The organism is Mumia flava (assembly GCF_002797495.1).
GTDB lineage: Bacteria > Actinomycetota > Actinomycetes > Propionibacteriales > Nocardioidaceae > Mumia > Mumia flava.
This window is the reverse complement of record NZ_PGEZ01000001.1, coordinates 1242829-1355218: the sequence shown is the minus strand read 5'-3', so window position 1 is coordinate 1355218 and position 112390 is coordinate 1242829. Positions and strand designations below refer to the sequence as shown.

111 protein-coding genes, 1 tRNA gene and 2 riboswitches (2 of these 114 running past the window's edge) are annotated in these 112390 nt (G+C 72.5%); of the genes, 62 read left to right on the top strand and 50 right to left on the bottom strand.

The genetic code is table 11. From position 1 onward, the window contains the following. Together CLV56_RS06425 and CLV56_RS06420 are read left to right on the top strand one after the other, a co-directional pair. On the top strand, nucleotides 1-427 hold the 3' portion of the coding sequence (locus CLV56_RS06425; protein ID WP_039340769.1) for a TM7S3/TM198-like domain-containing protein. Its footprint begins 203 nt before the window's first position; the window shows 427 of its 630 coding nt (coding positions 204-630); its start codon lies off the left edge, out of view; it ends in the stop codon at nucleotides 425-427. 29 nt (nucleotides 428-456) lie between these two features. After that, nucleotides 457-529 (top strand) — tRNA-Thr (locus CLV56_RS06420). Nucleotides 530-592: 63 nt separating this feature from the next. Here the strand turns inward: CLV56_RS06420 and CLV56_RS06415 are convergent. The 6 genes from CLV56_RS06415 to CLV56_RS06390 all read right to left on the bottom strand — a co-directional run bounded on the left by CLV56_RS06415 (nucleotide 593) and on the right by CLV56_RS06390 (nucleotide 8334). After that, nucleotides 593-898 carry an EthD family reductase gene (locus CLV56_RS06415; RefSeq protein ID WP_100414560.1) on the bottom strand — a complete coding sequence of 102 codons (306 nt, stop codon included), beginning with the start codon at nucleotides 896-898 and terminating at the stop codon, nucleotides 593-595. Beyond that, a complete protein-coding gene (gene paaZ, locus CLV56_RS06410; protein ID WP_039341040.1) occupies nucleotides 898-2940 on the bottom strand; it encodes a phenylacetic acid degradation bifunctional protein PaaZ in 2043 nt (680 codons plus the stop codon). Before paaZ ends, CLV56_RS06415 begins: the two co-directional genes overlap by 1 nt. Before the next feature lie 143 nt (nucleotides 2941-3083). Continuing rightward, complete coding sequence (locus tag CLV56_RS06405; RefSeq protein WP_039340775.1) at nucleotides 3084-3734, bottom strand: NAD(P)-dependent oxidoreductase; 651 nt, start codon at nucleotides 3732-3734, stop codon at nucleotides 3084-3086. A gap of 27 nt (nucleotides 3735-3761) precedes the next feature. Beyond that, nucleotides 3762-5318, bottom strand: coding sequence for an MDR family MFS transporter (locus CLV56_RS06400; protein WP_039340778.1), 1557 nt, complete (start codon nucleotides 5316-5318; stop codon nucleotides 3762-3764). A gap of 37 nt (nucleotides 5319-5355) precedes the next feature. Continuing rightward, the gene (locus CLV56_RS06395) at nucleotides 5356-7695 is read right to left on the bottom strand and encodes an MMPL family transporter (protein ID WP_039340782.1); all 2340 of its coding nucleotides are present in this window, start codon (nucleotides 7693-7695) and stop codon (nucleotides 5356-5358) included. 45 nt (nucleotides 7696-7740) lie between these two features. Beyond that, nucleotides 7741-8334, bottom strand: a complete 594-nt coding sequence (locus CLV56_RS06390; RefSeq protein WP_100414559.1) for a TetR/AcrR family transcriptional regulator — start codon at nucleotides 8332-8334, stop codon at nucleotides 7741-7743. Nucleotides 8335-8549: 215 nt separating this feature from the next. On the opposite strand from CLV56_RS06390, the gene CLV56_RS06385 reads away from it, so the two are divergent. From CLV56_RS06385 to CLV56_RS06380, 3 genes are read left to right on the top strand one after another with little or no spacing between them, the layout of a single operon-like run. Further along, on the top strand, nucleotides 8550-9560 hold the full coding sequence (locus tag CLV56_RS06385; protein WP_039340786.1) for a DNA topoisomerase IB: 1011 nt from the start codon (nucleotides 8550-8552) through the stop codon (nucleotides 9558-9560). A 35-nt stretch (nucleotides 9561-9595) separates the two neighbouring features. After that, the gene (locus tag CLV56_RS20540) at nucleotides 9596-9751 is read left to right on the top strand and encodes a hypothetical protein (protein ID WP_157805089.1); all 156 of its coding nucleotides are present in this window, start codon (nucleotides 9596-9598) and stop codon (nucleotides 9749-9751) included. Between the two features lie 2 nt (nucleotides 9752-9753). Then, nucleotides 9754-10026, top strand: a complete 273-nt coding sequence (locus tag CLV56_RS06380; protein WP_039340789.1) for a DUF4235 domain-containing protein — start codon at nucleotides 9754-9756, stop codon at nucleotides 10024-10026. Nucleotides 10027-10054: 28 nt separating this feature from the next. Here the strand turns inward: CLV56_RS06380 and CLV56_RS06375 are convergent, their stop codons facing one another. Continuing rightward, on the bottom strand, nucleotides 10055-10516 hold the full coding sequence (locus CLV56_RS06375; RefSeq protein ID WP_100414558.1) for an Lrp/AsnC family transcriptional regulator: 462 nt from the start codon (nucleotides 10514-10516) through the stop codon (nucleotides 10055-10057). A gap of 161 nt (nucleotides 10517-10677) precedes the next feature. On the opposite strand from CLV56_RS06375, the gene ald reads away from it, so the two are divergent. Next, nucleotides 10678-11793, top strand: a complete 1116-nt coding sequence (ald, locus tag CLV56_RS06370; RefSeq protein WP_039340792.1) for an alanine dehydrogenase — start codon at nucleotides 10678-10680, stop codon at nucleotides 11791-11793. A gap of 162 nt (nucleotides 11794-11955) precedes the next feature. Here the strand turns inward: ald and CLV56_RS06365 are convergent, their stop codons facing one another. Together CLV56_RS06365 and CLV56_RS06360 are read right to left on the bottom strand one after the other, a co-directional pair. After that, nucleotides 11956-13050 carry an ornithine cyclodeaminase gene (locus tag CLV56_RS06365; protein ID WP_100414557.1) on the bottom strand — a complete coding sequence of 365 codons (1095 nt, stop codon included), beginning with the start codon at nucleotides 13048-13050 and terminating at the stop codon, nucleotides 11956-11958. Nucleotides 13051-13179: 129 nt separating this feature from the next. Further along, entirely contained in the window at nucleotides 13180-13839 is a 660-nt protein-coding gene (locus CLV56_RS06360) for a GntR family transcriptional regulator (RefSeq protein WP_157805088.1), read from the bottom strand. Nucleotides 13840-14002: 163 nt separating this feature from the next. Between CLV56_RS06360 and CLV56_RS06355 the strand changes: the two genes are divergently transcribed. From CLV56_RS06355 to CLV56_RS06325, 7 genes are read left to right on the top strand one after another with little or no spacing between them, the layout of a single operon-like run. Continuing rightward, nucleotides 14003-15205: a CaiB/BaiF CoA transferase family protein gene (locus CLV56_RS06355; RefSeq protein WP_039340795.1), complete on the top strand. Its 1203-nt coding sequence runs from the start codon at nucleotides 14003-14005 to the stop codon at nucleotides 15203-15205. Between the two features lie 12 nt (nucleotides 15206-15217). Further along, nucleotides 15218-17305, top strand: a complete 2088-nt coding sequence (locus tag CLV56_RS06350; protein WP_039340798.1) for a hydantoinase/oxoprolinase family protein — start codon at nucleotides 15218-15220, stop codon at nucleotides 17303-17305. 4 nt (nucleotides 17306-17309) lie between these two features. Then, nucleotides 17310-19181: a hydantoinase B/oxoprolinase family protein gene (locus CLV56_RS06345; protein ID WP_039340801.1), complete on the top strand. Its 1872-nt coding sequence runs from the start codon at nucleotides 17310-17312 to the stop codon at nucleotides 19179-19181. Continuing rightward, nucleotides 19178-19813 (top strand): isochorismatase family protein, encoded by a 636-nt coding sequence (locus CLV56_RS06340; protein ID WP_211287995.1) that lies wholly within the window; start codon nucleotides 19178-19180, stop codon nucleotides 19811-19813. The genes CLV56_RS06345 and CLV56_RS06340 overlap by 4 nt, the downstream gene beginning before the upstream one ends. Next, nucleotides 19810-20709: a hydroxymethylglutaryl-CoA lyase gene (locus tag CLV56_RS06335; RefSeq protein ID WP_039340804.1), complete on the top strand. Its 900-nt coding sequence runs from the start codon at nucleotides 19810-19812 to the stop codon at nucleotides 20707-20709. The genes CLV56_RS06340 and CLV56_RS06335 overlap by 4 nt, the downstream gene beginning before the upstream one ends. 46 nt (nucleotides 20710-20755) lie before the next feature. Beyond that, a complete protein-coding gene (locus CLV56_RS06330) occupies nucleotides 20756-20986 on the top strand; it encodes a hypothetical protein (protein WP_039341049.1) in 231 nt (76 codons plus the stop codon). Continuing rightward, nucleotides 20973-21374: a type II toxin-antitoxin system VapC family toxin gene (locus CLV56_RS06325; RefSeq protein WP_039340807.1), complete on the top strand. Its 402-nt coding sequence runs from the start codon at nucleotides 20973-20975 to the stop codon at nucleotides 21372-21374. Before CLV56_RS06330 ends, CLV56_RS06325 begins: the two co-directional genes overlap by 14 nt. Nucleotides 21375-21385: 11 nt before the next feature. Here CLV56_RS06325 and CLV56_RS06320 read toward each other — a convergent pair whose 3' ends face one another. Beyond that, on the bottom strand, nucleotides 21386-22810 hold the full coding sequence (locus tag CLV56_RS06320) for a phytoene desaturase family protein (RefSeq protein ID WP_039340810.1): 1425 nt from the start codon (nucleotides 22808-22810) through the stop codon (nucleotides 21386-21388). Nucleotides 22811-22908: 98 nt separating this feature from the next. On the opposite strand from CLV56_RS06320, the gene CLV56_RS06315 reads away from it, so the two are divergent. After that, entirely contained in the window at nucleotides 22909-23460 is a 552-nt protein-coding gene (locus CLV56_RS06315; protein ID WP_039340813.1) for a DinB family protein, read from the top strand. 3 nt (nucleotides 23461-23463) lie between these two features. On the opposite strand, the gene CLV56_RS06310 is transcribed toward CLV56_RS06315, so the two are convergent. Beyond that, nucleotides 23464-24336 carry an alpha/beta fold hydrolase gene (locus CLV56_RS06310; RefSeq protein WP_100414556.1) on the bottom strand — a complete coding sequence of 291 codons (873 nt, stop codon included), beginning with the start codon at nucleotides 24334-24336 and terminating at the stop codon, nucleotides 23464-23466. A gap of 60 nt (nucleotides 24337-24396) precedes the next feature. On the opposite strand from CLV56_RS06310, the gene CLV56_RS06305 reads away from it, so the two are divergent. Next, entirely contained in the window at nucleotides 24397-25302 is a 906-nt protein-coding gene (locus tag CLV56_RS06305) for an LLM class flavin-dependent oxidoreductase (RefSeq protein WP_039340816.1), read from the top strand. A 182-nt stretch (nucleotides 25303-25484) separates the two neighbouring features. On the opposite strand, the gene CLV56_RS06300 is transcribed toward CLV56_RS06305, so the two are convergent. Further along, complete coding sequence (locus tag CLV56_RS06300; protein ID WP_039340819.1) at nucleotides 25485-27002, bottom strand: flavin-containing monooxygenase; 1518 nt, start codon at nucleotides 27000-27002, stop codon at nucleotides 25485-25487. A 76-nt stretch (nucleotides 27003-27078) separates the two neighbouring features. Here CLV56_RS06300 and CLV56_RS06295 point away from each other — a divergent pair, with 76 nt between their 5' ends. From CLV56_RS06295 to CLV56_RS06275, 5 genes are all read left to right on the top strand, one after another. Beyond that, entirely contained in the window at nucleotides 27079-27771 is a 693-nt protein-coding gene (locus CLV56_RS06295; protein ID WP_039340822.1) for a nitroreductase, read from the top strand. Between the two features lie 97 nt (nucleotides 27772-27868). Next, a complete protein-coding gene (locus tag CLV56_RS20535) occupies nucleotides 27869-28714 on the top strand; it encodes a Clp protease N-terminal domain-containing protein (protein WP_157805087.1) in 846 nt (281 codons plus the stop codon). A gap of 72 nt (nucleotides 28715-28786) precedes the next feature. Next, complete coding sequence (locus tag CLV56_RS06285; protein ID WP_039340825.1) at nucleotides 28787-29614, top strand: siderophore-interacting protein; 828 nt, start codon at nucleotides 28787-28789, stop codon at nucleotides 29612-29614. Nucleotides 29615-29667: 53 nt separating this feature from the next. Next, nucleotides 29668-30438 carry a cyclase family protein gene (locus CLV56_RS06280; protein WP_039340828.1) on the top strand — a complete coding sequence of 257 codons (771 nt, stop codon included), beginning with the start codon at nucleotides 29668-29670 and terminating at the stop codon, nucleotides 30436-30438. Next, complete coding sequence (locus CLV56_RS06275) at nucleotides 30438-32087, top strand: thiamine pyrophosphate-binding protein (protein WP_039340831.1); 1650 nt, start codon at nucleotides 30438-30440, stop codon at nucleotides 32085-32087. Before CLV56_RS06280 ends, CLV56_RS06275 begins: the two co-directional genes overlap by 1 nt. 76 nt (nucleotides 32088-32163) lie before the next feature. Here CLV56_RS06275 and CLV56_RS06270 read toward each other — a convergent pair whose 3' ends face one another. Beyond that, entirely contained in the window at nucleotides 32164-32988 is an 825-nt protein-coding gene (locus CLV56_RS06270) for an alpha/beta fold hydrolase (RefSeq protein ID WP_157805086.1), read from the bottom strand. Nucleotides 32989-33158: 170 nt separating this feature from the next. Here CLV56_RS06270 and CLV56_RS06265 point away from each other — a divergent pair, with 170 nt between their 5' ends. After that, nucleotides 33159-34961 (top strand): acyl-CoA dehydrogenase, encoded by a 1803-nt coding sequence (locus tag CLV56_RS06265; RefSeq protein ID WP_039340838.1) that lies wholly within the window; start codon nucleotides 33159-33161, stop codon nucleotides 34959-34961. Between the two features lie 215 nt (nucleotides 34962-35176). On the opposite strand, the gene CLV56_RS06260 is transcribed toward CLV56_RS06265, so the two are convergent. After that, nucleotides 35177-35533: a hypothetical protein gene (locus CLV56_RS06260; protein WP_039340841.1), complete on the bottom strand. Its 357-nt coding sequence runs from the start codon at nucleotides 35531-35533 to the stop codon at nucleotides 35177-35179. Between the two features lie 109 nt (nucleotides 35534-35642). On the opposite strand from CLV56_RS06260, the gene CLV56_RS06255 reads away from it, so the two are divergent. From CLV56_RS06255 to CLV56_RS20975, 3 genes are read left to right on the top strand one after another with little or no spacing between them, the layout of a single operon-like run. Continuing rightward, a complete protein-coding gene (locus tag CLV56_RS06255) occupies nucleotides 35643-36575 on the top strand; it encodes a Rho termination factor N-terminal domain-containing protein (RefSeq protein ID WP_157805085.1) in 933 nt (310 codons plus the stop codon). 12 nt (nucleotides 36576-36587) lie between these two features. Then, nucleotides 36588-36749 (top strand): hypothetical protein, encoded by a 162-nt coding sequence (locus tag CLV56_RS20530; RefSeq protein ID WP_157805084.1) that lies wholly within the window; start codon nucleotides 36588-36590, stop codon nucleotides 36747-36749. Further along, nucleotides 36746-36907, top strand: a complete 162-nt coding sequence (locus CLV56_RS20975; RefSeq protein WP_211287994.1) for a hypothetical protein — start codon at nucleotides 36746-36748, stop codon at nucleotides 36905-36907. The genes CLV56_RS20530 and CLV56_RS20975 overlap by 4 nt, the downstream gene beginning before the upstream one ends. A gap of 282 nt (nucleotides 36908-37189) precedes the next feature. On the opposite strand, the gene CLV56_RS06245 is transcribed toward CLV56_RS20975, so the two are convergent. The 8 genes from CLV56_RS06245 to icmF all read right to left on the bottom strand — a co-directional run bounded on the left by CLV56_RS06245 (nucleotide 37190) and on the right by icmF (nucleotide 47916). Further along, on the bottom strand, nucleotides 37190-38089 hold the full coding sequence (locus CLV56_RS06245; RefSeq protein ID WP_211287993.1) for a hypothetical protein: 900 nt from the start codon (nucleotides 38087-38089) through the stop codon (nucleotides 37190-37192). A 71-nt stretch (nucleotides 38090-38160) separates the two neighbouring features. After that, a complete protein-coding gene (locus CLV56_RS06240; RefSeq protein ID WP_100414554.1) occupies nucleotides 38161-38757 on the bottom strand; it encodes a hypothetical protein in 597 nt (198 codons plus the stop codon). Then, complete coding sequence (locus tag CLV56_RS21360) at nucleotides 38757-40325, bottom strand: hypothetical protein (RefSeq protein ID WP_100414553.1); 1569 nt, start codon at nucleotides 40323-40325, stop codon at nucleotides 38757-38759. Before CLV56_RS21360 ends, CLV56_RS06240 begins: the two co-directional genes overlap by 1 nt. Before the next feature lie 6 nt (nucleotides 40326-40331). Further along, complete coding sequence (locus CLV56_RS06230) at nucleotides 40332-40676, bottom strand: hypothetical protein (protein ID WP_157805083.1); 345 nt, start codon at nucleotides 40674-40676, stop codon at nucleotides 40332-40334. Nucleotides 40677-40943: 267 nt separating this feature from the next. Continuing rightward, nucleotides 40944-42335, bottom strand: a complete 1392-nt coding sequence (locus CLV56_RS06225) for an anaerobic C4-dicarboxylate transporter family protein (RefSeq protein WP_039340851.1) — start codon at nucleotides 42333-42335, stop codon at nucleotides 40944-40946. Between the two features lie 48 nt (nucleotides 42336-42383). Next, nucleotides 42384-43718 carry a M20/M25/M40 family metallo-hydrolase gene (locus tag CLV56_RS06220; RefSeq protein ID WP_039340854.1) on the bottom strand — a complete coding sequence of 445 codons (1335 nt, stop codon included), beginning with the start codon at nucleotides 43716-43718 and terminating at the stop codon, nucleotides 42384-42386. Between the two features lie 346 nt (nucleotides 43719-44064). Further along, nucleotides 44065-44577 (bottom strand): hypothetical protein, encoded by a 513-nt coding sequence (locus tag CLV56_RS06215; protein WP_157805082.1) that lies wholly within the window; start codon nucleotides 44575-44577, stop codon nucleotides 44065-44067. Nucleotides 44578-44664: 87 nt separating this feature from the next. Further along, entirely contained in the window at nucleotides 44665-47916 is a 3252-nt protein-coding gene (gene icmF / locus CLV56_RS06210; protein WP_100414551.1) for a fused isobutyryl-CoA mutase/GTPase IcmF, read from the bottom strand. A gap of 249 nt (nucleotides 47917-48165) precedes the next feature. Here icmF and CLV56_RS06205 point away from each other — a divergent pair, with 249 nt between their 5' ends. From CLV56_RS06205 to CLV56_RS06195, 3 genes are all read left to right on the top strand, one after another. Then, nucleotides 48166-48684 (top strand): MarR family winged helix-turn-helix transcriptional regulator, encoded by a 519-nt coding sequence (locus CLV56_RS06205; RefSeq protein WP_039340857.1) that lies wholly within the window; start codon nucleotides 48166-48168, stop codon nucleotides 48682-48684. 130 nt (nucleotides 48685-48814) lie between these two features. Next, entirely contained in the window at nucleotides 48815-49390 is a 576-nt protein-coding gene (locus CLV56_RS06200) for a hypothetical protein (RefSeq protein ID WP_157805081.1), read from the top strand. After that, nucleotides 49387-50142: an MBL fold metallo-hydrolase gene (locus CLV56_RS06195; protein ID WP_100414549.1), complete on the top strand. Its 756-nt coding sequence runs from the start codon at nucleotides 49387-49389 to the stop codon at nucleotides 50140-50142. The genes CLV56_RS06200 and CLV56_RS06195 overlap by 4 nt, the downstream gene beginning before the upstream one ends. A gap of 46 nt (nucleotides 50143-50188) precedes the next feature. Here CLV56_RS06195 and CLV56_RS06190 read toward each other — a convergent pair whose 3' ends face one another. The 6 genes from CLV56_RS06190 to CLV56_RS06165 all read right to left on the bottom strand — a co-directional run bounded on the left by CLV56_RS06190 (nucleotide 50189) and on the right by CLV56_RS06165 (nucleotide 54674). Then, on the bottom strand, nucleotides 50189-50668 hold the full coding sequence (locus tag CLV56_RS06190) for a DUF6328 family protein (protein ID WP_039340862.1): 480 nt from the start codon (nucleotides 50666-50668) through the stop codon (nucleotides 50189-50191). Nucleotides 50669-50674: 6 nt separating this feature from the next. Beyond that, entirely contained in the window at nucleotides 50675-51910 is a 1236-nt protein-coding gene (locus CLV56_RS06185; protein WP_245857654.1) for an AI-2E family transporter, read from the bottom strand. 25 nt (nucleotides 51911-51935) lie between these two features. Continuing rightward, nucleotides 51936-52619, bottom strand: a complete 684-nt coding sequence (locus tag CLV56_RS06180) for a uracil-DNA glycosylase (RefSeq protein ID WP_425437712.1) — start codon at nucleotides 52617-52619, stop codon at nucleotides 51936-51938. 13 nt (nucleotides 52620-52632) lie between these two features. Next, nucleotides 52633-52959: a YidH family protein gene (locus tag CLV56_RS06175; protein WP_039340868.1), complete on the bottom strand. Its 327-nt coding sequence runs from the start codon at nucleotides 52957-52959 to the stop codon at nucleotides 52633-52635. A gap of 119 nt (nucleotides 52960-53078) precedes the next feature. Beyond that, nucleotides 53079-53453: an MmcQ/YjbR family DNA-binding protein gene (locus CLV56_RS06170; protein ID WP_100414546.1), complete on the bottom strand. Its 375-nt coding sequence runs from the start codon at nucleotides 53451-53453 to the stop codon at nucleotides 53079-53081. A gap of 24 nt (nucleotides 53454-53477) precedes the next feature. After that, complete coding sequence (locus tag CLV56_RS06165) at nucleotides 53478-54674, bottom strand: MFS transporter (protein WP_039340874.1); 1197 nt, start codon at nucleotides 54672-54674, stop codon at nucleotides 53478-53480. 134 nt (nucleotides 54675-54808) lie between these two features. On the opposite strand from CLV56_RS06165, the gene CLV56_RS06160 reads away from it, so the two are divergent. Next, nucleotides 54809-56017, top strand: a complete 1209-nt coding sequence (locus CLV56_RS06160; RefSeq protein WP_039340878.1) for an MFS transporter — start codon at nucleotides 54809-54811, stop codon at nucleotides 56015-56017. 86 nt (nucleotides 56018-56103) lie between these two features. Here the strand turns inward: CLV56_RS06160 and CLV56_RS06155 are convergent, their stop codons facing one another. The 3 genes from CLV56_RS06155 to CLV56_RS06145 are packed head-to-tail and all read right to left on the bottom strand — an operon-like array spanning nucleotide 56104 to nucleotide 59254. Continuing rightward, nucleotides 56104-56700, bottom strand: coding sequence for a GNAT family N-acetyltransferase (locus CLV56_RS06155; RefSeq protein ID WP_039340881.1), 597 nt, complete (start codon nucleotides 56698-56700; stop codon nucleotides 56104-56106). Between the two features lie 10 nt (nucleotides 56701-56710). Continuing rightward, nucleotides 56711-58213, bottom strand: coding sequence for an alpha,alpha-trehalose-phosphate synthase (UDP-forming) (locus CLV56_RS06150; RefSeq protein ID WP_100414544.1), 1503 nt, complete (start codon nucleotides 58211-58213; stop codon nucleotides 56711-56713). Between the two features lie 9 nt (nucleotides 58214-58222). Beyond that, a complete protein-coding gene (locus CLV56_RS06145) occupies nucleotides 58223-59254 on the bottom strand; it encodes a Gfo/Idh/MocA family protein (RefSeq protein ID WP_039340884.1) in 1032 nt (343 codons plus the stop codon). Nucleotides 59255-59353: 99 nt separating this feature from the next. Between CLV56_RS06145 and CLV56_RS06140 the strand changes: the two genes are divergently transcribed. The 7 genes from CLV56_RS06140 to CLV56_RS06110 all read left to right on the top strand — a co-directional run bounded on the left by CLV56_RS06140 (nucleotide 59354) and on the right by CLV56_RS06110 (nucleotide 66185). Next, the gene (locus CLV56_RS06140) at nucleotides 59354-59641 is read left to right on the top strand and encodes a DUF3263 domain-containing protein (RefSeq protein WP_100414543.1); all 288 of its coding nucleotides are present in this window, start codon (nucleotides 59354-59356) and stop codon (nucleotides 59639-59641) included. Next, the gene (locus CLV56_RS06135; protein WP_245857652.1) at nucleotides 59638-60162 is read left to right on the top strand and encodes a LytR C-terminal domain-containing protein; all 525 of its coding nucleotides are present in this window, start codon (nucleotides 59638-59640) and stop codon (nucleotides 60160-60162) included. The genes CLV56_RS06140 and CLV56_RS06135 overlap by 4 nt, the downstream gene beginning before the upstream one ends. 16 nt (nucleotides 60163-60178) lie before the next feature. After that, nucleotides 60179-61837, top strand: coding sequence for an alpha/beta hydrolase (locus tag CLV56_RS06130; protein ID WP_211287992.1), 1659 nt, complete (start codon nucleotides 60179-60181; stop codon nucleotides 61835-61837). A gap of 46 nt (nucleotides 61838-61883) precedes the next feature. Continuing rightward, complete coding sequence (otsB, locus tag CLV56_RS06125; protein ID WP_245857650.1) at nucleotides 61884-62732, top strand: trehalose-phosphatase; 849 nt, start codon at nucleotides 61884-61886, stop codon at nucleotides 62730-62732. A 99-nt stretch (nucleotides 62733-62831) separates the two neighbouring features. Next, a complete protein-coding gene (locus CLV56_RS06120) occupies nucleotides 62832-64256 on the top strand; it encodes a DNA recombination protein RmuC (RefSeq protein WP_100414542.1) in 1425 nt (474 codons plus the stop codon). A 131-nt stretch (nucleotides 64257-64387) separates the two neighbouring features. Then, nucleotides 64388-64527, top strand: a riboswitch (SAM riboswitch). Between the two features lie 10 nt (nucleotides 64528-64537). Next, nucleotides 64538-65803, top strand: coding sequence for a threonine synthase (gene thrC, locus CLV56_RS06115; protein WP_211287991.1), 1266 nt, complete (start codon nucleotides 64538-64540; stop codon nucleotides 65801-65803). 100 nt (nucleotides 65804-65903) lie between these two features. Continuing rightward, the gene (locus CLV56_RS06110; protein ID WP_039340889.1) at nucleotides 65904-66185 is read left to right on the top strand and encodes a ubiquitin-like small modifier protein 1; all 282 of its coding nucleotides are present in this window, start codon (nucleotides 65904-65906) and stop codon (nucleotides 66183-66185) included. Nucleotides 66186-66278: 93 nt separating this feature from the next. On the opposite strand, the gene CLV56_RS06105 is transcribed toward CLV56_RS06110, so the two are convergent. Both CLV56_RS06105 and CLV56_RS06100 read right to left on the bottom strand, forming a co-directional pair. Further along, a complete protein-coding gene (locus CLV56_RS06105) occupies nucleotides 66279-67109 on the bottom strand; it encodes a class I SAM-dependent methyltransferase (RefSeq protein ID WP_039340890.1) in 831 nt (276 codons plus the stop codon). Between the two features lie 4 nt (nucleotides 67110-67113). After that, the gene (locus tag CLV56_RS06100) at nucleotides 67114-68115 is read right to left on the bottom strand and encodes an EamA family transporter (RefSeq protein WP_100415062.1); all 1002 of its coding nucleotides are present in this window, start codon (nucleotides 68113-68115) and stop codon (nucleotides 67114-67116) included. A gap of 72 nt (nucleotides 68116-68187) precedes the next feature. Between CLV56_RS06100 and CLV56_RS06095 the strand changes: the two genes are divergently transcribed. Continuing rightward, nucleotides 68188-69162 (top strand): LysR family transcriptional regulator, encoded by a 975-nt coding sequence (locus CLV56_RS06095; RefSeq protein WP_211287990.1) that lies wholly within the window; start codon nucleotides 68188-68190, stop codon nucleotides 69160-69162. Nucleotides 69163-69297: 135 nt separating this feature from the next. On the opposite strand, the gene CLV56_RS06090 is transcribed toward CLV56_RS06095, so the two are convergent. From CLV56_RS06090 to thiO, 3 genes are read right to left on the bottom strand one after another with little or no spacing between them, the layout of a single operon-like run. Then, nucleotides 69298-70071, bottom strand: a complete 774-nt coding sequence (locus CLV56_RS06090; protein ID WP_039341094.1) for a thiazole synthase — start codon at nucleotides 70069-70071, stop codon at nucleotides 69298-69300. A gap of 5 nt (nucleotides 70072-70076) precedes the next feature. Then, nucleotides 70077-70277, bottom strand: coding sequence for a sulfur carrier protein ThiS (thiS, locus tag CLV56_RS06085; protein WP_039340893.1), 201 nt, complete (start codon nucleotides 70275-70277; stop codon nucleotides 70077-70079). Beyond that, entirely contained in the window at nucleotides 70274-71485 is a 1212-nt protein-coding gene (gene thiO, locus CLV56_RS06080; protein ID WP_157805080.1) for a glycine oxidase ThiO, read from the bottom strand. Before thiO ends, thiS begins: the two co-directional genes overlap by 4 nt. Before the next feature lies 1 nt (nucleotide 71486). Then, nucleotides 71487-71594: riboswitch (TPP riboswitch) on the bottom strand. A 236-nt stretch (nucleotides 71595-71830) separates the two neighbouring features. On the opposite strand from thiO, the gene groL reads away from it, so the two are divergent. Continuing rightward, entirely contained in the window at nucleotides 71831-73462 is a 1632-nt protein-coding gene (gene groL / locus CLV56_RS06075; RefSeq protein ID WP_039340895.1) for a chaperonin GroEL, read from the top strand. Between the two features lie 133 nt (nucleotides 73463-73595). After that, nucleotides 73596-74252 (top strand): FMN-binding negative transcriptional regulator, encoded by a 657-nt coding sequence (locus tag CLV56_RS06070; protein WP_039340898.1) that lies wholly within the window; start codon nucleotides 73596-73598, stop codon nucleotides 74250-74252. Here CLV56_RS06070 and CLV56_RS06065 read toward each other — a convergent pair. Both CLV56_RS06065 and CLV56_RS06060 read right to left on the bottom strand, forming a co-directional pair. Then, complete coding sequence (locus CLV56_RS06065; RefSeq protein WP_039340901.1) at nucleotides 74218-74751, bottom strand: GNAT family N-acetyltransferase; 534 nt, start codon at nucleotides 74749-74751, stop codon at nucleotides 74218-74220. The two genes, CLV56_RS06070 and CLV56_RS06065, sit on opposite strands and share 35 nt — an antisense overlap. Nucleotides 74752-74993: 242 nt before the next feature. Then, nucleotides 74994-75779, bottom strand: coding sequence for an N-acetylmuramoyl-L-alanine amidase (locus tag CLV56_RS06060; protein ID WP_039340904.1), 786 nt, complete (start codon nucleotides 75777-75779; stop codon nucleotides 74994-74996). Nucleotides 75780-75814: 35 nt separating this feature from the next. Between CLV56_RS06060 and CLV56_RS21355 the strand changes: the two genes are divergently transcribed. Continuing rightward, a complete protein-coding gene (locus CLV56_RS21355) occupies nucleotides 75815-75949 on the top strand; it encodes a hypothetical protein (RefSeq protein WP_281254194.1) in 135 nt (44 codons plus the stop codon). A 60-nt stretch (nucleotides 75950-76009) separates the two neighbouring features. Here CLV56_RS21355 and CLV56_RS06055 read toward each other — a convergent pair whose 3' ends face one another. Continuing rightward, nucleotides 76010-77272 (bottom strand): ArgE/DapE family deacylase, encoded by a 1263-nt coding sequence (locus CLV56_RS06055; RefSeq protein WP_039341098.1) that lies wholly within the window; start codon nucleotides 77270-77272, stop codon nucleotides 76010-76012. A 64-nt stretch (nucleotides 77273-77336) separates the two neighbouring features. On the opposite strand from CLV56_RS06055, the gene CLV56_RS06050 reads away from it, so the two are divergent. The 8 genes from CLV56_RS06050 (at nucleotide 77337) to CLV56_RS06015 (ending at nucleotide 86029) form a co-directional block, all read left to right on the top strand. Then, nucleotides 77337-77924, top strand: a complete 588-nt coding sequence (locus tag CLV56_RS06050) for a nucleotidyltransferase family protein (protein ID WP_039341100.1) — start codon at nucleotides 77337-77339, stop codon at nucleotides 77922-77924. Nucleotides 77925-77972: 48 nt separating this feature from the next. Next, complete coding sequence (locus CLV56_RS06045; RefSeq protein ID WP_039340907.1) at nucleotides 77973-78866, top strand: AAA family ATPase; 894 nt, start codon at nucleotides 77973-77975, stop codon at nucleotides 78864-78866. A 33-nt stretch (nucleotides 78867-78899) separates the two neighbouring features. Then, entirely contained in the window at nucleotides 78900-80000 is a 1101-nt protein-coding gene (locus tag CLV56_RS06040) for a vWA domain-containing protein (protein WP_039340909.1), read from the top strand. Between the two features lie 104 nt (nucleotides 80001-80104). After that, complete coding sequence (locus CLV56_RS06035) at nucleotides 80105-81235, top strand: XdhC family protein (RefSeq protein WP_039340911.1); 1131 nt, start codon at nucleotides 80105-80107, stop codon at nucleotides 81233-81235. Between the two features lie 117 nt (nucleotides 81236-81352). Further along, the gene (locus CLV56_RS06030) at nucleotides 81353-81877 is read left to right on the top strand and encodes a (2Fe-2S)-binding protein (protein WP_281254193.1); all 525 of its coding nucleotides are present in this window, start codon (nucleotides 81353-81355) and stop codon (nucleotides 81875-81877) included. Next, entirely contained in the window at nucleotides 81874-84339 is a 2466-nt protein-coding gene (locus CLV56_RS06025) for a xanthine dehydrogenase family protein molybdopterin-binding subunit (protein ID WP_100414539.1), read from the top strand. Before CLV56_RS06030 ends, CLV56_RS06025 begins: the two co-directional genes overlap by 4 nt. Then, nucleotides 84336-85190 carry an FAD binding domain-containing protein gene (locus CLV56_RS06020; protein ID WP_039340916.1) on the top strand — a complete coding sequence of 285 codons (855 nt, stop codon included), beginning with the start codon at nucleotides 84336-84338 and terminating at the stop codon, nucleotides 85188-85190. The genes CLV56_RS06025 and CLV56_RS06020 overlap by 4 nt, the downstream gene beginning before the upstream one ends. Next, entirely contained in the window at nucleotides 85190-86029 is an 840-nt protein-coding gene (locus CLV56_RS06015; RefSeq protein WP_039340917.1) for an SRPBCC family protein, read from the top strand. Before CLV56_RS06020 ends, CLV56_RS06015 begins: the two co-directional genes overlap by 1 nt. An 85-nt stretch (nucleotides 86030-86114) precedes the next feature. Here CLV56_RS06015 and CLV56_RS06010 read toward each other — a convergent pair whose 3' ends face one another. The 3 genes from CLV56_RS06010 to CLV56_RS06000 form a co-directional block, all read right to left on the bottom strand. Then, complete coding sequence (locus CLV56_RS06010) at nucleotides 86115-86474, bottom strand: hypothetical protein (RefSeq protein ID WP_211287989.1); 360 nt, start codon at nucleotides 86472-86474, stop codon at nucleotides 86115-86117. Between the two features lie 48 nt (nucleotides 86475-86522). Beyond that, the gene (locus CLV56_RS06005) at nucleotides 86523-87089 is read right to left on the bottom strand and encodes an HD domain-containing protein (RefSeq protein WP_039340920.1); all 567 of its coding nucleotides are present in this window, start codon (nucleotides 87087-87089) and stop codon (nucleotides 86523-86525) included. 103 nt (nucleotides 87090-87192) lie between these two features. After that, a complete protein-coding gene (locus tag CLV56_RS06000; protein WP_039340924.1) occupies nucleotides 87193-87780 on the bottom strand; it encodes a TIGR03086 family metal-binding protein in 588 nt (195 codons plus the stop codon). A gap of 79 nt (nucleotides 87781-87859) precedes the next feature. Here CLV56_RS06000 and CLV56_RS05995 point away from each other — a divergent pair, with 79 nt between their 5' ends. Further along, a complete protein-coding gene (locus CLV56_RS05995; RefSeq protein WP_039340926.1) occupies nucleotides 87860-88780 on the top strand; it encodes a sulfotransferase domain-containing protein in 921 nt (306 codons plus the stop codon). 13 nt (nucleotides 88781-88793) lie between these two features. Here the strand turns inward: CLV56_RS05995 and CLV56_RS05990 are convergent, their stop codons facing one another. From CLV56_RS05990 to CLV56_RS05965, 6 genes are all read right to left on the bottom strand, one after another. Continuing rightward, nucleotides 88794-89951: a serine hydrolase domain-containing protein gene (locus tag CLV56_RS05990; protein WP_157805079.1), complete on the bottom strand. Its 1158-nt coding sequence runs from the start codon at nucleotides 89949-89951 to the stop codon at nucleotides 88794-88796. Nucleotides 89952-90128: 177 nt separating this feature from the next. Then, nucleotides 90129-90404, bottom strand: a complete 276-nt coding sequence (locus CLV56_RS05985) for an acylphosphatase (RefSeq protein WP_039340929.1) — start codon at nucleotides 90402-90404, stop codon at nucleotides 90129-90131. A 25-nt stretch (nucleotides 90405-90429) separates the two neighbouring features. Beyond that, on the bottom strand, nucleotides 90430-92064 hold the full coding sequence (locus CLV56_RS05980; RefSeq protein ID WP_039340932.1) for a DNA repair helicase XPB: 1635 nt from the start codon (nucleotides 92062-92064) through the stop codon (nucleotides 90430-90432). Nucleotides 92065-92362: 298 nt separating this feature from the next. Then, complete coding sequence (locus tag CLV56_RS21215; protein ID WP_039340935.1) at nucleotides 92363-92890, bottom strand: CGNR zinc finger domain-containing protein; 528 nt, start codon at nucleotides 92888-92890, stop codon at nucleotides 92363-92365. A 218-nt stretch (nucleotides 92891-93108) separates the two neighbouring features. Continuing rightward, the gene (locus CLV56_RS05970; RefSeq protein ID WP_211287988.1) at nucleotides 93109-93966 is read right to left on the bottom strand and encodes a thioesterase family protein; all 858 of its coding nucleotides are present in this window, start codon (nucleotides 93964-93966) and stop codon (nucleotides 93109-93111) included. Continuing rightward, nucleotides 93963-95825: a helicase-associated domain-containing protein gene (locus CLV56_RS05965; RefSeq protein ID WP_039340938.1), complete on the bottom strand. Its 1863-nt coding sequence runs from the start codon at nucleotides 95823-95825 to the stop codon at nucleotides 93963-93965. Before CLV56_RS05965 ends, CLV56_RS05970 begins: the two co-directional genes overlap by 4 nt. A gap of 131 nt (nucleotides 95826-95956) precedes the next feature. Here CLV56_RS05965 and CLV56_RS05960 point away from each other — a divergent pair, with 131 nt between their 5' ends. Then, entirely contained in the window at nucleotides 95957-96439 is a 483-nt protein-coding gene (locus CLV56_RS05960) for a type II toxin-antitoxin system PemK/MazF family toxin (protein WP_245857648.1), read from the top strand. A gap of 44 nt (nucleotides 96440-96483) precedes the next feature. Here CLV56_RS05960 and CLV56_RS05955 read toward each other — a convergent pair whose 3' ends face one another. Beyond that, complete coding sequence (locus CLV56_RS05955) at nucleotides 96484-96957, bottom strand: CGNR zinc finger domain-containing protein (protein WP_039340941.1); 474 nt, start codon at nucleotides 96955-96957, stop codon at nucleotides 96484-96486. An 85-nt stretch (nucleotides 96958-97042) separates the two neighbouring features. Between CLV56_RS05955 and CLV56_RS05950 the strand changes: the two genes are divergently transcribed. The 12 genes from CLV56_RS05950 to CLV56_RS05895 all read left to right on the top strand — a co-directional run bounded on the left by CLV56_RS05950 (nucleotide 97043) and on the right by CLV56_RS05895 (nucleotide 110249). Continuing rightward, complete coding sequence (locus CLV56_RS05950; protein ID WP_039340943.1) at nucleotides 97043-97330, top strand: hypothetical protein; 288 nt, start codon at nucleotides 97043-97045, stop codon at nucleotides 97328-97330. Beyond that, nucleotides 97327-97716 carry a VOC family protein gene (locus tag CLV56_RS05945; RefSeq protein WP_039340946.1) on the top strand — a complete coding sequence of 130 codons (390 nt, stop codon included), beginning with the start codon at nucleotides 97327-97329 and terminating at the stop codon, nucleotides 97714-97716. The genes CLV56_RS05950 and CLV56_RS05945 overlap by 4 nt, the downstream gene beginning before the upstream one ends. A 60-nt stretch (nucleotides 97717-97776) precedes the next feature. Beyond that, nucleotides 97777-98898: a YihY/virulence factor BrkB family protein gene (locus CLV56_RS05940; protein ID WP_100414535.1), complete on the top strand. Its 1122-nt coding sequence runs from the start codon at nucleotides 97777-97779 to the stop codon at nucleotides 98896-98898. 34 nt (nucleotides 98899-98932) lie between these two features. Beyond that, nucleotides 98933-101269 (top strand): endopeptidase La, encoded by a 2337-nt coding sequence (lon, locus tag CLV56_RS05935; protein WP_039352754.1) that lies wholly within the window; start codon nucleotides 98933-98935, stop codon nucleotides 101267-101269. 223 nt (nucleotides 101270-101492) lie between these two features. Then, nucleotides 101493-102098, top strand: a complete 606-nt coding sequence (locus CLV56_RS05930; RefSeq protein ID WP_039352751.1) for a PadR family transcriptional regulator — start codon at nucleotides 101493-101495, stop codon at nucleotides 102096-102098. Continuing rightward, complete coding sequence (locus CLV56_RS05925) at nucleotides 102095-102850, top strand: ABC transporter ATP-binding protein (RefSeq protein WP_039352748.1); 756 nt, start codon at nucleotides 102095-102097, stop codon at nucleotides 102848-102850. Before CLV56_RS05930 ends, CLV56_RS05925 begins: the two co-directional genes overlap by 4 nt. After that, nucleotides 102847-105441, top strand: a complete 2595-nt coding sequence (locus CLV56_RS05920; protein WP_100414534.1) for an FtsX-like permease family protein — start codon at nucleotides 102847-102849, stop codon at nucleotides 105439-105441. Before CLV56_RS05925 ends, CLV56_RS05920 begins: the two co-directional genes overlap by 4 nt. A gap of 330 nt (nucleotides 105442-105771) precedes the next feature. Further along, entirely contained in the window at nucleotides 105772-106398 is a 627-nt protein-coding gene (locus tag CLV56_RS05915) for an HAD family hydrolase (protein ID WP_039355605.1), read from the top strand. Nucleotides 106399-106540: 142 nt separating this feature from the next. Beyond that, nucleotides 106541-106936: a cold-shock protein gene (locus CLV56_RS05910; RefSeq protein ID WP_039367962.1), complete on the top strand. Its 396-nt coding sequence runs from the start codon at nucleotides 106541-106543 to the stop codon at nucleotides 106934-106936. A 44-nt stretch (nucleotides 106937-106980) separates the two neighbouring features. Next, a complete protein-coding gene (locus CLV56_RS05905; RefSeq protein ID WP_039367965.1) occupies nucleotides 106981-107763 on the top strand; it encodes a DUF3027 domain-containing protein in 783 nt (260 codons plus the stop codon). Nucleotides 107764-108123: 360 nt separating this feature from the next. Continuing rightward, a complete protein-coding gene (locus CLV56_RS05900) occupies nucleotides 108124-108582 on the top strand; it encodes a MarR family winged helix-turn-helix transcriptional regulator (RefSeq protein WP_100414533.1) in 459 nt (152 codons plus the stop codon). Between the two features lie 80 nt (nucleotides 108583-108662). Further along, entirely contained in the window at nucleotides 108663-110249 is a 1587-nt protein-coding gene (locus CLV56_RS05895; protein ID WP_245857644.1) for an MDR family MFS transporter, read from the top strand. A 40-nt stretch (nucleotides 110250-110289) separates the two neighbouring features. On the opposite strand, the gene CLV56_RS21210 is transcribed toward CLV56_RS05895, so the two are convergent. Next, entirely contained in the window at nucleotides 110290-111051 is a 762-nt protein-coding gene (locus CLV56_RS21210; RefSeq protein ID WP_245857643.1) for a DUF2530 domain-containing protein, read from the bottom strand. Nucleotides 111052-111108: 57 nt separating this feature from the next. Between CLV56_RS21210 and CLV56_RS05885 the strand changes: the two genes are divergently transcribed. Continuing rightward, nucleotides 111109-112390, top strand: the 5' portion of a protein-coding gene (locus tag CLV56_RS05885; protein WP_039367968.1) for an NCS2 family permease. The gene runs 170 nt beyond the window's last position; 1282 of the gene's 1452 nt are visible here — the first part of the coding sequence; the start codon lies at nucleotides 111109-111111; its stop codon lies beyond the right edge, outside the window.

The following is a 112390-nucleotide window of genomic DNA, read 5'->3' as shown; positions in this document are numbered from 1 at the left end:
CGTGCTCGGTCTGCTCGCCTACGTCTGGTACTGGCTCGGTGTCGTCCTGTGGGTCGCCGCCGCCGGCTACTGGCTCGGTGTCGTGATCGCCGGCGCCTTCGGGGCCGACGAGGACTGGGTCCTCACGACCACCGGCCTCGCGGTTGCCGCCGCGCTCGTCGTGCTCGCCGTGGTCGCGAAGTTCCCCGCGCTGCTGCTGGTGCTCGTCAGTGCCTGGGCCGGTGCGAACCTCACGATCACCGCCGTCATGCTCTTCGTCGGCGAGGTGGGCAGCGCACGGGTCGGCGAGGCGTACCGGATCGCGGAGCCGGCCTGGGGCTGGTTCCTCGCGGTGCTGGTCGTGTTCGTGATCGGCGTCGTCGTCCAGCTCCGGTCGGGTGCGGGTCGCACCTCGACGGGCAGCTCGGCGCCCGCGCCCGGTCGCTAGGATGGGCGCGGTCCCGTACGCGGGGCCGCGCCGGTGTAGCTCAGTTGGTAGAGCGCCTCACTTGTAATGAGGATGTCGCGGGTTCGACTCCTGTCACCGGCTCCGATCCGCTGCGGTACCTCGCTTGATGGGCGACAGCTGGTTCGGCTGATGGGCGACACTCGGTCACGGCGTCGCGACCACGACCTCGCCGGTGAACATCGTCGTCTCGACGCCGAGCGTGCGCAGGTCCGCGGCGGCGGCGCCCATCTCCGGAGACCGCAGCGCCGCCTTCATCGCGTCGGCGTCGTCGAAGTCGAGCTGCGCGACCAGGTACACGACCGGGTCGCCGCCGAGCGGTCGGGGCTTCGACCACGAGAACGCGCGCAGCCCCGGCACGGGCGCGACGAGCGGCACGTGGGCGCTGAAGTAGTGCGCGTCGAAGGCGTCGGCGTCGTCCGGGACGGCGTACTGGATCGTGATCCGGTGCATCATGCCTCCTGCGGCCAGGTCTTGGCGACGAGGGTGAGCACGTCGTACGTCGCAACCGGGTCGCCGTCGGCATTGGTCACCAGCGCGTCCCAGCGGACCTCGCCGTAGTCCGCGGAGGAGCGCGGGGTGATCTGCTTGACGGTGAGCGTGACCGCGATGTCGTCGCCGGCCTTGACCGGAGTGAGGAACCGCAGGTGGTCGACGCCGAAGTTGGCGAGCACCGGCCCCGGATCGGGGTCGACGAACAGGCCCGCCGCGAGCGAGACCACGAGGTAGCCGTGCGCGACGATCCCGCCGAAGAGCGGGTTGGCCGCGGCGGCCTCGGGGTCGGTGTGGGCGTAGAAGGTGTCGCCGGTGAGCTCGGCGAAGCGCGCGATGTCGTCGGGCGAGACCGTACGGCGGGCCGAGCGGATCGTGTCGCCCACAGCGAGCTCGGCCAGGCTCTTGCGGAACGGGTGGACATCCGACTCCGTACGTCCCGCGCCGGGCGCCCACGTGCCGGTGACGGCGGTGAGCAGGTCCGGAGACCCCTGGAGCGCGGTGCGCTGCATGTGGGCGAGGACGCCGCGGGCGCCGCCGAGCTCCTCGCCGCCGCCTGCCCGTCCGGGTCCGCCGTGCACGAGCGGGGGGAGCGGGCTGCCGTGGCCGGTCGACTCCGCGGCGCTGTCGCGGTCGAGCACGAGGATGCGGCCGTGCCACGGGGCGAGCCCGAGGGTGACGGTGCGGGCGACGTCGGGGTCGTGGGTGACGAGCGAGCCGACGAGACTACCGCGTCCGCGGGCGGCGAGCCCGACCGCGTCGTCGAGCCCGTCGTACGTCATCACCGTGCAGACGGGCCCGAACGGCTCCACGTCGTGGGGCTCGTCGGCGCCGGGACGCGCGCGCAGCAGGATCGGCGCCATGAACGCCCCGGCGGTCGCGTCCGCGCCGACGACGTCGACGTGCTCGGGGTCGCCGAACACGACGTCGGACGAGGCGAGCAGCGCCTTCACCGCGCGGCGCACCTCATCGCGCTGGGCGAGGCTCACCAGCGCCCCCATCCGTACGGCGTCGTCGGTGGGATCGCCGACGGTGACCTTCGCGAGCCGCGCGGTGATGGCCTCCGTGACCGCGTCGGCCATCGGGGCGGGGACGAGCGCGCGGCGGATGGCAGTGCACTTCTGCCCCGCCTTCACCGTCATCTCGGTGACGACGCCCTTGACGAACAGGTCGAACTCCGGGTCCTCGGCCGTCACGTCCGGCCCGAGGATCGAACAGTTCAGGGAGTCGGCCTCGACGCCGAGACGGACGCCGCCCCGCACGACCGCGTCGTGCCGGCGGAGCTTCTCGGCGGTCGACGCCGACCCGGTGAAGGCGACCGAGTCCTGCACCGTGAGCGCCTCGAGCAGCCCCTCGGGGCTGCCGCACAGCAGCTGGAGCGAGCCCTCGGGGAGCAGCCCGGAGTCGACGATGTGGCGGACGACACGCTCGGTGACGTACGCGGTCTGGCTGGCCGGCTTCACGATCGTCGGGAGCCCGGCGAGGAAGGCCGGGGCGAGCTTCTCGAGCAAGCCCCACACTGGGAAGTTGAAGGCGTTGATCTGGACGGCGACCCCGGGCCGCGACGTGTAGACGTGCTGGCCGACGAACGTCCCGCCGCGGCCCAGCGGCTCGGGAGCACCGTCGAGGACGACGGTGTCGTTCGGCAGCTCCCGGCGGCCCTTCGACGCGTACGCGAACAGGGTCCCGATCCCGCCGTCGACGTCCACGAGCGAGTCCCGCCGGGTCGCGCCGGTGCGGGCCGACAGCGCGTACAGCTCGTCCTTGACGCCACTCAGGTGCTGGCCGAGGGCCTTCAGCAGCCCGGCGCGCTCGTGGAAGGTGAGCGCGCGGACGGCGGGTCCGCCGACGCTGCGGGCGTGGTCGACCATCGCGGCGCGGTCGATGCCGGTCGCGGAGATCCGGACGACCTCCTCGTCGGTGGCGGCGTCGAGCACCGGCGTGCCGTCGTCGGTCGCGCGCCTCCAGGATCCGGCCACGTAGCTCTCGAGCAGTGCACTCACGACTTCCACTCCTCCGTCGCGTTTGAGCAGTCGCTTGTCAGGCTATTACTGACCCTTCGGTCTGTAAACGGGTCAGCGTAGCGCCGTCGGCGACACGACCGCCGAGCACGCTCAGGCGCACCATGGGGCGCGAGGCTCGTGGCTTACGAGGCCTGGCGTGCCGAGGTGACGAGCAGCTGCTTGCCGAAAGTCGTCGGGTCCTCGAGGGCACCGAGGATGGTGGCGGCGACGTCCGCCCGGGTCGTACGGGGCGCGCCCGGCATGCGGTATCCGGTCGCCGCGTCGACCACGGTCGGGAACGGCGTGCGCTCGCCGTCGGACAGCGGGCCGGGGTGGACGGTCGTCCAGTCGAGGCCGCTGCCGACGAGAGCCGACTCGCCGGCGGTGTGCTCGCGGAAGTTGCCGGCGAGGAACGTCCGGCACCCGAAGCGGTAGGGGTAGCGCGTGTTCGCGAAGGTCTCGCCGACGCCGAGCGCGGAGAGGACGACGATCCGGCTCACGCCGGTGGCTCTGGCCGCCTCGATCGCGGCCGGAACCGCGACCTGCATCAGTGGCTTGCTCGCGTTCGTGATCCTCGACGGCCCCAGCGTCAGGACCACTGCGTCGCAGCCGGCGAACGCCGCGGTGAGGGCCTCGCGGTCGTCGAGCTGTCCGCCCACGACGGTCAGGCCCGCTCCGGGGGCCAGGGCTTCGGGTCGTCGTACGTAGGCGACCACGTGGTGGCCGGCCGCGCGTGCTTGTTCGGTGACGTTGCGGCCGGTCCGTCCGGTCGCTCCCAGGAGCGCGATGCGCATCGATGTCCTTTCCTGCGTGCGGCGTGCTCAGAGCACGGGCGGCGCTGCTGTCTCGGCGGCGTCGGTGGTGCCTGCGCTGTTCTTGCCGTGGCGGGGCAGGAACAGCGCGGGGATGTAGATGACGGCGGTGAGGCCGAACGCGATCCAGAACGCGAAGCCGAAGGAGTCGGCCAGCAGGGGTCCGACGACCGGCATGGCCTCGGGCGGGATCGCGCCGAGTGCGTCGGAGCCGCTGCCTTGGCTCTGGACGCCTTGGTCGGACAGCAGTCCGGTGAAGTGGGCGGTCAGGGCGGTGACGAGCACGGCCGATCCGAGGGAGGCGCCGACCTGTTGGATCGCCGACAGGGTGGGCGCGGCCCGGGTGACCTTGTCGGCGCCGAGCTTGAGGTAGGCCGAGGAGATCGTCGGCATCATCACGGCGCCGAGGCCCATGCCGCGTACGAACAGCACGAGGCTGAGCCACCAGTACGAGGTGTCGGTGCCGACCTGGGTGAACGGGAGCGTGCCGAGGAGGCCGAGGGTCACGCCGACGGGCACGACGTAGCCGGCGCCGATCCGGTCGGTGAGGCGACCGCCGATGATCATGGCCACGATCGCGCCGAGTCCTTGCGGGGCGAGCAGGAGGCCGGCGTTCAGGGCTCCCTCGCCGCGGACGGTCTGGTAGTACAGCGGGAGCAGCAGCATCCCACCGAACAGGCCGATCGCGACCAGGAAGACCGCGACCGTGCTCATCGCGAACAGTCGGTTGCCGAGGAGCCGGACGTCGATGATCGAGTCGGCGCCCTTGCGCAGACTGTGGCCGACGTAGGCCAGGAGACCGACGCCGCCGCCGATCAGCCAGCCCAGCACGTTCCACTCGCTGAAGCCGCCCGCGGAGCTGGCCTCCGAGAGGCCGTACAGGAGGCTCGCGAGGCTGCCCGACAGCAGGACGAGGCCGAGCCAGTCGAGGCGGCCGGCGTCGACGAGATCGTCGTCGGCGGGGAGCCGCCAGAATGCGAGGGCGACCGCGAGGATGCCGATCGGGACGTTGACGATGAAGATCCAGTGCCAGCTGCTGTACTCGACGAGCGCTCCACCGATGACGGGACCGAAGACCGGGCCGAGCAGCATCGGGACACCGAGGATGGCCATCGCCCGGCCCATCCGGCCCGGTCCGGCGGCGCGTGCGATCATCGCCTGCCCGGCCGGCATCAGCATGCCGCCGCCGAGGCCCTGGAGGATGCGGAAGACGATCAGGGACTGGATGTCCCACGCCAGCGCGCACAGCGCGGAGCCCACCACGAACAGTGACAGCGCGGTGATCCAGGTCGGTCTGGATCCGAACCGGTCCATCGCCCACCCCGTGATGGGGATGACCATGGCCACGGCGAGGAGGTAGCCGGTCACGACCCACTGGGTGGTGGACAGTCCGGCGCCGAGCTCCTGGCTGAGGGTGTCGAGCGCGACGTTCACGATCGTGGTGTCGAGCACGACCATGATCAGGCCCGCCACGATCACCAGGCCGGTGATGATGACGTTGCGGTCCAGTCCGCCGGAGTCGTCGGCTCCGGGCTCCGCGGCGCCCGGGCTGGAGCTGGTGGTCATGTCGTGTCCTCCGTGGAAGCGGGTACGGGCGGGTGGGTCACGCCTGGACCGGCTGCGCGTCGCGTTCGCGGTCGCCGTCCAGGTGCGGGCGGTCGAGGTTCTCGCCCTCGACGTCGATGTCGGGCAGGATCCGGTCGAGCCACCGAGGGAGCCACCAGGCGCGTTCGCCCATCAGGTACATGAGCGCAGGGATGAGGCACATCCGTACGACGAACGCGTCGAAGGCGACGGCGGCCGCGAGCGCGAAGCCCATGGACTGCAGGATCGGGTCGGGCATGAACATGAACCCGCCGAAGACCGAGATCATGATGAGTGCCGCCGCGGTCACGACCCGGGCGCTGTTGCGGAAGCCGTCGACGACCGCTTCGCGGTACGAGGCGCCGTGAACGTGCGCCTCGCGGATCCGGGTGACGAGGAAGACCTGGTAGTCCATCGCCAGGCCGAAGACCAGCCCGATCAGGAAGATCGGGATGAAGCTGACGATCGGCTGGCCCTCGAAGAGTCCGAAGGTGCCCTCCTGGAAGACCGCGACGGTCGCGCCCAGCGTGGCCATCACCGACAGCAGGAACCCGAGCGTGGCGGTCAACGGCACCAGGATCGAGCGGAACACCAGCATCAGGATGAGGAACGCCAGCCCGATCACCACCGCCAGGTAGGCCGGCAGCACGTCGGCGATCCGCTCGGACACGTCGGCCTGGATCGCGGTCAGTCCGGTGATGCCGATCGTGGTGCCGGTGGTCTGCTCGATCTCGGACTGCGTGGTGCGCAGGTCGTGGAGGAGGTCCTCGGTGGCGGTGTCGTCGGGTCCGTGGGCGGGCGTGATGAGCATGAGGGCGCCGGTGCCGTCCTCGTTCATCCCGCCGAGCTGGGCGTGGTCGACGCCGTCGTGGCCGCCGGCCCATGCGACGACCTCCTGGTACGCAGCGGGTCGGTCCTCGGCGGCGACGTCGCGGCCGTCGATCACGGTCAGCATGGGCGCGAGGCGGCCCTCCCCGAAGGATTCGTTGACGAGGTCGGCGGCCTTGCGCTGGGTGGTGTCGGACGGTGCGGTGGAGTCCGACGGGAACGCCAGGTGCATGGTCGAGGCCGGGATGGCGAGGGCGCCGAGGGCGACCACGACCAGGGCGGCGAACGCCAGTGGGGCGCGACCCACGAGCCGGGCCCAGCGGACGCCACCGTTGACGACCTTGCCGGCTTCGTCACGCCGGGGCTCGTGTCGCCGGAAGCGCAGCCCGAAGGCCCGGGACTTGAGGATCCCCAGCACGGCAGGCACGAGGGTGAGCGCGACCAGGACCGCGATGATGACGGTCCCGGCGGCGCCCCACCCCATCGCGGCCAGGAACGGGATGCCGGTCAGGCTCAACGCGGCGAGGGCGATGACGACGGTGAGGCCGGCGAAGACCACCGCGGAGCCGGCGGTGCCGACCGCGATCCCGATCGCCTCCTCCCGATCGTCGGTGTGGTCGAGCTCGGTGCGGTAGCGGGCGAGGATGAACAAGGCGTAGTCGATGCCCACACCGAGGCCGATCATCGTCGCGAGCAGCGGGGTGCTGGAGTCGAGCTCGACGAACGCGGTCATCGCGGTGAACCCGGTGACGCCCAGCGCCACCCCGATCCCGGCCGTCAGGATCGGCAGCCCCGCAGCGACCAGGGACCCGAAGGTGAACGCCAGCACGACCAGCGCGATCCCGATGCCGATCAGCTCCGCGGTCGGAACGCCTTCCTCTCCGCCGCCCGGGCCGCCGTCGATGCCGGCGCCGTACGCCTCGACCTGCAGGCCGTCGCCTCGGGCGTCCTCCATGACCTCCTCGACCGCGTCGTGGGTCGCGGCGTCGACGTCGGTCGGCGTGTCCACGTCGAAGGCGAAGTCGATGGTGCCGACCCGGCCGTCGGCCGACAGCGGTGAGATCGCGGCGGCGTCGGCTTCCGCGGCCGCTCGGGCCGCTGCCACGTCGCCCCCGGACTGCTGGGCACGTTGCACCGCGGCGCCGACGATCTGCTCCTCCATCGCCGCCGAGGCCTGCACCGGCCCCGCCAACGGGTCGTCGGGCATCTGGGGAACCGAGCCGAGCTCGTCGACCAGCGTCGTGACCCGGCCGGCGTACGGCTCGTCGGCCAGCGTGTCGCCCTCGGGTGCGGCGACCACGATCGTGACCGATGCCTCGTCGATCGCGCTGCCCGAACCCGGGAACAGCTCCTGCTGCAGCTCGGTCGCCGTCTCCGACGGGATGCCGGGGATGGAGAACTGGTCGGTCATCGGCTGCGACATCGTCGACGCGACGGTGGCCACGCCACCCAGCGCCAGCAGCCACGCGACCAGCACGACCGGCCAGCGACGGTAGGCGGTCTTACCGAGTCGGTACAACAGGGAGGCCATCGGGATCTCCTGGGATCGGGGAAGCGGGGAGCGGGGAGCGACGGATCAGCTGGTCGGTCGGGCGAACAGCGCGGAGGCGCCGTCGAACGCGGCCAGGTAGTAGTCGACGAGCCTGGTCGTGGGGTCCTGGACGAAGGCGTCGAGCGCGAGGTCGAAGACGGCGAGGATCACCTGGGCCGCGGCCTGGGCGTGGAGTGCGGGGTAGTCCGGTCCTTCGCGCTCGAGGATCGCTGCGGTGAAGAACTCGGCGACCACGGCGAACTTCTTGTGCATCTCGTGCTGCAGGCGTGCGTCGGAGCGGATCAGTCGGCGGACGCGGTCGAGAGCCTCGGGGTCGACGTTCTGGGCGTTCAAGAGGTCGATGATCACGACCTTCACGTCGTCGCCGAGGTGGCCGGTGGGTCCGCCGGTGCGGAACTCGTCGAGCCGGGCCGGATTGGGCTTCGGTGGCGCACCCAGGACGGCGTCGTACTTGCCGGCGACGTGGTTGAACAGCGTCCTGCGCGAGACGCCCGCGGCTTCAGCGACGTCGTCCATCGTGAAGCCGTCCAGGCCGCGTTCCTCGGCCAGGTCCTGGGCGCAGCCGATGATCAGCTCGGCGGTGCGCCGTCGGCGGAGATCGCTTGCACTCTCAGACATGAGTGCAACTATTGCACGTTTCCTGCAAAGTGCAAAACGGCCGTGGGTGATCCGAACCTGGCCGCCCGTCGCCCCCTGACGCGGCTCTCGCGGCGTGCTAGGAAGAGCGGTAGCACCCCGTACGTGGTCGAGCAGCGAGCCACGGACCTCTGGGAGAACCGGAGCCCGCCCATGCTCGTCGCGTCTCGCCTCGTCACCGGACCGCGGTCGCGCCCGTGAGGTTCCGTACGGTCTCGCGCACCCAGCCGGGCTGGACCCGCCGCCGGGCCGGACGCGGGTTCACGTACCTCGACCAGCACGGCGCCCTGCTGGCCGCCGAGGACCGCGCCCGCTGCGTCGCCCTCGTGATCCCGCCCGCCTGGGAGGAGGTCTGGATCTGCCGGTGGCCCAACGGTCACCTCCAGGCGACCGGACGTGATGCGGCCGGGCGGACGCAGTACCTCTACCACCCGGCGTGGCGGGAGAAGATGGAGCAGGAGAAGCACGAGCGCGTCCTCGAGGTCGCGCACCGCCTCCCCGCCGGCCGCGAGCGCGCCGACCAGGACCTCCAGGCGGACGCGCCGCCGCGCGACCGGGCGCTCGCGGCGGCCTTCCGGCTGCTCGACCGCGGCCTGTTCCGGGTCGGCAACGACCGCTACGCCGCGCAGGGAGGCGGGTACGGCCTCGCGACGCTGCGCAAGGAGCACGTACGGCTCCGCCGCGACGGCGCGACGATGGAGTTCGCGTACGTCGGGAAGTCGGGCATCGCGCAGCACTCCGTGATCACCGACGCCCCGGCGTACGAGGTGGTCGCGCCGATGCGCCGCCGGCGGGAGGGCGAGACCCTGCTCGCGTTCCGGGAGCGTCGCACCTGGACCGAGCTGGCGAGCATCGACGTGAACGCCTATCTCCAGGAGCGCGTGTGCGCCGACATGACGGCGAAGGACTTCCGGACGTGGCACGCGACCGTGATCGCCGCCGTGTCGCTCGCTGGTGCGGATGCCGGCGCCGCGTCGGCGACCGCGCGGCGGCGGGCGGTGGCGGCGACGATGCGCGAGGTCGCCGACCTGCTCGGCAACACCCCGACCGTCGCCCGTGCGTCGTACGTGAACCCGCGGGTGGTCGAGCTGTTCGAGGAGGGGACGACGATCCGGCCGGCGCTCACCCGGCTCGGCCCGGCTCCCGACGTCGAGCAGCACCGCCCCGCGATCGAGCGGGCGGTGCTGCGTCTGCTGGAGGACGGGTGATCGTTCCTGTCCGGACACGAGAAGGAGACGGTGGCATGGTGGACGACATGATGAGCGTCGGTGATGGCGGCAAGACCGAGCCGGAGGGGGACGACCCGGTGACCGACCCGGACACCGACCCCCGCACGAGCCCGCAGACCCCGCAGCCCGGGGAGCCGTACCCCGAGGACCAGCCCGAGGAAGAGGACTGAGCATGCCGAGTGCAGCGAAGCTGGCGTACCGACCCGTTGGCATCGTCTCCGGGATCGCGGGCGGGATGGCCGCCGCGGCGATCTTCAAGAAGGTGTGGGCGAAGGTCGACGACTCCGACGAGAAGCCCGATCCGCTCTCGTCCGCGTACGGGTGGCGCGAGATCCTGCTCGCCGCCGCGATCCAGGGGCTGATCTACGGGGTCGTGAAGGCGTCGATCGACCGGGCGGGCGCTCAAGGCTTCCACCGGTTCACGGGGGAGTGGCCGGGCGACTGACCACGCCGTACGGCCGGCTGCGCGCGGCTCACACCGCCAGCGGCGGCCGTACGTGGCTGAAGATCAGGCTCGTGTGCGTCCCGGCGACCTCGCGGCGGCGGCTGATCGACCCGACGACGAAGTCGCGCAGCGCGTCGCCGTCGGGTGCAGCCACGTGGATCTGGAAGTCCTCGGTGCCGGCGAGGAAGTAGACGTTGATGACTCCGGGCAGGGTCGTCAGGTAGTGCTGGAACTCCTCGATCTGGTTGCGGGCGCTCGGCTGCAGCCGGATCGAGATCATCGCCTGCAGCGGTCGCCCGAGGGCGGCGAGGTCCAGCTCCGCGTGGAAGCCGCGGATCACTCCGGCGTCGATCAGGCGCCGGGTGCGCGTCAGGCAGGTCGAGGGCGCGATCCCGAGCCGTCGGGCGAGAACGTTGTTGGCGATCCGGCCGTCGGCCGCGACCTCGGAGAGCAGGCGGTGGTCGACGTCGTCGAGCTCGATCTCGGACATGGCGAACTCCGTTCGGTGGTACGGCGCCGGGTGCCGGTCCGGACCGAATCTAGTTCGTCCAGGATGCCATCACATCGTTTCAGATTCACGAATGTCCCATGTGGTCGAAGATTCCCCCGACGATGGGGGGAGCTTCAGCCAGGCGTTCAGGAGGGACCGCGATGAAGATCGGCGTGCCGAAGGAAGTCAAGAACCACGAGTACCGGGTGGCGATCACCCCGGCCGGCGTGCACGAGCTCGTCGCCGGCGGCCACGAGGTCGCCGTGCAGGCCGGCGCAGGCCTCGGTTCGTCGATCACCGACGAGGACTACCTCGCCGCGGGCGCGAAGATCCTCGAGGACGCCGACGCCACGTGGGCCTTCGGCGACCTGATCCTCAAGGTCAAGGAGCCGGTGGCCGAGGAGTACCACCGCATGCGTGCCGGCCAGACGCTCTTCACCTACCTCCACCTCGCCGCCGACAAGCCCCTCACCGAGGAGCTGATGCGCCGCAACGTCACCTCGATCGCGTACGAGACGGTGCAGACCGGCAACGGCGCGCTGCCGCTGCTCGCCCCGATGTCCGAGGTCGCCGGCCGCCTCGCACCGCAGGCCGGCGCCGCGCACCTGACCCGCTCCGGCGGCGGCCGCGGCGTGCTGCTCGGCGGCGTCTCCGGCGTCCGTTCGGCGAAGGTCGCGATCATCGGTGCCGGCGTCTCCGGCATGAACGCCGCCGCGATGGCCGTCGGCATGCAGGCCGACGTCGTCCTGCTGGACCGCGACGTCGACAAGCTCCGTGCCGCCGACGCGCTCTACCAGGGCCGGCTCGAGACCGTGACGTCGAACGCGCTCGAGGTCGAGCGCGCCGTGCTCGACGCGGACCTCGTGATCGGCGCGGTGCTGACCGCGGGCGCGAAGGCCCCGACGCTCGTCTCGAACGAGCTCGTCTCGCGGATGAAGCCGGGCTCGGTGCTCGTCGACATCTCGATCGACCAGGGCGGATGCTTCGAGGACTCGCGCGCGACCACGCACGACGACCCGACGTTCCGCGTCCACGACTCGGTCTTCTACTGCGTCGCGAACATGCCGGGCGCGGTCCCGCACACCTCCACCTACGCGCTCACGAACGTGACCCTGCCGTACGCGGTCGCGCTGGCCGACAAGGGCTGGCGTCAGGCGTGCGTCGACGACGACGCGCTCGCGCTCGGCCTGTCCACCCACGGCGGTGCGCTGACGAACGCGTCGGTCGGTGCCGCGCTCGAGCTCGACGCGATCAGCATCGCCGAGGCGCTCGCCTGATCCATCCCTGACCCCGGACGGCGGGGCGGTGACCAGGGAACCAGCCGCTCCGCCGTCCGTCGGAACGCGACAACGGCGTCGTGCGCGACAACGTCGAAGATCCGGGCCACATGCTGACCCGGATCTTCGACGTTGATGCGTCTGCGCGACGGCTGCCCCGGATCAGGCCGGCGCGACCATCCCGAACAGGTCCTTCGGGTCGTCCGGCTCGGCGATCAGGTCGAGCTTCGCCTCGTACGAGGTCCCGCGGACCGCGTCGCGGACGAAGCGCAGCGCGGTGAAGTCCTCGATCGCGAAGCCGACCGAGTCGAACACCGTGATCTCCTCGGCCGAGCGGCGTCCGGCCAGCTCGCCCGCGACCACGCGCCAGAGCTCGGTGACGGCGAAGTCACCGGGCATCTGCTGGATCTCGCCCTCGACCCGGGTCTGCTCCGGGTACTCGACGAAGACCGACGCGCGGTCCAGGGTCGCCGCGTCGAGCTCGGTCTTGCCGGGGCAGTCGCCGCCGATGGCGTTGATGTGCACGCCGGCGACCACGTCGACGTCGTGCAGGACGGTGGCGTTGCGCTTGTCCGCCGTGCAGGTCGTGATCACGTCGGCGCCGGCCACGGCCTCGGCCGCGCTGGAGGCGACGACGATGTCGAAGCCGAGCGGCTCGAGGTTGCGGACGAGCTTCGCGGTCGCCGCAGGGTCGGTGTCGTAGACCCGCAGGCTCGCGATGCCCAGCACGGCGCGGAACCCGAGCGCCTGGAACTCCGACTGCGAGCCCGTGCCGATCATCGCCATCGTGGTCGCGTCCGGGCGGGCGAGGTGCCGAGCCGCCATCGCGGAGGTCGCGGCCGTCCGCAGCGCGGTGAGCAGCGTCATCTCCGACACGAACGTCGGGTAGCCGTGCGCCACCTCGGCGAGCACGCCGAACGCGGTGACGGTCTGGTGGCCGGTGAGCGGGTTGTTGGGGTGGCCGTTGACGTACTTGAAGCCGTACTCGACGCCGTCGCTGGTCGGCATCAGCTCCATGACGCCGTCGTGGCTGTGGACGGCGTGACGAGGGGACTTGTCGAACTGCGGCCACCGGGCGAAGTCGCGCTCCAGCGCCTCCGCCATCGCACCGATGATCCGCTCGGCGCCCTGCTCGGCGATCCAGCGGCTCATGCTCGCCACGTCCACGAACCCCACGCTGCTCGAGCGCGGATCCGCCACCGCACCCCCGGAGCGCGGAACCGTCGTGGGGCGCGGCGCCCCCGTCATCAGCTTCATCGACGACCTCCTCGTCTGTCTCGTCACGACCGACGGTATGCCGCACCTCGTTGCGCGACGACCATGATCCGTTGCGCAGATGGGGGGACGATCAGCGGTTTGTTGCGCAGCGGCTCGGGGATCGGAGCGTCAGGAGGCGGAGAGCAGGCGACCGCGGATCGCGACCCAGCCGTGTCGGATGTGCGACCGCATCACGGACTCCGCCCAGTCGGCGTCACCGCTGCGCAGCGCCTCGAGGATCTCGCGGTGCTGGCCGAGGCTGCGGGTGAGCTCGGTGGGGGTGTAGTGCGCGAACGTGCTGTGCACGATCGGCACCTGCACGAGGGACGAGAGGAGCCCGCCGAGCCTGCGGCTCCCCGACGCGGTCACGACGGCCGCGTGGAACTCGTTGTTGAGCGAGGTCACCGTGTCGATGTCGCGGACCGTGGCCGCGAGCTCGATCCGTGACGCCAACCCCTCGAGCACCTCGAGATCCAGCAACGGCGACGTCGCGGCGAGCCGCGCGCCGACCGGCTCGAGCAGCCCGCGGAGCTCGAAGATCTCCTCCAGGTCGTCGAGGCTCCAGTCCTGGACCTGGACGCCGCGGTGCGGCTCGTGGCGGACCAGGCCGTCGGCCGCGAGCCGCCGCAGAGCCTCCCGCACCGGCGTACGGCTGACACCGAGCTCGCCGGCGAGGTCCTCCTCGCGCAGCCACTCGCCTCCCCGGCGCCGGCCATCGAGGATCTGCGAGCGGATCGCCTCGTACGCGCGTGCGGCGTTCGCACCGCTCTCCGCCTGCCCCGTGGTCATGGTCGGCCACGCTACCAGGGCTCCGGGTGGCGAGCGGATGAACGATTGGATACAACCTGAGACGGGCATTGACGAAGATCACACTCGAGTCCTACGGTTCTCAGCATCGACTGCGGCAGCCAGCAGTCAGTGCTCCTTCAAGTTGTATACGAATGAGGTCTTCGTGACGGTTCCCGCCGCCCCCTTGTCCGACATCCGCGTGATCGAGATGGGCCAGCTGCTCGCCGGCCCGTTCTGCGGCCAGCTGCTCGGGGACTTCGGCGCCGACGTCGTCAAGGTCGAGGACCCCGGTGCCGGGGACCCGATGCGCCAGTGGGGTCGCGAGAAGCCCCACGGCCAGTCGCTGTGGTGGCCGGTGGTCGCCCGCAACAAGCGGTCGGTCACGGCGAACCTGCGCGACGAACGTGGACAGGACATCGTGCGCGAGCTCGTGGCCCACTCCGACGTCCTCGTCGAGAACTTCCGTCCCGGCACGCTCGAGCGGTGGGGACTCGCGCCCGAGGACCTCTGGCAGATCAACCCTCGGCTCGTCATCACTCGCGTGACCGGCTTCGGGCAGTCCGGCCCGTACGCCCGTCGCGCCGGCTACGGTTCGATCGGCGAGGCGATGGGTGGGATCCGCTACGTCACCGGCGACCCGGACAAGCCGCCGGCGCGGGCGGGCGTCTCCCTCGGCGACTCGCTGGCCGCGACCTTCGCGTGCGTCGGGACGCTCGTCGCGCTGCACGCACGGACGAGCTCGGGCCGCGGTCAGGTCGTGGACGCCGCGATCTACGAGTCCGTGCTGGCGCTGATGGAGTCGATGGTCCCCGAGTGGCAGATCGCCGGCTACCAGCGCGAGCGCACCGGGACCGTGCTGCCGAACGTCTCGCCCAGCAACGTCTACCCGACCCGCGACGGCGAGTCGATCCTGATCGCCGCGAACCAGGACACCGTCTTCCGCCGGCTGGCGGCCGTGATGGAGCAGCCCGGGCTGGCAGAGGACGCGCGGTACGCGACCCACGGAGCCCGGGGCGCCGCGATGGACGAGCTCGACGAGGTGATCGCGCGCTGGACCGCCGGGATCGACGCGGACGACCTGCTCGGCCGGCTCGAGCAGGGCGGGGTGCCCGCAGGGCGGATCTACCGCGCGCGCGACATGCTCGCCGATCCCCACTTCGCCGCGCGGGACGCGATCGTGCGGCTCACCCACCCGCAGTTCGGCGAGTTCCCGGTGCAGAACGTCGCGCCGAAGCTCTCGGAGACGCCGGGCGCGGTCCGCCATCTCGGACCCGAGCTCGGCGAGCACAACGACGACGTCTACCGAGACCTGCTCGGCATGGACGACGACCAGCTCACCACGCTGCGCGACGCCGGCGTGATCTAAGGAGGAGGACGCATGACCTATCGGCTCGGCGTGGACGTCGGAGGCACGTTCACCGACATCCTGCTCGTCGACGAGAGCTCGGGGACGACCTACCGCGCGAAGACACCGTCCACCCCCGACGACCAGTCCGTCGGAGTGCTGCGCGGGATCGCGCAGGCTTGCGACGCGGCCGGGATCGGCCTCTCCGACGTCGGGGACGTGACCCACGGGACGACCGTCGCGACCAACGCGATCCTCGAGGGCAAGGGCGCACGGGTCGGCCTGGTCACCACACGCGGCTTCCGGCAGGTCCTCCAGATCGCCCGCTCGTTCGTCCCCGGCGGTCTGGCGGGCTGGATCATCTGGCCGAAGCCCGAACCGCTCGCCGCCCTCGAGGACACCGTCGAGGTCACGGGGCGGATCGGGGCGGACGGCTCGGTCGTCGAGGAGCTCGACGAGGCCGACGTCCGCACCTCGTTGGAGAAGCTGCGCGGCCAGGACATCGAGGCGCTCAGCATCAGCCTGATCAACTCCTACGCCAACCCGGACCACGAGCGGCGGGTCGCGAAGATCGCCGCCGAGGTGCTCCCCGACCTCCCGGTCTCGGTCTCGTCGGCGGTCCTTCCCGAGCTGCGCGAGTACGAGCGCACGGTCACGACGGTCGCGAACGCGTACGTCCAGCCGCGGGTCGCGCGCTACACCGCCAACCTGGGTGAGCAGCTCGCCGACGCCGGCGTCTCCGGCTCGCTGTCGATCCTGCGCAGCGACGGCGGCCTGACCTCGGCCGGTGCCGCCGCCGACAACCCTGTCTCGCTCCTGCTGTCCGGCCCGGCCGGCGGCGTCACCGGCGCGGCGTGGGTCGCCGAGCAGGCCGGGTTCACCGACTTCCTCAGCTTCGACATGGGCGGCACCTCCACGGACGTCGCGCTCGTGCAGGACGGCAAGCCCCGGATCGGGCGCGAGACGACGGTCGGTGACCTCAACGTCCGTGCGACCTCGGTCGACGTCCGTACGGTCGGGGCGGGCGGCGGCTCGATCGCGCACGTCCCCGAGCTCACCCAGGCGCTGCGCGTCGGACCGCAGTCCGCGGGCGCCGTGCCGGGCCCCGCTGCGTACGGCAACGGCGGGGCCGAACCGACCGTCACCGACGCGAACGTCGTGCTCGGCTATCTCCCGACGTCGCTCGCGGGCGGTGAGGTCACGCTCGACCGCGAGGCGGCGCTCGCGGCCGTACGCACCATCGCGGACGCGACCGACCTGGACAGCCCGGAGGCGGCGGCCGCCGGGATCTACGACATCGTGAACGAGAACATGCTCGGCGCGCTGCGTCTGGTCTCGGTCCAGCAGGGGTTCGATCCGCGCGACTTCGCGCTCGTCGCCTTCGGTGGGGCGGGCCCGCTGCACGCGAACGCCCTCGGCAGGCTCACGGGCGCGTGGCCGGTGATCGTGCCGCCGTCGCCGGGCGTGCTCTGCGCCTACGGCGATGCCACGACGTGCATGCGCGACGAGGCCGTCCGCACCCTGATGCGGCCGTTCTCGGCCCTGGCCGACGGCGACCTGCGCGCCGAGCTGCACGAGCTCGCCGACGAGGCGCGGGCCTCGCTGCTCCGCGAGGGTCTCGGTGCCGACGAGATCACCGTCGGCTACGCGGCCGACCTGCGCTACCACGGCCAGGGGTTCGAGATCCCGGTCCCGGTCGACATCGAGGCGTTCGACGGCGAGGGCGGCGGTCTCGCGTCGCTGCGCGCGGCCTTCGACGCCGAGCACGAGCGCCTCTTCTCGTTCCTGCTGGAGAACGAGCACGAGATCGTCACGGTCCGCGCGACCGCGACGGGGCCGCGCCCCGCTGTCGGCGCGGCCGTGCTGGAGTCCGCGGGTGCCGACCCGTCCCCCGCTCGGGTCGGCACCCAGCGGGTCTGGGTGGACGGGGGCTTCGCCGACGCCGACGTCTACCGCCGTGACGCGCTGCTCGCCGGCAACGTCGTGACCGGACCGGCGATCGTCACCGAGATGGACTCCACCACGCTCGTCCTGCCCGACCACGCCGCGACGGTCGATCCCAGCGGCAGTCTCCTCATCCGCCCCGTCGACCAGGCCGCTGAGAACGGCACGGAGGGCTGAAACCATGGCTGAGATCATCCAGAGCAACCAGGCGCCGTTCGAGAAGCACGACGTCGACGTCGTCACCCTCGACCTCGTCGAGAACGCCTTGCGCAACGCGCGCTACGAGATGGACGAGGTGCTGTTCCGGACCGCGCTGTCGCCGGGGATCCGAGAGCAGCACGACGAGTTCCCGCTGATCGGCGACCCCGACGGCAAGATGGTCGTGGGCCAGTTCGGCCTCTCGATCCCGGACTTCCTGGAGAACTTCAGCGGGACGATCGAGGAGGGCGACATCCTCCTCACCTCCGACCCGTACTCCTGCGGCGCCGCGATCAGCCACGCGAACGACTGGCTGGTCGTGATGCCGGTCTTCTTCGAGGGACGGATCGTCGGGTGGGCCTCGATGTTCGGGCACATGTCCGACGTCGGCGGCAAGACCCCGGCGTCGATGCCGACGGACGCCCGCACGATCTACGAGGAGGGCGTGGTCATCCCGCCCTTCAAGCTCTACAAGGCGGGCACGCTCGACGAGGACGCGCTGCGGATCATCCTCAACCAGGTCCGCAAGCCCGACTGGAACCGCGCGGACCTCAACGGGCTCGTCGCGGCGTGCAGCACGGCGGCGCGACGGGTGCAGGAGCTGTGCGCGCGGTTCGGCCCGGACACCTACGTCTCGGCGCTCGACGCGCTGCTGGACCGCAACTACCGGGCGATGAAGGTGCTGCTCCAGGCAGTCTTCGCCGACGGCGAGACGCTGTCGTTCACGGACTACATCTGCGACGACGGCGTCGGCTACGGGCCGTACGAGCTGAAGCTGAGCCTGACGCGGCACGGCGACAAGGTCCACCTGGACTTCACCGGGAGCAGCCCGCAGGCCCAGGGCCCGATCAACTACTTCATCAACGAGAACCTCGTCCGGATGTTCTTCGGGATCTACATGATCACCGTGGCGGACCCGCAGATCCTGTGGAACGACGGGTTCTACCCGCTGGTCGAGGTGACGATCCCGGAAGAGTCCTTCTGGAAGCCGACCTACCCTGCTGCGCTGAACGCGCGCAACCACGGGATCGGCCGCGTCTTCGACCTGTTCGGCGGCCTCCTCGGGCAGACCAACCCGGACCTGCTGAACGCCGCCGGCTTCTCCTCCTCGCCCCACTTCATGTACTCGGGCCGCTACAGCGAGGGCGAGCGCAAGGGCGAGTGGTTCCAGCTGTACTCGATCGGCTTCGGCGGCATCCCCGGCCGCCCGGTCGGCGACGGGCCGGACGGACACTCCCTGTGGCCGTCGTTCGTCAACATCCCCTGCGAGTACCTCGAGTCCTACTACCCGCTGCGGATCGAGGCGTGGGAGACGGTCTCCGACACCGGCGGCGCGGGTCTGCACCGCGGCGGCAACGCGGTCGACGTCGCGTACCGGTTCCTCGAGCCGGGCACCATCGCGATCCACGACGACCGGTGGCTCACCTACCCGTGGGGAGTGAACGGCGGGACGCCCGGCGCTCGCGGCCGCAAGTGGATCGAGCGGGCCGACGGGTCGCGCGAGATCCTCCCGAGCAAGGTGCACGACGTGGCGGTGGGGCGCGACGACGTCCTGCACTTCGTCACCTGGGGCGGCGGCGGGTGGGGCGACCCGCTCGCACGCGATCCCGAGCTGGTGGGGCTCGAGGTCCGGCGCGGGCTGGTCACGGCCGACGGCGCCCGCCGGTACGGCGTGGTCTGCGACGAGTCCGGCTCGGTGGACGCCGACGCGACGCAGTCGCTGCGCGCCGAGCTGGCCGCGGCTCGCCCCGACGTGCTCCCGACGTTCGACGCAGGCCCGCCGCTCGAGACGATCCTCGAGCGCTGCGAGGAGGAGACCGGACTGCCGGCGCCGAAGCCGCCGGTGCCGCTGTGACCGACGGCGTGCTCGATCCCGGGCTGTTCCCCCCGGGGCTCGGGGTCGAGACGCTCGCCGCCGGGCGCCGTCCGGCGGTCATCATGGTCGACCTGATGCAGGCGTACTTCGAGCCCGGCTGCGCGTTCGACCTCGGCTCGACCGCGGTGCTCGGACCGGCGGCGTCCGTCCTCGCGGCGGCGCGTGCCGGTGGGCACCCGGTCGTCCACACCCGGGTCGAGTTCGACCGTGCGACGGCCGACGCGAGCGTCTTCGTACGCAAGGTGCCGTCGCTGCGCGACCTCGCTCCGGGGGCGCGGCTGGGTCGTCTGCGCGACGAGGTGGCTCCGACGGGCGACGAGCCGGTGGTGGTCAAGCAGGCCGCCAGCGCGTTCTTCGGCACCTCCCTGGCCGAGGACCTCCACGAGCGTGGCGTCGACACGGTCGTGATCACGGGCGTGTCCACCAGCGGCTGCGTCCGGGCGACCGCAGTGGACGCGCTCCAGCACGATCTGGTGCCGGTCGTGGTCTCCGACGCCGTCGCCGATCGTGCGCCGGGTCCGCACCACGCCACGTTGTACGACCTGCGGTCGAAGTACGGGAGCGTCGTCGACGCCGCCGGGGCCGTTCGCTACCTGGAGAGGACAGCATGAACCAGCAGGTGGAGATCTGCGAGGTGTCGCCGCGCGACGGCCTCCAGAACGAGTCCGTGGTCCTGAGCACCGAGGTCAAGCTCGAGCTGATCCGCCGGGCGATCGTGGCGGGTGCCCGCCGGATCGAGGCAGTCAGCTTCGTCAACCCGAAGCGCGTCCCTCAGATGGCCGACGCCGAGGACGTGATGGCGGGCGTGGACCGGTCCCTCGGCGTCTCGTACATCGGCCTCGTGATGAACGAGCGGGGACTGGACCGTGCGCTTGCGGCCGGCGTCGACGAGATCAACGCCGTCGTCGTCGCCACCGACACGTTCTGCGGCCGCAACCAGGGCATGACGACCGCCGAGGCGTGCGACGTCGCGGCCACGCTGGTGGACCGCGCCCGCGAGGCCGGGATCGGGACCAGCATCACGATCGCCGCCGCGTTCGGCTGCCCGTTCGAGGGAGACGTGAGCGCGGAGCGCCTCGACGACGTGATCGCGCGGGTCGTGGACGCCGGTGCGGACGAGATCGCGCTCGCGGACACGATCGGCGTCGGCGTTCCCGCCCAGGTCACCGAGCGGCTCGGGCTGCTCGCGCGACGGGCAGGGGAGGGTGTCGCGCGACGCCTGCACCTGCACGACACCCGCAACACCGGGGTCGCGAACGCCGTCGCCGGTGTCGCGGCCGGGGTGGACGTGCTCGACGCGAGCATCGGGGGCGTGGGCGGATGCCCGTTCGCACCGAACGCCACCGGCAACGTCGCGACCGAGGATCTCGTCTACACGTTCGATCGCAGCGGCATCACGACGGGTCTCGACCAGGCCGGCCTGATCGAGTCGGCCGGTTGGCTCGAGGAGCAGATCGGTCGTCGCTTGCCGAGCTCGTTGCTGCGCGCGGGACCGTTCCCGGGCTGAGGCCACCTGACTTGTGTTCTGGCGCTACAAGCGCCAGAATGGCGCCATGCCGAGCGTGCAGATCAAGGACGTCCCGGTCGAGACCCACGCGGTGCTGCGCCGCCGCGCCGCGATCGCGCACCAGTCGCTGCAGGAGTACCTCCTCGCTCGCTTGATCGAAGAGGCGAGTCGCCCGACCCTCGACGAGGTCCTCGACCGGGCCGGTGGACGCTCGGGCGGTCGGCTGCCCTTCGACATCGCGGTCTCCGACCTCCACGACGACCGTGCTGGTCGTTGACGCCAGCGTGCTCGCCCCCGCGCTCGCGGATGACGGCCCGCACGGGGACGTCGCGCGCTCGCGGCTGCGAGGACAGCAGCTGAGCGCACCGGGGCTGATCGACCTCGCGGTCGTGAAGGTGGTCCGTCGTCGATGGCGGGCCGGGGACATCGATGCGCGGAGGGCGGGTCTCGCGCTCGACGACCTGGCCGCGATGCCGATCGAGCGTGCGCACCACGTTTCGTTGCTGGCCCGGGCGTGGGAGCTCCGCGACAACCTGACCCCGTACGACGCCGCGTACGTCGCACTTGCGGAGGTGCTGGAAGTGCCCCTGCTGACGGCGGACGCACGGCTGGCGCGATCCCCCGGTCTGCGGTGCGGTGTCGAGGTGGTGAGCGCCGGGTCCTGACGCGGACCCGCTCACAGCCGTGACAGCGCCGACTCCGCCGCGTGCAGTCCGCACAGCCCGTGCACCCCGCCGCCCGGCGGTGTGGCCGACGAGCAGAGGTACACGCCGTCGACCCCGAGCGTGTACGGGTCGAGTGCCCAGCGGGGTCGCATCACGACCTGGAGCGGGGTGTTCGCGCCGGCGCTGATGTCGCCGCCGACGTAGTTCGGGTTGTACGCCGCCAGGTCGGCGGGGCCGCGCCGCGCCGCGGCGACGACCCGCTCGCGGAAGCCGGGGGCGAACCGCTCGATCTGCGCGAGGATCGCCTCGGTCGCGTCACCGGTGAAGCCGTGAGGCACGTGAGCGTACGCCCACAGCGGGTTGAGTCCGTCTCCCGAGCGCGAGGTGTCCGCGAGGTACTGCTGGCCGACCAGCACGTACGGGCGCTGCGGCATCCGTCCGCGCACGACCTCGGTCTCGGCGGCCGCGATCTCGGCGGCGGTCCCGCCGAGGTGGACCGTTCCCGCGCGACGGACGTCCGCGTTGGTCCACGGCACGTCGCCGTCGATCGCGAGGTCGAGCTTGAACGCCGCCGGCCCGTACCGGAACCGCGTCAGCGCCCGCCGTACGCGCGGTGGCATCCGCTCGCCGACGATCCGTACGGCCGCGTCCGGCGCGGTGTCGAGCAGCACGACGTCGGGTGTACGGCCGGTCGCGTCGCGGAGCTCATCCAGGGCGGTGACGCGCACGCCGGTGGTGACGGTGCCGCCGAGGTCGGCGAGCAGCGCGACCAGCGCGTCCGAGATCGCGCGCGTGCCGCCGACCGCGACCGGCCACCCGGCTCGATGGCCCGCAGCCGAGAGCAACAAGCCGACGGAGGACGACATCGGTCGGTCGAGCCGGCCGAACAGGTGCGCTGCCACCCCGGCGAACAGCCCCCGTGCAGGCTCGTCGGCGAACGCGCGCACGAGCCACGTCACCGGCAGGGCCGCGCGCAGCCCGAAGCGGGTCAGCGCGACCGGGTGCCGCGGCACGTGCAGGATCGGGCGCAGCACGTCGGCCGCGAGCGTGTCGAAGTCCGTCGCGACCCGCCCCACGATCCGCCGCCAGGCAGCGCCGTCGGGCCCGAGCGAGTCGAGCGTGACGTCGAGGGTGCGCGACAGCAGACCGGCGCGACCGTCGTCGAGGGGATGCGCGAGGTCGATCTCGGGCCACGCCCAGGCCAGCCCGTACCGGTCCAGACCCAGTGGCGCCAACGCCTCGGACAGCACGCCGAACGGGTGGAACGCGGCGCAGTCGTCGTGCAGCAGCCCCGGCGCGGTGAGCTCGGACGTACGGGTGCCGCCGCCGGGCCGGTCGGCGGCCTCGAGCACCGTCACGTCGAGACCGGCCTGCGCGAGCCGGATCGCGCCGACGAGCCCGTTGGGTCCGCTCCCCACGACCACCGCGCTCGTCACCGGACCCCCTCCGTACGCCGTTTCTCGACCGTACTGCGTCGTCCGGAGCGGATGCCGCCGGAGCGTGTTTGCTGCGACCCACCCCGTACGGCAGGGTGATGTCGGTGAGCGACGACGACCGCGGCGTGTGGATGCCGCCCGAGGACGACCCGCGTGAGACCGGCGAGCAGCCGGTCGGCGAGAAGGACACGATCCGGAGCTATCTCCGGCACTACCGGACGACGCTCGAGATGAAGTGCGAAGGGCTGGACGCCGAGCAGCTCGCACGCCGCTCCGTCCCACCGTCGACCCTGTCCCTGCTGGGCCTCGTGCGGCACATGGCCGAGGTGGAGCGGCACTGGTTCCGGCGGGTGCTCCAGGGGCAGTCGGCGCCGCCGATGTTCTGGACCGACGACGACCCCGACGGCGACTTCGACAACGCCGTCGCCGACGACGCGGTGGTCGCCGACGCGTGGGAGCGTCTACGCGAGGAGATCGCGGTCGCCGACGCCTACCTCGACGGCGACATCGACCTCGGCGCCGAGGTCACCCACCACGGCAGACCGGTGCCGGTGCGCGACATCCTCGTCCACATGGTGGAGGAGTACGCCCGCCACGCCGGGCACGCCGACCTGCTGCGGGAGTGCATCGACGGTCGTACGGGGCAGTGACGCTCAGCCGTTCGCGAGCCAGTTCATGAGCTCGTCGGCGCGGTACTCCAAGGTCAGGTGTCCGCCCTCCATCACCCGGCCCTCGGCCTTCGGCACGTGCTCGAGCAGCCACGTCCCGTGCTGCGTCCCGACCAGCGTGTCCTCGGTGCCGTACCAGACCTGCGTCGGTGCCTCGACGTCGTCGGGGGCGAACCCCCAGGGGCGGGTGAAGGCGAGGTCGTCGTCGACGAGCCCCCAGATCCCGCACCGGAACGCCTCCTGCACGGCCTGGCTCAGCATCGCGCGGTGGCCGATGTCCGCCGCGGTCGCCCGGTCGTCCGGTGACAGCTCGTAGTTCTTGCCGAGGCCCTCGCCGGCCGCCATCGCGCGGACGATCTCGCGGCACCGCGGCTCCATCCGCTCGTGCAGGATCGACTCACCCTCGGCCGCCCAGGTGTACTCGTCGACGTTGCCCTGGGTCATGCCGCCGAGCCAGTCCAGGTCCTTCGCGTCCCACGGGCCGACGCCCACGACGCTGGCGCAGCGGCTGACGCGGTCGGGAAGCAGAGCGGCGGCGGCGAGCGCGTGCGGACCCCCGCCCGAACGGCCCGCGACGGCGAACTCGTCGAGCCGCAGCGTGGCCGCGATCGCGGCGATGTCGTGCGCAGCGGCGGCGATGTCGCGGCCGCGGTCGCGGGTGCTCTGCCCGTAGCCCGGCCGGTCGTAGGTGATCACCCGCGCCCCGGCCTCGGTGTAGACGCTGCTGTCGTGCCGCGTGTAGCGGCTGCCGGGGGTCCCGTGCAGCCAGAAGACCGGGTAGCCGGTCGGGACACCCCACTCGCACACGGCGAGGTGTCTGGCTCCGGAGGCGGGGATCACCCGGGTCGGCCGGCCCATGGGCACCACGCTAGTCCTGCACGTGGTCCGCGTCACGAGAACCTCTCGTACGCTCGGTCCATGAGCCTTCGCCTCAGCGCCCTGATCCTGCCGATCCACCGCTGGCCCGACGGCGGTCGGGAGCGGTGGACCCGTGCGGAGGAGCTCGGGTTCCACGCCGCGTACACCTACGACCACCTCTCGTGGCGCAACTTCCGCGACGGGCCGTGGTTCGGCGCGGTGCCGACGCTCACGGCTGCAGCCGCCGTCACCGACCGGATCCGGCTCGGCACGATGGTCACGTCACCGAACTTCCGCCACCCCGTCACGTTCGCCAAGGACCTGATGACGCTCGACGACGTCTCCGGCGGCCGTCTCACCCTCGGGATCGGTGCGGGCACCGCGACCGGGTTCGACGCGACCGTGCTGGGTCACGAAGCCTGGTCGTTGCGGGAGCGCACGGCGAGGTTCGCCGAGCTGGTCAGGATGCTCGACCGTCTCCTCACCGAGCCTGCCGTGACCGAGCGTGGCACGTTCTACGCCGCCGACGAGGCGCGCATGATCCCGGGGTGCGTGCAGCAGCCGCGGATCCCGTTCGCGGTCGCGGCGACCGGACCGAAGGGGATGCGGCTCGCCGCTCGGTACGGCCAGGCGTGGGTGACGACCGGGGACCAGACGCTGGCCGACGACGCCACGGAGGCGGACTCGGCTGCGGGCGTCGCCGGTCAGATCCGCCGCCTCGGCGACGCGTGCGCCGAGGCTCGGCGCGACGCAGGGGAGCTCGACCGCGTCCTGCTCACCGGGTTCACCCCGGCCGGCGTCGGACTCCTCGGCTCCGTGGACGCGTTCGTCGACGCCGCCGGCCGGTACGCCGACGCGGGTGTCACCGAGCTCGTGCTGCACTGGCCGGTGCCGGACTCCCAGTTCGCTGCCGACCAAGCGATGTTCGAGCGGATCGCGACCGAGGCGCCTGCGCAGCTGGCCTGAGCCCTGCGGCACGCCCGCGGCGCCGGCTCGCGCCACCGCGTCGGTGTCCCCGCAGGCCGTGCGCGCCCGTTCCCCTGCTGCAGAGCCACCCTGCACGTCGAAAACCCCGCACACCGTGCGCGTACGGTGTGCGGGGTTTTCAGAACCGTGTATCGCTTTGCGACGAGGATCGTCGCGGGGCGTCAGGCGATCGCGCTCGTGCCGACGCCCTTTCCGGCCGCCGCACGGGTCGCGCCGCCGGACGTGCGGGTGGCGGCGCCGCTCCAGACCAGACCGTCGTCGAGGTTCGCGCGGTTGGTGTGCCACGCGTCGACGACGTAGTTGTGCTTCATCGTCCACGGGTGCGCGTCCGCCGACCGCGGCATGAGGTGCGCCGCCCGGACGAAGTAGCCGGACTGCATGTCGATCATCGGCCGCTCGCTCGGCGGGCCCGTGTAGGTCGGGGTCACCGTGTCGGCGGCGGTCGTACGGAGCCGCTCGACGACTCGCGCGACGTACCGCGCGGTCATGTCGGCTCGCATCGTCCACGACAGGTTCACGTACCCGATGCAGTAGGAGAAGTTCGGGACGCCGCTGAGCATGAGACCGCGGAACGTCATGCGGCCGGCCGGGTCGACGGGTTCGCCGTCCACGCTCAGGTCGATCCCGCCGATCAGCTTCAAGGAGAGGCCGGTCGCGGTAACGACGACGTCGGCCTCGATCGTCTCCCCGTCGGTGAGCAGGATGCCCTCGGGCACGAACCGGTCGATGTGGCCGGTCACCACCGACGCGCGCCCGCTGCGGACAGCCTCGAACAGGTCGCCGCCCGGTGCGATGCACAGCCGCTGCTCCCACGGCCCGTACGGCGGGGTGAAGTGGTCGACGACGACCTGCTCCGAGCCGAGCCCGGCGACGGCGCCCTTGCGGAGCAGGCCCGCCATCTTCTCCGGGGCGCGCCGGCTGAACTGGTAGAGACCCCATTGCAGCACCGCGTTCTTCGCCCGGATCGTCGAGTGGGCGGCCTTGGCAGGCAGCACCTTCCGGAGAGCGTCGCCCACCGCATCGTGCTTCGGCTGGGCGAGGACCCACGTCGGCGTCCGCTGGAGCATCGTGACGTGGGCGGCGTCGTCGGCCATCGCCGGCACGACCGTGATGGCGGTCGCACCGCTGCCCACGACGACCACGCGCTTGCCGGTGTAGTCCAGATCGTCGGGCCAGAACTGCGGGTGCACGACCTGGCCCTCGAAGTCCTCCAGCCCGGCGAACTGGGGGTCGAACGGCTGCTCGTAGTCGTAGTAGCCGGCACAGGTCTCGAGGAACGACGCCGTGATCGTGGACTGCTCGCCCGTCCGGGAGTCCTCGATCCCGACGGTCCAGCGTGCGTCGGTCGACGACCAGGCGGCCGAGACCACCTTCGTCGAGAACCGGATCCTCTCGGTGATCCCGTACGCGTCCGCCGTCTCCCGGATGTAGTCGAGGATCTCCTGGCCGTCGACGATCGCGTCGTCTCCGCGCCACGGTCGGAACGGGAACGAGAGGGTGTAGAAGTCCGAGTCCGATCGCACCCCGGGGTAGCGGAACAGGTCCCACGTGCCGCCCATCTCGTCGCGCGCCTCGACGATCGTGTACGAGACGCCGGGGTTGCGCTCCTGGAGACGGTAGGCGGCGCCGATGCCGGACAGCCCGGCTCCGACGATGAGGACGTCGACGTGATCGGACATGCTCGGACTCTACGCGACGCCCCCGTTGGTCGAGGCCGAGCGGAGCGAGGATCGAGACCCCTGCTTTCCTGTCCCCATGACCGAGACCGTCTCCTCGCCGTCCGCCGACGTCCTTCGCTCGCTGCTGGCCGAGCGCTGGAGCTGTCGCGGATTCCTTCCCGATCCGCTGCCGCGCGAGACGATCGACGAGATCCTCGAGCTCGCCGGGCGCTCGCCGTCGTGGTGCAACACCCAGCCGTGGCAGGTCGTGGTGACCGAGGGAGAGGGGACCGACCGGTTCCGTGACGGGCTGACGTCGCACATCCTCGGCGGCGGTACGGGCGGTCCCGACTTCGCGTTCCCGTCCGGCTACTCCGGGGCGCACCGCGAGCGACGGCTCGAGTGCGCGCTCCAGCTGTACGACGCGGTCGGGATCGAGCGCGGTGACCGTGAGGCGTCGGGGCGCCAGACCTGGAAGAACTTCGAGCTGTTCGGCGCACCTCACGTGGCGATCGTGTCGACGCCGGGCGAGCTCGGGACGTACGGCGCGGTCGACTGCGGCGTCTGGGTCAGCACGTTCCTGCTGGCGGCGCAGAGCCTCGGCGTCGCCGCGATCCCGCAGGCGGCGCTGGCGGCGTACGCGCCGTTCGTCCGCGAGCACCTCGGCCTGGAGGACGACCGGCTGGTGGTCTGCGGGATCTCCTTCGGCCGACCCGATCCCGACCACGCCGCGAACGGCTTCCGTACGACCCGCGTCGGCGCCGCCGCCACCACGACCTGGCTCTCCTAGCCGCGAGTCACGCACGGCGCGCTCGCGAGTCATTCCGTGCGGCCCGCGCCGTCAACCTCAGGTTGACGAAGCCCAATCGTCAACCTAGAGTTGACACATGACCGATCTTCCTCCCTCCTTCCGCCTCGACGACCTCATCCGCGCCGTCCGGACCACCGCCGACGACCCGCTCGACCAGCTCCATCAGGCGACCGTCGCCGCCGGGGGTCTCGGTGAGGTCGCCGACGCACTCGTCGGCTATTTCGTCGATCAGGCTCGCCGATCGGGCGCGTCGTGGACCCGCATCGGCGCGAGCATGGGTGTGACGAAGCAGGCGGCGCAGAAGCGGTTCGTGCGCCGCGAGCAGGAGGTCGAGCCGTTGGATGCGTCGCAGGGGTTCGACCGGTTCACCGAGCCGGCGCGCGCGTCCCTGATGGCGGCGCACGCCGAGGCGCAGGCCGTACGGAGTGCCGAGGTGGAGCCCGTCCATCTGCTGCTCGGGCTGATCGCCGACGAGCGGACCAGTGCCGCACGCGCCCTCACGACGTTGGGCGTGACGGCGGCAGACCTCCGTACGACCCTGGCCCCGACCGCTGTCGCCGACGAGACCACCGGCGACACCGAAGCGCCGACCCTCGTGCCGTACGGAGCGGAGTCGGCCGCCGCCCTGCAGGAGGCGTTCGCACACGCCGTCCGGCTTGGCGACGACCTGGTCGGGACGGGACACGTGCTGCTCGCCGTGTGGGGGTCTCGATCGCTCGCTGCGCTCGCGCCTCGACCGGCGGAGGAGGGGGGTGCGCTCGCGCCTCGACCGGCGGAGGAGGGGGGTGCGCTCGCGCCTCGACCGGCGGAGGAGGGGGGTGCGCTCGCGCCTCGACCGGCGGAGGAGCGACTCTCGCTCGACGACATCGAGAGAGCGCTCGTCGAGGTCGGCGGGGCGGCCGACGGCCTGACCGTGGCCTGACGGGGTAGCGGCCGCCTGGCAGGTAAGGCTAGCCTTACCGGGTTCGCTGTTCGACCCGTCGGAAGGACCCCCGTGGCCCGCACCAACGTCGCCACCCACCGTACGAAGCCTCAGACCCCCGGTCTGATCACGCTCCACGTCCTGCGCTCGGAGCGGATCTCCCCGTCGTTCGTCCGCGTCACGCTCGGCGCCGGTGACATCGAGCAGTTCGTGCCGCTCGGTGCGGACCAATGGTTCCGTCTGGGGATCCCGGTGACCGACGAGGACTCGCTCACCCGTCTCCCGAACAAGCTCGACACGGTCGCGTACCTGAAGTACCTCACGATCTCGAAGGCCACCCGGCCGATCCTGCGCAACTACACCGTCCGCGCGTACCGGCCGGACGGTCCTGACGGCCCGGAGCTCGACGTCGACTTCGTCGTGCACGGGTCGGTCGACGACCCGGCGGCGGGCCCCGCCGCGACCTGGGCGCAGACCTGCGAGCAGGGCGACCCGGTCGCGCTGATCGACGAGGGCACGATGTTCGCGCTCCCCGACGGGCGACGCCGGGTCCTGCTCGTCGCCGACGAGACCGGCCTGCCCGCGACGGCCGGGATCCTCGCCTCGCTCCCGAGGGACGCGGTCGGACACGCGCTCATCGAGGTCCCGACGATCCAGGACGCACAGGCCGTCGATGCGCCCGACGACATCGAGGTGACCTGGCTGCCCCGCACCGATCCCCACGCGGTCCCGGGCCAGGCGGCGCTCGCGGCAGCCATGCAGCTCCCCGTATCCGACGAACCCACCCTCACCTGGGTGGTCGGCGAGCAGAAGCTTCCGAGCAGCCTGCGGCGCCACCTCGTCAAGGCCGGGACGGACAAGGCCGACGTGATCTTCTGCGGCTACTGGAAGGCCGGCTGACCGCGCCTCGCTAGGGTGGCGCCACCACCGGCACCCTCAGCCCCAGGAGCGACATGTCCGTCCTCGCCACCCTCCTCGCCTCCCTGTCCTCCGGCGCCGTCGAGGTCGTCGACCTCACCGCGCCGCTGTCGGAGGAGACGCCGATCCTCGAGCTGCCGCCGGAGTTCGGCCAGACGGCGCGGTTCCAGTCCGAGGAGATCAGCCGCTACGACGACCGCGGGCCGGCCTGGTACTGGAACAACTTCCGCACCGGAGAGCACACCGGCACCCACTTCGACGCCCCGAACCACTGGGTCACCGGCCAGGGCAAGGCCGCGATCGACGAGGTGACGCCGTCGGCGTTCGTCGCGCCCGCGATCGTGCTCGACGTGACCGCACAGGTGGCCGCCGACCCGAACTTCCTGATCGAGGTCGACCACCTCGAGGCCTTCGAGGCCGAGCACGGGCCCCTGCCGCAGAACGGCTGGCTGCTCTGCCGCACGGGGTGGTCCGCGCGCGTCACGCAGGCCGAGATGATCAACAACACCGAGACCGGCCCGACGAGCCCGGGCATGTCCGCGGAGTGTGCACGCTGGGTCGCCGAGGAGTCGCCCCTGCAGGGGATCGGCGTCGAGACGGTCGGTACGGATGCGGGCGCCGCCCACTCGTTCGACCCGGCGTTCCCGTGCCACTCGTTCCTGCTCGGCAACGACAAGTACGGGCTCGCGCAGCTGCAGAACCTCGACCAGCTCCCGCCGACCGGTGCCGTCGTGATCGCGCCGCCCCTGAAGATCGTCGGCGGCTCCGGCTCCCCGGTCCGGGTGATCGCGCTCGTGGAGCGCTGATGCACGTCGCCGAGGCGGTCGGGCGGGCGCTCGTCGACGCCGGCGTCACCCACGCGTACGGCGTGGTCGGGTCCGGCAACTTCCACCTCACGAACGCGATGGTCGACGCCGGCGCCCGGTTCGTCGCGACCCGGCACGAGGGCGGTGCGGCGACCGCGGCGGACGCGTACGCGCGGACCAGCGGCGACGTCGCGGTGCTCACCGTGCACCAGGGGTGCGGTCTGACGAACGCGATGACCGGGATCACCGAGGCGGCGAAGAGCCGGACGCCGCTGGTCGTGGTCGCGGCCGAGGCGACGCAGCCCGGTTCGAACTTCTTCGTGGACCAGGACGCCCTCGCCCGGGCGGTCGGCGCCGTCCCGCTGCGCGTGACGAACGCAGCCGGCGCCGTCGACGCCGCTCGGGAGGCCGTGGCCCGCGCGCGGTCGCGGCGGACGGTGCTGCTCAACCTGCCGCTCGACGTGCAGGGGGCCGAGGTGCCGGATATTGGCGGGGTGGAGGCGGCGTTCGCGCCGGACGGACCCGCGCCCGAGGCCGCCTCCGACGCGGATCTCGCGGTGCTGGTCGACGCCCTGCTGGCCGCCGAGCGGCCGGTCTTCGTCGCCGGACGCGGCGCCCGTACGGCGGGATCCGCCGCAGCGCTCGAGGCGCTCGCCGCGCGGACCGGCGCGCTGCTCGCGACGTCCGCGGTCGCGAGAGGCCTGTTCGTCGGCAACCCGTACAGCCTCGACGTGTCGGGCGGATTCTCCTCACCGCTGGCCGCCGATCTGGTGCGCGAGTCCGACCTGATCGTCGGGTGGGGCTGCGCCCTGAACATGTGGACGATGCGCCACGGTCGCCTGATCGGTCCGGAGACCGACGTCGTCCAGGTCGACGACGACCCGACCGCGATCGGGGCGCAGCGGCCGGGAGCGACCGGTGTCGTCGGCGACGTGTGCGCGACCGCCGCCGATGCGTCGGCCGAGCTCGAGCGTCGTGCGGTGCCGGTCCGGGCCGGCCGTCGTACGCCCGAGGTCCGCGATCGGATCGCCGCGCGCGTCCGTTGGCGCGACGTGCCGTACGACGACACGAGCAGCGACGGCCAGATCGACCCGCGGACGCTCACGATCGGTCTCGACGACGTGCTTCCGCGCGAGCGCGTCGTGGCGGTCGACTCGGGGAACTTCATGGGATACCCGAGCATGTTCCTGGACGTGCCGGACGAGCGCGGGTTCTGCTTCACCCAGGCGTTCCAGTCGATCGGCCTCGGTCTCGCGACGGCGATCGGCGCCGCGCTCGCGCAGCCTGACCGGCTGACCGTCGCCGCACTCGGTGACGGCGGTGCGCTGATGGGGTCGGCGGAGCTGGAGACCGTCGTCCGGCTCGGGCTCGACATGGCGGTCGTGGTCTACGACGACGAGGCGTACGGCGCGGAGGTGCACCACTTCGGCCCGCACGGGCACCCGCTCGGGACCGTGGAGTTCCCCCCGACCGACATCGCCGCGATCGGCCGCGGGTACGGGTTCGAGGCCGTGACCGTACGGGCGCCTGCGGACCTCGACGTGGTCGCGCGCTGGGTCACGGGTGATCGCGAACGGCCGATGCTCGTGCACGCGAAGGTCACGCGTGGTGCCTCCTGGTGGCTCGAGGAGGCCTTCGCCGGCCACTGATGCTCGCGAGTCGCCGGCGGCGGGGTCGCGAGTCAGGCGTGGCGGGGTGGCGAGTCAGGCGTGGCGGGGTGGCGAGTCAGGCGTGGCGCCGGACGTGTCGCGACACCGCGTCGGCGACGGCCCCCGGGTGCGTCAGCAGCGCGCCGTGGGCGGCCCCTTCGATCACCTCCGCGGTCGCGGACCTGAACCACCGGCGCAGCGTCGCGTCGCCGGCCTCGAACCACAGGCCGGTCGCGCTCCCGCGCAGCAGCAGCACCGGAGCGCGGACGCGGCGTGCATCCTCCTCGGTGACGTCCCATGCGAGCAGCGCCGGGATGTCGACCTCGAAGAACGTGGCGGCGTCGCGGTGGACGGCGCGAACCGAGCCGGGGAGCGCACGCTCGTGCTCGTCTCGCCAGCCCGGCCCCGACAGCGCGTCGAGGAACTCGTCGGCCGCGAGCGACGGCCCGGCGGCCGTCCCGCGGGCGCGCAGGTCGGCGTTGGCAGCGCGGAACGGGCCGGCCGCCTCGGGCGCGAAGACCGGTGGTGGTTCGAAGAGCGTGAGGCTCGCGACCCGGTCCGGGTAGCGAGCCGCCGTCTCCCAGGCGATCGCGGCCCCGAACGACGCCCCGACGACGTGGGCGCTCTCGAGCCCGAGCGCGTCCATCAGTGCAGGGACGTCGGCTGCTTCCGCCACGATCGACGGCTTCGGGGCGGTCGCCGAGGGCGTACGGGGGCGGCTGCGTCCGTACCCGCGCCGCCGGTAGCGGACCACGTCGTACGACGACCTGAGCGCATGCGCGAGCGGCGCCGGCTCGTCCGCGACGAGCGCAGTCGGCGTCACGAGCACCACCGGGCCGTCCCCGGCCCGCTCCACCTCGAGCACCGCGTCGCCGGCCACGACCTCTGTCATTGCAGCCATCTCGCCTCCCGCGCTCAGCACACCACGGGCCGGACGACCGTGCCGACGTACGATTCGGCGTTCCTCGCGCCTCGACAGCGGCGTGTCGGGCCGAATCGCGCGTCCGCATGGTTCACGGCCCGGAGAAGGCGGCTCGACGCGGAGGTAAGCAAGCGCTTAGTATCGGTCGCATGACTCGCTCGCGCATCATGTCCCGCGCCGACCTCGACTTCCTGCTGTACGACTGGCTCGAGGTCGATGCGCTGACCAAGCGCGAGCGCTACGCCGAGCACGACCGGAGCACCTTCGACGCGGTGCTCGACCTGGCCGAGGAGCTCAGCACCGACCTGTTCGCGCCGGCCGCGGCGGCCGGCGACGTCGCCGAGCCGTACGTCGGGGACGACGGTCGGGTCGTGCTCCCCGAGGAGGTCACCGCGGCCGTGCATGCGTACGCGGAGTCGGGCCTGGTCGCGTCGACGTTCCCGGCCGAGCTCGGCGGAGCCCAGCTGCCGTTCACCGTCCAGCAGGCCGCCGGCGCGTTCTTCCAGGCCGCGAGCGTGGGGGCGTACGCCTACCCGTCGCTCGCGCTCGGCAACGCCAGCCTGGTCTGCGCGCACGGGACGGCCGAGCAGATCGAGACGTACGCGAAGCCGATCCTCGAGGGCCGGTGGTACGGGACGATGTGCCTGTCCGAGCCGCATGCCGGCTCGTCGCTGACCGACCTGACGACCCGCGCGGTCCGGCAGGACGACGGCACGTATCGCCTGACCGGCACGAAGATGTGGATCTCGGCCGGCGACCACGAGCTCGGTGAGAACATCGTGCACCTCGTGCTCGCCCGCACCCCCGACGCGCCCGCCGGCGTGAAGGGGATCTCGCTCTTCATCGTCCCGAAGGTGCTGGTCGGACCGGACGGCGAGCTCACGGAGCGCAACGACGTCGCGCTCGCCGGCCTCAACCACAAGATGGGATTCCGCGCGACCACGAACACGCTGCTCAACTTCGGCGAGGGCTCCTGGACACCCGGCGGCCGCGCAGGCGCCGTCGGGTACCTCGTCGGCGAGGAGGGCCGCGGACTCGCGCAGATGTTCCACATGATGGATTCGGCTCGGATCGGGGTCGGCGCGGGCGCGGTCGCGCTCGGCTACACCGGCTACCTGCACGCTCTCGCGTACGCGCAGGAGCGTCCGCAGGGCCGGCCGGTCGGCGCGAAGGACCCGTCCGCGCCGCCGGTGCCGATCATCGAGCACGCCGACGTCCGGCGGATGCTGCTCGCCCAGAAGGCGTACGTCGAGGGCGGGCTCGGCTTGATCCTGTGGTGCGCGCGGCTCGTCGACGAGCAGGCGACCGCGACCTCGGACGCAGAGCGGGACCGTGCCCGACGCCTGCTCGACATGCTGACGCCGATCGCGAAGTCGTGGCCGTCGCAGTGGTGCCTGACCGCCAACGATCTCGCGATCCAGGTGCACGGCGGCGCCGGCTACACCCGCGACTACCCGGTCGAGCGGCTCTACCGCGACAACCGGCTCAACCCGATCCACGAGGGCACCCACGGCATCCAGGGCCTCGACCTGCTGGGTCGCAAGGCCGTCGCCGACCGTGGGGCCGGGCTCGCGCTGCTCGGCGAGACCATCGGCGCGACGATCGCGCGTGCGCAGGACGCTGGAGGGGCCGCGGCGGAGCACGGCGACGCGCTCGGCACTGCTCTCGCGCGGGTCGGTGAGGTGACCACAGCTGCGTGGGCCGAGGGTGATCCCGAGGTCGCGCTCGCGAACGCCACCGCGTACCTCGAGGCCGTCGGCCACGTCGTCGTCGCCTGGATCTGGCTCGAGCAGGAGCTCGCCGCGACCGGCCGGGCCGACGCGCTCGCGGACGGCAAGCGCGTCGCGGCGCAGTACTTCTTCCGCTACGAGCTCCCGAAGGTCTGGGCGCAGCTCGACCTCGTCGCCGCGCGCGACCGGACGACGATCGACCTGGACCCCGGCGTGCTCTGAGTCGGGCGCCGGGGGCGGGTCTCGATCGTCGGCTCGTTCCTCGCCTCCGCCTCGACCAACGGCTCGCCCCACCGCCGGTCGAGGCCGAGCGGAGCGAGGATGCGTTCCGTTGGTCGAGGCCGAGCGGAGCGAGGATGCGTTCCGTTGGTCGAGGCCGAGCGGAGCGAGGATGCGTTCCGCCGGTCGAGGCCGAGCGGAGCGAGGATCGAGACCCGTCAGCGGGTCAGGAGCCAGGCGAGCCCGATCGCGGTCGGCGTGAGCGCGATCGGGATCCACAGCGCCGACAGCAGCGGTCGCCCGAGGATCAGCCGAACCCCCGTGTAGGTCAGCGCGGCGACCACACCGGACATCAGCGTCATCGCGATCGCGTCGCCGTGCCGGCCCTGGCCCTCGATCACGTACGCGGCGCCGAGGCAGCCCGCCACGCCGTGGATCGTGATGCCGAAGAAGATGATCGCGGCGACCCGTCGCTGGACCTTCCGCAGGGCGGCCATCTGGATGGCCCGCTCCTCGGATGTCAGCGTCGCGCTCCCGGCCACGTCGATCCGCCGTACGCCGGTCTCGCTCGCCATGAGCCGAGTGTACGGAGGGGCGGCATCCCCATCGCGGTCGCGGCAGGCGTGTGGCATGCATCACACGACAAGTGGGTACGGAGCGGACAACCGGATCAGGGGGAGCACCATGTCCGCACGAAGCACCATGGGCCGGGCGTCCGCGCAGGTCGCCGGGGGGTTGAAGGACCTGCCGCGCAACGCCGCGTGGCTCGTATCGAAGGCTGTCAGCGTCGACGGCCTGCAGAACGGGGCGACGAATGTCGCCTCGGACACCGTGGACGGGGTCCGTGACCAGGCGCGTCGCGCGGCTGCGGCGGTCGCCGACCGGATACCGGGAACCGACTCGGTGGAGACCCGGCTCGCACGCGCTCACGAGGCTGTGGTGCGCGCGCGGGAGCAGGAGCAGGACGCGCTCGCCCACGCCGCGGACGCGAAGCAGCGGGCCGACGCGGCTGGGGCCGCCGAGAAGGAGGGGCGCGAACGCCTCCGCGCCGCGCAGAAGCAGGCCGACGAGCAGGTGGAGCAGCGGGTCCGCGAGGCCCGCAGGCGCGCCGACGAGATGGTCGAGGCCGAGCGCCGCGCCGCCGAGGAGGACCTCGGCGCCCAGCTCGACGACGTCCGTCGTGACATCGACCGCGATGTCGAGAAGGCACGCGCGGAGGCCGACGAGGCGGCGGAGGACGCGCAGCAGCGCATCGACGCCGCCCACCGGGCGATGAGCGAGGCCCGCCAGCTCGCCGAGGAGGCCACGGAGGCCGCCGAGGCCGCCGCGCGCAAGGCGCGGGAGGAGGCCGATTCGCTCGTCGCCCAGGCCCAGGGGCAGGCTGCGGAGGCCGACGAGACCCGGGCGCGTGCGGAGGCGGCGCGCGACGAGGTCGCGACGACCGCCGCCCGCGCCGTCCGTGCCGAGCAGACCGAGGAGGTCCCGACGAGCCTGCCGCGCCGGACCAAGGCCGAGCTCGTCGACATCGCGTCCTCGCTCGGGATCGAGGGCACCTCGCAGAAGACCAAGACCCAGCTCGTGAACGCCATCCGGCGGTCCTCGCGGACCCGAGCCTGAACGGAGACCATCGTGAAGATCTTCCATCGCAAGTCGGCGTGGGAGCGCGCCATGAAGAAGGTTCCCGGCGGGGCCGCGATCAAGGGCGGCGCACTGACGGTCGCCGGGATCGTCGGGCTGTCTGCGGCGAGCGCCGCCGTCAGCGCCCTGCGTGACAAGCAGGCTCCCCGGTGAGACTCAGGACGCTGGCCTTCTTCGGCATCGGCTACGTCCTGGGCAGCCGCGCCGGCCGCGAGCGGTACGAGCAGATCCTCGCCGCCGCGAAGCGCGCCGGCGCACGACTCGAGCAGTACGGGGATCCCGATGGCACCGGCGGCGCGCGGCGAAGCTGACGGCAGCTCGACGCTCGCCGTCGGCGCCGTCGTCCGGGCGAGAGTCGTCGCGCGGCTCCTCGGGGTCCGTCTGCTGCGTCTCGATGCCACGGTGGTCGTCACGCCGCCGGTCTTCTCCGAGCCCGCGCCGACGCCCACAGCCGTCCGGGCCCGAGCCGTGGCCCCGCCGCCAGGCACCGTCATGACCGGCGGCGGGTTGCCCGAGGCCGAACGTCTCCTCCGGCTCGCCCAGGGCCGCCCGGCTCCGACGCCGCGGACCGGTCGTACGCGGGGTGCTGCCACTCAGCGGTAGCCGCCGTCGCGTAGCCCGGCCTCCTGCTCGAACCGGTTCCGGGCGTCGCCGCGTCCAGCCTTGGAGCGGACCCACCCGAGCGCCCCGGACCCGAGATACTCGGTGGCGAACCTCGTCCGCCCCAGGCGCGCCCACTGCTGGGAGTGGATCTCCTCGTGGTGCAGCAGCCGGTCGAGGTCGAGCCGGGAGCGTCCCGCGCCGATCCTCCCGTCGTCGAATTCGTACCACGCGACGCCCGTCGGGATCATGTCCCGCAGGACCTGCGCCGCCGCGTCGCCGCTCGGCCCGTCGACGTTGAGCAGGAAGACGTCGCCCCAGGTCGTACCGCCGTTGAGGCTGAACCGGTTCGAGATCCAGCTGCCGCCGAGCCCCATCAGCATCCCGTTCGGGGTCGTGACGAGCCGCCCGCCGTGGTCGTCCACGAACGCGGCCGCGTCGTCGTACGACCAGCCGTTCTTCCTCTGCCGGGCGACGATCCGCGCGACCTCCTGCTCGGAGTACGGGGTCTCGTCGAAGTCGTTGTCCCGGCTCGCCTTGCCGTAGTCGGTCCCGGCGTTCAGCACGTACGTCATCAGCACCGCGCGCCGCGCCTGCGTCGCCGTGAGGCCCCGGGGGAGCAGGAAGAACGACTTGCCGTTGCGGTCCACGAGCTCCTCGAGGCCATCGAGCACGGCGAAGCCGTCCGCGCCGAGCTCCTGCTCGCGCGCGATCAGGATGAGGCTGCGGATCTCGACGCCGCGGCGGGCGGCGTTCTCGAGCCAGCGACGGTAGAGCGCGCTCGGCTCGGCATCACCGAGGAGGCCGGCCGAGCGCAGCTTGTCGGTGAACACGTCGGCGGCGTCCGCCGGATCCGCGTCCGGCTGCCGCGGGGTGGGTCTCGGTTCCACCATGGCTCGACCGTACGCGTGGGCAGGGGCCGTCGTCGCGCGCGTTGCGTCCCCTGCGGGGCGAGGGCAGGACGCTACCGCTGCTCGCGCGCCGGGTCGGGCGTGCACATCGTCAGGAACTCCTCGGTGTTGCCCGCCAGGATCTCGTCGTGGGTCAGCCATCCCGCGTCGGTGACGTAGAACGTGTCGTCGCCCGCGTGCTCGGTCGCGCCGTCGACGACGGGCTGGAGCTCGACCGAGGTCGTGCCCGCGAACCCGGTCGCGGAGTCGGTCCCGAGGTCGACGGCGTCGTAGTCGCGCCAGTCGAAGCCCGGCGGGAGCGGCTCGCGGACCGTGAAGCCGGGCAGGTCCGCGCCCACCGTGAACGAGTCGACGGTCTGCGGAGCGTCCGCGTCGAGCACCGTGCGGACCGACGGTGCGTCGTCGGACCGGAACAGCAGCCACAGCTGGTCGACGCTCTCGCACGGCGTCCCGGGGTCGACCACGAGCGCGTCGCCGTCGGCACGCAGTCCGGCGACGAGGGGGAGCGACGGCTCGAACTGCGCGGTCCCGGGTCCGCTGGCCCGGAACAGGTCGACGACCATCCAGACCACCACCACGGCGACCGCCGCGACGGCGAGCAGCCCGACGACGATCAGCGTCCGGCCCGCTCGCGTCGCCGAGCCGGCCATCAGTGGTAGCCCCCGTCGCTCAGGCCGGCGTCCTCCTCGAAGTGGTTGTGCCCGTCCGGCAGCGGCGTCTTGTCCCGGATCCACTCCCAGGCGCCTGCGCCGAGGTACTCCGCGGCGAACCGCGCGTACCCGAGGTCGGCCCACTGCTGGGAGTGGATCTCCTCGTGGTGGAGGAGCCGGTCGAGGTCGAGGCCCGACGCGCCCGGCCCGATCGAGCCGTCGTCGAACTCGTAGCGCGCGCGGCCCGACGCGACCATGTCGCGCAGCACCTGCGCCGCGTCCTCCCCGCTGGGCCCGTCGATGTTGACCATGAAGGTGTCACCCCACGTGGTGCCGCCGTTGAGGCTGTAGCGGTCCTGGAGCCAGTTGCCGCCGAGCCCCATCAGCATGCCGTTCGGGGTCGTGACGAGCCGGCCGTCGTTGCCGTTGACGAACTCCACGTCGTCGTCGTACGACCAGGAGTTCTTGTCCTGCCGCGCGATGATCCGGGCGATCTCGGCGGCGGAGTACGGGGTCTCCTCGAAGTCGTTGTCCGGGCTCGCAGAGCCGTAGTCCGTGCCGGCGTTGAGGATGTACGTCATCAGCACGGCGAGGCGCGCCTGGTCGGCGGTGATGCCGTCGGGCAGGAGGAAGAACGACTTGCCGTCCGGATCGGTGACCTCCTCGAGGTCGTCGAGCACGGCGAAGTCGTCCGGGTCGATCTCGTGCTCACCCGCGATCTCGACGATCGTCTCCGGGTCGATCCCGCGCTCGGCGGCGTTCTCCAGCCACTCCCGGTAGTACCCGCCCGGCTCGTCGCCGTCGAGCAGCCCCTCCTGCCGGAGGCGGTACTCCATCACGTCGGCGGCGTGCTCCGGGTGCGCAGCGGCGTACGCGCTCAGCTCCTCCGGCGACATCAGCGCCAGGCCGTACGGCCAGGGCAGCGCGTCGTCGCCCAGCCCGTCGCCGACGTCGGCGAGGGCGGACGGCGGCGTCGCCGCGCTCGCCTTCCGCAACGCCTCCGCGACGGCAGCCGCCCCACGCTCGTACTCGTCGGCGAGGTCGTGCGCCCGTCGGCGGCAGTCGGCGAGCCGGTCCTCGGCGCCCCCGAGCGCCTGACCTGCCGTCTCCCGGGCCCGGGCGTTCGCCCGCTCCCGGCGTGCCTCGCCCGGGTCCGACGGGGGTGGGAGCCACGGCGGACGCGCCGACGGGATGCCGGCGAGATCGGACCGCGCGGCGGCAGCATCGGCGACGGCCTGGTCCGCCTCCCGCTCGAGGGCCCGCGCCCGGCGCTGGAGCTCGGCCAGCTCGCTCGACCACGCGGTCAGGTGGCGCGCCGCGTCGGCCAGGACGTCCGCGGCGTCGGCCACCGGCGGACGGAGGTCGTCGGACACCAGGTCGCGGAAGGCGGTCGCGGTCGCGCCCCGCCACTCACCCTCGGTCGCGCCCCACAGCCGCTCCGCAGCCGCCGCGAGCTCGCGCGAGCTGGTGCGCAGACATCCCGCGGCGGTGTCGACGGTGTCGACGTCCCCCGGTGCTGGGTCGAAGCCGAGCGCGTCGAAGGTCTCGGTGACGGTGTCAGGACGCACGGACGGTCACCTCGCGAACGGCGGTCGCGGCCCGGGTGCGGCCGGCGGCCCCGGCGCGAGCGGCGGTACGGGGGTGGTGGCGACGGCGAGATCGGCCTCGGTGTCGTCGACCGTGTCCTCGACGGTCTGGAGGTTCGTCGCGAGCTCGTCGGCGAACGTCGCGTACTCGGCGATCGCGTCCGCCCAGCCGTCGGCGATCAGGTCCGCCCGTCGCTCGAGGGCGGGCGTCCCCAGGCCGCCGGACGCGAGTCCGCGCAACCTCCGCGCCGGCGCATCGAGGTCGTCGGCGACCGCAGTGAGCCGACGGCGTACCTCGGCCAGTGCCTCGGAGTCCACGACCAGATCAGCCACGGCAGGACCGTAGCAGCCCACGGTGGCGCACCGGGGCGGGTGCGGCCGCCGGTCGCGCGGCACGACCCGACGCATGTGCCTGCGTTCGGTACGACCTCGGGTCCCCAACGCAGGCACATCCGTGCGAACCCTCGGGCGTGGTCTGATCATGCCTGCGTTCGGAACCCACCGGCGGTCGGAGTGCAGGCATGACCGTCCGGGTGGGTCCGATGCAGGCACGTGCTTCGACGACGCGGACCAGCGAGCGGCACTCCGACCTCCGACGCCTCAGCCGACGAAGCGGGACAGCAGCAGCGCGGTCGGGACGGAGACGATCCCCATCACGAGCGTCGGCAGGATGAACGAGTGGTTCAGCACGTACTTGCCGATCCGCGTGCTGCCGGTCAGGTCGATCTCCACCGCGGCGAGCTGGGACCCGTTGGCCGGGAGCACGGTGACGCCGCCCATCGCCGGTAGGAACGCGGCCAGGGTCGGCGTCGTGAGCCCGAGGCTGATGCCGAGCGGGATCATCGTGTTGACCGAGGCCGACTGGCTGGTGGTCGCGGCGGCGACCAGGAAGATCCCGATCGCGAGGAACCACGGTGCATCGCTCGCGATGTCGGTGAGGCCGCCGATCACCGTGTCGTAGTTGCCGGTGATGAAGGTGTTGGCGAGCCACGCGATGCCGAGCAGCGCGATGATCGCGGTCAGGCCCGACTTCGTCAGGGGCGCGTCCAGGACGTCGCCGGGCGCGACCTTCCCGACCAGCATCACGACGAGCGCGACCGCGAGCATCACCATCACGAGCAGCGTGGTCAGCGACAGGGTCACGGTCTCGCCGTCGACCGTGTACGTCGGGAGCAGCCCGTCGAAGGCGCCGAGCAGGACGACCACGAGCACACCGCCGAAGAACACCGCGGACGCCCGCTTGGCGGTCACCGGCACGTCGGCGGTCGTGGTCGTACGGGTGCCTGAGGCGGCGCCCGGGCCGTGGTCGGCGAGCCCGGACTCGGCTGCCGGCGCGCCGGGCGGCGCCACGATGCCCTCGCGGAGCCGCCGCTGGTACTCGGGGTCGTCGGCGAGCTCCTTGCCGACCCGGCTCTGCACCAGAGCCGCCACGAGCACGCCGAGCAGGACCGCCGGCCCGGTGATCGCGATGATCTGGCCGAGGCTCAGCGCGTCGGGCTGGTTCGACGTCAGCCCGACGAACGCCGCCATCGCCGCCGCCACCGGGCTGGCGGCCAGCGCGTACGCGGACGCGACCACCGAGGTGCTGAGCGGGCGCTCCGGACGGATCCCGCGTTCGTACGCGACCTCGTAGATCACCGGGAGCAGCGGGAAGATGATGTTGCCCGTCCCGGCACCCGCGCAGAACCCGAGGGTGATGGTCGGCGCGAGGTAGTTGACGAGCTTCGGACGGGACCGGATCACCTTCTCGGCCAGGTGGACCAGGTAGTCGATGCCCCCGGCGGCCTGCATCGCCGAGGCCGCGGTGATCACGGCGAGGATCACCATGATCGCGTCGGCCGGGATGTCGCCGGGCGGGTCGTTGAACACGAAGACGAGGACCAGGACGCCGACCGCGCCCCAGAGGCCGAGACCCACGCCGCCGAGCCGGACGCCCATGTAGATCGCGCCGACGACCACGAGCGCCTGCAGGGTGATGAGAACGGTGTCCACGCGTGGGCCCTCTCGTCGGGCGGCGACCGGGCGGGTCGCCGGGATCGGCTACTCGGCGAGCGCCTGGAGCAGCAGCGCCTGGGCCAGCGCCATCCGCTCGATCTCGGCGGGGTCGACGGACTCGTTCGGCCCGTGGATCGCGGCCCGCTGCGCGTCCTGCGGGCCGATCAGCACGAAGTCGGCCTCGGGCGCCACGCCGCGCAGCGTCTCGAGCAGCGGGATGGAGCCGCCGGAGCCGACGTTGTGCACCGGATGCCCGTACGCGGTCTCGAGCGCCTGCGTCATCAGCCCGAACGCACGGCCGTCCGTGCCCTGCGAGAACGGTGGAGACACCTTGTCCGGCTCGGTCTCGACGTGGACGTGCCAGGGAGCGAGCGAGCGGAGGTAGTCCTGGAGCGCGGTGACGGCTTCGTGCTCGTCCTGGCCCGGCGGGATGCGGAGCGCGACGAGCGCGCGGGCCGACGGGTGCAGGACGTTGGAGGCAGCGGAGACGGACGGGCAGTCGATCCCGAGCACGCTGACCGACGGACGCGCCCACAGCCGCGAGGCGACCCGGCCGGAGCCCACGAGGTCGACGCCGTCGAGCACCCCGGCGTTGTCCCGCAGCATGTCCTCCGAGTAGTCCGCGCCCTCCCACTCGCCGGATGCGATCCCGGGGACGCGCGACGTGCCGTCCGGCTCGATCAGCTGCGCGAGCATCGTGATCAGCGCCATCAGGGCATCCGGTGCCGCTCCGCCGAACAGCCCGGAGTGCACCGGCTGGTCGAGCGTGCGGACCTCGACGACCGCCTTCACGTGACCACGCAGACCGACGCTGAGCACGGGCTCGCCGACGACGAGGTTGCCCATGTCCGCGACCACCATCACGTCGGCCTCGAACTCGTCGGGGTGCGAGTCGACGTAGTCCTCGAGGTGGCTGATCGTCTCCTCCTCACCCTCGACGACGAGCCGTACGCCGACCGGGGGTCGTCCGTCGAACGCGGCGAGCGTCGCCAGGTGGATCGCGATCCCGCCCTTGTCGTCGGCGGCACCCCGCCCGTACAGCCGTCCGTCGACCCACGTCGGCTCGAACGGCTCGGTGGTCCAGCCTTGCTCCTTCGGGGCCGGCTGGACGTCGTAGTGCGCGTAGAGCAGCACGGTCGGTGCGCCGGGTGGGCCGGGCAGGTGCGCGGTCACCGCCGGGTAGCCGCCGGGAACCTCGGTGATCTGCGCGTCGACGCCGTACCGGCCGAACGCGTCGGCGACCCGGTGTGCCATCGCGTGCACGGGCTCGGGCGGGTGGCCGGGGAACGCGCAGGAGGGGATCGCGACCATCGCCTCGAGCTCGTCGCGGATCGCGGGCATCAGTCCGGCGATCGCAGGCCGCAGGGCGGAGTCGTCCATGCGCCGAACCTAGCCCCGCCCCGCCCCGAGCGCGATTTGACGAGTTGCGGCGCGAATCGCGGCCCCGAATCCGTCCGCAACTCGACGAATCGGGGACGCGACGGAACTCAGACCGGGACGTTCAGGCGCGCGGTGTAGCCGTCGGAGACCGGGCCGCCCGACTAGGCGCGGGAGGTCGTACGACAGTCCGCGGTCGTGGTCGTGCAGCTCGTCGTCGGGTCGTGAGGCGTTCATCGACGGGTGCTCCTTGCGCAACCGGGGCGGGTGGGTCCGTGCGGTGCACGCTAGCCACCCGCCCTGGCAGTGCGCTGTGAGCGCGCTGGGCGCCCGGGCAGAGGCGGACGCCTCAGATGCCCCGCGTCCCGGGCCTCCGCTCCGGGTCCTCGGTCGTACGCGGGTCGTCGGCCACGCGCGGGTCCTCGGCCACGCGCGGATCCTCGGTCGTACGCGGGTCCTCCTGCCGGTGCGGGTTCTCGTGCGCAGGGCTGTCCCCGCGGACGGCGGGGTCCTCGTGCGCGCCGGCGCCCGCCCCTCGCGGATCGAGCTCCTCGGCCTTGGCGAGCCGCTCGTCGACCTCGGACCGGGCGCGCTGCGCCTCCTCCTGCTGCCGACGCTGCTCCGCGGCGCGCTCCTCGGCGGTCACCCGGGCCTCCTCGGCATCGGCCTTCGCGCGAGCGGCCTCCGCCTCGCGCCGGCTGGCCTCGTGGTCACGCTCACGTGCCTGCTCGCGCAGCGCCTTCGCCTCCTCGAGGCGGCGCTCCTCGCGGCGCTTCCGGCCCTGTCCCAGGGCGACCACCACGACCACGGCGATCACCACGACGATCACGGCGACGGCCACCCAAATCCACACGCTGTCCATCGATGCTCCTCCCTCGGGGGTGGACCGCGAGATCTGCGGTCCACCCCACGCCGTACCCGGGTCGGGACCGACGCAAACCCGGGCGACTCAGACGTTGCGGCGGTAGGCCCCTCCGACCTCGAAGAACGCCTCCGTGACCTGCTGCAACGAGCAGACCCGCGCCGCGTCCATCAGCACCGCGAACACGTTCGCGTCCGGGTCGGCCGCGGCCGCCTTGAGGCGCGCGAGCGCCTCGTCGGCCTCGCTGCGGTGCGCCGCGCGGTACGCGTGCACCCGCTCGAGCTGGGAGCGCTTCTCGTCCTCGGTCGCGCGGGCCAGCTCGACCTCCGGCGGCGAGGCCTCGGAGTCCGGCGCGACGAAGGTGTTGACGCCGACGATCGGCAGCGACCCGTCGTGCTTGCGCTGCTCGTACAGCATCGACTCGTCCTGGATCCGACCCCGCTGGTAGCCGGTCTCCATCGCGCCGAGCACGCCGCCGCGCTCGGTGATCCGGTCGAACTCGGCCAGCACGGCCTCCTCGACGAGATCCGTCAGCTCGTCGATGATGTACGAGCCCTGCAGCGGGTTCTCGTTCATCGCGAGACCCCACTCGCGGTTGATCACGAGCTGGATCGCCAGCGCACGCCGTACGGACTCCGTCGTCGGGGTCGTGACGGCCTCGTCGTACGCGTTGGTGTGCAGGCTGTTCGCGTTGTCGTAGATCGCGATCAGCGCCTGCAGCGTCGTGCGGATGTCGTTGAAGCTCATCTCCTGCGCGTGCAGCGACCGGCCGGACGTCTGGACGTGGTACTTCAGCTTCTGGCTGCGCTCGTTCGCGCCGTACTTGTCGCGCATCGCGACCGCCCAGATCCGTCGGGCGACCCGTCCGATCACCGAGTACTCCGGGTCCATCCCGTTGGAGAAGAAGAACGAGAGGTTCGGTGCGAAGTCGTCGATGTCCATCCCGCGCGCGAGGTACGCCTCGACGTAGGTGAAGCCGTTCGCGAGCGTGAACGCGAGCTGGCTGATCGGGTTCGCTCCGGCCTCGGCGATGTGGTAGCCGGAGATCGAGACCGAGTAGAAGTTGCGGACCTTCTGCTCGATGAACCACTCCTGGATGTCGGCCATCATGCGCAGGCTGAACTCGGTGGAGAACAGGCAGGTGTTCTGGCCCTGGTCCTCCTTGAGGATGTCGGCCTGGACGGTGCCGCGCACGGTCCCCAGCGCCTTCGCCCGCAGGGCCGCGTCCTCCGCCTCGTCGGGCTCGCGGCCCTCGGCCTCGCGGAACGCATCCCGCTGCTGGTCGATCACGGTGTTGAGGAAGAACGCGAGCACGGTCGGGGCCGGGCCGTTGATCGTCATCGACACGCTGGTTGTCGGCGAGACGAGGTCGAACCCGTCGTACAGCTCCTTCATGTCGTCGAGCGTCGCGACCGAGACGCCCGACGTGCCGACCTTCCCGTACACGTCGGGACGCTCGTCGGGGTCGCGCCCGTACAGCGTGACGGAGTCGAACGCGGTCGAGAGGCGGGTCGCCGGGTTGCCCTCGCTGAGGAGCTTGAAGCGCCGGTTCGTACGGAAGGGGTCGCCCTCGCCGGCGAACATCCGGGCCGGGTCCTCCTCGTCGCGCTTGAATGCGAAGACACCGGCGGTGTACGGGAAGAAGCCGGGGAGGTTCTCGCGCCGCCAGAACCGCACGAGGTCGCCGTGGTCGGTCGTACGAGGGAGCGCGACGCGTGAGATGCGCGAGCCCGACAGCGACTCGCGGACGAGGCTCGTGTGGATCTCGCGGTCGCGGACCCGCACGACCTGCTCGTCGCCGGAGTAGGCCTCGACGACCTGCGGCCACCCGTGGATGCGTTCGCGGACCTCGGCGGGCAGGGCGTCCTGCGCCGCCGACGCGAGCGACGTGATGTCCTCGGTGGGTCGCTCCGCCTCCGCCAGCGCGTCGCGGGCGGTCGCGAGCGCCTGCGCACGCCGGGCGTCGTCCGCGATCCGCTCGGTCTCGGCGTGGTACGAGCGGACGTCGTCGGCGATCTCGGCGAGGTAGCGGACCCGCTCCGCCGGCAGCACGTGGGCGTACCGCGTGGAGGCCTTGACGCCGACCGGCTCCAGTGTGCCCTCTGCGGTCTCGAGGCCCTTCGCGGCCAAGGCGTCGCGCAGGAACTGGTACAGCGCGGTCACACCGTCGTCGCCGAACGTCGCCGCCGACGTCCCGTACACCGGCATGTCCTCGGGCTTCGACCCGAACGCCTCGCGGTTGCGCACCAGCTGGCGGCCGACGTCGCGCATCGCGTCCGCGGCGCCGCGGCGCTCGAACTTGTTGACGGCGACCGCGTCGGCGAAGTCGAGCATGTCGATCTTCTCCAGCTGCGAGGCCGCGCCGAACTCGGGCGTCATCACGTAGAGCGCCGTGTCGACGAACGGCACGATCGCGGCGTCGCCCTGGCCGATGCCGGGGGTCTCCACGATCACGAGGTCGAACCCGGCGGCCTTCGCCACGTCGATCACGTCGGGCAGCGACTCCGGAAGCTCGTGGGCGCCGCGGGTCGCGAGCGAGCGGAAGTAGGTGTGCTCGCCGTCGACCGCGTTCATCCGGATCCGGTCGCCGAGCAGCGCGCCGCCGCCGCGACGCCGGCTCGGGTCGACGGCGAGGACCGCGATCCGCAGCTTGTCCTGCTGGTCGGTCCGGAACCGGCGCAGGATCTCGTCGGTCAGCGACGACTTGCCGGAGCCGCCGGTGCCGGTGATGCCGAGGACGGGTGCGTGCGAGGACGTCGCCGCCGCTCGTACGGCTGCGAGCGCGTCGTCGTCGAGCAGCCCGCGCTCGGCACCGGTGATCGCCCGCGCCAGTGCGACCCGGTCGCCTGACCGCAGCGCGTCGAGGTCGGCCGGCGCGTCCGCCCACAGATCGCGGCGGGCCCGCTCCACGACCTCCGCGATCATGCCCGGCAGACCCAGGCGCTGCCCGTCGGCCGGCGAGTAGATGATCACGCCACGGCTGCGCAAGCGGTCGATCTCGGCGGGGACGATCACGCCGCCCCCGCCTCCGACGACCTGGACGTGGCCCGCGCCGCGCTCGGCCAGCAGGTCGACGAGGTACTCGAAGTACTCGACGTGCCCGCCCTGGTAGCTGGAGACCGCGACCGCGTGCGCGTCCTCCTCGATCGCCGCGTCGACGACCTCGGCGACCGAGCGGTTGTGGCCGAGGTGGATCACCTCGGCGCCCTGGGACTGCATGATCCGCCGCATGATGTTGATCGACGCGTCGTGGCCGTCGAACAGGCTCGAGGCCGTGACGAAGCGCACCGGGAGGGCGGTGCCGCTGTCCTGCGTGGCGGAGGGCGTTGCGGTATCCATAGGACGTACAATAGTTTGACGTCCAAGTAATGTCGACCTCGCACCCCGCTTCGCCGGTCGCCTCTCGAGGGCTCGCTACGCTCGCGCCTCGAGGGTCGGCCGAGCACAGCACCCCGCTTCGCCGGTCGCCTCTCGAGGGCTCGCTACGCTCGCGCCTCGAGGGTCGGCCGAGCACAGCACCCCGCTTCGCCGGTCGAGGCCGAGCGCAGCGAGGATCGAGACCCGACAACCCACGCCCCAGGAGACCCCATGCCCGCCGAGCCCAAGCTGCCGTTCGACCCGGTCGAGCGCGCCGGCGAGCTGTGGGAGCGCCACATCGGCGACGCCACGGCGATGCGGCTCGCGACGTCGATCATGCGGGTCCAGCAGCTCCTGCTGACCGAGCTCGACGCGACGCTGCGCCCGTTCGGGATCACGTTCGCCCGCTACGAGGTGCTGCGGCTGCTGGCGTTCAGCCGCAGCGGCGCGCTGCCGATGAGCAAGATCGGCGAGCGCCTGATGGTCCACCCCACCTCGGTCACGAACGCGATCGACCGCCTCGAAGCACGGGGGCTCGTCCGGCGCGATCCCGATCCCGCCGACCGGCGCCGCATCCTCGCCTCGCTGACCGAGGACGGGCAGGACGTGTGCGAGCGGGCGACGAAGGCGCTCACCGAGATCGACTTCGCCGTCACGGGGCTCGCGGCCGAGCAGCAGGACCATGCGTACGACCTGATGCGCCGGCTCCGTGCCTCCGCGGGCGACTTCCCGCCCCCGGCTGAGGGCTGACCTGCGGGTCTGCCGCGGGGCGTCCAGAACCGTCGCTCGCGCCTTGACGGTGCGCGCGGCGAGCCACTAGTTTCAGCCCGTTGCCGAGGCGGGGGGCGTCCGCCACGGATTCGACGACGGAGGCTGCGTGGTGGGTCCGGGGACGACTCGCGCTCCTGCTGCCACCGTGGCCGAGCTGGCGTTGTTCGCGCTGGCCGTCGTGATCCCGCCCTTCGTCCTCGGGCTGATGATCACGGCGATCTTCGTCGCCGGCCGGTCCTTCCTCACCTTCCTCGTGCCGCTGCTCGCCACCCCGGCGGTGCTGATGGTCCTGATCCTGTCCGTCACCGGCAGCCTGCTGCTCGTGCTGACCGTCCAGGGCCGCTGGACCCGTCCCGAGATCGCGGTCGGGTGCACCGCGACGTTCGCTGCCTCGCTCTGGCTCGTTCCCGTCATGCTGATCTCCGACCTCGGGGCCGGCTTCGTCCTCGGGTTCGTCCTCGTGGTCCTCGGGTGCGCGTTCGGACCGCTGCCGGTCTGCGCGTGGATGGCCTGGCGGATGACCCGGTCGACCCGCCTCGACAATCCCGACCCCGACGCCCCGTCGTGGCTGCGCGACGCGGGCGACTGGGTGCTCGCCCGGGTCGCGCCGGTGCGTGCACGCATCGAGCGGCCGGACGACGATCGGGTGATCCTGGAGGCGTCCCGGCGGAAGGAGGCCGCATGAGCCGGCCGCTGTCGATCCGACGCCACCAGGACGCCTACCTGGTCTCGGCAGCGCACGTGAACTGGGTGCTCGTCGAGGACGGGCACGACCTCACGCTGATCGACGGGGGCTATCCGGGGAACGCCGCCGACGTCGAGCGCTCCGTGCGCGAGATCGGGCACCAGATGTCCGACGTCCGCGGTGCTCTGCTCACGCACGCCCACGTCGACCACCTGGGCGGTCTCGCGGTCCTCGCCGACCGGTACGGCTTCCCGGTCTTCACCGGCGCGGACGAGGTCGCGCACGCGCACCGCGACCACCTGCAGCAGATGGGCCCTGCGCAGATCCCGCTGCTGCTCTGGCGTCGCGGATCCGTCCGCTGGGTCACCGACATCGTCCGCCTCGGCGGGACCGACCGGACCGGCGTCGAGGGCGCCCGGCCGTACGATCCGGAGCAGCCGCTGCCCGGCACCCCGGTGCCGGTCGCGACACCCGGGCACACCGACGGGCACACCTGCTACCTGATCCCGGGCTCGCGGGTGCTCGTCACCGGCGACGCGCTCGTCACGGGCCACGCCGTCTCGAGCCTCGACGGCCCGCAGCTGATCGTGCGGCCCTTCTCCCACGACCGGGAGTCGGCCCTGGCTTCGCTGGACGCGATCGCCGACGTCGACGCCGACGTGATCTTCCCGGGCCACGGGCGGGCGTGGGAGGGCAGCCCCGCGAAGGCCGCAACCCTCGCGCGCGAGACCGCGGGCTTCTGGCGGCCGTGAGCCGATCCTGCGGGAGACGGCGGGCGTCGTCAGCCGTACGGGCCGGTCAGTGTCGGAGGCGGTTCACGGCAGGGAGCACGACCCACAGACCGGTGAAGACGACGAGCGACCCTCCGATCGCCCACCAGGCGGCCGTCCGACCGGCGACGACGTCGAAGACCAGCCACATCGCGCCGGAGACGGTGAGGACGAGCGCACCCAGCCCGATCGCGGCGCAGACGTGGGCGGCGCCGACGAGCCACGGTCGCTGACCGCGCCGGAACAGCGCCCGGTGCAGGGCCACCGGTGCGATCAGCAGGGCGGTGGCCGCGACCGAGCACGACAGGACGGCGAGGAAGACGTTCTTCTGCGTGTCCGTGAGCTCGCCGAAGCGTGAGGTGAACGGCAGCGTCAGCAGGAACGCGGTCAGGATCTGGACGCCGGTCTGGGCGACCCGCAGCTCCTGGAGCAGCTCGTTCCAGTTGCGGGTGAGCCGATCGGCGGCGGACTCCGGCCGGATGCTGGGGTCGACACCTCGGGAGCTCATCGGCGTCTAGCGATCGGTCACGCCGTCGTCGGGTGCCCCGCCGGAGGGTGCCCCACCCACGGGGGCGCCGCTTGTGGGGGTGGCTGCGTCGCCGGGGTCGGCCGGCGACCGCGGGTCGCCGGGCGGTGCGCTGTCGCTCGGGCCGGCGTCCGGCGGCGGTGCCTCGCCGGCCTCGATCGCGATCTGCTCGTTCAGGTAGCGCAGGACGGCGGCAGCGGTCGCGGTCACCGGGACCGCGAGGAAGGCACCGGTGATCCCGAACAGCGAGCTGCCGGCGGTCACCGCGAGCAGGATCACGGCGGCCTGGAGGTTCATCGAGCGACCCTGCAGCCACGGGGACAGCACGTTGCCCTCGAGCTGCTGCACCGCGATGATCACGATCAGCATGATCACGGCGTCGCGGAAGTCGTTCGTCACCAGCGTGACGAGCACCGCCAGCGCCCCGGTGACGAACGCACCGACGATCGGGACGAAGCCGCCGATGAAGGTGATCACGGCCAGCGGCACGGCCAGGGGAACCCCGAGGATCACCAGCGCGAGACCGATGAAGAACGCGTCGACCAGGGACACCAGGGCCTGGGTCCGGATGAACCCGCCGAGCGTGTCCCAGGCGCGCTGCCCGAGCTGCTGGGCGTGGACGCCGATCCGCTCGCCGAGGACCCGGTGGAGCCACGGGAGGAACTTGTGCCCGTCCTTCACGAAGAAGAACGACAGCACGACGATCAGCACCGTGTTCACCAGAGCGCCGGTGGCCGCGCCGATCGTCGAGAGAGCGCCCGCGCTGATCGCCGCCGCACTGTCGCGCAGCCAGTCCTGGATCGTGCTGATCGCGTTGTTGAGCTGGTCCTCGGAGATCCCGAACGGGCCGGTCTGCAGCCAGTCCTGGACGGCGACGAGACCGCGCGACGCCTCCGAGGCGATCTCCGGTGCCTGGCCGGCGACCTCGGGCGCGATCACCGCGATCGTGCCGGCGATCACCAGGACGAACCCCACGACCGTCACGGCCGCCGCGAGCGGCGACGGGACCCCCCGGCGGCGCAGGAAGGTGGCCGGGGGTGCGAGGAGCGTCGCGAGCAGCAGCGCGACCATGACCGGGAACCCGATCATCCAGAAGCGGCCGATCACCCAGCCCACCACGAACAGGCCGGCGGCGATCAGGATGATCCGCAGACCCCACTTGGACAGGATCTCGAAGCCCTCGGAGATGACGGCGGCGCGGTCGCGCGGGCGGGGGTGGCTCACGCGCCAGACTCTAGTCCGATCCGGGTCAGGGGAGGCGCCAGTCGATCCTCGGCGCGCCCTGCGCGGCCAGTGCGGCATCGACGCGGCTGAAGGGGCGTGACCCGAAGAAGCCGCGCGACGCCGACAGCGGGCTCGGGTGCGGGGAGGCGATCACGGGGGTGTCACCGAGCCACGGGCGCAGCGACTGCGCGTCGCGCCCCCACAGGATGGCGACGAGCGGTGCGTCCCGCTCGACCAGCGCACGGATCGCCTGCTCGGTGACGTCCTCCCAGCCCTTGCCGCGGTGACTGGCCGACCGGCCGGGCTCGACCGTCAGCACACGGTTGAGCAGCAGCACCCCCTGCTTCGACCACGGTGTGAGGTCGCCGCTGGTCGGCGCCGGGAGTCCGAGGTCGGACTGGAGCTCGGCGAAGATGTTGGCGAGGCTGCGCGGGACCGGTCGTACGTCCGCAGCGACGGAGAACGACAGCCCGACCGCGTGCCCGGGCGTCGGGTACGGGTCCTGGCCCACGACCAGCACCTTGACGGACGCCATCGGCTCGGCGAACGCGCGCAGCACGTTGGGTCCCTCGGGAAGGTACTGCCGCCCGGCGGCGATCTCGGACCGCAGGAAGTCACCCATCGCGGCGACGCGGTCGGCGACGGGCGCGAGTGCCTCGGCCCAGTCGGGGGCGACGAGGTCGGAGAGCGGAGCCGGCACGGACGTCAGCGTAGCGACGCCCTCAGATCAGCGAGAGCACGGCCACCACGAAGGCGATGACGATGATTTCCGCTGCCAGGGCGAACGGCGTGACGGTCGGACGCAGAGGCTCGTCGGCCGCGATCGCGCGGTCGTTGTCGCGCCAGCGGCGGTAGCCGACGACCACGGTGGCGATCCCGGTCAGCAGGATCACGGCGCCGACCGCGCGGGTGACCGCGACCGACCCGAGCAGGTCCTCCAGGTGCAGCGTCGCGGCGCCGCCGACCACGAGCGCGATGGCGGTGCGGATGTAGGCGAGGTACGTGCGCTCGTTCGCGAGCACGAATCGCTGGTCCGGCTTCGCGGCCATCCGTGGTCCTCCCTCGTCACGTCGCCCGCCCATTGTGGCGGCCCGGAGCCGTTTCCACAGCCCGCACCGCCGGTGGTGCTCGCCCCGTGGAGCTCATGGCTCGAGCGGCGCCGCCGATCTCAGGCGTCGAGCGCCTTGAGCATCCGGACCAGGGCGACCTGGCGGTACGAGTCGGTGGCGAGCTCGGTGACCTCGTCCCAGTCCGGCGCCGCTGCGTCGAGGTCGAGCGCGAGCCAGCCCGACGGTCCGAAGTACGGAGGCGAGAAGAATCGCGGATCGTCGACGAGCGCGTCCCGTTCGGCCGGGTCGGGCTTGACGATCAGCGCGTGGCTGTCCTCCCCGCTGGCTCCGTAGACCGCGAAGATCTTCTTGCCGGCGCGGAACGTCGGGCGTCCCCAGGACTCGACCTCGGCCGACTCCGGCAGCGCGAGGCACACCTCGCGGACCCGCGCGAGCAGCGGGTCGTCCTCGTCGTACATCCGTGGGTGCGCCATCCCCCGACACTATCCGCTCGCGAGTCACCCGCGGCGGGCTCGCGAGTCACCCGCGGCGGGGTCGGGCCGCAGGAGGTACGGCGCGACGAGCCCGGCGGCGACGCATCCGGCGACCGGGAGCCAGAACGCGCTGGTCAGCGGCACCCAGTGCGTCAGCAGCCCGATCACGGCCGGGCCCGCGAGCAGCCCGACGTACCCGAACCCGGCGACCTTCGCGACGTTCCGTCCGGCGGCGGCCGGATCGACGTGACCGGCCGCCGACAGGAACTGCGGGACGCAGCCCGACAGCCCGATCCCGAACAGGGTCCATCCCGCGACCGCGAGCCAGGTCGTCGGCGCCAGGGCAGCAGACCCGAGGCCGACGGCGGCGATCAGCGCCCCGGCGCGGACGAACGCCGCACGTCCGATCCGGGTCACCACCCGGTCGGTGAGCAGCCGTCCGACGGTCATCGCCAGCGAGAACGATCCGAACGCCCAGGCAGCGGTCGCCTTCGAGGTCCCGAGGACCTCGTGCAGGTGCACCGCGGACCAGTCGCCCGCGACCCCCTCGGCGAGGAACAGAGCGAAGGCCAGCGCGGCCAGGCCCGCGATCCGCCAGGTCCAGCCGGCCGAGGTCCGCCGGCGTGCTCCCTCGGACGCCTCCTCGGTCGCGCCGGTGCTCGCGCGCCCGGCCCGCCACACGCTCGTACGGCAGGCCGCGGTCAGGGCGACGCCGACGACCGCCAGACCGGCGGCGGTGACCGGCATCGGCACGTCCGCCGAGATCAGCAGGCCTCCGACGAGTGCGGCGAGCATGCCGCCCAGCGAGAAGAACGCGTGGAAGGACCCCATCACGTGACGCTCGTAGGTGCGCTCGACCTCGACTGCCTGGGTGTTCATGGACACGTCGAGGACGCCGTTCGCGAGACCGAGCGCGACCAGCCCGAGGGCGAGCGTGACGGGGTCGCGGGCGAGCGCCGGCCCGAGGACCGAGATGCCCATCAGGGCCCCGGCCGTCAGCTCGACCCGGTGGGACCCGACCCGGTCGGACAGCCACCCGCCGGCCTGCATCCCGACGAACGCCGCAACCCCGAGGACCAGCAGGAGCCAGCCGAGGAGGACGGTGTCGACGTCGGCGCGGTCCTGGACGACCGGGATGTTCACGACCCAGATCCCGATCGTGAATCCGTTGAGCACGAAGAAGGCCGTCGTCGCCACCCGCGCACGCTGCAGAGCACTCACCAGGTGAGCCTAGACGCCCGCCGATGCAGCGCTCGCGCGCGGGTTTACCTGCCCGTTACACTTGCTGGAGCACAGGGTACGAGGCGTTGTCTGGCGGTGGGAGACGCGCCCTTCTGTCGTACCCGGAGGGACCTGTGTCACCCGTCGCTGCGTATCGCAGCCTGTTCACCCTGGCCGGACCTGCCTACGTGGTCGTGGCCTTCCTCGGGCGTCTCCCGCTGGCGATGAGCCAGATGGGCACGCTGCTGCTCGTCTCGACCACGACCGGCCAGTACACCCTCGGCGGCCTCGCCGCCGGTGCGCTCGCCGTCGCGAACGCTGTCGTCGCTCCCGTCGCCGGCGGGATGGCGGACCGCATCGGACAGCGCCCGGTCGTCCTCGTGCAGTCGTTCGCTGGCGCAGCCGGGCTCGCCGTGCTCGTCGTGCTGGCCGAGGCCGGCGCCCCGGGCGCCCTGCTCGTCGCGGTGGCCGCAGCCACCGGCGCGGCGATGCCGCAGGTCGGCCCGCTCGCCCGGGTGCGCTGGCGCCCGATCGCGGGCCGCGCAGGGCACGAGTCGCCGCAGCTCGTCGACGCCGCCTTCTCCTACGAGGGCGCCGCGGACGAGGCGTCGTTCGTCCTCGGCCCGGCCCTGGTGGGTGCGGTCGCGGTCCTGATCGATCCCGCCGGATCCCTGCTCGTCGCCGCCGGACTGCTCGCGGTGTTCGGAGGCTGGTTCGCGCTCCACCCGACCGCGGCGCTCACCGGCGGCACGCACGTCGCGCGCGCGGCCCGGACCCGGCTGTTGACCGGTGCGTTCGCGGTCCTCGTCGGCGCGCAGCTGCTCGTCGGCGTGCTCTTCGGGTCGATCCAGACCGGGGCGACCGCGCTCGCGACCGCCGACGGCGTGCCGGGAGTCGCCGGGCTGATCCACGCCACGCTCGGGGTCGGGTCCGTCGTCGCCGGCCTGTCGATGGCGTGGGTGCCGGCGCGCGTGCCGTTCGAGCGGCGGATCCTCGTCGCCGCCGGTGCCCTGGCGCTGCTCGCATCACCGCTCGTCTTCGTCCACTCCGTCGCCGGGATGGTCGCGGTGGTGCTGGCACTGGGCTTCGCGGTCGCGCCGTACATGATCAGCAACTTCACCCTCGGCGAGCGGATGGTGCCGTTGTCCCGCGTCGGTGCCGCGATGACGATGCTCGCGGGCGCCACCGGGATCGGGTACGCGCTCGGGTCGACCGTCGCCGGTCGGCTCGCCGACGTCGGCGGCTACGGTCCGGCGCTCGCGGTCACGGTCGTGGCGGCGTGGACCGCGTTCGTCCTCGCCGTCTGCGCCCAGCGCACCCTCGGAACCGCCCCGCACCGCTGAGCCCCGCCCCCGATTCGACGCGTTTCCCACCGATTCGCGCCCGAGGATCGGTGGGAAACGCGTCGAATCGGGAGCGCGCCGGGGCGTCAGGAGGCCGAGTCGAGCGCGGCGCGCAGGGCCGTACGGACCTGCGGCCACTCCTCGTCGGTCACGGAGTAGACCACCGTGTCGCGCCAGGACCCGTCCTTGCGCGGCCTGTGCTTGCGCAGCACGCCCTCGCGGGTCGCGCCGAGCCGCTCGATCGCGGCCTGCGACTGCTCGTTGAGGACGTCGGTCTCCCACGCGACCCGGACGGCGCCGAGGGTGTCGAAGGCGTGCGAGAGCAGCATGAGCTTCGCCTCCGTGTTGATCCCGGACCGTTGGAACCGCTCGCCGAGCCAGGTCCAGCCGATCTTCACGCCGCGCCGGGCGGGATCGATGTCGTAGAACGTCGTCAGCCCCGCGAGGTCGCCGGACTTCGTGTCGATCTGCGCCCACGCGACGCTGTCGGGGATCGCGAGGTAGCCCGTGACGATCTTCTCGGCCGCGGCGAGGTCGGCCGGGCGGTCGAAGGACAGCCAGCGGAACACCGCGTCGTCGTCGGACGCCGCCAGCACCCCCTCGGCGTGGTGCGGCCTCAGCTGCGCGAGGGTGACGTGATCACCGAACAGGTCCTGTGCTTCGTACCACTGGCTCGGGCGCATGCCTTCGACCCTAACGCGACTCCGAGGCCGCCCCGGGCCGTGCCTCGTCACCGACCGGGCGGGTGCGCTTGCCGTGCGGCTCACGGACCTGCGCGAGGTCCTCGAGGAAGGTTCGCGCCCAGGTCTCGATGTCGTGCTCCTTGACCTGGCGCCGCATCGCGCGCATCCGCTTCGACTTCTCCTTCGGCGGGTCGGAGATCGCCTTCAGCATGGTCGCCTTCATCCCGTTGATGTCGTACGGGTTGACGAGGTACGCCTGCTTCAGCTCGGCCGCGGCACCGGCGAACTCGCTGAGCACCAGCGCCCCGGAGTCGAGGTAGCGGGTCGCGACGTACTCCTTCGCGACGAGATTCATGCCGTCGCGCAGCGGAGTCACCACCATCACGTCCGCCGCGCGGTACAGCGCCGCCATCTCCGCGCGCGGGTAGGACGAGTGCAGGTACGTGATCGGGGGCTGGCCGATCCGCCCGACGTCGCCGTTGATCCGGCCGACGATCCGGTCGATCTCGTCGCGCAGGCGGCGGTACTGGTCGACCCGCTCCCGCGACGGCGGCGCCACCTGGACGAAGACCGCGTCGGCCGGGTCGAGCAGCCCCTCCGACGCCAGCTCGCCGAAGGCCCGCAGCCGCTGCGGCAGGCCCTTGGTGTAGTCGAGCCGGTCGACGCCCAGCAGGACGAAGCGGGGGTTGCCGAGGCTCGCGCGGATCTCGCTGGCCCGTGCCTCCGTCTCGGGCTGGCGGGCGAGCTCCTCGAAGTAGCCCGTGTCGATCGAGATCGGGTACGCCTTCGCGACGACCGACCGGCCGTCGGGGAGGTAGACCGTGTCGCGGTGGGTCTTGTGCCCGACCCGCAGCCGGACGAGCCGGACGAAGTTCTGGGCGGCCCCGGTCGTCTGGAACCCGACGATGTCCGCGCCGAGCAGACCCTCGAGGATCCGTCGCCGCCACGGCAGCTGCGTGTAGAGCTCGACCGGCGGGAACGGCACGTGCAGGAAGAAGCCGATCCGCAGGTCCGGGCGCAGCTCGCGCAGCATCTGCGGCACGAGCTGGAGCTGGTAGTCCTGGACCCACACGACGGCGTTCGGTTCGGCGATCTCGGCGGCGAACTCGGCGAAGCGGCGGTTCACCACCACGTACGCGTCGAACCACTCGCGGTGGAACTCCGGTGGTGCGATCACGTCGTGGTAGAGCGGCCAGAGGGTGGAGTTCGAGAAGCCCTCGTAGTACTCCTCGACCTCGTCGGCCTTGATCGGGATCGGGACGAGCTGCAGCCCGTCGTGCTCGAACGGGTCGAGCTTCTCGTCCGGCGCTCCGGACCAGCCGATCCACGCCCCGCCCTGCCTGCGCATCACCGGCTCGAGGGCGGTGACGAGGCCGCCGGGCGAGGTACGCCAGGCCGTGCTGCCGTCCGGCATCGAGACGCGGTCGACCGGCAGGCGGTTCGCCAGGACGACGAACGACGCCCGTACTCCCGTGGGCTTCGACGAGCCGCGTGTCCGCACCGAGTCGCTCATGGACCGACCCTATCCGTCACCGCGCCTGGATGCCGCCGGTCGCGCGGCGCCGACGTCGTCGAGGATCCGATCCATCAGCTCGAGGATCTCCACGGTCTCGTCCAGAGGGAGCAGCGGCGACTCGGTCAGGCCTTCGCGCAGGCACCGGTCCACCTCGAGGATCTCGTGGGCGTACCCGGCGCCCCTCACGTCGAGCGCGATCGTGTCGGACTCCCAGTAGCGTGCGTGCTCGAACCGCTCCGGGTGGTGCATCCGCGCCGGTACCTCGATCCGGCCGCCGTCCCCGGCGATCGAGGCCCGGCTGTCCGACCACGCGACCTGGGTCCAGGAGAGGCTCGCGACCGCGCCGCCGGCGTACGTGAGGGTGGCGCCGCCGGACAGGTCGACGCCGCGGTCGCTGAGCACCGCGGCGGCCGCGACGTCGTCGGGCGCGCCGAGCATCAGGTACGCGAAGGTCAGCGGGTAGATCCCGATGTCGAGCAGCGCGCTCGCGCCGAGCTCGGGGTCCCACAGCCGGGCCTTGTCGGTCGGGGCGACGAACCCGAGGTCGGCCCGGACCTGGCGGGGCTCGCCGCAGGCGCCCTCGCGAACCATCTCGCGGATCCTGCGGACATTCGGGTTGGTCCGCATCCACATCGCCTCGGCGAAGAACAGCCCGCGCTCGCGCGCCTCGTCGACGAGGGCCCGGGCGTCGCCGGCGTGCAGGGTCAGCGCCTTCTCGCAGAGGACGGCCTTGCCGGCGGCGAAGCACGCCCGGACGTCGTCGTAGTGCCGTCCGTGCGGGGTGGCGACGTAGATCGCGTCCACCTCGTCGTCGGCGAGCAGGTCGTCGTACGACCCGTACGCGCGAGCGCCGCCGGGCTGGGTGCCCTGGGGCAGGTCGTCGTGCTGATCGATGAAGGCCCTCGCGGATGCGTGCGACCGGGATCCGACGGCGTGCAGGACGGCGTCGTCGACGAGGGCGAGGTCCGTCGCGAACGTGTGGGCGATGTCTCCGGTGGCGAGGATCCCCCAGCGCACCGGCTCGGTCGGCTTTGTCATGGCGCCATCCTGGCGCGCCGTCGGCGCAGACGGAAGCGCGGCGCGGCGCGCCGGAGCGCGGAATGCCAAGGGTGTGATTCGGACATCTAGGATGGGGTCATGCAACCGGCCCCCCTCACCGAGACCGAGCGCGACATCCTCGCCTTCGAGCGCGGCTGGTGGAAGCACGCCGGGATCAAGGAGCAGGCCGTACGGGAGCGGTTCGGTCTGACCGCCACCCGCTACCACCAGCGGCTGAACGCCCTGATCGACCGCGAGGCCGCGCTGGAGCACGACCCGTTGCTCGTGCGGCGCCTGCGCCGGCTGCGCGACGACCGCCGGCAGTCGCGCACCTCGCGGCGGCGTCGGCCGGCCTCGCCCGCCGGCACCGGGACGGGCGAGCCGTGAGCGCGCGCCCCCGCGTGAACGCCCGGACGCGTACGTCCTCGTGGGCGGTGCCGTCGATCGCGGTCGTGGCGGCGCTGGCCGCTGTGCTGATCGCGACGGTCTGGCTGTTCGCCAGCTCCGATCCGGAGCCGGGACAGACGACCGTCGCCGACTCCGGCGCGACCACGCCGGCCTCGCCGGCGCCGACGACTGCTGCGGCGTCCGAGCCGGCTCCCGAGCCGACACAGGCCCCGGCGAAGAAGGCGAAGGAGCCCGAGGTCCCGCGCGCCTACGTCGAGGTCTACAACAACTCCCAGGTCTCCGGCCTGGCCGACCGTACGGCCTCGCGCGCCGAGCGCTCCGGCTGGACGGTCGTCGGGATCGACAACTGGTACGGCTCCATCCCCGAGACCACGGTCTACTACCCGAGCGAGCTGAAGGACCAGGCGAGGCTGCTCGCCGAGGATCTCGGGGTGGACCGGGTCCGAGCGGCCGTCGACCCGATGAAGCTCGACCGACTCACGGTCATCCTCGTCGGCTGAGCCCTAGTCTGTCGGCGTGACCCGTCGTACCCGCACGTCGTCGACGCGGGCCTGGCTTCCCACTCTCCCGGGCGCGTACGGCGCGCTGGTGCTCGGCTGTCTCGCGTTCACCCCGTCCCTGCTGCCCCGCCCCGCGCTCTTCCAAGGGCTCGTCGCCGGGGTGTCGACCGCGATCGGGTACGGCCTGGGCGTCCTCGTCGCGTTCGTCTGGCGCGAGCTGGTGGACCGCGAGGCGCGCGTGCCCGAGGCGCGGTGGTGGCGCGTGTACGGGACGGTCGCGACGGTGCTGGTCGTCGCGTCGGTCGTGCTCGGCCGGCGGTGGCAGGACGAGCTCCGCGGCATGATGGGCATGGCGCGCGAGCCGTGGCCGTGGTTGCTCACGATCCCGCTCGTGTGGGCGCTGGTCGCCGTCCTGGGGGTGCTGCTCGGGCGTGGGATCCGCGCCGCGTACCGGTGGTTGGTGACGCTGCTGGATCGGGGCCTCGGGGAACGCGCGTCGAAGGTGCTGGGCCTGGCGATCGTGGTGGCGCTGCTGGTGATGGCGGTCGACGGCGTCCTCTTCGACCGGCTCCGGGCCGGGGCCAACGAGATCTTCTCGGTGCGCAACGGCCTCACCCCGCCCGGGGTCGAGCGCCCGGTCACGGCTCGGCGCTCGGGTGGTCCGGACTCGTACGTGGCCTGGAGCGACCTCGGGCGCGAGGGACGGGTGTTCGTCGCGGGCGGCCCGGACGCCGCGCGGATCACCGAGTTCACCCGGAGACCGGCGCTGGAGCCCGTGCGGGTGTTCGCGGGGATGGAGTCGGCGGGCGAGATCGACGACCGTGCGGCGCTCGCGGTCCGGGACCTGCAGCGCGCCGGGGGCTTCGCTCGCTCGAACCTGCTGGTCGTGACCACGACCGGGTCGGGCTGGGTCGAGGAGGGGTCGGCGTCGGCGTTCGAGTACCTCAGCGGTGGCGACTCCGCGATCGTCGGGATCCAGTACTCGTACTTCCCGTCGTGGATCTCCTACCTCGCCGACCAGGAGCTGGCCCAGGAGGCGGGCCGCGCGCTCTTCGACGCGGTCTACGCGCACTGGCTGGAGATGCCGTCCGACGCCCGGCCACGGCTGTGGGTCTCGGGTGAGAGCCTCGGCTCGTTCGGGGCGGAGGCCGCGTTCAGCGGCGCGCACGACCTCGCCAACCGGACCGACGGCACGCTGCTCGTCGGTCCGCCGAGCTTCAACCGGCTCTACCGGAGGTTCGTCGACGACCGCGACGCCGGCACGACCGAGATCGACCCGGTCTACTCCGAGGGGGAGGTCGTGCGCTTCACCCGGCGACCCGCCGAGCCCGTGCCGCCGGTGTGGTCGGACTGGGACGGCACCCGGGTGCTCTACCTCCAGCACCCGAGCGACCCGATCGTCTGGTGGAGCACCGACCTGATCTTCTCCCGACCGGACTGGCTGTCCGAGCCGCGCGGGCCGGACGTGCTGGACACAGTGCGCTGGATCCCGCTCGTCACGTTCTGGCAGGTCAGCGCGGACCTCGCGATCGGCGCCGAGGTGCCGGCCGGGTACGGCCACAACTACACCGGCGAGCACGTCGACGGCTGGGCCGACGTCCTCCGCTCTCCGGGCTGGACCCCGGAGAGGTCGGCGCGGCTGCGCGCGATGATCGCCGAGGACGAGGGCCGCTGACGGGCTCGGTGCGGCGGGGTCGGGACCGGCTGGGATGATGGCGATCATGCCCAGCTCCGAGGCGCCGCAGCCCGCGCCGACCACCGACGCCGGCCGCGCCGCCCTCGACGCCGTCGTGGCCGACCCGGCCCGTGCGTTGCTGGCGCTGGACTTCGACGGCACGCTGGCGCCGATCGTCGACGACCCCGAGCAGGCCGCGGTGCACCCGCGCGCGGTCGCGGCGCTGGACCGGATCGGACCCTGCCTCGGGAAGGTCGCGGTCGTCACCGGGCGGCCGGTGCTGACCGCCCTGCGGCTCGGGGGCTTCGACGATCGCCCCGGGCTCTCGAGACTGTCGATCCTCGGTCAGTACGGCGCGGAGCGGTGGGACGCCCAGACCGGCGAGGCCGACATCCCGCCGCCGCCTGCCGCGATCGCCGAGGTCGAGTCGCGCCTGCCGCGGCTGCTCGACGATCTCGGGCTGGGCGACGTGGCGCTGGAGAAGAAGGGGCGCGCGGTCGTCCTGCACACCCGTCGGCTCGCGGACCCGGCGGAGGCGCAACGGCGGCTGGCGGGCCCGGTCGCCGCCCTGGCGCGCAGCCACGGGCTGGCTGCCGAGCAGGGCCGCAACGTGATCGAGGTGCGCGACCCGTCCGTGGACAAGGGGCGTGCGCTGCGCGACCTGGTCGCCCAGACCGGCGCGACGGCGGTCGTCTACGCCGGCGACGATCTCGGAGACCTCCCGGCGTACGTGGCGCTCCAGTCGATGCGCGCCGCCGGCGAGGTCCGGGCGCTGCTGGTCGCGGTCGCCTCGGCCGAGCAGCCCGCGCTCGTGCCGCGCTCGGATCTGGCGGTGGACGGCCCCGAGGAGCTGGCCGACTGGCTCGAGCGCCTCGCCGACCGGCTCGGCTGCTGAGAGCCGTACGCCGCCGGCACCGTCGTCGTGAGGAGCGCCTCGCGACACGGCGGGTCGCGCTTCGGAGGAACTGTCGGTCGGTGCTGACAGGCTGAGGCCATGGATCTCGTGGCGGTGTTGTTGGTCGGTCTCCTCGTCGGAGTCGTTCTCGGTGGCCTGGTGGGGTGGTTGGCTGCGCGGTCACGGTCCGCGGACTCCTCGACCGAGCGGGTCGACCCCGAGGTGCTGGCGGCTCGCCACGAGCGGGCGGTCGCGGAGGTCCGGGCGGCCGAGGCGGCCCAGCGTGCCGAGGTCGAGCGCGAGCTGGCCTCGACCGCGGCCTCGGTCGAAGGCCTCCGGCGGGAGCTGTCCGCCGCTGAGGCCCGTTACCGCTCGATGCACGAGCAGCACGACCGCGAGCGCCGTCAGCGTGAGCGGGCGCAGGAGGCGGAGAGCAAGGTTCTCCAGCAGTTGGCGCCGGTCCAGAAGGCCCTGTCGTCGATGCAGCAAAAGGTCGAGGACCTCGAGCAGCAGCGTCGCGAGCAGCACGGCCGGCTCGCCGAGCAGATCCGCAACACCCAGCAGAGCGCGGACCAGTCCCGCCGGGCGGCCGAGACCCTGGCTTCCGCCCTGAAGAACAACGCGGTCCGTGGGCAGTGGGGCGAGACACAGCTGCGCAGCCTCGTGGAGTCGGCGGGCCTGCTGAACCGCGTCGACTTCGACCTCCAGGCGTCGATCCAGGCCGAGTCCGGCGCACGACGTCCCGACATGGTGCTGCGCCTCCCGGGCGGCAAGTCGGTCGCGGTCGACGCGAAGGTCCCGTACAACGCCTACATCGAGGCGATGGCGATCCCCGACCCGGCGAGCGAGGAGCAGGAGGACCGTCGTCGCGTCCTGCTGGTGCAGCACGCGGAGAAGGTGCGCAGCCACGTCAACGCTCTCGCCTCCAAGCAGTACTGGACCGGTCTCGAGGTGAGCCCGGAGTTCACGATCGCCTTCATCCCGAACGAGCCGTTGCTCGCCGCGGCGCTCGAGCAGGATCCCAGCCTGCTGGAGGACGCCTTCGCCAAGCGCATCGCCCTGGCGTCGCCGGTGAGCTTCTGGGCCGTGCTGAAGACGGTCGCGTTCACCTGGCAGCAGGAGGCGCTGACCGAGGACGCCAAGACGCTGTTCGATCTCGGCAAGGAGCTCTACCAGCGGATCGGCACACTCACCGACCACGCCGACAAGCTGCGGCGCTCGATCGAGTCGACGGTCGAGAGCTACAACAAGTTCGCCGGTTCGCTCGAGGGGCGCGTGCTCGCGACCGCACGCAAGCTCGACAACCTGGACGAGACGAAGGTCCTCGGGGAGCCCACCCGGATCGAGAAGTCCCCGCGCAGGCTCACCCGGCTCGAGGCGGCCGCCGAGGAGGTCGCTGCGCGGCGCAGCATCGAGGACGCCGCGCTCGCGCAGACGGGTGTCGACCGCCCGGAGCTGGTGTTCGAGGCAGAGGTCGTCGAGGACAGCGCCGGCGAGCGCAGCAACGAGGAGCGCGCCGGCTGATCGATCCGGCCCGCGGGCGCGACCTCGTCCGTTCCTCCGTCCCGGAGCCGGGTGCCCGCACCCCGAGAAGGTCGGTCTCGGATGCCGGACCGATTGGACGGTATGTGAGACGCCTGCCTACAGTTGGTCACAGCTCATCGAGAGGGGCGGAGGGAACGGCCCGACGAAGCCCCGGCAACCACCGTGCGTAGCTCGCGACCAGGCGAGGCCGACGCGCGGCATGGTGCCAAATCCGTCTCGCGGCGAAGGTCGTCCGCGGGAGAGATGACAGAGGAGGCCTCGTGAGCGCGAGCACCCTGGACGTCCCCACCACCACCCGTCGTTCCTTCGGCAATGCCGTGGGCCTGACCTGTCGCGCCTGCGGTGCGCGTCAAGAGCTCGGCCCGTTCTACGCGTGCATCGAGTGTTTCGGTCCGCTCGAGGTGAGGTACGACTTCCCGACGATCACCCGCGAGCAGATCGAGGCCGGCCCGAAGAGCATCTGGCGCTACCAGCCGCTCCTCCCGGTGCCGGCCGACATCGCGGCGATCCCGAACACCGACCCGGGATTCACCCGGCTCGTCAAGGCCGACAACCTCGCGCGCGAGCTCGGGATCAAGACGCTCTGGGTGAAGGACGACTCCGGCAACCCGACGCACTCGTTCAAGGACCGCGTGGTGGCCGTGGCGCTGTCAGCGGCCCGCGAGCTGGGCAAGACCGTGCTCGCGTGCCCGTCGACCGGCAACCTCGCCAACGCCGTGGCCGCGGCCGCGGCTCGCGCCGGCATCCGCAGCGTCGTGTTCATCCCCGAGAACCTCGAGCGGCCGAAGGTCATCACCACCGCTGTGTACGGCGGCACGCTGGTCGCGGTCCGGGGCAACTACGACGACGTCAACAAGCTCGCGTCCGAGATCGCCGGCGAGGAGGAGGACTGGGCGTTCGTCAACGTCAACGTCCGTCCGTACTACGCCGAGGGCTCGAAGACGCTCGCCTACGAGACCGCCGAGCAGCTCGGCTGGAGGCTGCCGGAGCAGGTCGTGATCCCGGTCGCGTCGGGCTCGCAGCTGACGAAGGTCGACAAGGGCTTCACCGAGCTCGGCGAGCTCGGTCTCGTCGAGCCCACCCCGTACAGGATCTTCGGCGCCCAGGCGACCGGGTGCTCGCCCGTCGCGCAGGCGTTCCGGGACGGCCACGACGTCGTACGGCCGGTCAAGCCGGACACGATCGCCAAGTCGCTGGCGATCGGCAACCCCGCGGACGGCCCGTACGTGCTCGACACCTGCCGGCGCACCGGTGGTGCCGTCGAGGACGTCTCCGACGACGAGGTGCGCGACGGGATCCAGCTGCTGGCGCGGACCGAGGGGATCTTCGCCGAGACGGCCGGCGGCGTCACGATCGCGACCCTCAAGAAGCTGCTCGAGACCGGACAGCTCGATCCCGACGCCGAGACCGTGGTGTTCAACACCGGCGACGGGCTCAAGACGCTCGACGCGGTTGCCGACCGGGTCGGCCCCGCCGCGACCATCGACCCGAGCTACCCCGACTTCGTCGCTGCCGACCTGGCCTGATCCACGTTCCGCTGGTCGAGGCGCGAGCCTCTTCCTTCCCGCTGGTCGAGGCGCGAGCGTAGCGAGCGATCGAGACCCCACCACCCGCTGAGAGGACATCATGAGCGTCTCCGTCCGCATCCCCACGATCCTGCGCACCTACACGAAGGGTGATTCGGAGGTGAGCGTCGAGGGCGACACGGTCGCCTCGGTCATCGACGCCCTCGAGTCCGACTACCCGGGCATCAAGGCGCGGGTCGTCGACGAGACGGGCGCTCTGCGGCGGTTCGTCAACGTCTACGTCGGGACCGAGGACATCCGGTTCGCCGACGGGCTCGACACGGCGATCCCGGCGGGCCAGCAGGTCTCGATCATCCCGGCCGTGGCCGGCGGGGCCGTCTGACCTGACCCCAGGACGAGCCTGTGGGCCTGTCGTCACCGGTCGGGCCGGTGGCGGCGGGCCCGTTGTGCGTTCGGGGAGCCGGGCTCGTACGCCTCAGGCAGGCTTGCGAGCGCGGAGCGTGAAGCTGGCCGCCATCCGCTCGGGGTGGTCGGCGAGCCGCATCTCGCCGGGGTGGACCGGGTGCGGCGCCATCAGGCCCGGCAGCGCCGGCCACGGGACCGAGTCGTGCTCGTCGAGGCCTGTGAGCGTCAGCCCCGCACGCAGCAGAGCCGCGACCACCTCGCCGAGCGAGTGCGTCCACTCGCGGCTCTCCAGCCCCTGCAGCGGGAGGTCGGTCTCGACGTACGTCTCGTCGTCGGTGAACACCAGCGGCTCGCCGGTGGCGAAGTACGGGTACCGGGAGACGGCCGCGCCGTCGACCACCTCGTACGTCCCGATCATCGGGTGCCCTTCGCGGACGAACAGCCGTCCGCCCGGCGACAGCAGCCCGGCGACCGTGGCGGCCCACCGGTCCATCTCGGGGAGCCAGAGCAGAGCGCCGATCCCGGTGTAGACGAGATCGAAGCGCTCGGCGCCGAGCAGCCGCACCGCGTCGTACACGTCGCCCTCGACGTAGTCGATCGTGGCGCCGGCGCGCTCGGCCAGCGAACGGGCCTCGCGCAGCGACGCAGGGGAGAGGTCGAGACCGACGACCTGTGCGCCGAGACGGTGGAGGCTGAGGGTGTCGGTCCCGATGTGGCACTGGAGATGGACGGTCCGCAGCCCGTCGATCGACCCGAGCCGGGGCACGTCGAAGCGGACCACGTCACTGATCGCGTCCGGGTCACGGAGGTAGCGGTCGAGGTCGTAGTCGACCGACGCGGCGTGGGCGGCGGCGCGGTCGTCCCACATCGCGCGGTTGATCGCGAGATAGTCGTCGTTCATGGCCTCACGATCGCAGCCGCGTCGTCGGGGCGCTCGGCTCGTGCGCGGGCCCGGGGTCGTCGTCCGGTCGCGGGTCGGTGCCGGCGTCCGGAGCGGGTTCCGGGGCGGGCTCGGGGAGCAGATCGGGGACGCGGCGTGACGTGCGGCTCTTGCTGGAGCCGAGGAGCACACCACTGATCACCACGGCCGCGCCGACCAGCTCGAGGGCGTGCAGGCGCTCGTGGAGCACGACGGCGGCTGTGGACATGCCGACCACGGGCACGAGCATGGAGAACGGCGCCACGGTGCTCGACGGGTAGCGCGCCATCAGCGCCGTCCACAGTCCCGACCCCAGGACGGTGCCGATCAGCACGGTGTACGCGAGGCCGACCATCGCAGGCAGCGCGTCGATCGTGAACGCGGTGGACAGGGACGTCCCGATCCGCGCCGGCCCTTCGACGGCGAGCGCGATCGCCAGCATCGGCAGGGGAGGGACGACCGACATCCACAAGGCCAGGTGCAGCGGTCGGCTGGGTCGGGCCTGCCGGTTCGCGAGGTTGCCGAAGGCCCAGCCGAGTGCGCCGAGGAGGGTGAGGACGACCGGCAGGAGCGCGGCGATCTGCGCCCGCTGCCACGCGACCAGAGCGAGCCCCGCGACCGCGAGCAGGATCCCCGCGACCTGGCGTCCGCTGAGCCGCTCCCGGAGGAGGGCGGCTGCCAGCACAACGGTGAACGGCGCCGAGGCCTGCAGGACCAGCGAGGCGAGTCCGGCGGGCATGCCCGCGGCCATCCCCGCGTACAGGAAGACGAACTGGGCGATGCCGAAGCCCGCCCCGTACCCGATGAGCCAGCGCAGCTCGACGTCGGGCCGCGGCACCAGGAGCACCACCGGCACGGCGAGCACCGCGAAGCGGAGGGCGACCAGGAACAACGGAGGGAAGTGCTGCAGCGAGGCGTCGATCGCCAGGAAGTTCACGCCCCAGGCGGTCGCGACGAGCGCGGCGAGCAGGCGGTCGCGTGGAGTCACGCGCTCCAGCATCCGATCCCACATCGTGAAGCACAAGCGAATAGATCTGAACCCATCTTGTAGACTGGCTACATGAATTCCCCCTCCGGAACCCATCCGATCGACGTCGAGAAGGTCGCCCTGCTGCGTGAGCTCGCCGAGCGGGGCAGCGTCACCGCCGTCGCCGCGGCCACGTACCGGACGCCCTCCGCGGTGTCGCAGCAGATCAAGTCGCTCGAGCGGGAGATGGGCGCGCCGCTGGTGGTCCGGCAAGGTCGCGGGGTCGGTCTGACCGATGCCGGGCGCGTGCTCGCCGAGGGGGCGGTCGAGATCGCGGAGGTCCTGGAACGGGCCCGGGCACGGTTCGACGAGTTCCGTGGCTCGGCGGTCGGCGAGGTCAGCGTGTGCGCGTTCCCGAGCGCGGCCGAGCTGCTGCTCCCGGCCCTCGCGACCCGCCTGGCCAAGACCGACCCGGCGATCACGCTCCGGCTCCGTGACCTCGACCTGGCGGAGGACGAGTTCGCCGCGATCACCGCGGACCACGACCTCGTGATCGCCCACTCGGTCGAGCGTGTCCCGGACGCCGGCTTCCTCGGGCTCTCGGTCACGCCGCTGCTGCGCGAGCCGCTCGACGTCGTGGTGCCGCCCGACCACCGGCTCGCCGGCCGCGGTCGGGTGGAGCCCGCGGAGCTCGCCGACGAGAAGTGGATCGGCGTCCCCGACGGATTCCCCTTCGACGCCGTGCTGCGTGGTCTCGCCGACGGCGGATCGCCGATCGAGGTCGTCCAGCGCTTCGCCGACAACCACGTCGTCGCGGCATTCGTGGCCGCCGGCCAAGGGATCGCACTGCTGCCGCGAGGCTCGGCCAGCGTCGCCACGGCACGTGGGCTGGTCGCGCTCGAGCTCGGGGGTGTCCGCGCGGGCCGCGAGGTCTACGCGCTGGCGCGACCCGATCGTGCCGCGCGCGCCGCAGTCGCGCGGGTGCTGGCCAGCCTCGGCGAGGTCGCCGCCGAGCTGGAGGCCTCGGTCCCCGCCCCGACCGCCCTGGACGCCGACGCGCCGAGCTGAGCCGCCGACGGTCTGCCCAGCCGGCTGGGCAGACCCTCACCTGGCTGGGACAACCTTCGGTGCCGAGTGATGGTCTGCGTAGCCGGCTACGCAGACTGCACCCCGCTCAGTGCACGCGGTGGTCGGGGCCGCCGCTCACCCGGTGCCGACGAGTCCCTCGGTCGGGCTCGAGGCGAGAGCGGACTCGCGCCGCGGGATCCGCCCTGCGAGCTTCGCATCCCGCCCCGCCCGCACCGCGGAGGCGACCGCGGTCGCCATCCGTACGGGATCCTCCGCCCGGGTGATCGCGGTCGCCGCGAGGACGGCGTCGCAGCCGAGCTCCATCGCGAGCGCCGCGTCGGATGCGGTCCCGATCCCGGCGTCGAGCACGACCGGGACGTCGACGGCGTCGCAGATGGCAGCGATCGCTCGCGGGTCGGTGATCCCGAGTCCGGAGCCGATCGGTGCTCCGAGCGGCATCACGGTCGCGCACCCGAGGTCGGCGAGCCGGCGTGCGGTGACCAGGTCGGCGTTGGTGTACGGGAGGACGGTGAAGCCGTCGCGGACCAGCGTCTCGGCCGCGTCGAGCAGCTCGACGACGTCCGGGAGCAGGGTGTCGTCGTCGGCGACCACCTCGAGCTTCACCCAGTCCGTCCCGAGCGCCTCGCGGGCCAGGCGGGCCGTGAGGACGGCCTCGCGCGCCGTGTGGCACCCGGCGGTGTTCGGGAGGATGCGTGCGCCGTGGTCGCGAACCACCTCGAGGATCGATCCTGGCGAGTCGGGACCGACCCTGCGGATCGCGACCGTGACGAGGTCGGTGGCGCTGGCGGCGAGGCAGGCGGCGAGGACGCTCGGCGACGCGATCCCGCCCGTGCCGAGGAACAACCGGCTGCGCAGCGAGGCGCCGGCGATCTCGAGGTCGTCGGACATCGCGCTCACCCGCCCTGGACCGCGGTGACGACCTCGACCTCGGACTCCTCGTCGACGATCGCGGACTCCCACGTCGACCGTGGCACGACCGCTCCGTCGACGGCGACCGCGACGTCACGGCGCGGCAGCGCGAGCGCGACCAGAAGGTCGGCCACGGTGATCGGGGTGGCGAGGTCGCGGTCCTCGCCGTTGACCTGGACGCTCATCGTTCTCCTCGGGTTGCGGGACTGGGGGTAGGGCTGGCGGCCGTGCGCCGGGCGATGCGCCGCGGGTCGGCTTCGGGCATCGGATCGGGTCGCCCCTCGACGTGCGCGACGATCGCGTCGGCCGTCAGGGGCGCGAGGAGGACGCCGGAGCGGTAGTGGCCGGTCGCGACGAGCAGTCCGTGCACGTCGGCCGGTCCGACGAGCGGAAGGTTGTCCGGCGTCCCCGGTCGCAGCCGCGCGACCGCGTCGGTGAAGCGGCAGCCCCGCAGCTCGGGGACGACCTGGACCGCGACCCGCAGCAGGTCGTGGACCGCCTCCACGGTCACGTCCTCGTCGTACCCGACCTCCTCGGTCGTCGCGCCGACGACGATCTCGCCGTCGTCGCGCGGGACCAGGTACACGCCCGTGCCGCGCACGAGCGCCCGGACGGTGTGCTTCAGCAGTCCCGCGCCGCCCCGTACCCGCAGGATCTGACCCTTCACGGGCCGGACCGCGTCTGCGAGGGCGGGCGGCACCCCGGTCGTCTCACGCAGCCGCGCCCCACCCGCGGCGACGACCACGTCGGCGCGATGCGTACGCCCGTCGGAACGGGTCCTGACCCCCTCCGCCGTGCCGTCCGTGGTGACCACGTCGGCGTGGTCGGCGACCAGCTCGACGCCGCGTGCTCGGACCGCCTCACGGAGTGCGGCGGTGAGGCGCCGGTTGTCGACGCTGTGGTCACCCGGCACCGCGTACGCGCCGTGGAGTGCCGGGTGGAGCGCGCCCTCGCGCCGCCGGAGCTCGCGCCGCCCGACCGGCTCGACCGCGATCCCGTGCCGCCGCATCAGCGCGACCGACCGCTCCACGTCCGAGGCGTCGTCGCCGGTGGCGGCCGCGAGCAGCGTCCCTGCTCGACGAAGCTCGGGATCCTGCCCGCTCGTCCTCCCCAGGTCGGCGGCGAACCGCGGCCACCGCCGGAGCGAGCTCGTCCCGAGCGCCAGCAGCGCCTCCTCGCCGAACCACGCCTCGCCCCCCGGCGCGAGCATCCCGGCCGCGGCCCAGGACGCGCCCTGCCCGGGTGCGGGGTCGAACATCGTCACGTCGTGCCCGTGCTCGGCCAGCCGCCAGGCGCACGACAGCCCGACGATCCCGGCGCCCACCACCGCGACCGACGTACGGCTGCGCCCGGCGGGTGAGCGCGGGCGAGAACCCGCCTGGGTGGGGGACACCGACGGCGACACTCCGACTCCCTTCGCCGGCATGACCCGGATCAGGTTCGGCGGTCGGGGCGGCGTCAGCCCCCTCTCAGCCCGTGCCTGGGCTCCCGCGTGGACGTGAGGCACCCTAGGAAGGCGAGGCGTGCCGGGTCAAACCCGGACGGCCCACCTTTGCACTCGTCAGGTCCGAGTGCTAAAACTGGACTTAGCACTCGTCTCGTACGAGTGCTAGGTACGAATCGGGTCAGACCGATGAGGCTCGAAGGTCGCGGCGAGAAGGGATCGTCGCGGACGCGGGCCGTCCGTCGCGGGCATCGCCTGGCCCATCCACCTCTACGCGGAGGAATCGCGGGAGACATGCCGAAGACCATTGCATTCAACGAGGAAGCCCGGCGCGGCCTCGAGCGCGGGATGAACACCCTCGCCGACGCCGTCAAGGTGACCCTCGGCCCCAAGGGCCGCAACGTCGTGCTCGAGAAGAAGTGGGGCGCCCCCACGATCACCAACGACGGCGTGAGCATCGCCAAGGAGATCGAGCTCGAGGACCCGTACGAGAAGATCGGTGCCGAGCTCGTCAAGGAGGTCGCGAAGAAGACCGACGACGTCGCGGGCGACGGCACGACCACGGCGACCGTCCTGGCGCAGGCGCTGGTCCGTGAGGGCCTGCGCAACGTCGCCGCCGGCGCCAACCCGATCGCGCTGAAGCGCGGCATCGAGCAGGCCGTCGAGGCGATCAGCGGTCAGCTGCTCGGGATGGCCAAGGACATCGAGACCAAGGAGCAGATTGCTTCGACGGCCGCGATCTCCGCTGCTGACACCGGCGTCGGCGAGATCATCGCCGAGGCGATGGACAAGGTCGGCAAGGAAGGCGTCATCACCGTCGAGGAGAGCAACACCTTCGGGCTCGAGCTCGAGCTCACCGAGGGCATGCGCTTCGACAAGGGCTACATCTCGCAGTACTTCTACACCGACCCGGAGCGCATGGAGGCGGTGCTCGAGGATCCCTACATCCTCATCGTCAACTCCAAGATCTCCAGCGTGAAGGACATGGTCCCGGTCCTGGAGAAGGTCATGCAGTCGGGCAAGCCGCTGCTGATCATCGCCGAGGACATCGAGGGCGAGGCGCTGGCCACCCTGGTCGTCAACAAGGTCAAGGGCACGTTCAAGTCCGTCGCCGTCAAGGCTCCGGGCTTCGGTGACCGCCGCAAGGCCATGCTGGCCGACATCGCCATCCTCACCGGTGGCGAGGTGATCAGCGAGGAGGTCGGTCTCAAGCTCGAGAACGCCGACCTGTCGCTGCTCGGCACGGCCCGCAAGGTCGTCGTGACCAAGGACGAGACCACGATCGTCGACGGCGCCGGCTCGGACGACCAGATCGCCGGTCGCGTCAACCAGATCCGTGCCGAGATCGAGAACTCCGACTCGGACTACGACCGCGAGAAGCTCCAGGAGCGCCTCGCCAAGCTGGCCGGCGGCGTGGCCGTCATCAAGGTCGGCGCGGCCACCGAGGTCGAGCTCAAGGAGCGCAAGCACCGCATCGAGGACGCCGTTCGCAACGCGAAGGCCGCCGTCGAGGAGGGCATCGTCGCCGGTGGCGGCGTGGCGCTCGTCCAGGCGACCGCCGCGGCGTTCGAGAAGCTGGAGCTCGAGGGCGACGAGGCCACCGGTGCCCAGATCGTGAAGGCGGCGGCCTCGGCCCCGCTGAAGCAGATCGCGGTCAACGCGGGCCTCGAGGGCGGCGTCGTGGCGGAGAAGGTGTCCGGTCTCGCGGCCGGCCACGGTCTCAACGCGGCCACCGGCGAGTACGTCGACCTGATCGCCGAGGGCATCCTCGACCCGGCCAAGGTGACCCGCTCGGCGCTGCAGAACGCCGCGTCGATCGCGGCGCTGTTCCTCACCACCGAGGCCGTCGTCGCCGACAAGCCCGAGAAGGCTGCTCCGGCGATGCCGGACGGCGGCATGGGCGACATGGGCGGCATGGGCTTCTGATCGCCTGATCGGAACCCGAGCGCACGCTCGCAGCACGGAGCCCCGCCGGTCCTCACGGATCGACGGGGCTCCGTCGCGTCCGGCCCTCCCCTGCCGGCCCTGCCCCGTCCGTCCCGCCGCGTACCGTGGTCGCATGTACGTGCCCCGCCCGAACGCGCTGGACGATGCGGCCGAGATCGATGCCCTGGTCGCGGCCGTGGGCGCCGGGGACCTGGTCACCGTCGACGCGGACGGTCGTCCGCAGTCGACGCTGCTGCCGGTGCTGTGGCTGCGTGAGGAGTCCCGGGTCGTCGCCCACATGGCGAGGGCCAACGCGCACTGGCGCACGATCGTGGACGACGCCGCGGCGCTGATGGTCGTGAACGGTCCTCAGGCGTACGTGTCGCCGTCCTGGTATGCGACGAAGCGCGAGCACGGCCGCGTGGTCCCGACCTGGAACTACTCGGCCGTCCACCTGCGCGGCACCGTGAGGGTCCACGACGACCCCGACTGGGTCCGCGACGCCGTCACGCGGCTCACCCGGCACCACGAGAGCACCCGTACGCCCGTGTGGGACGTGACCGACGCGCCGGACGCGTTCGTCGACCAGCAGCTGCGGGCGATCGTCGGGGTCGAGATCCAGGTCGACGCCGTCGAGGCGAAGGCGAAGCTGAGTCAGAACCGCTCCGAAGCAGACCGTCGCGGCGTCGTGGAGGGGCTGCGCGGCGAGAGCGCGGCCGCCGCCGCCGAGGTCGCCGACGCGATGGCGGCCGGGCTCACCACACGTCACCGCGACGCCAGTCGCAGCTGATGGGCGCGCTCGCGTCCAGGACGTGGCCACAGGGCAGGACGAACACCGACCCGTCGTCCTCCGGCGTCCGCACCGCCGAGCCGTCGGGCCGCACCACGGACGTCGGCCCGCGCCACGGGATCCACCCGGCGGCGCCGTAGAACGGCAGAGCCAGATCGGTCGACGCGAGCGCGCCGAGGTCGTAGCCGTCCTCGATCAGGCGGGCGACCTCGCCCATGAGTGCGGTCCCGAGGCCGCGCCGGCGCCGCGTCGCCGCCACCGCCACACCCTCGACGTACCCGGTGGCGTACGAGCGGGTGCCGATCCAGAGCGTCCGGGTGACGACGGACGCGTGCCCGAGGAGCACGCCCGAGCGGTACGCGAGCACGTGGGTGCCACCGAGGGTGTGCTCCCAGTCCTCGGCGCCGAGATCGCCGTCGAAGCTGCGGACGAGGAATGCGCGGATCTGGCGCAGCGCGGAGCCACCGAGGTCCTTGGTCGCCCGAGTCTGGAGCTGCACAGACCGAGCGTAGGTGCGTCGCTCGGCGCGCGCGGGTCACGAGGCCGCCTGCGACCGTCGCCTCGTCGTCCCGCCGACGGTCGTGGCCGGAGGTAGTCCCACACGGTTGTGGCCGCCGTCGGCTCATTCTCGCGCACACCGTGCGCGCACGGTGTGCGCGAGAATGAGAACGACCCTCCACGTCGTCGCGCTGCGCGGGCGCCGCGCGAGCCTCGCCGTACGGCCGACAGCCCGAAGCCGCCTCAGCCCAGCAGCGACCGTCGGACGCCGGCGGCGAGGGCACGGGCGTACCGCTTCTGGCCACGCTTGCTGTGCATCACCTTCGCCTCGCGGCGGTTGCGCATGTTGCCGAGCTCGACCATGACGGTCGGGATCCGGCTGAGGTTGAGGGTCGCGAGGTCGCCCCTGATGTCGAAGCCGTCCCCGCCCGCGATGTAGTTCGCCTTCCGGAACCCGCGCTGCGCCAGCGCCCGCCGGACGTCACGTCCGAACCCGACGGTGCCGGAGGCACGGTGCCGCTTGGTCGAGACGATCACGTGGAACCCGCGTCCGCCGCTCGTCGACCCGTCGGCGTGGATGCTGACCTTGGCGTCGGCCGGGCGTGCACGGCCGCGGAAGCCGCGGTTGCCGAGCTTGCCCCGGACGTCGACGCACGGACCCCACAGCTTCAGGCTGTTGCGGGTTCGGGTCATCACGACGCGTGCGCCCAGGTCGCGCAGCCGAGCGCGCAGCCGCTTCGCGACCCGGAACACGAACGTCGCCTCGGGCCAACCTGCGTTCGTGGCTGTCCCGGTGGTGTTGCAGGCCTTGCGAAACCCTCCGGCGGGGACGAGCTGGTTGATCTGGGCCGGGTGGCGCGCGTTGCCGAGCTGGTGGCCGGGGTCGATCACGATCACCCGTCCGGCGAGCGGTCCGGCGCGCGCGTCGGGGTCCACGCCGCCGCCCGCGACCGGGCGTGCCTCCGCGCTCGTCGGCACGGCCACGAGCAGGCTCGCGGCCGCGAGCAGCGCGATCCGTCGACGGTCCACCCCACGAGGCTAACCTCGCCCCGTAGGGTGGAGCCATGAAGTACCTGCTCCTGATCGTCGTCGTGCTCGCCGTGATCTGGTTCTTCCGTGTCCAGATCATGGCCAAGGTGCTCGGGCAGGACGAGGCCCGGGTCCGCCGGATGCTCGGCCGCCGCAAGGGCGAGCGCTGAGCGGCGCCTCCTGACCCGGCACAGCGTCAGGGCGCCCAGCCCTGCGCAGACCGGCCGACGCTACGTGCAGTGGGCGAGCGCGGTCAGCACGTACGCGCCGGCGCAGCGCATCACCTCGTCGATCGCGACCGACTCGTTGACCGCGTGCGCGTGCAGGATGTCGCCCGGCCCGTACTGGACGGTCGGGACGCCCGTGGCGCTGTAGAGCCGCAGGTCAGACCCGTACGGCGCCCCGACCGCCGGTGGGTGGGGTGCGCCGGCGGCGACGGCAGCGTCCTGCACGACCTCGAGCAGCGCGTGGTCGTCGGGCAGCCGGCCGGGCGCGAACACGCCGCCGGGCCAGGTGACCTCGACCGGGTGGTCGCGCAACCAGAGGTCCTCGAAGCACGCGGCGTTCACGGCCGCGACCAGCTCGGCTCGCGCGGACGCGACCGACTCGCCCGGCCGCACGCCGTACCGCCCCTCCACGATGCAGAGGTCGGGCACGGTGCTCGCCCAGTCGCCGGCGTAGATCGTTCCGATCGAGAGCGGCCACGGCAGCATCAGGTGCGCGAACCGGTCGGGGATCTCGGCGTTGCGCTTCGTCTCCAGGTCGCGCAGAGCGTCCCGCACGACGTCGAGAGCGTCCAGCGCGCTGATCCCGCTCGTGCGCATCGAGCCGTGCGTGGCGCGCCCCCGCACGACGAGACGGAACGTCAGCGAGCCGGCGTTGTCGGTGACGACCTTGTCCGCTGTCGGCTCCGCGATCACGCACGCGTCGGCGGTGTGGCCGCGACGGAGGGTCGCGTACGTCCCGAGGCCACCGTCCTCCTCGCCGGTGACGGTGTGCAGGGCGAGCCCCCGCTGGAGGTCGATCCCGGACGCACGGATCGCGTGCGCCGCGCCGAGGATCGCGGCGACGCCGCCGAGCATGTCGCAGGTCCCGCGTCCGTACCACCGCCCGTCGTGCTCGCGGAGCGTGAACGGGTCGTGGTCGGCCCACAGGGCATGGTCACCGGGCGGCACGACGTCGACGTGCCCGTTGAGCGCCAGCGCGGGGATGGTCTCGGTCGGGCCCAGCACACCGACGGTGCCCCACGCCTCGGCACGTTCGACCTCCATGCCGGGGAAGTCGGGCTCCTGGCGCACCTCGGGCAGGTCCACCTCCCAGTGGTCGACGGCTGCGCCCAGCTCTGTGAGACGGTCGGCGCACCAGTGGCTCGCGGCCACCTCGCCGGGGGTCCCGTCGACGGGCGCGAGCGCGACCAGCGCCGCGAGGTCGGCGGCGACCAGGTCGGGGTCGAGGTGGGCGAGCACCTCGGCGGGGTCGGGTCGTTCGGTCACCCGATCAGTGTGCGACACCTGCGCCGCGCAGGCACCACCGGTGGGCCGTGGCACGATCATGGGCATGACCCGACAGGTGCGTGCGGTCGGCGTGCTGCTCGCCGCCGGCGCGGGTCGGCGGATGGGCCGACCGAAGGCGCTCGTCCGAGCCGCGGACGGGACGCCGTGGGTCCGCCGCGGCGTCGACGTGCTGCGCGGCGGCGGCTGCGAGGAGGTCGTGGTCGTGCTCGGGGCGTCAGCCGACGCCGTACGCCCGCTGCTGGCGGACGCGGACGTACGGATCGTCGAGGCGGCCGACTGGTCCGTCGGCATGGGGGCGTCGCTGCGCACGGGCCTGCGGGCGCTCGACGACGGCACGACCGGTGCCGACGCCTGCCTCGTCTCGCTGGTCGACCTCCCGGACGTCGGCCCGGACGTCGTCGCCCGGCTCCTCACGACCGCTGCTCCCGATGCGCTCGCCCGGGCGACGTACGCCGGCCGCCCGGGGCACCCGGTGCTGGTCGGGCGGTCGCACTGGCCGGCGATGGCGGCGTCGCTGTCGGGCGACGAAGGCGCGCGACGCTATCTCGCCGACCACGGCGCCGCGGCCGTGGAGTGCGGCGACCTCGCGACCGGGCAGGACGTGGACCGCCTCGACGACGTCGGCACCTGAGCGCGACGCCGCACGCCCACGCGGGGCGTGCGGACTAGGGTGGGCCGCGTGGACCAGCCAGCCAGCAGCGACGACCTCGCCCGCGCCCTCGCGGGCACCGGCTACCTCGCCGACGACGGCCTCGCGACGATCGCGTACCTGTCCCTGGTGATGCAGCGGCCGCTGCTGCTCGAGGGCGAGCCGGGCACCGGCAAGACCGCGCTCGCCGAGGCGCTCGCTGCCGCGTACGGGCTGCCGCTGATCCGGCTCCAGTGCTACGAGGGGATCGACGCGTCGCAGGCGCTGTACGACTGGGACTTCTCCCGGCAGATCCTGCACCTGCGCGCGGTCGAGGCGACTGCGCGGGTCGACGGTGCGAGCGATCTTGCGGTCGAGGAGGTCGAGCAGACGCTGTTCGACGAGCGGTTCCTGCTGGCGCGGCCGATCCTGCGGGCACTGCGGGAGGCACCGGTGGTGCTGCTGGTGGACGAGATCGACCGGGCCGACGACGAGTTCGAGGCGTTCCTGCTCGAGGTGCTCTCGACCAACCAGGTGACGATCCCCGAGCTCGGGACGATCCGCGCGGCGCAGCCGCCGGTGGTCATCCTCACCTCGAACCGCACCCGCGAGCTGCACGACGCGCTGAAGCGTCGCTGCCTCTACCACTGGATCGACCATCCCGACCTGACCCGTGAGGTCGAGATCGTGCGGTCGCGGATGCCGGAGGTCTCCGACCGGATGGCGGAGCAGGTGGTCACGGTGGTGCAGCAGCTGCGCGACCGCGGCGATCTGCTGAAGCCGCCGGGGGTCGCCGAGACGCTCGACTGGACCCGGGCGCTGGAGCGCCTCGGGCGTGACGAGCTGGACCTCGCGACGGCTGCCGCGACCGTGGGGGCGGTGTGCAAGTACCGCGAGGACACCGAGCGCGTCCGGCTGGCTCTCGACTCGCTGCTCGCGTCGTAGCCGGTCGGACGGGCCGAACGGCGAAGGAGGGCGATGGCGGACGTCGAAGTCTTCGTCGGGTTCGCCCACGCGCTGCGTGCGGCCGGCCTCGACGTCACCGCGGACCGCACCCAGACGTTCGTCGACGCGGTCACCCGGGTCGGGGTCGCCGATCGGCAGGCGACGTACTGGGCCGGCCGCGCGACGCTGTGCTCGGGCCCGGACGACCTTGCGGCGTACGACCACACGTTCGCGTCGTGGTTCACGCCCGAGGAGCCGGTGCTGCGCCGCCGACGTGACGAGCCGCCGCGGACCGTGGTGCAGGCCGCGCTCGACGACGGCGAGTCCGGCGGTGCGGCGGGGGACACCGACGATCAGCAGGTCGCCATGATCGCGAGCGGGACGGAGACGCTGCGGCACCGCGACGTCGCGACGATGTCGAGCGCCGAACGCGTCGCGCTCGCGCGGATGTTCGCCGGACTTCGGGTCGGGGTTCCGCGGCGACGCAGCCCGCGCCGGACCCCGCACCGCCGCGGCGACCTCGACCCCGGCCGTACGCTCCGCGACCAGCTGCGTCGAGCGGGCGAGCCCGGGCCGATGCGCTACCGCCGACGCGGGACGCGTGAGCGGCGGATCGTGCTGCTGATCGACGTCTCGGGCTCGATGAGTGCGTACGCCGACAGCCTGCTGCGTCTCGCGCACCGGGTGGTGCGGGCGTCGCCGCGGCGCGTGGAGGTCTTCACCCTCGGCACCCGGCTGACCCGGGTGACGCCGGCGCTGCGGTTGCGGGATCCGGACCAGGCGCTCGACGTCGCCGGCCAGACCGTGCCGGACTGGTCCGGCGGGACGCGGCTGGGCGAGGTGCTCCAGGCGTTCAACGACCGGTGGGGCCAGCGCGGTACGGCGAGGGGTGCGGTCGTCGTGATCGCCTCCGACGGCTGGGAGCGCGGCGACCCGGCGCTGCTCGGGGAGCAGGTCGCGCGGCTGCAGCGGCTCGCGCACCGTGTGGTCTGGGCGAACCCGCACAGCGGCCGGCCGGGGTACGCGCCCGTGCAGGGCGGGATCGCCGCCGCGTACCCGCACCTCGACGCGCTCGTCGCCGGCCACTCGCTCGCGGCGTTCCAGGAGGTCCTCGACCGCGTCGCCGAGGCCTGACCGTCCCATCGCCCCCACCTGGACGAACGTCGATGCAGACGGACCGGCCCGTGGGCGGATGCATCGTCGATCGGCGTCGTCGTGCGCGACGTAGGCTGGGTCACATGCGCGAGGTGCTCGACGAGCTGCTGGAGACCTGGAAGGCCGGCGAGACCGCCGGCCTCGGCACCGTGGTCCAGACGTTCCGGTCCGCCCCGCGTCCCGCGGGCGCGTCGATGGTCGTCGCACCGGACGGGAGCGCGTACGGGTCGGTGTCCGGTGGGTGCGTCGAGGGCGCGGTGTACGAGCTGGCCCAGGAGGTGGTCGGGTCCGGCGGTGCGACGCTGCAGCGCTACGGCGTCAGCGACGACGACGCCTTCGCTGTCGGGCTGACCTGCGGCGGCATCCTCGACGTGTTCGTGGAGCCGGTCTCGCAGGAGACCTTCCCCGAGCTGGCCGAGGTCGTCGGCGACATCGAGGCCGAGCGCCCGGTCGCGGTCGCGACCGTGATCGAGCACCCGGACGCCGCCTGGGTCGGGAAGCGGCTCGTGGTGCGGCCGGACGGACACACCGGCTCGCTCGGCCTGGCGCGGGCCGACGACGCCGTCGCGGACGACGTGCAGGGTCTCCTCGCGAGCGGTCGGACGGCCACGCTCACGTACGGGCCGCAGGGCGAGCGCCGCGGCGAGGGGATGCGGGTCTTCGTGTCGTCGTTCGCTCCGAAGCCGCGGATGCTCGTGTTCGGAGCGATCGACTTCGCCTCGGCCGTGGCGCGGCAGGGCACCTTCCTCGGCTACCGCGTGACGGTGTGCGACGCGCGGCCGGTCTTCGCGACGCCCGCGCGGTTCCCGGACGCCGACGAGGTCGTGGTCTCCTGGCCGCACAAGTACCTCGACAAGCAGGCCGAGGCGGGCGCGCTCGACGACCGGACCGTGATCTGCGTGCTCACCCACGACCCGAAGTTCGACGTGCCCGTGCTCGAGCGGGCTCTGCGACTCGACCCCGCGCCGGCGTTCGTCGGCGCGATGGGCTCGCGACGCACGCACGACGACCGCCTGGCGCGGTTGCGCGAGGCGGGCATGACCGACGAGGAGATCGGGCGGCTGTCGAGCCCGATCGGGCTCGACCTGGGCGCCCGTACGCCCGAGGAGACCGCGGTGTCGATCGCCGCGGAGATCATCGCGCTGCGGTGGGGCGGCCAGGGTGAGCGGCTGAGCGAGCTCGACGGCCGCATCCATCATGAGGAGCACGCCTGAGGCGCTGGCCGTTCGACCGGTCGGCAGGTGAACGGGCATTCTGCATTCGGCCTGTGGCGCACATCACACAGGTGTAGAACGATGGGACAAACCCTCGAGACGAGTGGGAGCGTCACCATGCCAGCACCGTCCATGAAGTCCGTCACCGTCACCGTCGATGACGTCGCCTACACCGACCAGGTCGAGCCTCGGATGCTCCTCGTGCAGTACCTGCGCGAGCGGCTCGGCAAGACCGGCACGGTGATCGGGTGCGACACCACCAACTGCGGAGCCTGCACCGTCCATCTCGACGGTCGCAGCGTGAAGTCCTGCACGATGTTCGCCGTCCAGGCCGACGGCCACGAGGTCCGTACGGTCGAGGGCCTCGCCGACGGCGACGACCTGCACCCGATGCAGAAGGCCTTCCACGAGGCCCACGCGCTGCAGTGCGGCTTCTGCACGCCGGGGATGATCATGCAGTCGATCGACGTCGTCAACGAGTTCGGTGAGGCGGACGAGCAGACGGTCCGAGAGAACCTCGAAGGCAACCTCTGCCGGTGCACCGGCTACCAGAACATCGTCAAGGCCGTGCAGGCCGCCGCCAAGGAGATGTCCGCCGACGGCACGAGGTCGGGCGCCTCGAGCGAGGCAGGTGTGGCATGACCGTCACGGAGATCGGATCGCCCCGCAAGCGCAAGGAAGACCAGCGCCTCATCACCGGGCGGACCCGCTACACCGACAACATGACGCTGCCCGGGATGCTCTACCTGGCGATGGTCCGCAGCCCGTTCGCGCACGCGCGGATCACGTCCCTGGACGTGGACGCGGCCAAGCAGTCCTCCGGCGTCGTCACGGTGATCACCGGGGCAGACGCCGCCGAGAACTGCGGCACCCTCCCGAACGCCTGGCCGATCACGCCCGACCAGAAGTCGCCCCACCACCCGTCGATCGCCACCGACCACGTGGCGTTCGCCGGCGAGATCGTCGCGTGCGTGGTGGCCCGCTCGGCAGCCGATGCGCAGGATGCGGCGGCGCTCGTCGACGTCGAGTACGAGGACCTGCCGGTCGTGACGGACCTCGAGGAGGCCGCGACGGACGAGGTGCTCGCCCACCCGGACCTGGGCACGAACAAGTCGGCGTTCTGGGTGTTCGACTCCGGCGAGGCCGAGACGGGCGGGGACGTCGAGCAGGCGCTCGCCGACGCCGAGGTCCGGATCGACCGCACGTACTACCAGCCGCGGCTGATGCCGGCCTTCATGGAGCCGCGGTCCACCGTCGTGGACCCGACCGGTGAGCAGGTGGTGATGTGGTCGGCGACGCAGGTGCCGCACATCCTGCGTCTCATGCTGTCGCTGACGCTCAGCATCCCCGAGTCGAAGGTGCGGGTGATCGCGCCGGACGTCGGCGGCGGGTTCGGCGGCAAGCTGCAGGTGACGCCCGAGGAGGTCGTCACCATGATCGCGGCCCGCAAGCTCGGCAAGCCCTGCAAGTACACCGAGACCCGCTCGGAGTCGCTGATGGCCGCGCACCACGGCCGCGGCCAGGTGCAGAGGCTCAGCCTGTCGGCGACGAAGGACGGGGTCGTCACCGGCCTCAAGGTCTCGCTGCTCGCCGACATGGGCGCCTACCTCGGGCTCGTCACCTCGGGAGTCCCGATCCTCGGGGCGTTCATGTTCCCGGCGATCTACAAGTTCCCCGCCTACCGGTTCGAGTGCCAGAACCTCTTCACGAACAAGGCGTGGACCGACGCGTACCGCGGGGCCGGCCGCCCGGAGGCGACGTTCGCGATCGAGCGGCTGATGGACGACCTCGCCGCCGAGCTCGACATGGATCCGCTCGAGCTGCGGCGCAAGAACTGGATCGGCCACGAGGAGTTCCCGTTCACCACGGTGTGCGGATTGGAGTACGACTCGGGCAACTACGAGGCCGCGACCGCGAAGGCGATGGAGCTGTTCGGGTACGACGAGCTCCGCGAGGAGCAGCGCCGCCGCCGCGAGTCCGGCGACCGCGTCCAGCTCGGGATCGGCGTCTCGACGTTCACCGAGATGTGCGGTCTGGCACCCTCGCGGGTGCTCGGGTCGCTCGACTACGGCGCGGGCGGCTGGGAGTACGCGCAGGTGCGGATGCTGCCGACCGGCAACGTCGAGGTCGTCACCGGAGCGAGCCCGCACGGGCAGGGCCACGAGACGGCGTGGAGTCAGATCGTCGCCGACCGGCTGGGCGTCCCGTTCGAGAACGTCGAGGTGCTGCACGGCGACACCGCGATCGCGCAGCGCGGCCTCGACACGTACGGCTCGCGCTCGCTGGCCGTCGGCGGCATGGCCGTCGTCGCCGCCGCCGACAAGGTGATCGAGAAGGCCCGGGTGATCGCGGCCCACCTGATGGAGGCGAGCGAGGACGACCTCGAGTTCACCGAGGGGACCTTCAAGGTCCGGGGCACGGACACCTCGATGGCGCTCGGAGAGGTCGCGCTCGCCGTCTTCGCGGCGCACAACCTCCCCGACGGCGTGGAGGCCAGCCTCGACTCGGACGCGACCTACGACCCGGAGAACTTCTCGTTCCCGCACGGCACGCACCTCGCTGCGATGGAGGTGGACACCGAGACCGGACAGGTGACGCTACGGAAGTACGTCTGCGTCGACGACATCGGCCACGTGATCAATCCGCTGATCGTCGAGGGGCAGGTGCACGGAGGTCTCGTCCAGGGCATCGCGCAGGCGCTGTTCGAGGAGGCGGTGCACGACGAGTCGGGGACGCTGGTCACCGGGTCGTTCGTCGACTACCTGGTCCCGAGCGCGGCAGACGTGCCGTCGTTCGTGACGGACCGGACGGAGACGCCGTCCTCGACGAACGCCCTCGGGGTGAAGGGCGTGGGCGAGGCCGGCACGATCGCGTCGACCCCCGCGATCGTGAACGGCGTGATCGACGCCGTGCGGCATCTCGGAGTCGATGACATCGTGATGCCATGCTCGCCCGCGAAGGTGTGGGCGGCGCTGCAGGGGGCGGACAAGGGCCGGGGGGCCGAGGCGGCAGCGCCGACGGTCAACAGTCCCGAGGTCGCGCAGCGCGACGTCGCGTCGACCGGCGCGGTCCAGACGGGTTCGGACGAGGGGGACGAGCAGTGATTCCGACAGCTTTCGACTACGAGGCACCCGACACCGTCGAGGAGGCCGTCCGGCTGCTGTCCAGCGGCGCGGACGACGTGAAGATCGTGGCGGGGGGCCAGAGCCTGATCCCGGTCCTCAAGCTCCGGCTCGCCGGACCCGAGCTGCTGGTCGACCTGGGGCGGATCCCCGACCTGCGTGGTGTCCGCGAGGACGGGGACGCGCTGGTGATCGGTGCGATGACGCCGCACCACGAGGTCGCCTCGAACGCCCTCGTACGCGAGCACGCGGCGCTGCTGGCGGAGGCCACGGCGACGGTCGCAGACCCGCAGGTGCGCCACCGGGGCACGTTCGGCGGTGCGCTCGCGCACGCCGATCCTGCCGGCGACCTGCCGGCCCCGGCGTGGGCGCTCGACGCGTCGTTCGAGATCGTCGGGCCGAACGGCGCCCGGACGGTCGCGGCCGACGACTTCTTCCTCGACTACTTCACGACCGCGATCGGCGAGGACGAGGTGCTCACCTCCGTGCGGGTGCCGAAGCACACGGGATGGGGCGCGGCGTACGAGAAGTTCGTCCGGGTCGCGCAGCAGTGGTCGATCGTCGCGGTCGCAGCGACGGTCCAGGTGGAGGGCGGCACGATCGCCGACGCCCGGATCGGGCTGACGAACATGGGCTCGACCGCCGTCCGGGCCCGCGCGACCGAGGACGCGCTGCGGGGCGTCGCGCTCGACGAGGCCGCGGTCGCGGCGGCGGTCGCCGGGGTCGCCGAGGGCACGTCGCCTCCCGACGACCTGAACGGCTCGGCCGACTACCGGCGCCACCTCGCCGGGGTCCTCACCCGACGGGCGGTGCTGAAGGCGGCGGGCGCCTGATGGAGCTCTCGCACTCGTTCACCGTCCCGGCCCCGATCGAGACCACGTGGGCGGCGTTCAACGATCTCGAGTCGATCGCGCCGTGCATGCCCGGAGCAACCGTCGAGGTCACCGACGAGTCCACCTTCACCGGCAGCATCAAGGTGAAGCTGGGCCCGATCTCGCTGGTCTACAACGGCAGCGGCGAGTACGTCGAGCGGAACGAGTCCGCGCGCCGTGTGGTGATCGAGGCGAAGGGCAAGGACAAGCGCGGCCAGGGGACCGCCGGCGCGACGGTCAGGGCCGTGATGGAGCCCGACGGCGACGGGACCCGGGTCGAGGTGTCGACCGACCTCGCGATCACCGGGAAGCCTGCGCAGTTCGGGCGCGGGGTGATGCAGGACGTCAGCGACAAGCTGCTGGGCCAGTTCGTCGACTGCATCAGCGACCGGCTGACGGCGACCGGCGCCGACCAGAGTGCCGACGAGCGCGCCGGCGATGCGGCCGAGGGCGCGGACGCACCAGGGACGCAGGACGAGCCCGAGGTCGCGGCCACGGCGATGCCCGGACGCCACGCGGCAGAGCCTGCCGAGGGGCCGGACGCACCGGCCGCGGCTGACGAGAGCACCCGTACGGCGGGGACGGTGGGGGCGCCGTCGCCGCCGTACGGTGGTCCGGCGTCCGCCGGTGCGGCGTCGTCGGGCGCGACGGCGTCGCCCGGTCGGGTGGCGGCACCCGCCGAGGTCGACCTCGCCGGGACCGTCCTCCCCGTCGTGCTGCGGCGGTACGGTCCGCGGATCGTCGCGGGCCTGGTCGCCTTCGTGATCGTCTGGAGGGCGGTCCGGCGCGCGCGGCGGTGACCCGTCCGCGATCTGTCGAGCTGCGGAGGTTTCCTGGCCCAGGGCTCTGACCGGAACTCGACGAATCGGGGGCGGGAGCGCCCGCTCAGCCGTGGCGGGTCCCGTCCGGGCTCAGTGCCCCCAGCGGGCCGACGGTCATCCCCGACTCCGAGCACACCCAGTGGGGGTCCTCGCCCAGCTCCGGCTCGATCCCGAGGGTGTGCTCGGCCGACTGCGGGCAGGAGTCGCACGTCGGCCAGCGGCCGCCGGCGTCGAGCAGGGCGTCCTGGACGTCCTGGGCGACCAGGCCGACGACGAACGGCGCGCCGTCCGGCCACTGCGACACCCACCAGCCGCGTTGGCTGAGCGAGTCCTCGAGTGCCGAGACGGCAGAGGCGTCGGCCATGCGGCGGGCCTCGAGGTCGTGCAGCACTCGCGCCCGCGCCTCCAGGAGGTACTCGGTCACGGCGTCCAGCCTAGGTGCGCCGGGCAACCGCGGTCGCCAGATCGTCGATCACACCGGGACGGGCACGCCCAGGACGGACAGCTCCCGAACCAGGTTGTCGCAGGCCGCCTGCTCCCAGCGCAGCCGCGCCGGCTCGGTGCTGAAGATCCCGCCACGGGTGAGGTAGCGGGTCAGCACCCGCGCACGGATCCGCTTGTACGAGGCTTCCGGGAGGTGGGAGTTCTCGGCGCGGATGTCGCGTGCGTACGCGTCGTAGCGGTCGTGGTCCGCCCCGAGGACCCACAGGTCCGCGTCGCACAGGACTGCCTCGTCGAGCCGGGCCGGGAGGTGGTCCCGGGTGGCGAGCACGAGCCGGGCGACCTCGTCGCCCTGCGGCGCATCGAGCATCCGCTGAGCGAGGTCTGCGGACCGCTCGACGCTGTCGGCGCGGTGCACGTCGTAGATCGCGTCGTGGAACCAGGCCGCGTCCTCGACCAGCTCGTGGTCGAACTGCACCCCGTCGCCGGCGAGCACGTCGACGGCACGGAGCACCTCGATGAGGTGGTCCATGCCGTGGTGCGCACGGTGTGGTTCGGCCCAGCGCTTCCCGAGCTCGAACCGGAGCAGGGGGTGCATCGTGCCACATTATTGCGAGTCGGTGAACGCCGCAGAACGTTCCGTCGCCGGAACATCGCTTCGGCAGGGGCGAGGCGCGAGCGGAGCGAGCGACCCAGACGCGTCACCCGGGCCAGGAGGGGGACCGCCCCGCGAGCCCGACGACCCGGTCGAGCACCGGCGCGTCGGGGGGCACCGGGACCGGCGGTCCGAACAGTCCAGCGCGCTCCGCCTCCTTGCCGGGCTCGGCGGCGTCGAGCACCAGGGCGTGCACGACGCCGAGGCTCTCGGGCGCCGGCTCGTAGGCCTGGTCCGTGGAGCGGGCGAGGTCCCAGCCGTGGATCACCAGCTCCTGCAGCGCGACGAGACCGGCGACGTCACCCGGCAGGTCCACCCCGCCGACGCGGGTGGCGCCGCTCCAGGCGGCGTCGTCGCGCCAGGCGTCGGCGAGCGCTCCCAGGTGGTCCGGGAGACGGGTCCGCCACTCGGGGTCGAGCTGGTCGCGCGTCGGGTCCGGCGGCCGCGAGAGCGCGGGGTCGTCGGACTTCGCTGCCGCCAGGGTGAACGCCCGACTCAGACCGTCCAGGTGCGCGAGCAGCGTGGCGACGTCCCAGCCGCACGGTGTGCGCCGGTCGAGGTCGGCATCGCTCACGCCGCGTACGAGCGCGGCCACGTCGGTGGTGGCCGGAGCAAGGTCGATGGGGTCGGTCACGGGTCCTCCTGCCGGTGGTAGGTGACGACCGACCGGTGAGGGTGAACTCATCGGTCGACCGGCCGACTAGCATCACAGCGTGCCCGACCCGATCCGCTACCGCTCGCCGGACGAGGACAGCGCACGCTGGGACGCGTTCACGCTGCGCCCCGGCGACGTCGTCATCAGCACACGGTCGAAGTCCGGGACCACGTGGATGCAGCGGATCGTCTCGCTGCTGCTGCTCGACGAGGTGGAGCCGTACGCCCCGCTGTCGGAGATCTCTCCCTGGATCGACTGGAACGTGGAGCCGATCGAGGACGTGGTCGCTCGCCTCGACGCGCAGCCCCACCGCCGCTTCGTCAAGACCCACACCCCGCTGGACGGCGTGCCGATCGTCGACGGCGTGACGTACGTGGTGGTGGCGCGACACCCGCTCGACATGGCGGTCTCGCTGTTCCACCAGGGGGCGAACATCGATCGGGTGCGGTTGCGCGCCCTGGCCGGCGAGCCTGGCCCCGTGCCGGACGGAGACGCACCGCGGCCTCGGCCGGACCTGCACGCGTGGCTGCTGCGCTGGATCGCTTCCGACGCGTCACCGACCGAGTCGATGGACGGGCTGCGCGGCGTGCTGCACCACGTCGAGGACGCGTGGGGCCGCTCGGAGGGCGGAGCCGCCGGTCCAGGTGAGGAGGGAGACGTGCTGCTCGTGCACTACGCCGATCTGCGCGCCGACCTCGAGCAGCAGATGCGGCGGATCGCCCGTCGCCTCGCCGTCGAGGTGCACGAGCACCGGTGGCCGGACCTGGTCGCGGCCGCGTCGCTGGCCGCGATGCGCAAGCAGGCCTCGACGGTCGTGCCGGATCGCCTCGGCGTCCTCAGGGACCACGCGGCCTTCTTCCGGCGGGGTTCGTCGGGCGCCGGCGCGGAGGCGCTGTCTCCCGACGAGCTGGCCGCCTACTCCGTGCGGGTCGCGGCCCTGCTGCCGCCCGAGATCGACGCCTGGCTGCACCGCGGCTGACCCTGCGCGCCAGTCAGTCTGCCGCCCAGACGGCACGCCAGAACGCCTCGAACACCGCGGGCGGCTGGGGCGACGGCCACATCTGGTTGGTGAGCAGCACCGCGACCACGTCGGACGCGGGGTCGATCCACAGCGACGATCCGAGCCCGCCGTCCCAGCCGTACGTCCCGGCGCGACGTCCGTCGGCGGCATCGGCGGTGAGGACGCCGAGTCCCAGCCCCCAGGCGGAGCCGTCGCCGGTGCTCACCCGGGCCTGCGTGGCAGCGGCGATCGTCTCCTTCGCGATCACCCGCGTCCCGTCCGTCGCCGTGCCGCCGCGGAGCAGCATCGCGCCGAACGCGTGCAGGTCCTCGACCGTCGACACCAGGCCGTCGCCGCCGTTCGGGAAGCGCGGCGGCCGCGACCACTGCCCGTCCGCCGGGTCGTACGCTCCGAGCTCGCCGGTGCCCGGCAACCACAGCGGGCCCAGCCGGCCGGCCTGGTCCGGCCGGATCCCGAACCCGGTGCCGGCCATGCCGAGCGGCGCGACGACCCTGTCGGCGAGGACCTCCGGCAGCGGAGCACCCGCCGCCCGCGCGATCAGGACGCCGAGCACCTCGGCACCGACGTGGTAGAGCCAGCGTGCGCCCGGCTGGTGCGACCACGGGACGGAGGCGACCGTACGGATCCAGGTGTCGGGGTCCGGGTTGCTCTGCGGCGCCGGTGGCCCGGCGCCCAGCCCGGCGTCGGCGAGAGCCTGGAGCACCGGGCCGGGCCACGGTCCGGCGAAGTCGAGCCCGATCCCCAGCCGGAAGTCCAGCACGTCGCGGACCGTCACCGGGCGGTGCGCCGGCACGACCTCGTCGAGCGGGCCGGCAGGATCACGCAGCACGGTCCGGTCGGCGAGCTCCGGCAGCCAGCGTTCGACCGGGTCGTCGAGGCCGAGGGTCCCGTCGTCGAGCAGGGCGAGCGCAGCCGTGGCGACCACGGGCTTGGTCGTCGACGAGATCCGGAAGACGGTCTCGGGCGTCACCGGTCGTTCGTCCCGCGGGCCGGTCACACCGACGGCGCCCACCGCGGTCTCGTCTCCGCGCGACACGCTCCAGGCCACGCCGGGCGGTTCCCCGGCGTCGGTCATCGGCGTGATCGCCGCCCGGATCCTGCGCTCCAGCTCCACGTTTCCCAGCTCCACGTTCCCCAGCTCCACGGTCTCGGTGTGTCGGCGGTCGCATCCTCGGCGCGAGGTGGACGTGACAGGACCCTCGAAGTCATCGGTGGAGCTCGAGATTCCTGGCACACCGTACGCGCACGGTGTACCAGGAATTCCGAGACGGGGCCCGTGGTGCGTGTGCGGTGGAGGCGCGAGGCGTCAGCCCACGACGTCGAAGCCGGTGCCCCCGGGGTCGTCGGCCCGTGCCACGGCCACGTCGTCGACCCGCGCTCGGGGTGGACCGACGCGTGCCCACGCGACGAGTGCGTCGACGGCGTCCGGTGGTCCGGCGAAGACCGCCTCCACGGCGCCGTCGTCGCGGTTGCGGACCCACCCGCGAACCCCGGCTTCGAGCGCGGCGCGGCGGCACGAGTCGCGGAAGAACACGCCCTGGACGTGCCCCGACACCACCACCCGTACGGCCCGGTCGGCCATCGTGGGTCTCCTCTCCGCGCCCGCCCTAGACGTCGGCGGCGTCGACGATGCGGTACGCGTACCCCTGCTCGGCGAGGAACCGCTGCCGGTGCTGCGCGAACTCGGCGTCGACGGTGTCGCGCGCGACGACGGCGTAGAACCGTGCCGTACGACCGTCGCCCTTGGGTCGGAGCAGCCGGCCGAGCCGCTGGGCCTCCTCCTGCCGCGAGCCGAACGAGCCCGACACCTGGATCGCGACCGTCGCCTCGGGCAGGTCGACGGAGAAGTTCGCGACCTTCGAGACCACCAGGAGGTCGATCTCCCCGGCGCGGAACGCCGCGAACAGGGCCTCGCGTTCGCGCACGGTCGTCTCGCCCTTGATCACCGGTGCTCCGAGCTTCTCGGCGAGCTCGTCGAGCTGGTCGATGTACTGGCCGATCACCAGGGTCGGCTCGCCGGCGTGGTCGCGCACGATCCGCTCGACCACCTCGGACTTGGCGTCGGTGGAAGCGGCCAGACGGTAGCGGACGTCGGCCTCCGCCGTCGCGTACACGATCCGCTCGGAGTCGCTCAGCGTCACGCGGACCTCGACGCAGTCGGCCGGCGCGATGTAGCCCTGCGCCTCGATGTCCTTCCACGGGGCGTCGTAGCGCTTCGGGCCGATCAGGCTGAACACGTCGCCCTCGTGTCCGTCCTCGCGGACCAGGGTCGCGGTCAGGCCGATCCGGCGCCGCGCCTGGAGGTCGGCCGTCATCCGGAAGATCGGGGCGGGCAGCAGGTGCACCTCGTCGTACACGATCAGGCCCCAGTCCCGCGCGTCGAACAGCTCGAGGTGCGGGTAGACGCCCTTCCGGCGGGTCGTCATCACCTGGTAGGTCGCGATCGTGACCGGGCGGATCTCCTTGCGCGCGCCGGAGTACTCGCCGATCTCGTCCTCGGTCAGCGTCGTGCGCCGGACGAGCTCCTCCTTCCACTGCCGCGCGGAGACGGTGTTGGTGACGAGGATGAGGGTGGTCGACTGCGCCTGCGCCATGGCGCCGGCCCCGACGAGCGTCTTGCCGGCGCCGCAGGGCAGCACGACGACGCCCGAGCCGCCGTGCCAGAACGACTCGACGGCCTCGGACTGGTACGGGCGCAGGTGCCAGTCGCCGTCGGCCAGCGCGATCGGGTGCGCCTCTCCGTCGACGTATCCGGCCAGGTCCTCCGCCGGCCAGCCGACCTTGAGGAGTGCCTGCTTCAGGGCGCCCCGCTCGGACGGGTGGACGACCACGGTGTCGTCGTCGATCCGGTTGCCGAGCATCCCCTTGATCCGCTTGGAGCGGATCACCTCCTCGAGCACCGGACGGTCGGTGGTGACGAGGACGAGGCCGTGCACCGGGTGCGCCTCGATCCGCAGCCGCCCGTACCGCGCCATCGTCTCGGCCACGTCGACGAGCAGGGCGTGCGGCACCGGGTAACGCGAGTAGTCCATCAGTGCATCGACGACCTGCTCGGCGTCGTGGCCGGCCGCGCGGGCGTTCCAGAGACCGAGCGGCGTGATGCGGTAGGTGTGGATGTGCTCGGGCGAACGCTCCAGCTCGGCGAACGGTGCGATCGCGCGCCGGCACGCGGCGGCGTCGTCGTGGTCGACCTCGAGCAGCAGCGTCTTGTCGGACTGGACGATCAGCGGCCCGTCAGTCATTCACCACGCCCTTGTCTCGGAACCCATCCGTTCATCCTACGGGCCCCTCTCGGCTGGTCGAGGCGCGAGCGCTGCCCTTCCCGCTGGTCGAGGCGCGAGCGCTGCCCTTCCCGCTGGTCGAGGCGCGAGCGCTTCCCTTCCCGCTGGTCGAGGCGCGAGCGCTTCCCTTCCCGCTGGTCGAGGCGCGAGCGCTTCCTTCCCGCTGGTCGAGGCGCGAGCGCTTCCCTTCCCGCTGGTCGAGGCGCGAGCGCTTCCCTTCCCGCTGGTCGAGGCGCGAGCGCAGCGAGCGATCGAGACCCTACCCCCGCTCACGCGTACGCCGGCGCGCGCGGTACGCGGCGACGTTCGCGCGGGACGCGCACCTCTCGGAGCAGTAGCGGCGCGAGCGGTTCGGGGAGAGGTCGATGTAGGTGTTGGCGCACCCGTCGGCCGCGCAGACGCCGAGGCGGTCGGGCCCGTGGTCGCAGACCAGCACGGACAGGCCCATCAGCGACTCCGCGACCAGCAGGTCGGCGACGCTCGCGGCCCGGTCGGCGACGTGCAGCTGCCACCGGTCGCCGTCGGCAGCGACGATCATCGGCGTGATCCGGTGCGTGTGGAGGAGCGAGTTGAGGGTCCCCACCGACTCGGTGGGCAGGCCGGCGTCGGCGTGGTCGAAGACGGGCCTCAGACGCCGTTGGAAGCGCGCCAGAGCCGGAGCGTCGCGTTCGGTGATCCGCGGATGCAGCCACGCGCGGTCCGCGACGTGCTCGCGAAGTGCCGCGGAGGTCTCGAGGGGGGCGTTGACCAGCGCGGAGGCGCGCTCGGCATGGCTGACGAAATCCACCGCAGGATGGTAGCGACCGGAGCTCGGCGAGCACCCGTCGGGTAAGAGGCACGGATCACCTTGGGTCGTACCGCGCGCCTGACTAGACTGTCAGTGGTAGCCAGCCCAGTGCTCGTTACCACCCCTCATCACCCCCGCTGGACGTCCCCCCATTGGCCGGCGGGGGTGATTCCTTGTCCGGCGACGCCCGCCACCCCGCCAGGGCTGGACTGCTGCGATCAGCGCGGCGCCACCAGCAGCGCCTGCGTGGCGTACCCGCACAGTCCGTCGGCGTCGGCGATCGTCGCGTGCGCCACCCCGGTCCCGCGGGTCCAGGTGTGCGAGCGGGCCTCGAGGTAGATCCACGGTCCGCGAGGGGCGCGCTGGGCGACCACCCCCAGGCCCGGCGGGACGAACAGCCACGCGTCCATCGGCAGCGTGCCGCTGATCCCGTTCGTGGAGTCGGCGAGCACCAGCATCCGCTCGAGGTCCGCGGTCGGCTCGTCGTGGACGAGCGGGACACGGACGCGCCCCCACAGCCGCGTGGTGACGTCACCGGTGTCCAGCGGCGCGTCGTCGGCCATGGGCCGGTCCACGTAGCGCCACTCGATCGACCGTCCGTACCCCCACGACGGGTCGAGCCGGGGGAAGTAGAACTGGACGTGGGCCTCGGGCAGCGGCGGCGGCGCGAACGGGCGCCCGGACTCCGCAGCGCGCCCGTCCTCGGTCGAGATCAGCCAGGCGCGGGCGGCGACGGCCGTCCGGCCCTCGGCGAGCAGGCGCGCCGCGACCTGCCGGACGCGTCGGCCCCCGCGCAGCTCCTCGACCTCGATCCGGCAGCGTCCCTGCGGGATCGGGCCGAGGAAGTCGACGTCGATCTTGCCGATCGCGAGCGGGTCGCTGCCGGTCCGCTCGGCGATGCACCGGGCGAGCAGCGCGGCCGGAGGGCCGCCGTGCTGGTGACTGAAGTCCCAGGGGCTCTGCGTGGCGTCGGTGGAGGCGAACTCGTCCTGGTCGAGCCGTACGTAGTAGCTCGACGCGGGCAGGTCGGGCAGGTGCGCCGACTCGGGCGCGGTGGGGTCGTCGACGGCGGTCACGGGGCCGACGCTACCTGCACGATCCGGTGGACGGCGAAGCGCTGGACCGCTCCGCTGCGGTGGTCGAAGGCGGTCAGCCACCCGGCGTCGACCCGGAGCGGCTCGACGACCCGCTCGGTCCTGGTGCCGGCCTGGTCCATGTAAGCGAGCCACATCCGCTCCTGCGTCTCCGCGGCCTCGCGCAGCCGTGCCATGGTCGCGAGGGCGCCGTCGCTCGCACCGCCGTCGCCGGGGCGCGACGCGGCCGCCGCCTCGCCCGCGCGTACGGCCCGGACCGCCGCGACCGGGTCCGGAGGGCGGTGGGTGACGTCGGCGTCGGAGACCCGCGCGCGCCGACGTCGGCTGCCCCGGTGGACCAGACCTCCGTCCGCGTCCTCGGCCACCGGGCGCTTGCCTGCCTCGGCGAGACGGCGGGTCAGCACCTCGGCGTCCACCCGGCTCACGGCGACAGTCGGGGAGACGCGGTGCAGCGCCGAGGCGACCGCGGGGTCGGCGAGGAGGGCCTCGATCTCGGCCGGATCGTCGCTGCGCACGTACGTGCTGGTCACTCCGATCCGCAGCCGGCCGTGCTGCCGAGCGACGTCGTCGACGAGGTACGTGAGGGGCTGCGGGATCGGGGTGGACGACACCGAGCCGAGGAACGCGTGCACCTCGCTGGCCGGCCACCCGGCGTCGAGCGCGCGGCGGATCGAGTCGGCGGTGAACCGGAAGACCGTGGCGCCTCCGCGCGACTCGACGTCGGCGACCCGGGCGAGCCGGTCGACGACGTCGCGGGTCAGCGGGCCGGGCGCGACGGCCGTCAGGTCGGCCTGGACCAGCACGTGGTCGACGGGGGCCGGGAGCAGCGCCTCCAGGGTCTCCTCCGCCTCGGGAAGGCTCATCGCCGCACCGGCCGGCGTGAGCGTGTCGAGCGCGACGACGCCCAGCCAGGTGGCCTCGCGCAGCGTGCGGCGCACGAGCGCGTCGCGGTCCTCCCCGGCACGCGGAAGGTGCCAGGCGACCGCGTCGACGACCTCGTCGGGGTCGGTGTACGCCTCGCCGCCGAGGGTCGCGAGCACGCGCAGCAGCTGGCGTCGGACCCGGCCACCACCGCGCCGCAGCCACGCGTCGGCGAGGTCGAGCCAACGTCTGCCGACCGACGCGTCGAGCCAGGCGTCGAACAGCGTGGTCGGGACCCACACCTCGCCGGCGACGTCGTCCGCGTCGCGCCCGAGCAGACGCGCGGACTCGGCGACCTCGAGCAGGAACTCGGCCTCCTCGGCCCCGATCCCGAGGGCGGTGGCCGCGTTGCGCACGTCGCGGACCCCCCGCCCGCCGGAGCGGAGAACGGGAACCGGCTCGTCCGCCCACGCGGTGAGCACCTGCTCGACCCGCTGGGTCACCTCCATCACGGTGCCGGCGCTGGCGTTGCGCAGCCGGCGGTCCGGGACCTCGCGGGTCGACAGCGGGGGCGGGCCGTCGTACGGGCCGCGGGGACCCCAGGCGCGCAGGGCGTCCCGGGCCTCGCGGACGACGTGCCACGCATCCGGACGCCCCCACAGCAGCGCGCTCGCGTGCAGGCGGGCCACGATCGCCCGGATGCGGTCGGGCGGAGCGTCGACCAGGGAGGTCAGGTCGTCGATCCCGACGGGCGAGGGGGCGTACGCCATCGCCGCGAGCGTCGACAGGTGCGCCGTGTCGAGCCGGTCGAGCGCCCATCCGACCGACGGGCGCGACGCGGCCCGCGACGCGAGCTGTCCGACGTCCGCAGGTGGAGGCGTCGCCAGGTCGGGTCGCGCGCGGAGCAGCACGACCAGGGCCTCGTCGCTGCGGGCCCTCAGGTCGTCGGCGAGGCTGCGCGGAGACTCGGAGGCGGACATCGTCCCTACGGTAGCCCTCGGGTCCGTCTCCGTAGCCGGCTGCGGAGACCGTCACCTGGCGCCGATGGTTTCCCCAGCCCGGTGAGGATCTGCGTAGCCAGGTGCCCGCCCGAACCCGCTACTCTCCCTGCATGGCCACGCGATCGACGTCGACCGGTCCGCTGCGGCGCTTCGCGAAGGCGGTCCGCCGCGCCGCCGGGTGGCGCCCCGGTGCCGTCGTGGCCGGGCCGTACGGAACGGTCATGACGTATGCCCCGAAGCCTGACGGCCGACCGGATCCCGGCGAGATCGTCTGGACATGGGTGCCGTACGAGGACGATCCGTCGCAGGGCAAGGACCGCCCGGTCCTTCTCGTCGGGCGACGCGGGACCAACCTCGTCGCCGTCATGATGACGAGCAAGGACCACGACCGTGACGCGGCCGACGAGGCGCGCTGGGGGCGGTACTGGATGGACATCGGCTCCGGTGCCTGGGACCGGCAGCGGCGTCCGAGCGAGGTCCGACTCGATCGGCTGATCGAGGTCGAGGAAGCGGACGTCCGGCGCGAGGGCGCGGTGCTCGAACGGACGATCTTCGACCGCGTCGTCGCCGGCGTCGTCAAGCACGCGGCCTGAGGCTCGCCGGTCGAGCGGGCCGGGACCCGCCGGTTGAGACGCCCCTACCCGCGCCCGGCACGCGCACGGTGCTTGCGTGCCTTGGCCCGGTTGCCGCAGACCTCCATCGAGCACCACTGGCGGGAGTGGTTCTTCGAGCGGTCGTAGAACGCCCAGCGGCAGTCGTCCGCGGGGCAGATCTTGACGCGGGCCAGGCGGTCCTCGGCCGTCAGTGTCGCCACGTCGGCGGCGACGGCCTCGATCAGCGACGTCGGGCGCAGCCCGACGTCCGGTCCGATCTCGACGGTCACCCCGACCCGTACGGCCTCGGCCGGAGCTTCGCCGGAGGCGAGGCGGCGCAGGGCGTCACGCAGCCGGAGGGCCTGGTGGTGCACGGTCCGGTCGCTCGTCTCGCCCGTCCAGGCGGCGAGGTCGTCGACGGTGGCGAGCGCGTCGTGCGCGTCCTCGACGTCGAGGGTGTTGAGGAACGCGACGACCCGGTCCGCCGGATCGGGTCCGGCATCGGCGTACGCACTCACCAAACCAGCATAACGCGAATGACGGTTGCGCAGGGACGCCGTAACTGGCAAAGTCTGTAGGGAGGTTACGGATCGAGGGGGAGTCATGAAGTTCTGGGGAGGATTCCTGGTCGTCGAGCAGATGCTCGACCGACGAGACGCGCACACGCGCCACACCCAGCTGGCCGCGCGGCGGCAGGAGGAGGAGGCGCTCCTGCGCACGCCGCGACTCGGCTCCCCGGCCGGGCCCGCGGGCGGTGCGTCCTCCTCCCGGGCCGAAGGCGCGCGGGAGGCCCAGCCCGTTCGGCCGGGCGACGCCGTACGCGAGCCCGCGCGGGTGCCCGCCCGTCGGCGGCTGCGCCCCGCGGTCCGGGCGCGGGGGTGCGCGGTATGAGCGCGTCCACCGGTGCCGTACGGATCGGCGCCTACGTGCTGGACTGCCCGGACCCGCTCGCGCTCGCGCACTTCTACGCCGGGATGCTCGAGGTCGAGGTCGCGGCCGGCAGCGATCACGACTGGGCGCAGCTCGAGGGCGCGTCGCTGGCGTTCCAGCGCGTCGACGACTTCGAGCCTCCGCAGTGGCCGGACGGCCTGCCGCAGCAGGCGCACCTGGACCTGGCCGTCGCGTCGTACGACGAGCCGCACCGCCGCGCCCTCGCGCTCGGCGCGCAGCCGCTCGACCCGGTCGAGCCCCCGGGCCACAGCGACGACGAGGAGCGTGGATTCCGGGTCTACGCGGATCCGGCCGGCCACCCCTTCTGCCTCTGCACCTGCGACTGAGGCCGGGCCGACGCGCAGGGCCTGACCGCGAACGCGGCCCCGGGCAGGTAGCGTTGCGCAGTGTCAGTCGTCGGGAAGTTCGACCGGTACCAGCGTGAGCACCCGGTCATCGGGTTTCCGCTGGCGGTCGTCTACAAGTTCTTCGACGACCAGTCCAACTACCTGGCCGCGACCGTCACCTACTACGCGTTCGTGGCCATCTTCCCAATCCTGCTGATCGGCTCGAGCGTCCTCGGGTTCTTCCTGCAGAACGACCCCGAGCTGCGCGACCAGATCCTCGACACCGCCGTCGCGAGCTTCCCGATCATCAACACCCAGATCGCCAGCACCGAGGGCCTCGAGGGGTCGACCTGGGCCGTGGTCGCGGGTGCGCTGACCGCCCTGTACGGGATCCTGGGGCTGGGCCAGTCGGCGCAGAACGCGATCAACGTCGCATGGGCCGTGCCCCGCAACTCCCGCCCGAACCCGTTCCTCGGTCGGGGCCGCAGCCTCGTGATGTTCAGCATGGCCGGCCTCGTCCTCGTGGCGATCGCCGGCGTGACGGCGTTCCTGTCGGGGAGCAGCGAGCTCCTCTTCGACGAGAGCTTCACCTGGGTCGACCTGCTGATCCGTGCGGGGGTCGTGATCGTCTCCGGGCTCGCGTTCACTGTGCTGTTCCGCTTCGCGTCGGCTCGCGCGCACAGCTTCCAGGCCGCGGCGCCGGGCGCCTTCGCGCTCGCCCTGATGTGGCAGCTCCTCCAGATCGGCGGCGCCGCCTACGTCCAGCACGTGATCGGCGCGGCCAGCAACCTGAACCAGATCTTCGCCGTCGTCCTCGGCATGCTGGGGCTGATCTACATCGGTGCCGTGATGGGGCTGTTCGGTGTCCAGATCAACGTCGTGCTGACCAAGCGGCTGTACCCGCGGGCCCTGCTCACGCCGTTCACCGACAACGTCCAGCTGACCCGCGCCGACCGGCGCGCGTACTCCGACTACGCGAAGGCGCAGCGGCACAAGGGGTTCGAGGCGATCCGGGTCGAGTTCGTCAAGGACGACGAGGGCGCGCAGGCGCCCGCGTCGCCGGCCGTGGCGGGGCTCGGGGAGGGCCCCGCCGGGGGCCGTGGCGACGCCGCGAACGGCGCACCGGTCGTTCGCCCTGGGCGGACAGACGGAAGGGAACAACCCGAGCCTCAGGGAAGTTGAATCTTGCACACTCAACTTTGGGAAAGGTGTGCACATGACCGAGGCTCAGGCTGCTGAGCAGCTTCCCGTCCTGTTCCTCACCGAGCCGGTGGTGCTCCCCGGCATGGTCGTGCCGATCGAGCTCGACGAGGCCGCGCGTGCCGCGGTCGACGCAGCGCGCTCGAGCACGGACGACCGCCTGCTCGTCGCGCCGCGGCTCGAGGACCGCTACGCCGCGTACGGGGTCGTGGCCGAGATCGTCCAGGTCGGCCGTACGGCCGCCGGGCAGGCCGCGGCCGTCCTCAAGGCCGGTCAGCGGGTCCGGATCGGGACCGGTGTCACCGGGCCCGGGGCCGCGCTGTGGGTCGAGACCGAGCACGTCGAGGAGGGCACCGAGGACGCGGCCGTCGCCGATCTCGCCTCGGAGTACCGCTCGCTCGTGATCGGCGACCTCCAGCGTCGCGACGCGTGGCAGGTCATCGACAACGTCAACCGCGTCACGGACCCGTCGGCCCTCGCGGACCTGTCCGGCTGGGCCTCCTGGCTCACCGACGTCCAGAAGCGTCAGGTGCTCGAGACGCCGGAGGTCGCCGAGCGACTGCGCGTCCTGATCGGCTGGCTCAAGGACCACATCGCCGAGGCCGAGGTCGCGGAGAAGATCGCCGACGACGTCCGCGAGGGGATGGACAAGACCCAGCGCGAGTTCCTGCTGCGCCAGCAGCTCGCCGCGATCCGCAAGGAGCTCGGCGAGGACGAGCCCGACGGCGCCGACTCGTACCGCACGAAGGTCGACGAGGCCGATCTGCCGGAGCAGGTCCGCGAGGCGGCGCTGCGGGAGGTCGACAAGCTCGAGCGCAGCTCGGAGCAGAACCCGGAGTCCGGCTACATCCGGACCTGGCTCGACACCGTCCTCGAGATCCCGTGGGGCACCAGGACCGAGGACAGCAACGACGTCTCCGCCGCGCGTGCGGTGCTCGACGCCGACCACCACGGGCTGGAGGACGTCAAGGACCGGATCGTGGAGTACCTCGCGGTGCGCGCGCGTCGCGCCGAGCGCGGGCTCCAGGTCGTCGGCGGCCGCGGCTCCGGTGCCGTGATGGTGCTCGCCGGACCGCCCGGTGTCGGCAAGACGTCGCTCGGCGAGTCGGTCGCCCGTTCGCTCGGCCGCCGGTTCGTGCGGGTCGCCCTGGGTGGTGTCCGGGACGAGGCCGAGATCCGCGGTCACCGGCGGACGTACGTCGGTGCGCTGCCGGGCCGGATCGTGCGCGCGATCAACGAGGCCGGCTCGATGAACCCGGTCGTGCTGCTCGACGAGGTCGACAAGCTCGGTGCGGACTTCCGGGGAGACCCGGCGGCCGCGCTGCTCGAGGTGCTGGACCCGGCGCAGAACCACACGTTCCGCGACCACTACCTCGATCTCGACCTCGACCTGTCCGACGTGCTGTTCCTCGCGACCGCGAACGTCGTCGAGCAGATCCCGCAGGCCCTGCTCGACCGGATGGAGCTGGTCACCCTCGACGGCTACACCGCCGACGACAAGGCCGCGATCGCCCGCGACTTCCTCTGGCCGCGCCAGCTGGAGCGGGCGGCGCTGGACGCCGACGAGGTCACCCTGACCGACGAGGCGCTGGCGAAGATCGTCGCGGACTACACCCGGGAGCCGGGCGTACGTCAGCTCGAGCGGTTGCTGGCCAAGATCCAGCGCAAGGTCGCGACGCAGCTCGCGGGCGCGCGGGCGACGCAGGCGGTCGTGGTCGACGAGGCGGCGCTGCGCGACTACCTCGGACGGCCCCGGTTCACCCCCGAGTCGGACGAGCGGACCGCGGTGCCGGGCGTCGCGACGGGCCTGGCGGTCACCGGGTTCGGCGGTGACGTCCTGTTCGTGGAGGCGACGCCGACCGACGGGGAGCCCGGCATCACGCTCACCGGCCAGCTCGGCGACGTGATGAAGGAGTCGGCACGGATCGCATTGTCGTACGTCCGCTCGCACGCCGAAGCGCTCGGCGTCGACCAGGCGTTCCTCGAGCGCCACGTGCACATCCACGTCCCGGCCGGCGCGATCCCGAAGGACGGGCCGTCCGCGGGCGTCACGATGGTGACGGCGCTGGTGTCGGCCGCGACCGGACGCAACGTCCGCTCCGAGGTCGGGATGACCGGTGAGGTCACGCTGAACGGCCGTGTGCTCCCGATCGGCGGCGTCAAGCAGAAGCTGCTCGCCGCCCAGCGGGCCGGGCTGACGACGGTGTTCGTGCCGCACCGCAACGAGCCGGACCTGGACGACGTCCCGGCCGAGGTGCTCGAGGCGATCGACGTCCGTCCGATGACGGACGTGGCCGAGATCGTCGCGCAGGCACTCGAGCCGGCTGCCCAGGGGGCGAGCGCAGCGGCCTGACCGTCCGGATCCTCCGCTGGTCGAGGCGCGAGCGAGGCCGGTGCTTCCGTTGGTCGAGGCGCGAGCGAGGGACGAGTGAGTGATCGAGACCCCGAACGGGTCTCGAGCCTCGCTTCGCTCGGCCTCGACCAACGGGAGATCCGCCCGAGACGCTTGCGCTTCCGCTACATACTCGGTATACATCTCTCTACCTGGATGTATACCGAGTATGTAGGGGGTCCGGATGTCGATCCGGAACGGACTGCTGGCGCTGCTCTCGGAGCAGCCTGCGTACGGGGCGCGGCTGCGCTCGGAGTTCGAGCGCCGCACCGGCGGGACCTGGCCGCTGAACGTCGGTCAGGTCTACACGACGCTCGGACGTCTCGAGCGTGACGGCCTCGTCGTGGCCGATCCCGAGCCGGACGGCGAGGGTCGGGTCACGTACCGGCTGACCGACGAGGGTCGTGCGAGCGTCGACGCGTGGTTCGCGAGCGCGGTGACGCGTGCGACGGACCCGCGTGACGAGCTGACCATCAAGCTCGCGCTCGGGGTCACGCTCCCCGGCGTCGACGTCCCCGCGGTGATCCAGACGCAGCGCGCGGACTCGTTGCGCCACCTGCAGGACCTGACGCGGCTCAAGCGGGAGGCCCTCGACACCGAGGACCTCGCGTGGGAGCTCGTGCTGGAGCGCTCGATCTTCGGCACCGAGGCGCAGGTCCGCTGGCTGGACCACATGGAGACCCGGGTCCGCCAGGCCGCCGCGGCCCGGCGAGCCGGTACTTCCGGTGCGGGCACCGCCGAACGTTCCGACCTGGATGCGTTGGCGACGACCGAGCGGAGCGCCCGATGAACGAGAGCGCGAACGACGGCGCCACGCCGCTGCTGGAGCTCCGTTCCGTGACCCGCACGCACGGCGACGGCGCGACCGCGGTCCATGCGCTGCGCGGGGTGGACCTGAAGGTCGGGTCCGGCGAGCTGGTCGCCGTGATGGGCCCGTCGGGCTCGGGGAAGTCGACGCTGCTGAATCTCGCCGGCGGCCTGGACACCCCCACCGCCGGGGAGGTGCTGGTCGGCGGGACGTCCTTCGACGGGCTGAGTCGTACGGCGGTGGCTGCGCTGCGCCGCCGGGCCCTCGGCTACGTCTTCCAGGACCTCAACCTGGTGCCGTCGCTGACCGCCGTCGAGAACGTCGCGCTCCCGCTCGAGCTCGACGGCGCCCGGGTCTCGGTGGCGCGTTCGGCAGCAGTCGCCGCGCTGGAGGAGACCGGGACCGAGCATCTCGCGTCGCGGTTCCCGGACGAGCTGTCCGGCGGTCAGCAGCAGCGCGTCGCGATCGCCCGCGCGCTGGTCGGACCGCGCACGGTCCTGCTCGCCGACGAACCGACCGGCGCCCTCGACTCCGAGACGGGCGAGTCCGTCATGCACCTGCTCCGCCGGCGCGTCGACGACGGCGCCGCCGGGCTCGTCGTGACTCACGAGGCACGGCACGCGGCCTGGGCGGACCGCGTCGTGTTCCTCCGGGACGGGATCGTCGTCGACGCGACCGGGCCGGGCCCGGGACTCGGCGCGCTGCTCGACCTGGCCGGGGGCGACTCCCGGTGAGCGGCGGTTGGCGGGCCGCGTTCCGGATGGCGCGACGCGAGATCCTCCGGGCGAAGGGGCGCAGTGCGCTCGTCGCCGTGACCGTCGGCGTGCCGGTGCTCCTGGCCGTCACCGCGACGACGGTCGCCGCCACCTCGGACGTGACGCCGGCCGAGGACGTGACCGGCCTGATGGGCGACGGCGTGGCTGCGGCGACCTGGCAGGGCGGGCGCGTGTGGCAGAGCCCGGACGGGTCGGCGTTCGACTACGCGGGAGACGCCAGCCCGCCTGACCGGGCCGAGCAGCGGCGGCTGCTCGAGACCGTGACCGACGCCCGGGTGGTCCCGATCGTCCGCGGCTACGCCGACGCGGTCGCGCCGGGCGAGGGGGGCGACCCTGTCGCCGTGGACGCGATCCAGGTGCCCGCCGATGACCCGCTGGTCGCGCCGATGACGCGACTGAGCACGGGGCGGCTGCCGGCCTCGGCGGACGAGGCGATGATCAGTCCGGGGCTCGCCGACGAGGCCGGACTCGGGATCGGCGACCGCCTGATCGTCGGAGACCGCTCGTTCACGGTCACCGGCACCGGGGTGTTCGGCTCCCTGTCGACGGGGCCGGGCGCGCGTGCGTTCGTCACTCCCGGTGAGACCGGCGCGACCGACGACGGGTACGCGCAGACCTTCGTCCTCGACCGCGCCGACCCGGTGACCTGGCCGGAGGTGCGGGACCTCAACCGCCAGGGCTTCAGCGTCGTCTCGCGGGCGGTGCTCGCGGACCCGCCCGCGGAGTCCGCAGCTCCGGGACGCTGGGGCGACCAGGGGCTCAGCTCCGACGAGACGACGGTGCTGCTGCTGATCGCGGTCGGCGTGGTGATCCAGGTCGTCCTGCTCGCAGGCCCGGCCTTCGCCGTCGGTGCGCGGCGCTCCGAGCGCGATCTCGCACTCGTGGCCGCGGCCGGGGGGTCCGCGGCACACCTGCGTCGGATCGTCCTGGCCCAGGCTGCGGTGCTCGGCCTCGGAGCCGCGCTGGTCGGCGCCGCGCTGTCGGTCCCGGCTGCCGCGCTGGTCGTCCGGGTCCTGGTCGACGGGTTCGGCCAGGGCGCCGGTCCGTTCCAGGTGGTGTGGGCGGCGACGGCCGGCGTGGTCGTGCTGGGGGTCGTCGCCGCGACCATCGCCGCGCTGGCCCCGGCGCGCCGGGTCGCCGCGATGGACGTGGCGGCCGTGCTGGCCGACCGGCGCCCACCCGTACGGTCGCGTGGGGGCTGGCCCTGGGCGGGCCTCGCGCTCGGCGGCGTCGGGGTCGCGCTCTGCGCCACCTTCGGTGTCGGGACCGGCGGTGGTGGCGAGTACGCGATCGCGGTCGGGGCGATGCTCATGGTCGTCGGCGCGGTCTTCGTGCTTCCGACCCTCCTGCGGGCGACGGGCCGGCTGGCCGGGATCCTCCCGGTCTCGCTCCGCCTCGCGGTCCGCGACAACGCTCGGCAGACCGCGCGCAGCGCGCCGGCGGTCGCGGCCGTGATGGCGGTGGTGGGCGCCGCGACCGCCTTCGCGATCGCCACGGCGAGCGACGTCGCCGAAGCGCGTGCGAACTACGTCCCGGCGTACCCCATGGGCGCGATGGCCGTCTCCACCGACGAGGCGTCGGTCGCGGAGGTGCAGGCGGCGGCCTCACGGATCGCCGGTGCCGAGCTCGGCGCGGCGCGGAGCATCGGCGGGTCGACCGACGGCGAGGACGTCGAGGTGTGGACCGCCAAGCGCGGTGACCCTTGGACGGCATGGGGACCGGACGTCCTGGTCGCCTCGGCCGACGACCTGGCCGGTTGGGGGATCCAGCTCGATCCCGCGGCGCGGGCGCGCCTGGACGACGGGGGAGCCGTGGTCGCGGACGCCGCCTGGTTGCGCGACGGGCAGGCGCGGCTCGAGGTCGACACCTGGGACTGGGTGAGCGGCGAGAGCATCAGCAGCCGGGTGCTCGAGGTGCCGGCCGTGCCGGCGGATCTCGGGCTGCAGCCGGCCGCCGATCCTGAGGCGCCGACGTACCCCGCAGCCACGGTGATCTCACCCGCGCTGGCCGAGCGCGAGGGACTGCCGACGTCGACCGTGACCCTGTACGCCCCTCCCGGAACGTTCTCCGACGACCAGCTCGCCGAGTTCCGGTCGGCGATGCGCGCGCTGCCGGGGGATCAGGGCGTGATGGTCGAGGACGGCCCCGACGAGACGTACACGCCGTACTTCGTCGCTCTCGCCCTGCTCGGCGGGCTCGGTGTCCTGTTCGGTGCCCTGTCGGCGACCGGTCTGGCCCTGCGAGACGCGCGGCCCGACCTGGCCACGCTCGCCGCGGTGGGCGCGTCGCCCGCCACGCGGAGGAGGGTCGCCGCGGCGCAGGCGGGGGTGATCGCGGTCGTCGGCGGTGTGCTGGGGGTGGCTGTGGGACTCGTCCCGGGGTTGGCGGCGACGGTGCCGCTGACGGCGTCCGGGCCGGTCGGGCACACGGTCGACGTCCCGTACGGACTGATCGCCGTGATCGCGCTCGGGGTGCCGCTGCTCGCGGCTGCGCTCAGCGGGCTGTTCGTCCGCGGGCGGCTGCCGCTGGTACGGAGGCTCGCGCAATGAGGCCCGGAACCGCAACGAGGCCCGGAACAGGCCGCACACGCTCGACACGCACTGTTACGCAACCGTTACCAATAAACGGAAACATTCTGAGTACCTCGGGCGTCTACCATGAACGCACGGTACGACACAAGGTGTAGGGGGCACTGATGTCGCACATCGATCTCGCGGAGAGGCAGCGTCGCGCTGCACGCATACGGATCGCCCAGCTGGTCGCCCAGCGTCGGGCGGCAGCGGGCAGCGTACGGACGGCGCGGGAGGTCAAGCCTTCGGTCTGAGCCTCGGGCGGCAGCCCGGCTGGGGCCGGTCGGGCGCACCCGTACGCTTCTGGGCGTGAGTACCGTCCCCGCCGTCGGCTTCGACCTCGACATGACGCTGATCGACTCGCGTCCCGGGATCAAGGCCGTGTACGTCGAGATCGCGCGGCGCACCGGCGTCCCCATCGACGCCGACCTGGTCGTGTCGCGCCTGGGGCCGCCGGTCGAGCTGGAGATGGCGCACTGGTTCGCCGAGGACGAGGTGGAGCAGCGCGCCGACGAGTACCGCGCGCTCTACCCCGCCATCGCCGTCGACGAGGTCGAGGCGTTGCCCGGGGCCCACGCCGCGTTCGACGACGTGCGGGCACGCGGGGCGCGCGTGGTCGTGATCACCGCGAAGAACGAGCCCCACGCGCGCCTGCACCTCGACCGGCTCGGCCTGGTCGCCGACGAGGTCCGCGGTCGGGCGTGGCGCGGTGGCAAGGCGGACGTCCTCCGCGAGGTCGGGGCGCTCGCGTACGTCGGTGACCACGAGCACGACATGGAGGCGGCCGTGACCGCCGAGGTCGCCGGGATCGGGGTCACGACCGGGCCGTGCGACGCCGAGAGTCTGCGGGCAGCCGGAGCGCAGGCCGTGCTGGCCTCGCTCGAGGACCTGCCGGCTCGGCTGGATGCGCTGTGGTCGCGTCCGGCGGTGTCCTAGGCTGTAGGGATGCACCGGGGCATCGACCTCGGTGCTCTGCCTGCACCACCCGAACGCTCCACCGCAACACCGCACCCGCTGAACACTGCACCTGCTGAACACTGCACCCGCTGAACGACGACCGAGATGTGAGGACTGCGCCGTGCCCGTAGGCAAGGTCAAGTGGTACGACTCCGACAAGGGGTTCGGATTCCTGAGCCGCGACGACGGCGAGGACGTCTACGTCCGCGCCGACGCGCTGCCGAGCGGTCTGACGAACCTCAAGCCCGGCACGCGGGTCGAGTTCGGGATCGTCGCCGGTCGCCGCGGTGACCAGGCGCTGCAGGTCCGGGTGCTCGAGAAGCAGCCGTCGGTCGCCCAGCAGCAGGCGCGTGCCCGCCGCAAGCGACCGGAGGACATGGTCGTGATCGTGGAGGACCTGATCGGTCTGCTCGACCAGGTCGAGGGCACCTACCGCGCCGGGCGCCACCCCGAGGGCAAGACGGCCAAGCAGACGGCCGCGCTGCTGCGTGCGCTCGCCGACCAGCTGTCCGCCTGACCCCACCCGCAGCGGCACCCCCCGCCGTACGTGAGAATGGAACCATGCCCCCCTCCACCCGCGCCGTCAAGCTGGACTCGGTCGCCGCCGATGCGGTCGAGCAGGCGCGCGCTGCCCTGATCGACGAGGTCGGCACCGAGCGGGTCGGGGACTACCTGGGTGCCCGGGCGGAGGGTGACCGCGTCGTCACCCACACCTTCGCCGCTCAGCAGGGCGGCTACCGCGGGTGGCACTGGTCGGTCACGGTCGTGCGCGCTGCCCGTCAGAAGCGCGTGACGATCGACGAGATCGTGCTGCTCCCCGGCGACCAGGCGATCGTCGCTCCGGCGTGGACGCCGTACGCCGACCGGGTCCAGCCCGGCGACCTGTCGCCCGGCGACCTGCTCCCGCCCGAGGAGGCGGACGTACGGCTCGCGCCGGCGTGGTTCACCGGGGACGCCGCCGTGGACGACGAGATCGATCCGACGTCGGTCCGGCCGATCGCCGACGAGGTGGGGCTCGGTCGGATCGAGGTGCTCTCGCTCGAGGGCCGCGACCTGGCCGCGCAGCGCTGGCACGACGGGTCGCAGGGCCCGGACAACGCCCTCACCCGTCAGGCGCCCGGGAGCTGCCGGACCTGCGGGTTCATGGTCTGGCTGACGCCGCCGCTGGGCAACCGCTTCGGCGTCTGCGCGAACGGCATGGCCAACGACGACGGCCGTGTGGTCGCGTTCGACCACGGTTGCGGGGCGCACTCGCAGACGAAGGTGAAGCGTCCCGCCGCGTCGGCCGCCCCGCCGCCGGTCCACGACACCGTGACCGTCGACGACATCGACCCGCTGGTCTGACACCGCCCCGCGCGGGCGGTTGTCGTCGCGTTCCCCACCCGCTCCGGTCCCGTACGGACCGACGTGCCTGCGTTGCGCCCACGCCGGTGCCCGACGGACTGACGTGCCTGCGTTCGGTACCCGCTCGGGGTTCGTGTGCAGGCATGTCGGGGGGTGCGCGCGCGGCCGGACGGTGATGCCTGCGTTCGCCACCCCGTACGGGCTCGTACGCAGGCATGTGCGTGACCGGCGTCGGGGTGTGGTTCGTACGCAGGCATGTGCGTGGCGACGGCGGCGCCGAATTCGTTTGCCTACCGCAAGCAACCGGTATATGGTTGCATAGCGAAACGAAAGTGGATCGTCGGGACGGAGGAGGTCGCCATGCCCAGCGTTGCCGGAGCCGAGCGTCTCGCCGTCGCGCTCACCCACCTCGGCCGTGCGCTGCGGTCGAACGCCCACCGCTGGGAGCCGGCCGACACGCGGCTGCGCCGGGCGGACGTCGCCGTCCTCAAGCGCCTCGCGACCGCGGGCGAGCAACGGGTCACGGCGATCGCCGACTCCTTCGGGCTGAACCCGTCGGTCGTGAGCCGCCAGGTGACGGCGCTCGAGGCCGCGGGACTGGTCGAGCGGCGCCCCGACCCGGCCGACGCCCGAGCCGGCCTCATCTCCCTGACCGACGCCGGCCGCGACGAGCTGAGCCGGATCTGGCGCGCGTACGCCGAGCGGCTCTGCCAGCAGGTCCCCGACTGGGACGACGAGACCACCGACCGCTTCGCCGACCTCTCGGTCGAGCTCGCCGCCTCGATGCTGCGCGACGAGCTCGACCCGGTGGACGCCTGACCGCTCCACCCGAACCACCCGAACCACCCGCCTGACCCGTGCACGCCCGGCGTGCATGCCTGACCTGGAAGGACCCGCTCTTGTCCGCAACGACCGCTCCGCCGAGCGGCGAGCAGCAGCTCTCGCACCGCGCCATCCTCGAGGTGATGGTCGGCCTGCTCGCCGCGCTCTTCACGGCGATCCTGGCGTCGACGATCGTGTCGAACGCGCTGCCGACCATCATCGGCGAGCTGAACGGGACGCAGTCGCAGTACACCTGGGTGGTCACCGCTGCCCTGCTCGCCATGACCGTCTCGACCCCGGTGTGGTCCAAGCTCGCCGACCTGCTCAACAAGAAGGTGCTCGTCCAGATCGCGATCGTGACGTTCGTGGTCGGGTCGACGATCGCCGGCTTCGCGCAGAACGTCGAGACGCTTCTCGCGGCCCGCGCGATCCAGGGTCTGGCGATGGGCGGACTGACGGCGCTGACGCAGGCGATCATCGGGTCGATCGTCACCCCTCGCGAGCGTGGCCGCTACAGCGGCTACCTCGGCGGCACGATGGCCGTGGCCACGGTGTCCGGGCCGCTCGTGGGCGGGATCATCGTCGACACCGACTGGCTCGGCTGGCGCTGGACGTTCTTCGTCTGCGTGCCGTTCGCGGTCGTGAGCCTCGTCCTGCTCCAGCGCTACCTGAGGATCGAGACGCTCAAGCGTGACGTGAAGGTCGACTACGCCGGCGCGATCCTGGTCGCCATCGCCGCCAGCCTGCCGCTGCTGTGGGTCACGTTCGCCGGGGACACCTACGCCTGGCTTTCGTGGCAGACCGCCGCGTTCTGGGCCGGTACGGCGATCGCGGTCGCCGCGCTGATCCGGGTCGAGACGCGCGTCGACGAGCCGCTCGTCCCGCTGAAGGTCTTCCGCGACCGCACGACCACCCTCGCGATCGTGGCGAGCATGGCGGTCGGGATCGCGATGTTCGGGAGCTCGGTGTTCCTGGGCCAGTACCTCCAGGTCGCCCAGGGTCACACCCCGACCGAGGCGGGGCTGCTGATGATCCCGCTGATGGGCGGGTCGCTGGTCGGCACCCTGGTGTCGGGTCAGCTGATCACCCGGTACGGCCGCTGGAAGCGGTTCCTGGTCGCGGGCTCGGTCCTGCTGATCAGCGGGCTGCTCGTGCTCGGCACGATCGATCACGACACGTCGCAGATCGTGATCGACACCGGGATGGCCGCAGTCGGTCTGGGGATGGGCATGATGCTCCAGAACCTCGTGCTCGCCGTCCAGAACACGGTCGACGTCACCGAGATCGGCGTGACCTCCGGCGCGGTCGCGTTCTTCCGATCCCTCGGCGGCACGATCGGCGTCTCCGTGCTCGGTGCGATCCTGGCGACCGGCGTGCAGGACAGGATCGCGTCCGGCCTCGCGAAGCTGGGAGTCGACCCGGGCGCGGCGGCCTCGGCCGGCGGCACGCTCGACTTCGATGCGATGCCCGCGCCGATCGCCACGCTCGTCCGCACGTCCTACGGAGACGCGACGGCGGAGATCTTCGCGATCGCGGCCGGCGTCGCGGTGGTCGCGCTGATCGCGGTGCTGCTGATCAAGGAGGTCCCCCTGCGGACCACGATCCGCAAGCAGGAGCCGGCCGAGCTCGCCGAGGAGGGCCAGCCGGAGCCGTCCACGGTCTGACGAGACCGAGGACGCCTGCGACGCCCGCCGAGCCGGTGGCTCAGCGGGCGTCGTCGTGTCCGGGGTCGGCCTCGGAGTCGGCGTCGGCGAGGGCGGCACGGCGGCGACGGCAGTACTCGACCCCCATCAGCCCGAGCCCGAACCCGGCGACGCAGGTCCAGAGCCACCAGATCGTGCCGTTCGCCTGGAGCGTGCTCATGAACGGGAGCATCCCCAGCCCGAGGGCGAGCCAGATCGCCGACCCCACGGCCATCGTACGGACGCCGTCGACGTCGAGCGGCTGGACGTCGGGGGCCACCTTGTGGATCCTGTGCCCGATCTCCAGCTCGGTGACCTCGGGCTTGTCGAGCCCGTGGCCGCGTCGGGGACGGGCCGTCGGCGGCTCGTCGCGGGAGGGCCGGTGCCCTGCTGCCGGTGCCTCTCCCGTCACGTCCGGCTCGGACGGTGGCGCGGCCGCCTCGGGCGCCGACGGTGTCTCGTCCGCGGACCAGGGCGCCCGGCCGGGTCGGCCGGGGGGTTCGGGGGGCGGCTCGGGCGCAGCCTCGCGTGCCGGCTCGACCGCGGGCTGGGCGCGGCGGCGGCCGACGTACGGAGGGGCGACGTCGGGCCCGGTCTCCGACGGCGACGCCGGTGGTGCGGCCGGCTCGGCCGGGTGCGGCGCGGGCGGTTGCTCCGGTGGCGCGGGCTCGCTCGTACGGCCTGCTGCGCGGGTGGGCTCGCTGGGTCGGGCGCGACGCTCGGAACGACGGCCGCGGGATCGGCCCGACGCGTCCGAGGTCAGTTTTCGCTTCCCTGCAGCCACGCCTTTACAGTACCGGGCGGGGGAATCGTCCCGTTTCACCGCTTCGACAGGAGCCACATGGCCACCCAGACGGCGACCAGCACGCTGGACCGCTTCTTCAAGATCAGCCAGCGCGGATCGACTCCCGCGCGCGAGGTGCGAGGCGGTGTCGTCACCTTCTTCACGATGGCGTACATCATCGTGCTCAACCCGATCATCATCGCCGGGGTTCCGGACGTCGACGGCAACTACCTCGGCGGCGGGACTCAGGGCGAGGCCTTCGCGCTGGTGGCGGCAGCGACGGCTCTGGTGGCCGGGGTGATGAGCATCCTCATGGGCCTGTACGCGAACTTCCCGCTCGCGATCGCGACCGGACTCGGTCTGAACGCCTTCGTCGCCTACTCGATCGCGAGCCAGATGACCTGGGCGGATGCGATGGGCCTGGTGGTGATCGAAGGCGTGATCATCCTGATCCTCGTCCTCACCGGGTTCCGCAAGGCCGTCTTCGACGCCGTCCCGCTGCCGATGAAGACCGCGATCTCGGTCGGCATCGGCCTGTTCATCGCGTTCGTCGGTCTCGTCAACGCGGGCGTGGTCAGGACGACCGGCAACGCGTCCCCGCCGGTCGGGCTCGGCATCGGCGGCACGCTCTCGGGCTGGCCGGTGCTGGTGTTCTGCGTCGGGCTGCTGATCATGGTCGCGCTGTACGCCCGGGGCGTGCGCGGCGCGATCCTGATCGGGATCCTCGCGACCACGGCGATCGCGGTCCTGGTGGAGACGTTCGCGGACGCGGGTCCGTCGAACGGCGACCCGGCCTCGACCGGCTGGAACCTCAACGTCCCCTCGTGGCCGACCTCCTGGGTCGACTGGCCGGACTTCTCGCTGCTGGGCGACTTCAACCTGCTCGGCTCGTTCAGCGAGGTCGGGTTCGTCACCGCGGTGCTGCTGATCTTCACGCTGCTGCTCGCCGACTTCTTCGACACGATGGGCACGATGACGGCGATCGGTTCGGAGGCCGGGCTCAACGACGACGACGGGACGCCCGAGGGCGCACAGCGGATCCTCGTCGTCGACTCGATCGGCGCGATCGCCGGCGGCGCCGCGAGCGTCTCCAGCAACACGGCGTACGTCGAGTCCGCCTCGGGGGTCGGCGACGGCGCCCGTACCGGGCTCGCGAGCGTCGTGACCGGACTGCTCTTCCTGCTGGCGACGATCTTCTCGCCGGTCGTCGGTCACATCCCGAACGAGGCGGCCGTGCCCGCGCTCGTGCTCGTCGGATTCCTGATGATGCAGCAGGTGACCGACATCCCGTGGAACGACATCGAGCTCGCGATCCCGGCGTTCCTCACGATCGCGCTGA

Bases quoted from the DNA above. Each gene is read 5' to 3' on its own strand.
- CLV56_RS06310 (WP_100414556.1), bottom strand. From the start codon at position 24,336: ATGGGCCGGCCGACCCGGGTGATCCCCGCCTCCGGAGCCAGACACCTC.
- CLV56_RS06070 (WP_039340898.1), top strand. From the start codon at position 73,596: ATGTACGTGCCCCGCCCGAACGCGCTGGACGATGCGGCCGAGATCGAT.
- CLV56_RS06025 (WP_100414539.1), top strand. From the start codon at position 81,874: ATGACCGTCACGGAGATCGGATCGCCCCGCAAGCGCAAGGAAGACCAG.
- CLV56_RS06215 (WP_157805082.1), bottom strand. From the start codon at position 44,577: ATGGACAGCGTGTGGATTTGGGTGGCCGTCGCCGTGATCGTCGTGGTG.
- CLV56_RS05950 (WP_039340943.1), top strand. From the start codon at position 97,043: ATGAAGTTCTGGGGAGGATTCCTGGTCGTCGAGCAGATGCTCGACCGA.
- CLV56_RS06150 (WP_100414544.1), bottom strand. From the start codon at position 58,213: ATGAGCGACTCGGTGCGGACACGCGGCTCGTCGAAGCCCACGGGAGTA.
- CLV56_RS05905 (WP_039367965.1), top strand. From the start codon at position 106,981: ATGCCCCCCTCCACCCGCGCCGTCAAGCTGGACTCGGTCGCCGCCGAT.
- CLV56_RS20535 (WP_157805087.1), top strand. From the start codon at position 27,869: ATGACCGATCTTCCTCCCTCCTTCCGCCTCGACGACCTCATCCGCGCC.
- CLV56_RS05965 (WP_039340938.1), bottom strand. From the start codon at position 95,825: ATGTCCGCCTCCGAGTCTCCGCGCAGCCTCGCCGACGACCTGAGGGCC.
- CLV56_RS06415 (WP_100414560.1), bottom strand. From the start codon at position 898: ATGCACCGGATCACGATCCAGTACGCCGTCCCGGACGACGCCGACGCC.
- otsB (WP_245857650.1), top strand. From the start codon at position 61,884: ATGCCCAGCTCCGAGGCGCCGCAGCCCGCGCCGACCACCGACGCCGGC.
- CLV56_RS05930 (WP_039352751.1), top strand. From the start codon at position 101,493: ATGTCGATCCGGAACGGACTGCTGGCGCTGCTCTCGGAGCAGCCTGCG.
- CLV56_RS06330 (WP_039341049.1), top strand. From the start codon at position 20,756: ATGCCGAGCGTGCAGATCAAGGACGTCCCGGTCGAGACCCACGCGGTG.
- CLV56_RS06365 (WP_100414557.1), bottom strand. From the start codon at position 13,050: ATGAAGCTGATGACGGGGGCGCCGCGCCCCACGACGGTTCCGCGCTCC.
- CLV56_RS06265 (WP_039340838.1), top strand. From the start codon at position 33,159: ATGACTCGCTCGCGCATCATGTCCCGCGCCGACCTCGACTTCCTGCTG.
- CLV56_RS06335 (WP_039340804.1), top strand. From the start codon at position 19,810: ATGAACCAGCAGGTGGAGATCTGCGAGGTGTCGCCGCGCGACGGCCTC.
- CLV56_RS06375 (WP_100414558.1), bottom strand. From the start codon at position 10,516: ATGTCCGAGATCGAGCTCGACGACGTCGACCACCGCCTGCTCTCCGAG.
- groL (WP_039340895.1), top strand. From the start codon at position 71,831: ATGCCGAAGACCATTGCATTCAACGAGGAAGCCCGGCGCGGCCTCGAG.
- CLV56_RS06175 (WP_039340868.1), bottom strand. From the start codon at position 52,959: ATGGCCGCGAAGCCGGACCAGCGATTCGTGCTCGCGAACGAGCGCACG.
- thiS (WP_039340893.1), bottom strand. From the start codon at position 70,277: ATGAGCGTCCAGGTCAACGGCGAGGACCGCGACCTCGCCACCCCGATC.
- CLV56_RS06295 (WP_039340822.1), top strand. From the start codon at position 27,079: ATGACCGAGACCGTCTCCTCGCCGTCCGCCGACGTCCTTCGCTCGCTG.
- CLV56_RS06090 (WP_039341094.1), bottom strand. From the start codon at position 70,071: ATGTCCGACGACCTCGAGATCGCCGGCGCCTCGCTGCGCAGCCGGTTG.
- CLV56_RS06030 (WP_281254193.1), top strand. From the start codon at position 81,353: ATGCCAGCACCGTCCATGAAGTCCGTCACCGTCACCGTCGATGACGTC.
- CLV56_RS06105 (WP_039340890.1), bottom strand. From the start codon at position 67,109: ATGAACGACGACTATCTCGCGATCAACCGCGCGATGTGGGACGACCGC.
- CLV56_RS06390 (WP_100414559.1), bottom strand. From the start codon at position 8,334: ATGTCTGAGAGTGCAAGCGATCTCCGCCGACGGCGCACCGCCGAGCTG.
- CLV56_RS06300 (WP_039340819.1), bottom strand. From the start codon at position 27,002: ATGTCCGATCACGTCGACGTCCTCATCGTCGGAGCCGGGCTGTCCGGC.
- CLV56_RS06095 (WP_211287990.1), top strand. From the start codon at position 68,188: ATGAATTCCCCCTCCGGAACCCATCCGATCGACGTCGAGAAGGTCGCC.
- CLV56_RS06345 (WP_039340801.1), top strand. From the start codon at position 17,310: ATGGCTGAGATCATCCAGAGCAACCAGGCGCCGTTCGAGAAGCACGAC.
- CLV56_RS06280 (WP_039340828.1), top strand. From the start codon at position 29,668: ATGTCCGTCCTCGCCACCCTCCTCGCCTCCCTGTCCTCCGGCGCCGTC.
- CLV56_RS06270 (WP_157805086.1), bottom strand. From the start codon at position 32,988: ATGGCTGCAATGACAGAGGTCGTGGCCGGCGACGCGGTGCTCGAGGTG.
- CLV56_RS06360 (WP_157805088.1), bottom strand. From the start codon at position 13,839: ATGACCACGGGGCAGGCGGAGAGCGGTGCGAACGCCGCACGCGCGTAC.
- CLV56_RS06275 (WP_039340831.1), top strand. From the start codon at position 30,438: ATGCACGTCGCCGAGGCGGTCGGGCGGGCGCTCGTCGACGCCGGCGTC.
- CLV56_RS06035 (WP_039340911.1), top strand. From the start codon at position 80,105: ATGCGCGAGGTGCTCGACGAGCTGCTGGAGACCTGGAAGGCCGGCGAG.
- CLV56_RS06395 (WP_039340782.1), bottom strand. From the start codon at position 7,695: ATGGCCTCCCTGTTGTACCGACTCGGTAAGACCGCCTACCGTCGCTGG.
- CLV56_RS05945 (WP_039340946.1), top strand. From the start codon at position 97,327: ATGAGCGCGTCCACCGGTGCCGTACGGATCGGCGCCTACGTGCTGGAC.
- lon (WP_039352754.1), top strand. From the start codon at position 98,933: ATGACCGAGGCTCAGGCTGCTGAGCAGCTTCCCGTCCTGTTCCTCACC.
- CLV56_RS06255 (WP_157805085.1), top strand. From the start codon at position 35,643: ATGTCCGCACGAAGCACCATGGGCCGGGCGTCCGCGCAGGTCGCCGGG.
- CLV56_RS06245 (WP_211287993.1), bottom strand. From the start codon at position 38,089: ATGGTGGAACCGAGACCCACCCCGCGGCAGCCGGACGCGGATCCGGCG.
- CLV56_RS05980 (WP_039340932.1), bottom strand. From the start codon at position 92,064: ATGACTGACGGGCCGCTGATCGTCCAGTCCGACAAGACGCTGCTGCTC.
- icmF (WP_100414551.1), bottom strand. From the start codon at position 47,916: ATGGATACCGCAACGCCCTCCGCCACGCAGGACAGCGGCACCGCCCTC.
- CLV56_RS06195 (WP_100414549.1), top strand. From the start codon at position 49,387: ATGAGCCGGCCGCTGTCGATCCGACGCCACCAGGACGCCTACCTGGTC.
- CLV56_RS20540 (WP_157805089.1), top strand. From the start codon at position 9,596: ATGGTGGACGACATGATGAGCGTCGGTGATGGCGGCAAGACCGAGCCG.
- CLV56_RS06400 (WP_039340778.1), bottom strand. From the start codon at position 5,318: ATGACCACCAGCTCCAGCCCGGGCGCCGCGGAGCCCGGAGCCGACGAC.
- CLV56_RS06190 (WP_039340862.1), bottom strand. From the start codon at position 50,668: ATGAGCTCCCGAGGTGTCGACCCCAGCATCCGGCCGGAGTCCGCCGCC.
- CLV56_RS06120 (WP_100414542.1), top strand. From the start codon at position 62,832: ATGGATCTCGTGGCGGTGTTGTTGGTCGGTCTCCTCGTCGGAGTCGTT.
- CLV56_RS05900 (WP_100414533.1), top strand. From the start codon at position 108,124: ATGCCCAGCGTTGCCGGAGCCGAGCGTCTCGCCGTCGCGCTCACCCAC.
- CLV56_RS06155 (WP_039340881.1), bottom strand. From the start codon at position 56,700: ATGCGCCCGAGCCAGTGGTACGAAGCACAGGACCTGTTCGGTGATCAC.
- CLV56_RS06405 (WP_039340775.1), bottom strand. From the start codon at position 3,734: ATGCGCATCGCGCTCCTGGGAGCGACCGGACGGACCGGCCGCAACGTC.
- CLV56_RS06145 (WP_039340884.1), bottom strand. From the start codon at position 59,254: ATGACAAAGCCGACCGAGCCGGTGCGCTGGGGGATCCTCGCCACCGGA.
- CLV56_RS06005 (WP_039340920.1), bottom strand. From the start codon at position 87,089: ATGCACCCCCTGCTCCGGTTCGAGCTCGGGAAGCGCTGGGCCGAACCA.
- CLV56_RS06110 (WP_039340889.1), top strand. From the start codon at position 65,904: ATGAGCGTCTCCGTCCGCATCCCCACGATCCTGCGCACCTACACGAAG.
- CLV56_RS06170 (WP_100414546.1), bottom strand. From the start codon at position 53,453: ATGGCGCACCCACGGATGTACGACGAGGACGACCCGCTGCTCGCGCGG.
- CLV56_RS06205 (WP_039340857.1), top strand. From the start codon at position 48,166: ATGCCCGCCGAGCCCAAGCTGCCGTTCGACCCGGTCGAGCGCGCCGGC.
- CLV56_RS06140 (WP_100414543.1), top strand. From the start codon at position 59,354: ATGCAACCGGCCCCCCTCACCGAGACCGAGCGCGACATCCTCGCCTTC.
- CLV56_RS06040 (WP_039340909.1), top strand. From the start codon at position 78,900: ATGGCGGACGTCGAAGTCTTCGTCGGGTTCGCCCACGCGCTGCGTGCG.
- CLV56_RS06305 (WP_039340816.1), top strand. From the start codon at position 24,397: ATGAGCCTTCGCCTCAGCGCCCTGATCCTGCCGATCCACCGCTGGCCC.
- CLV56_RS06220 (WP_039340854.1), bottom strand. From the start codon at position 43,718: ATGGACGACTCCGCCCTGCGGCCTGCGATCGCCGGACTGATGCCCGCG.
- CLV56_RS06240 (WP_100414554.1), bottom strand. From the start codon at position 38,757: ATGGCCGGCTCGGCGACGCGAGCGGGCCGGACGCTGATCGTCGTCGGG.
- CLV56_RS06015 (WP_039340917.1), top strand. From the start codon at position 85,190: ATGGAGCTCTCGCACTCGTTCACCGTCCCGGCCCCGATCGAGACCACG.
- CLV56_RS06050 (WP_039341100.1), top strand. From the start codon at position 77,337: ATGACCCGACAGGTGCGTGCGGTCGGCGTGCTGCTCGCCGCCGGCGCG.
- CLV56_RS21355 (WP_281254194.1), top strand. From the start codon at position 75,815: ATGAAGTACCTGCTCCTGATCGTCGTCGTGCTCGCCGTGATCTGGTTC.
- CLV56_RS06260 (WP_039340841.1), bottom strand. From the start codon at position 35,533: ATGGCGAGCGAGACCGGCGTACGGCGGATCGACGTGGCCGGGAGCGCG.
- CLV56_RS05925 (WP_039352748.1), top strand. From the start codon at position 102,095: ATGAACGAGAGCGCGAACGACGGCGCCACGCCGCTGCTGGAGCTCCGT.
- CLV56_RS06380 (WP_039340789.1), top strand. From the start codon at position 9,754: ATGCCGAGTGCAGCGAAGCTGGCGTACCGACCCGTTGGCATCGTCTCC.
- CLV56_RS06315 (WP_039340813.1), top strand. From the start codon at position 22,909: ATGTCGGTGAGCGACGACGACCGCGGCGTGTGGATGCCGCCCGAGGAC.
- ald (WP_039340792.1), top strand. From the start codon at position 10,678: ATGAAGATCGGCGTGCCGAAGGAAGTCAAGAACCACGAGTACCGGGTG.
- CLV56_RS05960 (WP_245857648.1), top strand. From the start codon at position 95,957: ATGGCCACGCGATCGACGTCGACCGGTCCGCTGCGGCGCTTCGCGAAG.
- CLV56_RS05985 (WP_039340929.1), bottom strand. From the start codon at position 90,404: ATGGCCGACCGGGCCGTACGGGTGGTGGTGTCGGGGCACGTCCAGGGC.
- CLV56_RS06350 (WP_039340798.1), top strand. From the start codon at position 15,218: ATGACCTATCGGCTCGGCGTGGACGTCGGAGGCACGTTCACCGACATC.